This is a genomic window from Burkholderia contaminans, from assembly GCF_029633825.1.
Taxonomy (GTDB): domain Bacteria; phylum Pseudomonadota; class Gammaproteobacteria; order Burkholderiales; family Burkholderiaceae; genus Burkholderia; species Burkholderia contaminans.
In genome coordinates this window covers 2,693,043-2,807,258 of record NZ_CP090640.1, presented here as the reverse complement: position 1 = coordinate 2,807,258, position 114,216 = coordinate 2,693,043, and the positions used below count along the sequence as shown (strand labels likewise).

106 protein-coding genes and 1 pseudogene (1 of these 107 cut by a window edge) are annotated in these 114,216 nt (G+C 64.6%); 69 read left to right on the top strand and 38 right to left on the bottom strand.

Annotated elements, in window-relative coordinates; genetic code table 11:
• The first annotated feature begins 356 nt into the window (after positions 1–356).
• From LXE91_RS13040 to LXE91_RS13030, 3 genes are all read left to right on the top strand, one after another.
• Positions 357–1,184, top strand: coding sequence for a DUF932 domain-containing protein (locus tag LXE91_RS13040; RefSeq protein ID WP_003056211.1), 828 nt, complete (start codon positions 357–359; stop codon positions 1,182–1,184).
• 75 nt (positions 1,185–1,259) lie between these two features.
• Entirely contained in the window at positions 1,260–3,326 is a 2,067-nt protein-coding gene (locus LXE91_RS13035) for a ParB/RepB/Spo0J family partition protein (protein WP_003056209.1), read from the top strand.
• A 62-nt stretch (positions 3,327–3,388) separates the two neighbouring features.
• Complete coding sequence (locus LXE91_RS13030) at positions 3,389–3,598, top strand: hypothetical protein (RefSeq protein WP_003056207.1); 210 nt, start codon at positions 3,389–3,391, stop codon at positions 3,596–3,598.
• A 130-nt stretch (positions 3,599–3,728) separates the two neighbouring features.
• Here LXE91_RS13030 and LXE91_RS13025 read toward each other — a convergent pair whose 3' ends face one another.
• Entirely contained in the window at positions 3,729–4,247 is a 519-nt protein-coding gene (locus LXE91_RS13025; protein WP_046543669.1) for a GNAT family N-acetyltransferase, read from the bottom strand.
• An 821-nt stretch (positions 4,248–5,068) separates the two neighbouring features.
• Here LXE91_RS13025 and LXE91_RS13020 point away from each other — a divergent pair.
• Positions 5,069–5,383, top strand: a complete 315-nt coding sequence (locus LXE91_RS13020; protein ID WP_003056203.1) for a DUF736 domain-containing protein — start codon at positions 5,069–5,071, stop codon at positions 5,381–5,383.
• A 353-nt stretch (positions 5,384–5,736) separates the two neighbouring features.
• Here the strand turns inward: LXE91_RS13020 and LXE91_RS13015 are convergent, their stop codons facing one another.
• Positions 5,737–6,030 carry a helix-turn-helix domain-containing protein gene (locus LXE91_RS13015; RefSeq protein ID WP_003056202.1) on the bottom strand — a complete coding sequence of 98 codons (294 nt, stop codon included), beginning with the start codon at positions 6,028–6,030 and terminating at the stop codon, positions 5,737–5,739.
• A gap of 224 nt (positions 6,031–6,254) precedes the next feature.
• On the opposite strand from LXE91_RS13015, the gene LXE91_RS13010 reads away from it, so the two are divergent.
• From LXE91_RS13010 to LXE91_RS12970, 9 genes are all read left to right on the top strand, one after another.
• Positions 6,255–6,602: a DUF2958 domain-containing protein gene (locus LXE91_RS13010; protein ID WP_012436206.1), complete on the top strand. Its 348-nt coding sequence runs from the start codon at positions 6,255–6,257 to the stop codon at positions 6,600–6,602.
• A 341-nt stretch (positions 6,603–6,943) separates the two neighbouring features.
• Positions 6,944–7,693, top strand: coding sequence for a DUF2285 domain-containing protein (locus tag LXE91_RS13005; protein WP_012436207.1), 750 nt, complete (start codon positions 6,944–6,946; stop codon positions 7,691–7,693).
• 83 nt (positions 7,694–7,776) lie between these two features.
• Positions 7,777–8,058, top strand: coding sequence for a helix-turn-helix transcriptional regulator (locus tag LXE91_RS13000; protein WP_012436208.1), 282 nt, complete (start codon positions 7,777–7,779; stop codon positions 8,056–8,058).
• 26 nt (positions 8,059–8,084) lie between these two features.
• Complete coding sequence (locus LXE91_RS12995; protein ID WP_012436209.1) at positions 8,085–8,933, top strand: replication initiator protein A; 849 nt, start codon at positions 8,085–8,087, stop codon at positions 8,931–8,933.
• A 253-nt stretch (positions 8,934–9,186) separates the two neighbouring features.
• Positions 9,187–9,825 carry a ParA family partition ATPase gene (gene parA / locus LXE91_RS12990; RefSeq protein WP_003056189.1) on the top strand — a complete coding sequence of 213 codons (639 nt, stop codon included), beginning with the start codon at positions 9,187–9,189 and terminating at the stop codon, positions 9,823–9,825.
• Entirely contained in the window at positions 9,822–10,085 is a 264-nt protein-coding gene (locus LXE91_RS12985) for a hypothetical protein (protein ID WP_012436211.1), read from the top strand. Before parA ends, LXE91_RS12985 begins: the two co-directional genes overlap by 4 nt.
• The gene (locus LXE91_RS12980; RefSeq protein ID WP_012436212.1) at positions 10,082–10,615 is read left to right on the top strand and encodes a DUF2840 domain-containing protein; all 534 of its coding nucleotides are present in this window, start codon (positions 10,082–10,084) and stop codon (positions 10,613–10,615) included. The genes LXE91_RS12985 and LXE91_RS12980 overlap by 4 nt, the downstream gene beginning before the upstream one ends.
• Positions 10,612–11,199, top strand: coding sequence for a S26 family signal peptidase (locus tag LXE91_RS12975; RefSeq protein ID WP_012436213.1), 588 nt, complete (start codon positions 10,612–10,614; stop codon positions 11,197–11,199). Before LXE91_RS12980 ends, LXE91_RS12975 begins: the two co-directional genes overlap by 4 nt.
• Positions 11,200–11,635: 436 nt before the next feature.
• Positions 11,636–13,618, top strand: a complete 1,983-nt coding sequence (locus LXE91_RS12970) for a relaxase/mobilization nuclease domain-containing protein (protein WP_046543666.1) — start codon at positions 11,636–11,638, stop codon at positions 13,616–13,618.
• Positions 13,619–13,665: 47 nt separating this feature from the next.
• On the opposite strand, the gene LXE91_RS12965 is transcribed toward LXE91_RS12970, so the two are convergent.
• Genes LXE91_RS12965 through LXE91_RS12930 form a run of 8 tightly spaced genes read right to left on the bottom strand, consistent with a single transcriptional unit; the run spans position 13,666 to position 21,193 of the window.
• Positions 13,666–14,100 (bottom strand): enoyl-CoA hydratase/isomerase family protein, encoded by a 435-nt coding sequence (locus LXE91_RS12965; protein ID WP_230965135.1) that lies wholly within the window; start codon positions 14,098–14,100, stop codon positions 13,666–13,668.
• Complete coding sequence (locus tag LXE91_RS12960; RefSeq protein ID WP_230965136.1) at positions 14,090–14,461, bottom strand: enoyl-CoA hydratase/isomerase family protein; 372 nt, start codon at positions 14,459–14,461, stop codon at positions 14,090–14,092. The genes LXE91_RS12965 and LXE91_RS12960 overlap by 11 nt, the downstream gene beginning before the upstream one ends.
• 33 nt (positions 14,462–14,494) lie before the next feature.
• Positions 14,495–15,277, bottom strand: coding sequence for an SDR family NAD(P)-dependent oxidoreductase (locus tag LXE91_RS12955; RefSeq protein WP_035479509.1), 783 nt, complete (start codon positions 15,275–15,277; stop codon positions 14,495–14,497).
• Positions 15,278–15,307: 30 nt separating this feature from the next.
• Complete coding sequence (locus LXE91_RS12950) at positions 15,308–16,093, bottom strand: enoyl-CoA hydratase/isomerase family protein (RefSeq protein WP_027015145.1); 786 nt, start codon at positions 16,091–16,093, stop codon at positions 15,308–15,310.
• Between the two features lie 11 nt (positions 16,094–16,104).
• A complete protein-coding gene (locus LXE91_RS12945) occupies positions 16,105–17,286 on the bottom strand; it encodes a thiolase family protein (RefSeq protein WP_035479512.1) in 1,182 nt (393 codons plus the stop codon).
• A gap of 27 nt (positions 17,287–17,313) precedes the next feature.
• Positions 17,314–18,981: a long-chain fatty acid--CoA ligase gene (locus LXE91_RS12940; RefSeq protein WP_035479516.1), complete on the bottom strand. Its 1,668-nt coding sequence runs from the start codon at positions 18,979–18,981 to the stop codon at positions 17,314–17,316.
• Entirely contained in the window at positions 18,978–20,045 is a 1,068-nt protein-coding gene (locus LXE91_RS12935; protein ID WP_027015142.1) for a CaiB/BaiF CoA transferase family protein, read from the bottom strand. Before LXE91_RS12935 ends, LXE91_RS12940 begins: the two co-directional genes overlap by 4 nt.
• Before the next feature lie 2 nt (positions 20,046–20,047).
• Positions 20,048–21,193, bottom strand: a complete 1,146-nt coding sequence (locus tag LXE91_RS12930) for an acyl-CoA dehydrogenase family protein (protein WP_035479518.1) — start codon at positions 21,191–21,193, stop codon at positions 20,048–20,050.
• A 194-nt stretch (positions 21,194–21,387) separates the two neighbouring features.
• Here LXE91_RS12930 and LXE91_RS12925 point away from each other — a divergent pair, with 194 nt between their 5' ends.
• Both LXE91_RS12925 and LXE91_RS12920 read left to right on the top strand, forming a co-directional pair.
• Positions 21,388–22,428 (top strand): AraC family transcriptional regulator, encoded by a 1,041-nt coding sequence (locus tag LXE91_RS12925; protein WP_027015141.1) that lies wholly within the window; start codon positions 21,388–21,390, stop codon positions 22,426–22,428.
• A gap of 331 nt (positions 22,429–22,759) precedes the next feature.
• Positions 22,760–23,809 carry an MBL fold metallo-hydrolase gene (locus LXE91_RS12920; protein WP_012436223.1) on the top strand — a complete coding sequence of 350 codons (1,050 nt, stop codon included), beginning with the start codon at positions 22,760–22,762 and terminating at the stop codon, positions 23,807–23,809.
• 188 nt (positions 23,810–23,997) lie between these two features.
• Here the strand turns inward: LXE91_RS12920 and LXE91_RS12915 are convergent, their stop codons facing one another.
• On the bottom strand, positions 23,998–24,276 hold the full coding sequence (locus LXE91_RS12915) for a transposase (RefSeq protein WP_012436224.1): 279 nt from the start codon (positions 24,274–24,276) through the stop codon (positions 23,998–24,000).
• 267 nt (positions 24,277–24,543) lie between these two features.
• Between LXE91_RS12915 and LXE91_RS12910 the strand changes: the two genes are divergently transcribed.
• The 19 genes from LXE91_RS12910 to LXE91_RS12820 all read left to right on the top strand — a co-directional run bounded on the left by LXE91_RS12910 (position 24,544) and on the right by LXE91_RS12820 (position 43,196).
• Positions 24,544–25,911: an MFS transporter gene (locus LXE91_RS12910; RefSeq protein WP_012436225.1), complete on the top strand. Its 1,368-nt coding sequence runs from the start codon at positions 24,544–24,546 to the stop codon at positions 25,909–25,911.
• A 24-nt stretch (positions 25,912–25,935) separates the two neighbouring features.
• Positions 25,936–27,717, top strand: coding sequence for an acyl-CoA dehydrogenase (locus LXE91_RS12905; RefSeq protein ID WP_012436226.1), 1,782 nt, complete (start codon positions 25,936–25,938; stop codon positions 27,715–27,717).
• A 24-nt stretch (positions 27,718–27,741) separates the two neighbouring features.
• The gene (locus LXE91_RS12900; RefSeq protein WP_012436227.1) at positions 27,742–28,491 is read left to right on the top strand and encodes an electron transfer flavoprotein subunit beta/FixA family protein; all 750 of its coding nucleotides are present in this window, start codon (positions 27,742–27,744) and stop codon (positions 28,489–28,491) included.
• On the top strand, positions 28,492–29,424 hold the full coding sequence (locus LXE91_RS12895) for an electron transfer flavoprotein subunit alpha/FixB family protein (protein WP_012436228.1): 933 nt from the start codon (positions 28,492–28,494) through the stop codon (positions 29,422–29,424). It abuts the gene before it with no gap.
• A 17-nt stretch (positions 29,425–29,441) separates the two neighbouring features.
• A complete protein-coding gene (locus LXE91_RS12890) occupies positions 29,442–30,356 on the top strand; it encodes a LysR family transcriptional regulator (protein ID WP_012436229.1) in 915 nt (304 codons plus the stop codon).
• Positions 30,357–30,381: 25 nt separating this feature from the next.
• The gene (locus tag LXE91_RS12885) at positions 30,382–30,612 is read left to right on the top strand and encodes an EexN family lipoprotein (RefSeq protein ID WP_012436230.1); all 231 of its coding nucleotides are present in this window, start codon (positions 30,382–30,384) and stop codon (positions 30,610–30,612) included.
• Positions 30,613–30,829: 217 nt separating this feature from the next.
• Complete coding sequence (locus tag LXE91_RS12880) at positions 30,830–32,848, top strand: conjugal transfer protein TraG (RefSeq protein WP_012436231.1); 2,019 nt, start codon at positions 30,830–30,832, stop codon at positions 32,846–32,848.
• Complete coding sequence (locus LXE91_RS12875) at positions 32,845–33,309, top strand: ribbon-helix-helix protein, CopG family (RefSeq protein WP_046543665.1); 465 nt, start codon at positions 32,845–32,847, stop codon at positions 33,307–33,309. Before LXE91_RS12880 ends, LXE91_RS12875 begins: the two co-directional genes overlap by 4 nt.
• A complete protein-coding gene (trbB, locus tag LXE91_RS12870; protein WP_046543664.1) occupies positions 33,306–34,355 on the top strand; it encodes a P-type conjugative transfer ATPase TrbB in 1,050 nt (349 codons plus the stop codon). The genes LXE91_RS12875 and trbB overlap by 4 nt, the downstream gene beginning before the upstream one ends.
• On the top strand, positions 34,352–34,738 hold the full coding sequence (locus LXE91_RS12865; protein WP_003056137.1) for a TrbC/VirB2 family type IV secretion system protein: 387 nt from the start codon (positions 34,352–34,354) through the stop codon (positions 34,736–34,738). The genes trbB and LXE91_RS12865 overlap by 4 nt, the downstream gene beginning before the upstream one ends.
• Entirely contained in the window at positions 34,735–35,007 is a 273-nt protein-coding gene (locus tag LXE91_RS12860) for a VirB3 family type IV secretion system protein (RefSeq protein ID WP_003056130.1), read from the top strand. Before LXE91_RS12865 ends, LXE91_RS12860 begins: the two co-directional genes overlap by 4 nt.
• 14 nt (positions 35,008–35,021) lie before the next feature.
• Positions 35,022–37,493: a conjugal transfer protein TrbE gene (trbE, locus tag LXE91_RS12855; protein WP_003056125.1), complete on the top strand. Its 2,472-nt coding sequence runs from the start codon at positions 35,022–35,024 to the stop codon at positions 37,491–37,493.
• Positions 37,490–38,245, top strand: coding sequence for a P-type conjugative transfer protein TrbJ (gene trbJ / locus LXE91_RS12850; RefSeq protein ID WP_003056124.1), 756 nt, complete (start codon positions 37,490–37,492; stop codon positions 38,243–38,245). Before trbE ends, trbJ begins: the two co-directional genes overlap by 4 nt.
• An 11-nt stretch (positions 38,246–38,256) precedes the next feature.
• On the top strand, positions 38,257–38,583 hold the full coding sequence (locus LXE91_RS12845; RefSeq protein WP_003056123.1) for an EexN family lipoprotein: 327 nt from the start codon (positions 38,257–38,259) through the stop codon (positions 38,581–38,583).
• Positions 38,580–39,932: a P-type conjugative transfer protein TrbL gene (trbL, locus tag LXE91_RS12840; protein ID WP_003056122.1), complete on the top strand. Its 1,353-nt coding sequence runs from the start codon at positions 38,580–38,582 to the stop codon at positions 39,930–39,932. The genes LXE91_RS12845 and trbL overlap by 4 nt, the downstream gene beginning before the upstream one ends.
• Positions 39,933–39,950: 18 nt before the next feature.
• Positions 39,951–40,655, top strand: coding sequence for a conjugal transfer protein TrbF (gene trbF, locus LXE91_RS12835; protein WP_003056121.1), 705 nt, complete (start codon positions 39,951–39,953; stop codon positions 40,653–40,655).
• A complete protein-coding gene (gene trbG, locus LXE91_RS12830) occupies positions 40,652–41,653 on the top strand; it encodes a P-type conjugative transfer protein TrbG (RefSeq protein WP_003056120.1) in 1,002 nt (333 codons plus the stop codon). The genes trbF and trbG overlap by 4 nt, the downstream gene beginning before the upstream one ends.
• 2 nt (positions 41,654–41,655) lie before the next feature.
• Positions 41,656–42,924 carry a TraB/TrbI/VirB10 family type IV secretion system protein gene (locus tag LXE91_RS12825; RefSeq protein ID WP_003056119.1) on the top strand — a complete coding sequence of 423 codons (1,269 nt, stop codon included), beginning with the start codon at positions 41,656–41,658 and terminating at the stop codon, positions 42,922–42,924.
• Positions 42,921–43,196 (top strand): DUF2274 domain-containing protein, encoded by a 276-nt coding sequence (locus LXE91_RS12820; protein ID WP_003056116.1) that lies wholly within the window; start codon positions 42,921–42,923, stop codon positions 43,194–43,196. The genes LXE91_RS12825 and LXE91_RS12820 overlap by 4 nt, the downstream gene beginning before the upstream one ends.
• Positions 43,197–43,312: 116 nt before the next feature.
• Here LXE91_RS12820 and LXE91_RS12815 read toward each other — a convergent pair whose 3' ends face one another.
• Positions 43,313–43,792 carry a copper chaperone PCu(A)C gene (locus LXE91_RS12815; RefSeq protein ID WP_003056114.1) on the bottom strand — a complete coding sequence of 160 codons (480 nt, stop codon included), beginning with the start codon at positions 43,790–43,792 and terminating at the stop codon, positions 43,313–43,315.
• A 26-nt stretch (positions 43,793–43,818) separates the two neighbouring features.
• Entirely contained in the window at positions 43,819–44,310 is a 492-nt protein-coding gene (locus LXE91_RS12810) for an SCO family protein (RefSeq protein ID WP_076841736.1), read from the bottom strand.
• A gap of 160 nt (positions 44,311–44,470) precedes the next feature.
• Here LXE91_RS12810 and LXE91_RS12805 point away from each other — a divergent pair, with 160 nt between their 5' ends.
• The 8 genes from LXE91_RS12805 to LXE91_RS12770 all read left to right on the top strand — a co-directional run bounded on the left by LXE91_RS12805 (position 44,471) and on the right by LXE91_RS12770 (position 53,780).
• On the top strand, positions 44,471–45,079 hold the full coding sequence (locus tag LXE91_RS12805) for a TetR/AcrR family transcriptional regulator (RefSeq protein WP_003056110.1): 609 nt from the start codon (positions 44,471–44,473) through the stop codon (positions 45,077–45,079).
• A complete protein-coding gene (locus LXE91_RS12800; protein ID WP_003056109.1) occupies positions 45,076–46,227 on the top strand; it encodes an efflux RND transporter periplasmic adaptor subunit in 1,152 nt (383 codons plus the stop codon). Before LXE91_RS12805 ends, LXE91_RS12800 begins: the two co-directional genes overlap by 4 nt.
• The gene (locus LXE91_RS12795) at positions 46,224–47,429 is read left to right on the top strand and encodes an ABC transporter permease (RefSeq protein WP_003056108.1); all 1,206 of its coding nucleotides are present in this window, start codon (positions 46,224–46,226) and stop codon (positions 47,427–47,429) included. The genes LXE91_RS12800 and LXE91_RS12795 overlap by 4 nt, the downstream gene beginning before the upstream one ends.
• A gap of 1 nt (position 47,430) precedes the next feature.
• Positions 47,431–48,141 carry an ABC transporter ATP-binding protein gene (locus tag LXE91_RS12790; protein WP_003056107.1) on the top strand — a complete coding sequence of 237 codons (711 nt, stop codon included), beginning with the start codon at positions 47,431–47,433 and terminating at the stop codon, positions 48,139–48,141.
• A gap of 28 nt (positions 48,142–48,169) precedes the next feature.
• Positions 48,170–48,643 (top strand): cytochrome c, encoded by a 474-nt coding sequence (locus LXE91_RS12785; protein WP_003056106.1) that lies wholly within the window; start codon positions 48,170–48,172, stop codon positions 48,641–48,643.
• Positions 48,630–50,117 carry an efflux transporter outer membrane subunit gene (locus LXE91_RS12780; protein WP_003056103.1) on the top strand — a complete coding sequence of 496 codons (1,488 nt, stop codon included), beginning with the start codon at positions 48,630–48,632 and terminating at the stop codon, positions 50,115–50,117. The genes LXE91_RS12785 and LXE91_RS12780 overlap by 14 nt, the downstream gene beginning before the upstream one ends.
• Positions 50,118–50,247: 130 nt before the next feature.
• Positions 50,248–50,805, top strand: a complete 558-nt coding sequence (locus LXE91_RS12775; protein WP_001162010.1) for a recombinase family protein — start codon at positions 50,248–50,250, stop codon at positions 50,803–50,805.
• A gap of 2 nt (positions 50,806–50,807) precedes the next feature.
• A complete protein-coding gene (locus tag LXE91_RS12770) occupies positions 50,808–53,780 on the top strand; it encodes a Tn3 family transposase (RefSeq protein ID WP_003056098.1) in 2,973 nt (990 codons plus the stop codon).
• A gap of 571 nt (positions 53,781–54,351) precedes the next feature.
• On the opposite strand, the gene LXE91_RS12765 is transcribed toward LXE91_RS12770, so the two are convergent.
• On the bottom strand, positions 54,352–55,212 hold the full coding sequence (locus tag LXE91_RS12765; protein ID WP_012204553.1) for a LysR substrate-binding domain-containing protein: 861 nt from the start codon (positions 55,210–55,212) through the stop codon (positions 54,352–54,354).
• A 145-nt stretch (positions 55,213–55,357) separates the two neighbouring features.
• On the opposite strand from LXE91_RS12765, the gene istA reads away from it, so the two are divergent.
• The 14 genes and pseudogenes from istA (at position 55,358) to LXE91_RS12695 (ending at position 70,850) form a co-directional block, all read left to right on the top strand.
• Positions 55,358–56,851 carry an IS21 family transposase gene (gene istA, locus LXE91_RS12760; protein ID WP_046543663.1) on the top strand — a complete coding sequence of 498 codons (1,494 nt, stop codon included), beginning with the start codon at positions 55,358–55,360 and terminating at the stop codon, positions 56,849–56,851.
• Positions 56,848–57,651: an IS21-like element helper ATPase IstB gene (gene istB / locus LXE91_RS12755; RefSeq protein WP_046543662.1), complete on the top strand. Its 804-nt coding sequence runs from the start codon at positions 56,848–56,850 to the stop codon at positions 57,649–57,651. The genes istA and istB overlap by 4 nt, the downstream gene beginning before the upstream one ends.
• A 245-nt stretch (positions 57,652–57,896) precedes the next feature.
• Positions 57,897–58,736, top strand: a complete 840-nt coding sequence (gene phnC, locus LXE91_RS12750; RefSeq protein ID WP_003056095.1) for a phosphonate ABC transporter ATP-binding protein — start codon at positions 57,897–57,899, stop codon at positions 58,734–58,736.
• Positions 58,730–59,608: a phosphate/phosphite/phosphonate ABC transporter substrate-binding protein gene (phnD, locus tag LXE91_RS12745; protein ID WP_003056094.1), complete on the top strand. Its 879-nt coding sequence runs from the start codon at positions 58,730–58,732 to the stop codon at positions 59,606–59,608. Before phnC ends, phnD begins: the two co-directional genes overlap by 7 nt.
• A complete protein-coding gene (phnE, locus tag LXE91_RS12740; protein ID WP_003056093.1) occupies positions 59,605–60,405 on the top strand; it encodes a phosphonate ABC transporter, permease protein PhnE in 801 nt (266 codons plus the stop codon). Before phnD ends, phnE begins: the two co-directional genes overlap by 4 nt.
• A gap of 8 nt (positions 60,406–60,413) precedes the next feature.
• Positions 60,414–61,397, top strand: coding sequence for an NAD(P)-dependent oxidoreductase (locus LXE91_RS12735; RefSeq protein ID WP_011517523.1), 984 nt, complete (start codon positions 60,414–60,416; stop codon positions 61,395–61,397).
• Positions 61,398–61,967: 570 nt separating this feature from the next.
• A pseudogene (locus LXE91_RS12730) lies at positions 61,968–62,441 on the top strand (LysR substrate-binding domain-containing protein); the annotation flags it as partial.
• Positions 62,438–63,106, top strand: coding sequence for an epoxyqueuosine reductase QueH (locus LXE91_RS12725; RefSeq protein WP_003056085.1), 669 nt, complete (start codon positions 62,438–62,440; stop codon positions 63,104–63,106). The pseudogene LXE91_RS12730 and the gene LXE91_RS12725, both read left to right, overlap by 4 nt.
• A gap of 103 nt (positions 63,107–63,209) precedes the next feature.
• On the top strand, positions 63,210–64,100 hold the full coding sequence (locus tag LXE91_RS12720) for a methylenetetrahydrofolate reductase (protein ID WP_227472608.1): 891 nt from the start codon (positions 63,210–63,212) through the stop codon (positions 64,098–64,100).
• A 795-nt stretch (positions 64,101–64,895) separates the two neighbouring features.
• The gene (locus tag LXE91_RS12715) at positions 64,896–66,143 is read left to right on the top strand and encodes an ROK family protein (protein WP_039358893.1); all 1,248 of its coding nucleotides are present in this window, start codon (positions 64,896–64,898) and stop codon (positions 66,141–66,143) included.
• Positions 66,130–67,683: a sugar ABC transporter ATP-binding protein gene (locus LXE91_RS12710; RefSeq protein ID WP_039358896.1), complete on the top strand. Its 1,554-nt coding sequence runs from the start codon at positions 66,130–66,132 to the stop codon at positions 67,681–67,683. Before LXE91_RS12715 ends, LXE91_RS12710 begins: the two co-directional genes overlap by 14 nt.
• A gap of 43 nt (positions 67,684–67,726) precedes the next feature.
• Positions 67,727–68,764 carry an ABC transporter permease subunit gene (locus tag LXE91_RS12705; protein WP_039358899.1) on the top strand — a complete coding sequence of 346 codons (1,038 nt, stop codon included), beginning with the start codon at positions 67,727–67,729 and terminating at the stop codon, positions 68,762–68,764.
• Between the two features lie 81 nt (positions 68,765–68,845).
• Positions 68,846–69,790 carry an ABC transporter substrate-binding protein gene (locus LXE91_RS12700; RefSeq protein WP_039358902.1) on the top strand — a complete coding sequence of 315 codons (945 nt, stop codon included), beginning with the start codon at positions 68,846–68,848 and terminating at the stop codon, positions 69,788–69,790.
• A 124-nt stretch (positions 69,791–69,914) separates the two neighbouring features.
• Positions 69,915–70,850 carry a carbohydrate kinase family protein gene (locus LXE91_RS12695; RefSeq protein WP_039359040.1) on the top strand — a complete coding sequence of 312 codons (936 nt, stop codon included), beginning with the start codon at positions 69,915–69,917 and terminating at the stop codon, positions 70,848–70,850.
• 22 nt (positions 70,851–70,872) lie between these two features.
• On the opposite strand, the gene LXE91_RS12690 is transcribed toward LXE91_RS12695, so the two are convergent.
• The 3 genes from LXE91_RS12690 to LXE91_RS12680 all read right to left on the bottom strand — a co-directional run bounded on the left by LXE91_RS12690 (position 70,873) and on the right by LXE91_RS12680 (position 73,916).
• A complete protein-coding gene (locus LXE91_RS12690; protein ID WP_039358904.1) occupies positions 70,873–72,603 on the bottom strand; it encodes a SulP family inorganic anion transporter in 1,731 nt (576 codons plus the stop codon).
• Between the two features lie 7 nt (positions 72,604–72,610).
• Positions 72,611–73,237 carry a ParB-like protein gene (locus LXE91_RS12685; protein WP_039358907.1) on the bottom strand — a complete coding sequence of 209 codons (627 nt, stop codon included), beginning with the start codon at positions 73,235–73,237 and terminating at the stop codon, positions 72,611–72,613.
• Positions 73,238–73,373: 136 nt separating this feature from the next.
• Positions 73,374–73,916: a GNAT family N-acetyltransferase gene (locus LXE91_RS12680; RefSeq protein ID WP_039359043.1), complete on the bottom strand. Its 543-nt coding sequence runs from the start codon at positions 73,914–73,916 to the stop codon at positions 73,374–73,376.
• Between the two features lie 281 nt (positions 73,917–74,197).
• Here LXE91_RS12680 and LXE91_RS12675 point away from each other — a divergent pair, with 281 nt between their 5' ends.
• The 4 genes from LXE91_RS12675 to LXE91_RS12660 all read left to right on the top strand — a co-directional run bounded on the left by LXE91_RS12675 (position 74,198) and on the right by LXE91_RS12660 (position 79,313).
• Complete coding sequence (locus LXE91_RS12675; protein WP_039359046.1) at positions 74,198–75,418, top strand: MFS transporter; 1,221 nt, start codon at positions 74,198–74,200, stop codon at positions 75,416–75,418.
• Positions 75,419–75,633: 215 nt separating this feature from the next.
• On the top strand, positions 75,634–76,455 hold the full coding sequence (locus tag LXE91_RS12670) for a TetR/AcrR family transcriptional regulator (protein WP_039358910.1): 822 nt from the start codon (positions 75,634–75,636) through the stop codon (positions 76,453–76,455).
• A gap of 156 nt (positions 76,456–76,611) precedes the next feature.
• Positions 76,612–78,366, top strand: a complete 1,755-nt coding sequence (locus tag LXE91_RS12665; protein ID WP_039358913.1) for an AMP-binding protein — start codon at positions 76,612–76,614, stop codon at positions 78,364–78,366.
• A 29-nt stretch (positions 78,367–78,395) separates the two neighbouring features.
• A complete protein-coding gene (locus LXE91_RS12660; protein ID WP_039358916.1) occupies positions 78,396–79,313 on the top strand; it encodes a DUF1571 domain-containing protein in 918 nt (305 codons plus the stop codon).
• A 27-nt stretch (positions 79,314–79,340) separates the two neighbouring features.
• On the opposite strand, the gene LXE91_RS12655 is transcribed toward LXE91_RS12660, so the two are convergent.
• Positions 79,341–79,625 (bottom strand): PXPV repeat protein, encoded by a 285-nt coding sequence (locus LXE91_RS12655; protein ID WP_039358919.1) that lies wholly within the window; start codon positions 79,623–79,625, stop codon positions 79,341–79,343.
• A gap of 295 nt (positions 79,626–79,920) precedes the next feature.
• Here LXE91_RS12655 and hfq point away from each other — a divergent pair, with 295 nt between their 5' ends.
• Complete coding sequence (hfq, locus tag LXE91_RS12650) at positions 79,921–80,475, top strand: RNA chaperone Hfq (protein WP_278068131.1); 555 nt, start codon at positions 79,921–79,923, stop codon at positions 80,473–80,475.
• Between the two features lie 77 nt (positions 80,476–80,552).
• Here the strand turns inward: hfq and LXE91_RS12645 are convergent, their stop codons facing one another.
• From LXE91_RS12645 to LXE91_RS12580, 14 genes are all read right to left on the bottom strand, one after another.
• Positions 80,553–81,254: a DUF2968 domain-containing protein gene (locus LXE91_RS12645; RefSeq protein WP_039358925.1), complete on the bottom strand. Its 702-nt coding sequence runs from the start codon at positions 81,252–81,254 to the stop codon at positions 80,553–80,555.
• 54 nt (positions 81,255–81,308) lie between these two features.
• Positions 81,309–82,700, bottom strand: a complete 1,392-nt coding sequence (locus tag LXE91_RS12640; RefSeq protein WP_039358928.1) for a sigma 54-interacting transcriptional regulator — start codon at positions 82,698–82,700, stop codon at positions 81,309–81,311.
• Between the two features lie 5 nt (positions 82,701–82,705).
• On the bottom strand, positions 82,706–84,517 hold the full coding sequence (locus tag LXE91_RS12635) for a TadG family pilus assembly protein (protein ID WP_039358931.1): 1,812 nt from the start codon (positions 84,515–84,517) through the stop codon (positions 82,706–82,708).
• Positions 84,518–84,529: 12 nt separating this feature from the next.
• Positions 84,530–84,859, bottom strand: coding sequence for a DUF3613 domain-containing protein (locus LXE91_RS12630; RefSeq protein ID WP_039359049.1), 330 nt, complete (start codon positions 84,857–84,859; stop codon positions 84,530–84,532).
• Positions 84,860–84,882: 23 nt separating this feature from the next.
• Entirely contained in the window at positions 84,883–85,710 is an 828-nt protein-coding gene (locus LXE91_RS12625; protein ID WP_039358933.1) for a tetratricopeptide repeat protein, read from the bottom strand.
• A gap of 29 nt (positions 85,711–85,739) precedes the next feature.
• On the bottom strand, positions 85,740–86,738 hold the full coding sequence (locus LXE91_RS12620; RefSeq protein WP_039358937.1) for a type II secretion system F family protein: 999 nt from the start codon (positions 86,736–86,738) through the stop codon (positions 85,740–85,742).
• Between the two features lie 4 nt (positions 86,739–86,742).
• Positions 86,743–87,714: a type II secretion system F family protein gene (locus LXE91_RS12615; protein WP_039358939.1), complete on the bottom strand. Its 972-nt coding sequence runs from the start codon at positions 87,712–87,714 to the stop codon at positions 86,743–86,745.
• Entirely contained in the window at positions 87,707–89,050 is a 1,344-nt protein-coding gene (locus LXE91_RS12610) for a TadA family conjugal transfer-associated ATPase (protein WP_039358942.1), read from the bottom strand. The genes LXE91_RS12615 and LXE91_RS12610 overlap by 8 nt, the downstream gene beginning before the upstream one ends.
• A 3-nt stretch (positions 89,051–89,053) precedes the next feature.
• A complete protein-coding gene (locus LXE91_RS12605; protein WP_039358945.1) occupies positions 89,054–90,292 on the bottom strand; it encodes a fimbrial protein in 1,239 nt (412 codons plus the stop codon).
• 75 nt (positions 90,293–90,367) lie between these two features.
• Positions 90,368–91,699: a type II and III secretion system protein family protein gene (locus tag LXE91_RS12600; RefSeq protein ID WP_039358948.1), complete on the bottom strand. Its 1,332-nt coding sequence runs from the start codon at positions 91,697–91,699 to the stop codon at positions 90,368–90,370.
• 55 nt (positions 91,700–91,754) lie between these two features.
• The gene (gene cpaB / locus LXE91_RS12595; RefSeq protein WP_039358951.1) at positions 91,755–92,657 is read right to left on the bottom strand and encodes a Flp pilus assembly protein CpaB; all 903 of its coding nucleotides are present in this window, start codon (positions 92,655–92,657) and stop codon (positions 91,755–91,757) included.
• A 97-nt stretch (positions 92,658–92,754) separates the two neighbouring features.
• Positions 92,755–93,249 carry a TadE/TadG family type IV pilus assembly protein gene (locus tag LXE91_RS12590; protein ID WP_039358955.1) on the bottom strand — a complete coding sequence of 165 codons (495 nt, stop codon included), beginning with the start codon at positions 93,247–93,249 and terminating at the stop codon, positions 92,755–92,757.
• On the bottom strand, positions 93,246–93,740 hold the full coding sequence (locus LXE91_RS12585; RefSeq protein ID WP_039358958.1) for an A24 family peptidase: 495 nt from the start codon (positions 93,738–93,740) through the stop codon (positions 93,246–93,248). The genes LXE91_RS12590 and LXE91_RS12585 overlap by 4 nt, the downstream gene beginning before the upstream one ends.
• Positions 93,741–93,829: 89 nt before the next feature.
• The gene (locus LXE91_RS12580) at positions 93,830–94,000 is read right to left on the bottom strand and encodes a Flp family type IVb pilin (protein WP_039358961.1); all 171 of its coding nucleotides are present in this window, start codon (positions 93,998–94,000) and stop codon (positions 93,830–93,832) included.
• Between the two features lie 677 nt (positions 94,001–94,677).
• Here LXE91_RS12580 and LXE91_RS12575 point away from each other — a divergent pair.
• From LXE91_RS12575 to LXE91_RS12560, 4 genes are all read left to right on the top strand, one after another.
• Entirely contained in the window at positions 94,678–96,345 is a 1,668-nt protein-coding gene (locus tag LXE91_RS12575) for a collagen-like triple helix repeat-containing protein (protein ID WP_039358964.1), read from the top strand.
• A gap of 40 nt (positions 96,346–96,385) precedes the next feature.
• A complete protein-coding gene (locus tag LXE91_RS12570) occupies positions 96,386–97,810 on the top strand; it encodes a collagen-like triple helix repeat-containing protein (RefSeq protein ID WP_039358967.1) in 1,425 nt (474 codons plus the stop codon).
• Positions 97,811–97,954: 144 nt separating this feature from the next.
• Entirely contained in the window at positions 97,955–99,640 is a 1,686-nt protein-coding gene (locus LXE91_RS12565; protein WP_039358970.1) for a ShlB/FhaC/HecB family hemolysin secretion/activation protein, read from the top strand.
• Positions 99,641–99,805: 165 nt separating this feature from the next.
• A complete protein-coding gene (locus LXE91_RS12560) occupies positions 99,806–100,267 on the top strand; it encodes a DUF2147 domain-containing protein (protein ID WP_039358973.1) in 462 nt (153 codons plus the stop codon).
• A 102-nt stretch (positions 100,268–100,369) separates the two neighbouring features.
• Here the strand turns inward: LXE91_RS12560 and LXE91_RS12555 are convergent, their stop codons facing one another.
• From LXE91_RS12555 to typA, 6 genes are all read right to left on the bottom strand, one after another.
• Complete coding sequence (locus LXE91_RS12555; RefSeq protein WP_039358976.1) at positions 100,370–100,780, bottom strand: transposase; 411 nt, start codon at positions 100,778–100,780, stop codon at positions 100,370–100,372.
• A gap of 144 nt (positions 100,781–100,924) precedes the next feature.
• Entirely contained in the window at positions 100,925–102,022 is a 1,098-nt protein-coding gene (gene zapE, locus LXE91_RS12550) for a cell division protein ZapE (RefSeq protein WP_039358978.1), read from the bottom strand.
• A gap of 98 nt (positions 102,023–102,120) precedes the next feature.
• Complete coding sequence (gene lpdA, locus LXE91_RS12545; protein WP_039358980.1) at positions 102,121–103,551, bottom strand: dihydrolipoyl dehydrogenase; 1,431 nt, start codon at positions 103,549–103,551, stop codon at positions 102,121–102,123.
• An 83-nt stretch (positions 103,552–103,634) separates the two neighbouring features.
• Entirely contained in the window at positions 103,635–104,915 is a 1,281-nt protein-coding gene (odhB, locus tag LXE91_RS12540) for a 2-oxoglutarate dehydrogenase complex dihydrolipoyllysine-residue succinyltransferase (RefSeq protein WP_039358983.1), read from the bottom strand.
• Between the two features lie 135 nt (positions 104,916–105,050).
• A complete protein-coding gene (locus LXE91_RS12535; protein WP_039358986.1) occupies positions 105,051–107,915 on the bottom strand; it encodes a 2-oxoglutarate dehydrogenase E1 component in 2,865 nt (954 codons plus the stop codon).
• A 318-nt stretch (positions 107,916–108,233) separates the two neighbouring features.
• Positions 108,234–110,060 carry a translational GTPase TypA gene (gene typA, locus LXE91_RS12530; RefSeq protein ID WP_039358989.1) on the bottom strand — a complete coding sequence of 609 codons (1,827 nt, stop codon included), beginning with the start codon at positions 110,058–110,060 and terminating at the stop codon, positions 108,234–108,236.
• A gap of 329 nt (positions 110,061–110,389) precedes the next feature.
• On the opposite strand from typA, the gene LXE91_RS12525 reads away from it, so the two are divergent.
• The 4 genes from LXE91_RS12525 to LXE91_RS12510 form a co-directional block, all read left to right on the top strand.
• Positions 110,390–110,881, top strand: coding sequence for a MarR family winged helix-turn-helix transcriptional regulator (locus LXE91_RS12525; RefSeq protein WP_011351804.1), 492 nt, complete (start codon positions 110,390–110,392; stop codon positions 110,879–110,881).
• A gap of 87 nt (positions 110,882–110,968) precedes the next feature.
• Positions 110,969–112,465 carry an efflux transporter outer membrane subunit gene (locus LXE91_RS12520; protein WP_039359052.1) on the top strand — a complete coding sequence of 499 codons (1,497 nt, stop codon included), beginning with the start codon at positions 110,969–110,971 and terminating at the stop codon, positions 112,463–112,465.
• A gap of 52 nt (positions 112,466–112,517) precedes the next feature.
• On the top strand, positions 112,518–113,732 hold the full coding sequence (locus LXE91_RS12515; RefSeq protein WP_039358992.1) for an HlyD/EmrA/EmrK family protein: 1,215 nt from the start codon (positions 112,518–112,520) through the stop codon (positions 113,730–113,732).
• Between the two features lie 28 nt (positions 113,733–113,760).
• Positions 113,761–114,216 carry the start of a DHA2 family efflux MFS transporter permease subunit gene (locus LXE91_RS12510; RefSeq protein ID WP_039358996.1) on the top strand. 1,104 nt of this gene lie beyond the right edge of the window, so the window shows 456 of its 1,560 coding nt (coding positions 1–456); the start codon lies at positions 113,761–113,763; its stop codon lies beyond the right edge, outside the window.

Sequence of the window (114,216 nt, the reverse complement as noted above, 5' to 3'; positions counted from 1 at the left end):
GCGCGCTTCGCTTGCCGTGCGGTCGGCTTGTGGGATGGCCGTTGCCATGTCCAGTCCTCTTCCCTGACTTCATCACCTTGTCCGCGACTGTAGCCCGCGGCCGTGTGCCGTCAAGGCGCGCAGGGCCGTGTCCTCGGCTGCGCCTGCGGGCCGCCCCCACCCTGCGCTTGTTTCCTTGACGGCCCCCGTCCGCGCGCTCCCTTTCGTCGCGGGCGATGAACTCAGGAAAGACGGTGGCAACAGGGCCAACCGGGTTCCTCGCGCCGACCGCACCGAACAGCCGAAAGGCTGGGCTTCGAATCTTGGAATCCGGTGTGCGGTTTTCTTCAACAGCCTTTTTGTTCAGGAGAAAGACCATGCAACTCGCATCCCGCTTCGCTTCCCATTCCCCCGCATTGCGCAGCGACTCCCCGCTGTCCGATGACCAGATCCGCCGCGTGGCCCCGTCCATCTTCGCGGATGCCCCCCATGAAAGCCGCTCCGAGCGGTACAGCTACATCCCCACCGCCGCCGTGCTGACCGAGCTTCGCAAAGAGGGGTTTCAGCCCTTCATGGTGTGCCAGACCCGCGTTCGCAACGAGGGCCGGCGCGAGCACACGAAACACATGCTGCGCCTGCGCCACGCCAACCAGATCAACGCCCGCGAAGCCAACGAAATCATCCTGCTGAACTCGCACGACGGCACGAGCAGCTATCAATTACTGGGTGGCATGTTCCGCTTCGTTTGCAGCAATGGCCTTGTCTGCGGCGACACCGTGGGCGATGTGCGCGTGCCCCACAAGGGCGACGTGGCGGGCCATGTCATCGAGGGCGCCTATCAGGTGCTGAGCGGCTTCGAGCATGCGCAGGAATCGCGCGAATCCATGCAGGCCATCACGCTGGATGCCGGGGAATCGGAAGTGTTCGCCCGCGCCGCGCTGGCCCTCAAGTACGACGACCCAACCAAGCCCGCGCCCGTCACGGAATCGCAAATCCTGATGCCGCGCCGCTTCGACGACCGCCGCCCCGACCTGTGGAGCGTGTTCAACCGCACGCAGGAGAACCTGACCAAGGGCGGATTGCATGGCCGCGCCGCCAATGGCCGCAGACAGCAGACCCGCCCCGTGCAGGGCATTGATTCGGACATTCGCCTGAACCGCGCCCTGTGGCTGCTGGCCGATGGCATGCGCGCCCTCAAGGCCTGACCCCCTCTGACGTGTTCCCCGCCGGAGGGGCGGTTTCCCCTCCATTCCCTTGTTTCACTTGATTGGAGATTCACCATGAACGCCGTTACTTACACCGAAGCTCAAGCCCTCGACAGCCGCGCAAACGTGCTGCAAGCCGCCGACCCGAGCAAGCACATGATTCTGGTTCCGCTGTCGCGGCTGGTGCTGCGCCCCACGGGCCGCAACGTGCGCAAGACCGTCCCGCGCATGTCCATCCCCGAGCTGGCCGCGAGCATTCAGCGCGTGGGCCTGCTGCAAAACCTGATCGTGATTCCCGCCGCCGATGACCTGCATTACGAGGTGGTGGCAGGTGGCCGACGCTTTGCGGCCCTCAAGCTGCTGGCAAAGAAGCACCGTATCGCCAAGGATTGGGACGTGCCTTGCCTGCAGGTGGCCGATGGCACGGCCCGCACCGCCAGCCTGACCGAGAACGTGCAGCGCGAAGCCATGCACCCAGCAGACCAGTTTGAAGCCTTCGCCGCGCTGGTGGCCGAAGGCCGACCGATTGAGGACATTGCGGCGGATTTCTCCGTTACGCCGCTGGTGGTGCAGCGCCGCTTGAAGCTCGCCAATGTCTCGCCGCGTTTGATGGAGGACTACCGGGCCGATGCCGTGAGCCTCGATCAGCTGATGGCGCTCTCCATCACCGACGACCACGCCGCGCAGGAATGCGCGTTCTACGATGCGCCGCAATGGCAGCGCCAACCCTCGCACTTGCGCGAACGTCTGACGGAGCGCGAGATTGACGCCTACCGGCATCCGCTGGTGCGCTTCGTCGGGCTGGACACCTACGAGCAGGCGGGCGGCGGCATCCGCCGCGACCTGTTCGCGGAGGGCGATGCAGGCGTGTACCTGACCGACGCCGCGCTGCTGGAACGACTGGCGCAAGACAAGCTGGCGGGCATCGCCGCAGAGGTGAAGGCCGAGGGCTGGGCTTGGGCTGATGCCACGCCGGGCGTGACCCATGCCGATCTGCACGCCTTCCAGCGTGCGCCGAGGGAGCGCCGCGAGCCGAACAAGCGCGAAGCACAGCGCATCGAGAGGCTGCAAGCCAAGATGCAGGAGGTGGCCGAAGCCATTGATGCCGCGACGGACGCCGACGACGAGGACAAGGCCGATGCGCTGCAAGAGGAAGGCGAGCGGCTGGGCGAGCAGTTGCAGGCGCTGGAAGACGGCTTGCAGGGGTACGGCGCGAACGTGAAGGCCGCAGCCGGGGCCATCGTCACCATCGGCCGCAACGGCGAGGTGGTGATTCATCGCGGACTGCTGCGCGAGGCCGAGGCCAAGGCACTGCGCACACTGGAGAAGCTGCGCCAAGGGTTCAGCGACCCAGATGCCGCGAACGATGACGAAGGCGAGGACGACGAGCCGCCCAAGGCAGCAGCGATTTCCGACCGACTGGCCCAGCGCCTGAGCGCCCATCGCACCGCCGCGCTGCAAATCGAGGTGGCCCGGCATCCGCAGGTGGCGGTGGCCGCGCTGGTGCATGGCATGGTGCAGACCGTCTTGCAGGGCCGCTACTACGGGCGCGACCTGCCGCTGGGCGTGAGCCTGAAAGTCCAAGACCGGCTGGACGGCATGGCCCCGGACTGGCCCGAGTCACCCGCCGCCGTGGCGCTGCGTGAATTGCAGCAGGCGTGGAGCGGCAAGCTGCCCGAGGACAGCGCCGAACTGTTTGCCGCGCTGCTGGCGATGGAGCAAGGCGAACTGGTCAAGCTGCTGGCCGTGTGCGTGGCTTCCACGGTGGACGTGGTGACGCCTCGCGCCACACCGCACCAGCCCGGCGAGGAACTGGCGCAGGCCGTGGGCCTCGACATGGCCGCATGGTGGCAGCCGACCGCCGAGGGGTATTTCAAGCACGTTCCGAAGGCGGCAGTTCTGCAAGCCGTGGGCGAGTACGCGCCCGATCAGGTTTCCCGGCTGGCGAAGCTGAAGAAGGCCGACATTGCCAGCGAAGCCGAGCGGCTGGCCGATGGCGCGGGTTGGATGCCTGCCATCTTTAAGGTCGAAGGCCCGCAGCAGGCAGTGAAGGAAAGCGCGCAGGAGGCAGGCCCGGAGCAGGACGCCCCGGAGGATGCCGAGGCAATGGCGGATGAACCCGCCGAGGCGCTGGCCGCTTGACCCACGCCGAAGGCAAGCGCCCCGGCTTCGACCGGGGCGCTTCGCTGCAAGGAGAAGCCCCCATGACCCGCACCACCACCAACCGCCCGCGCATGGCGGCGGTCTATGCACCCGGCACGGTGCGCGCCCGCCGCTGGCACGGCGATGGCGACGTGCGCGGCTACCGACCGCCCTCGGGCTGGTCGGCCCGCGCTGACCTCACCGACATACATCCCATCACGGGCCGCGCCTTGCCGCGTGCCGTGTGGTGGATCATCGAAACGAAGGAATGATCATCGTCAGCACCGCGCCCAGGCCGTTCCGCCCTGGGCGCGGTGAAACGCATAATCCGGGCGCGGCGGTGGCCGCGCCCGGTGTTGAAGCCGAATAGCCGGGGCATTACGCCGCCGCCTTCACTGGCACTCAGGCGGCGGCGTTGAAGGCATCGCTGTACTGCGCGATGCCTTCGGGCACTGGCCCATGGAAGGCCAGTGCGAGAAAATAGCCGGGCGGCTCGCCCGGCAGTTGCAGGCCCGCATGGGCCTGGAAGCCAAAGCGCCCGTAGTACGCGGGCTCTCCGAGCAGCACACAGCCTTCGGCCTGCATGGCCCGCAGTTCAGACAGCGCCTGTTCCATCAGGCGCGAGCCGATGCCGTGCCCCTGCCTCTGCGGCAGGACGGAGATCGGCCCCAGGCCGCACCAGCCTTTGGCCTTGTGGCCGTGGTCGTTGGTGATAGTCACCGGCGACAGAGCCACATGGCCGACGACCTGGCCGTGTTCTTCGGCCACGATGGAAAGCGTCAGTTCGCTAGCGTCGCGCAATGCACGCACGATGAATTGCTCCGTGTGGCTGGTGTGCGGCGCATCGGCGAAGGCGGCAATGGTCACGGCCTCGATAGCGGCAATGTCGTTCGTGGTTTCGTGTCGTAGCTGGATGGTCATGGTGTTCTGCGTTCCCTGCTCAAAATATAGAACGGCCTGGGCGTGTCGGCGCGTAGCGCCGCCGGGCTTTCGGGCTGCGCCCCGTGCCGACTTCGCTGTCACGGCCATTCGGCTTCAATCCACTCACGCCTTCGCGCCTGCGGCGCTGCGCGCTGCGCTTGCCTCCGGGGGATCGGCGCAAGGCCCATCCCCGCCGCGCGAGCTTGGCGCCCCTCGATGCCGCCGAACCGTCGATGCCGGATCGGCCCGGCCAGCGCCCCGCCGCAATGGACGGAGCTGGCGAACACGCTGGTGCTTGCTGCGGCAGGTTGTGCGAATGCGTGCCGTCCTCAACGCTGGCGGTTCTCGCCCATCACGTCACGAAGGACGGTTCACGGACATCCCGCCCGGCATCGCTATGGAGCTTCCACGCCACGCCTCAAGACCGGCGCCGCAAGGTGCGGCCGGGGCGTTCTCGCTTGTCGTCGGGTGGTTGACCTGGCCCGCGTCAGTGGGCGAGCCGGTGCTGCCTTCGTGCGGGGATGCCGAGCCGGCCCTGCCTCCTTTCGATGCGGTTCGGCCCAAGGCGTCCTTGTGTTGTTGTGAATCCTAGCGGTGGCGCGGCTGCGCCTCGGGCTTCATGGCTGCAACCGTCCGGCGAAAACAATTTCCCCTGCTTTGTCACTGCGTTCGGCGCATTCCTCGCGGGACAAATTCTTTTCGCCTCCCGGCTCTCCACTGCGTTGCGACCGCAAGCGGTGCAGCCCGCCCGTCCTCCGCCGGCCGGATCACAACAAGGACGCGATGGGCGCGAACCTTGTTCCACCAAAAGGAGTTTCATCATGGCCAACATCGGCACCTTCACCGCAGACAAAGACGGCTTCACCGGCACGCTTCGCACCCTGACGCTCAACGTCAAGGTCAAGCTGGTGCCCAACGACAAGGGGGACAACGAGAAGGCCCCGGACTTCCGCCTGCAGGCCGCCAGCCACGACATCGGCGCGGCGTGGAAGAAGACCAGCGAGGCCGGGCGGGAGTACATCTCCGTGACCCTCGACGATCCTTCGTTCCCGGCCACGGTCTATGCCCGCCTGATCGAAGGAGAGAACGGCACGCACGACCTGATCTGGTCGCGCAGCAAGCCCCAGGCGGCCTGACGGCCGCCAGCGCCCCGCCCACTGCGGCGGGGCGCTGTACTGCTTGGATCAGCAGACTGGAAGGCTTGGCTCTCCCAGCTTCGTGATGGTAGTGGTCGGGCAGCATCACCATGACTTCGTGTTGCCAGGGCGAATGCAGGGCGATTCGGCGCACTGCGCCGACCGGGCTTTGCGGGCTGCGCCCCATGCCGACTTCGCCGTCATGGCCATTCGGCTTCAATCCCTATCGCAGCTGCGCGCTTCGCTTGCCTCCGGGGGAAAACCCTGCGGCCTCTCCCCGCCGCGCGATGCTTGGCGCCCCTGAAGTCCCCGAACCGGCTGCACCGGATCGGCCACGCCAGCGCGGTCGCACGCTATGGCGTGTCACTCTTCTTCGCCACAGTCTCCAACTCCTGGCGCACCTGCGCCAGCAGCTGATCGACCTGCTGCAGGTCGTCGCCGGCATAGGCCAGCGTCAGCAGCGTGAGCGGGTGCACCTCCATGACCTCGCACAGCTCGGCCAGCTTGTTCAAGGTGGGGCTTTTGAGGTCGCGTTCCAGCGTGCTCATGTAGGTGCGGCTGGACACGTCCGAGAACGCTTCCTGGCTCAAACCACGTGCTTTCCTGATGGTCTTTAGTGCCTCCGACAATGTATGTTTCGCTGCCAACCCTGGATCTCCGCAAAATCCAAGATGACATCCGATTGTAGCCCTATAGGGCTACAATCTATAGTGTTCAACTATGCCCGCCTGCCGCTTTCGTGCTTTTACGGAAATCCGTATCTGCAGCTTCTCACAGAAGCACAAAACCGCATCCGTGCCTTTCCTCAAACCCGCCGATACGGTTCTGCGCTTTCACTCTTCGGCGGTTTTGTACGAATGAGGGGGTATCTATGAACCGGCTCATCACCGAGGACGAGCGCAAGCAACTGCTGGAACACGGCCGGGTCCGGGCCGCTGGCTTGGCCAATGACCCGTTGCCCGTGGTGCGGTTGTTCACGCCAGATGCGCACGCCACCTGGCTGCTGACTTCGCTCGATCCCGTCGATGGCGACACGGCCTACGGCCTGATCGACCTGGGAATCAGCATGCCCGAGTTGGGGACGGTGAAACTTTCCGACCTGGCTTCCATCGTCGGGCCACGCCAGCAACCCGTCATGCGGGATCGGTATTTCCGGGCGGTGCGCCCGTTGTCGGAGTACCTGCGGCTGGCTAAGGAGAACGGTTCCGTCCTCGATTGAGCCGTTCGCGCCACGGTCTAGCCGGGCGCATTGAGACTATTTCGGTCTTGCTTCAGACCTGTCAGGTCTTAGTTCGCACTGTTGCACCAAACCGGTGCCATCCTGACGCAAACAGTCATGATGCCGGCCGTGCCATCGGGCACGGTGGGTATCGCAGGAGGCCGCATTTCCTCGCGCGCCACCGTCGCATTCAGACGATCCACGCAATCCATCGGATGCTTTTCGTCTTGACACGCAAGTTACTAATCTACCAGCTTATTCACGATTGGATGCTAGTTCGATGCGGTGACGTTTGCGTGTGAAACCGGTGACGGCCGTCCTGCTCTACGGGAGTTTGCGTCATGGCCGAACCGCACCACCTCGCGCACTGGTATCCGACCGCCGCCTACCTCTACGTGCTGTGCCTGGATACGCTGGCACTGGCCTGGGAGTATCTGCGCCGCCATCCCGATTACCGGCTTGACTGGCTCCACCGTGCGCGCCGCCTCGATGCTGCGCATCGCTGGGGCTTGCGTCTGCTGGAAGACCCGGCCCTGGATGCGCGTGACGCGCATCCGGCCTGGCTGCCTGGCCATGAAGCCGTGGTGCAGCTCCACCCGGATGCCGATCCGCCGCCTGACGCTGCGGCCTTCGCCTTCTGGTGCATCCCCGGTCACAAGCAGCTGCTGCATGACGGCAAGGGCCTGGCGCTGATCGCGCGCAGTTCAGGCCATTGCCTGCGCTATGCGCTGGCGCCTGGCCTGGAGGACGGCATGGCCGTGGCTTACGCCCACCGCGGTCACGGCACCACGCATGTGCCCGACACGCCTGCGCCAATGGCGCGGCCCAGGCCACCGCCTGCGGCGCTGCTGGAGCTGCACACCCTGCAGGCGCTCGATGCGACCCTGGCGGGTGCGTCCTTACGCGACGTAGCTGAAGGCTTGTTCGGCGCGGATGCCGCAGCTGGTTGGTACAGCGACGGCGGCCTGCGCTCCAAGGTGCGCCGCCTGGTGCGGCGCGGCGATGCGCTGATGCGCGGCGGCTATCGCCGCCTAGCACAACTGCCGCCGCTTGAGAAGGGTCGTTTTGAAGAGAGCGCAAAACGACCCTGAGCACGAGGGCTTCGTTTTCTGAGACTGCCTCCATCCGGTTGCGCTGTGTGGCCGGAGCCCTGCAACCGATGGAGGTTCTCACCATGCGTCCTGCTCCCTTGCGGCCTGCCGCTACTGTCTCGACCGCTGCCGCGCAACCGCAGCGTTATCTCACCAACGACGAGGCTGCCGATTACCTGCGGCTGTCGCCGCGCACGCTGGAAAAGCAGCGCGTGCTGGGTGGCGGCCCCAAGTTTCGCAAGTTCGGCCGCCGCGTCATGTACGCCGTGGCCGACCTCGATGCCTGGGCTGCGGATCGCAGCTTCGAGAGCACGTCCGATCCCGAATACGCCGAGCAGCACTCGGCGGACAGCCGTGCGCGCTGATCGCTGGAGTGCGGGTGGCCTTCGCCATGTCCAGCCCATCCGGGGCAGTCAGGCAGGAGCGCGAACAGCTCGATCTGTTCCGCGCCTTGCCGGGCAACATGGCGCCGCGCGACAGCCAGGACCTGATGGCCTTTCCGTTCTTCTCGCTGGCAAAGTCGCGGCGCACGGCGCCCATCGACTTCCAGGCCAGCGGCGTGACGATCCGCGTGGAGGGCACGCAGGAGCACGGCATCGCCACGATTTGGGACGCGGACGTGCTGATCTGGGCGGCTTCGCAGATCGTGGAAGCCCGCGACGCGGGCTTGCGCCCGTCGCGGCTGATGCAGGCCACGCCCTACGAGATCCTGCGCTTCATCGGGCGCGGTACGTCGCTGCGAGACTACCAGCGCCTCAAGGCGGCGCTGGATCGCCTGCAATCCACGACGGTGGCCACGTCGATCCGCGAGACGACTGGGCGGCGCCTGCATCGCTTCTCGTGGATCAACGAGTGGAAGGAGCTGGCCGATGCCAAGGGCACGCCCTTGGGGCTGGAGCTGATCCTGCCGGACTGGTTCTATGCGGGCGTGCTCGATGCCGCGCTGGTGCTGACCATCGATCCGGCGTATTTCCAGCTGACGGGCGGGATCGAGCGGTGGCTGTACCGTCTGGTGCGCAAGCACGGCGGGCGACAGCCGGGCGGCTGGCAATTCGACTTCCGGCACCTGCACCGCAAGTCGGGCAGCACGGCCAAGCCCTACGACTTCGCCTGCGACCTGCGCGCCCTGGTGGCGCGGCAGTCGCTACCGGGCTACGTCCTGGGCATCGAGCGGCTGGATGGCGCCGAGCTGCTGACGTTCCGGCCAGGGCGTCCCGTGCCGTCCGCGGCACGGGGATAAACGGTGCGCGCCCTGTGGACGGACTCGTGCTATCAGGCGTGCCCGGTGTCGTGCTATCAGGCGTGGGACTATCGTGCTATCAGGCGTGTCCATCGGCCGCAAAGCCAATGCTGGCGCGGGTTTCGGCCTCCCTTAACTTCCCTAACTTAAAACATCTAACTGATAGTAGAAGCGCCGCGCCACGGTGGACAACCACCACGCTGCCCGAAATCCAGCTGCAACAGCCAGGCTTTCCAACGCGGAGGGCCAGGCCATGATCGTCGCGCTGCTGAACCAAAAAGGCGGCGTGGGCAAGACCACGCTCGCCACCCACATCGCCGGCGAGCTGGCGATGCGCGGGCAGTCGGTCATCCTGCTGGATGCCGATCCACAGGGCTCCGCGCTGGACTGGACACAGCGCCGCAGCCAGCAAGGTTTGCCAAGGCTGTTCAGCGCCGTGGGCCTCGCACGCGAAACGCTGCATCAGGAAGCACCAGAACTCGCCAGGCGGGCCGATCATGTCGTCATCGACGGGCCACCCAGGATCGCTGCCTTGGCGCGCTCCGCGCTGCTGGCGGCCGAGCGGGTGCTGATCCCGGTGCAGCCCAGCCCCTACGACCTGTGGGCCAGCGCCGAGATGGTGGCGCTGATCCGTGAGGCGCAGGTGTTCCGGCCTGCGCTGCGCGCGGCCTTCGTCATCAACCGGCGCGTGAGCACCACCGTGATCGGACGCGAGGCCCGCGGCGCGCTGGCCGAGCAGCCGCTTCCTGCGCTGCGCGCGGAAGTGCATCAGCGCATCGTGTTCGCCGACAGCGTGGCCGCCGGCCGGCTTGCACGCGAGACGGCGCCAGACAGCGCCGCCGCGCGCGAAATCACCGCGCTGGTCGATGAACTGCTGCGGTGGCCGTCATGAGCAGTCCCGCCAGCAAGCGCACGGCAAAGCGCGTCGGTATCGGCGCGCGTCCGCCCGCGAATCCGCACGCTGAGGCGTGGATTCGCCAGGGCAGCGCCGATGACCTCCAGAAAGGCGACCTCTACACAGCTCGCCTGACCCTCGACATCACGCCCGCCATGCGGGCGCGCATCAAGGTATCGGCCTTCACGCTAGGCGTGACGGTGGCCGATCTGCTGCGCGCGCTGCTGGAGCGCGAATTCCCGGAGAAGTCCTCATGAACACGTCCGCCTCAACGACTTCGACTGCATCGGCACCGCCGTCCATCCCGCCTGTCGGCGTGGCCGACGGCGTGCCGCTGACGCGCGTTGCGCTCGCATACATCGACCAACGCTTCGACCTCTACCTGCGCTTCGGTGATCCTGCTCACATCATCCGGTTGGATCGCTGGCGCCGCTGCGCGGTGTTCACTCCGAATGCGGTTCTCTGCCGCATCCGTTGGCAGGCCAACGACTACGGCACGATCCGCTGGCAGCTCATGGTGATGCAGGCGTGCATGTCGATGGATGGCGCGCAGCGCATCCCCGGCGTGCAGCCAGGCGCGCGCCTGTTGCTGCACGCCGAGGGTGAGCAGTCGGTGCGTGCGGTGCTGGCACGCATCGACGCCATCGAGGCGCTGGGCATCGTGCCTGCTGGCGCTTCGCCCGCGTACTGGCGCACGCTGGGCAACCGGCTCGCGGCGCGCCTGCAGTTGCCCGAATACAGCGCCGAGCGGCACGCCGCCTGGCTGGCCGGGAGAGCGCTGTCATGACCACGATTTCTGTTTCCACTGCTGTCACGCATCCTCGCTCGCGCCTGCGCGCTCGCATCGTGCTGGCGGGCCTGTCCGTCTGCGGCCTCGCTGCGCTGGCCTGGGCGTCCTTCGTGCATCCACTGCCGCGCCTGACCTACAACCCGTCCGACAGCGTGGCGGTCGGTTGGTATCGCGTCGATCCGCTCGACCATCGCACCAGCTCGCCGCCACATCCTTTGTCCGTGGGCAGCATCGTGCTGGTGCCGCTGCCTGCCGAGGCTGCCGCGCTCGCTGCGCAGCGCGGCTACCTGCCGACGCGCATCCCGTTGCTCAAGCGCGTGGGCGCGGTGGCGCCGCAGGAGGTGTGTATCGCCGACGGCAGAGTCCTTATCGACGGCGTGCCTTCGGCCGCCGTGCTGTCTGCCGACCGCTGGGGCCGGCCGCTGCCATCCTGGCAGCAGTGCCACCGCCTTCGGCCTGGCGAGCTGTTCCTGCTCAGTGTCACCAATCCGGCGTCGTTCGACAGCCGGTATTTCGGGCCGGTCAGCGCAGCCGCCGTGATCGGCGTTGCGCGTCCGGTCTGGTTGGAGTCGCGCCCATGACGGCCGCCGATTCGCTGCGCATCGTCGTGCTATTGGGCGTGTCGTTCGGGCTGCTGTCGCGGTGTCGTCGTGCGTGCAGTGCGAGCGCATCCGCGCGGCACTTCGCGCTGCCTCCGGCGCAGCCGTCCCACGTGCAGGCGTCTTGCCTCGAACACGGCTGGCCTGCGGCCATCGCCGTGTTCGCCGGTGCGCTGGCTGCTGGTGCAGCCTTGCCACCGGGCCGCAGTTGCCGGGAGCGGATGCGAGAGGCAAATGCGGAAGGCAAGACAAAAGGGTGCGGCACCTGTCGGCCCGCAAAGCCAGTCTGCACATGGGGGTGGCGCGACACGCAGCGGCTTCGCCACCGTGCCGCGTGGGGCGCGAAGCCCGCGCCGATGCGGGCATGTCCGCGTGCTTCGCACGCCCGGACACGCCAGAACTTGCAAGGAGCACAGCCATGACCGACCGCCGCGACGACGATTTCCGCATCCGTCCCAGCGCCCCGAAGAACCGGGGCCAGAGCTTCGTCTCCAAGGTACTCAAGCAGGCGGGCAAGGCCAGCGGCGGTAAGTCCTCGGTGCGCCGTCCTGGTGGCAGTAGCAAGAGTGCCGGCTCCGGCCAGCGGCCCGGCTCACGCTTGGGACGCGGCCACACGGCGGCGCGCTTCGCGGGGGCGAAGCTCACGTCCATGTCGCGGCGTGTGACCATCAAGACGCTGCTGCTCAATCAGCACCGAGCCAGCCCGCAGTCGCTTGCCAAGCACCTGCGCTATATCGAGCGCGATGGTGTGGGCCGCGATGGCGAGTCGGGCCAAGCCTACGGGCCGCAGACCGATGCCGCCGACCTCGATGCGTTCAAGGAACGCTGCGCCGACGACCGGCATCACTTCCGCTTTATCCTTTCGCCCGAAGATGGCGCGGAGCTGGAAGACCTGCGCACCTATACCCGGCACCTCATGGGTCGCATGGAGGCCGACCTTGGCACGGGCCTCGATTGGGTGGCCGTCAATCACTGGAACACCGACAACCCGCACACGCACATCGTCGTGCGCGGGCGCGACGACACCGGCAAAGACCTCATCATCGCGGGCGACTACATCGCCGATGGGTTCCGCCATCGCGCCGCCGAACTGGCGACCGAATGGCTGGGGCCGCGCACCGAGCTGGAGATCCAGCAGACCTTGCGGCGCGAGGTGGATCAGGAGCGGTGGACGAGCCTGGATCGCACCTTGAAGCGCGAGGCCGGCGACGATGGCATGGTGCATGTCGAACGGCTCAACGAACCCCGACTGCAACGCCAGCGTCTGCTGCTGATCGGCAGGTTGCAGCGTTTGCAGCGCCTGGGCCTGGCCGACGAGGCCCAGCCCGGCACGTGGACCGTCCACAACGATGCGGAAAAGACCCTGCGCGCCCTGGGCGAGCGCGGCGACATCATCCGCACCATGCAGCGGGCCATGCGCGGCGAGCCACGCGAACTGGCGGTGTTCGAGCCTGGGGACGATGGCCGAACCATCCTCGGCCGCGTGGCCGCGAAGGGGCTGGCCGACGAACTGCACGACCGGGGCTATCTGGTCATCGACGGCGTGGACGGCAAGGCCCACTACGTTGCGCTCAACGCCCGCGACGAGCTGGCGAACTATCCGACCGGCGCCGTGGTGGAGGCAAGGAGATCGGCTGACGTGCGCGCGGCCGACAAGAACATCGCCGCGTTGGCGAGCGATGGCCTGTACCGCACCGACCACCACCTTGCCATCGCGCAGGGTCAGGCCGTGCCCGGCCGCGATCCGCCGGAAGTGGTCGCGTCCCACGTCCGCCGGCTGGAAGCCTTGCGCCGTGCCGGTATCGTGGAACGGGTGGCCGAGGGGCTATGGAAGGTGCCGGACGACTTGCCCGAGCAGGGCCGTCGCTACGATGCGCAGCGCCTGGGCGGCGTGGCGGTGGAGCTGAAATCGCACCTGCCCATCGAGCGGCAGGCCCGCGTGATCGGAGCCACCTGGCTCGACCAGCAGTTGATCGGCGGCGGCTCGGGCCTGGGCAACCTGGGCTTTGGCAGCGAGGTCAACCAGGCGATGCAGCAGCGCGCCGAATTCCTGGCCGAACAGGGGCTGGCAGAGCGGCGCGGGCAGCGCGTAATCCTCGCGCGCAATCTATTGGCGACACTACGCGATCGGGATGTGATTCGGGCTGCCAAGGATATTGCCACCGAAACCGGGCTGGAACACCGTCTGGCGGCCGATGGCCAGCGCGTGACCGGCATCTACCGGCGCAGCCTCATGCTCGCCAGTGGCCGCTTTGCCATGCTCGATGATGGTATGGGGTTCAGCTTGGTGCCATGGACGCCGGTCATCGAACAACGACTCGGCATGCTGATTTCTGGGCAGGTACATGGTGGCACCCTATCCTGGCAAATCCGACGGCAGCAGGGTTTATCCGTTACCTGACGCCAGCAGCGATTGAGCACCTACCGACCGGATGCGTCTACAGCCGTTCAGCGTCCGGCAAACTGCGGGACTCGCTTTGCGACGAACGCGTGAACCGCTTCCAGCGAATCTGTGGTTTTCGAGGCTCGATTCATTTCGGCCGCCTCCAGCCTCAATGAGGTCGCCAGATCACTCTCGAAGGCAGCGAGTTGCAGGCGCTTGGCGCCCGCATAACCTTGCGTTGGTCCGACCGAAAATTGCACCGCCATACGCCGCGCTTCGCCCAGCAGGCTCTCGCCAGGAACCACTTTCTCGACCAATCCCCAGGCCAAGGCCTCGTCCGAACTGACTACGCGATTGGTCAAGATCATGTCTCGTGCGCGTCGTCCACCCACTGCGCGTGGAAGTAGCCAGCTGATGCCGAAATCCCCCGCGTATCCGAGGCCGGTATGGGCCGCCACAAACTTCGTCCCACTTGCGGCAATCAGGTAGTCAGAGGCCAAGGCAAGCCCGAGACCGCCTCCGGCCTCCGGCTACCGCGCCTTGTACGGCGCAGACTACCGGGAACGGCAGGCTGGCGAATTGAGGAATCATGCTTTCGGCCACTCTCAGTTCGTCATCGACCAAGGTAGACAACGCATCGCCTGCGGCCACCATTTCTTCGATGTCGCCTCCGCAACTGAACATCCGGCCCTCGCCGCGCAGCAGCAAAGCTCGAATCGAGCCATCGCGTTCGACATCTGCAATGACACCAGCGAGCACGTTTACGACCGACGTGCTCAACGCATTCATTTTTTTTGGCGAGTTGAGTGTTATGGTCGCGACGGCACCATTCTTTTCGAGAATTACCGGATTTCCAGGCATGCTGACGTTCCCTGATTGATCAAAATTTCAGCGTCAGCGCGGCGCCATGCGAATGGCACCATCCACACGAATGGACTCGGCATTCATGTAGCCGCAAGTAACGAGAAACTCGACGGCCTGCGCGAATTCATCGGGGTCGCCTAAACGCTTGGGGAAGGGCACGCTGGCCGCCAGCGCCTGTTTGACGTTGTCCGGCAGACCCAGCAGCAACGGTGTACCGAAGATCCCCGGCATGATGGTGTTGATCCGGATCCCTTCGTCCATCATGTCGCGCGCGATTGGCAGGGTCATGCCCACGATGGCTGCCTTGCTGGCCGCATAGCTGGCCTGGCCGACCTGGCCGTCCTGCGCGGCGGCCGAAGCAGTGTTGACGATGGCGCCGCGGTCGCCATCGGCCAGCGGCGCGAGCGTCAACATGCCCGCAGCTGACTTGGCGATGCAGCGGAAGGTGCCCACCAGGTTGATCTGAATGATGCGATTGAAACGATCTGCCGCGCATGGGCGGATTTCGCCGGTTTTCTTGTCGCGGCTGACAGTCTTGACGGCATCGGCAGTGCCGGCGCAGTTGACCAGAATGCGTTCCTGCCCAATGGCCGCGCGGGCCTTGGCGAAGGCGGCGTCCACCTGCTCCTCGGACATCACGTCCACATTGCAGTAAACGCCGCCGAGTTCGCTAGCCAACGCCTGGCCGAAGGTTTCGTTCATGTCGAAGATGGCGACTTTGACGCCATGGCTGGCCAAACGCCGGGCCGTGGCGGCTCCCAGGCCGGAAGCGCCCCCGGTGATGACGGCAGAGATGTCGGAGTTCAGTTGCATGGTTTTTCCTCGATGGGTGAGAAACAGGCGTTATTGGCCGGTAAAGTTGGGTGTGCGCTTGCCTAGGAATGCCGCTTGCCCTTCCAGGTTGTCGGCCGAACGCAAAGCGACGAGGAAATTGCGCTTCTCATGCTCCAGGCCTTGCGCGAGCGGAGTCTCAAAGCTGGCCAGTGCCGCATCTTTCGCCAGCGCCACGGCCAGCGGCGAATTGGCTGCAATCCGGTTGGCCATCGCCAACGCCGTCGGCAGGGCCTGGCCATCAGCCGTCACTTCGGCGACCATGCCTGCATCGCAAGCCTTGCGGGCGTCGATGAAATCGCCGGTCAGCAACAGGGCCATGGCCTTGGACTTACCGATAGCGTGGATCAGGCGCTGCGTGCCCCCGGCACCCGGAATGGCGCCCAGCTTGACTTCCGGCACACCGAAATTGGCGGACTCGCCAGCGATCGCGATGTCGCAGGCCAGCGCTAATTCTGTGCCGCCGCCCAGCGCGAGCTTTTCCACCGCTGCGATGACGGGCTTGGGGAAGCGCTCCAGTTCCGACCAAAAGTGGCCGCCTGCTGCCGCACGATCGCCCAGCAGTGGCTCGGCGCGCAGCGCATCGAAGGCCGTGATGTCGGCCCCGGCGCAGAACACGCCCTCGGCGCCGGTGATGATGACCGCGCGCACGGTATCGTCGTCGCGCAGTTGCACAAGCTGCGCACGCAGGCCATCGAATACCGCGCGGTTCAAGCTGTTCTTCGCGCGCGGGCGGTTGATGGTCAAGGTGGCGATGGCGCCATCGCGGCTGACGAGCACTTCGCTGGCTTCGCTCATGGTGGCCCCGCTCATCCAAGCCGCTCGATGATGGTGGTGTTGGCCGTGCCCGAGGCCTCGCAAATCGTCTGCAGGCCATAGCGGCCGCCCCGGCGCTCCAGCTCGCACAGCAGGTCAGTGAGCATGCGCGCGCCGGTAGAGCCCAGCGGATGGCCGATGGCTATCGAGCCGCCGTTGACGTTGAGGCGGTCGTCCAGGATGCCGAACTCCTGCTGAAACATCAGCGGCACGCCGCCGAAGGCCTCGTTGACTTCGAACAGATCGATATCGTCGAGGGTCAGACCCGATTCCTTCAGTGCCTTGCGGGTGGCGTCGAGCACGGCGGTGAACTGGATCACCGGGTCGGCGGCTGCCACGGCGGTGCTGACGAAGCGCGCACGCGGCTTCAGGCCGTATTGCTTGGCGTAGGCACGGCTGGCGATCAGCAGCGCGGCGGCACCGTCGCTGATCTGCGATGAGTTGGCGGCCGTGGTGGCGCCGTCGGCGGCAAACACGCCTTTCAGCGTGGCCATCTTCTCGGGGTTGGGGTCCGCGCGCACGCCCTCGTCGGCGGCGACGATCGGGCTGTCCGGATCGGCCGGATCCTCGGTCAGCCGCACCAGTTGATCCCTGACGCGGCCAGCCTGCGAGGCCTCGGTGGCCCGCCGATGGCTACGCACGGCGAAGGCATCCAAGGCCTCGCGCGTGAGACCGAAGCGCTTGTTCATCAACTCCGAGGAAGCGCCCTGCGGTATCAGCGGGTTGTCCTGGTAGCGCGCCAGTTCGCTCGGGCTGTATTGCGAGCCCAGCGGCGCGCCGGGCTTGAACGACGGCGGCATGGGGGCCTGCGACATCGACTCGACCCCGGCACCGATGACCAGTTGGTAAGCGCCCGCCCGGATGCCATGCACGGCAAAGCTCACCGCCTGCTGGCCCGACCCGCATTGCCGATCGACCGTCACCGCCGGCACGGATTCGGGCAGCCCCGCCGCCAATACGGCATGACGGCCCAGGTTGCCGTGCTGCTGGTCCCACTGCAGCACGCAGCCGACGATCACATCGTCCAGATCGGCCGGGTTGATGCCGGAGTGCTCGACCAGTTGGCGCAGCGTCTCGCCCAACAAATCGACGGGATGCCATTTCTGCAAGCGCCCGCCGCGCTTGCCCACGGGGGTGCGCAGCGCACCGACGATGACGGGTTCATGGTCATTCATGTTGTTCTCCTGGTTCAAAAGGTTGGCTCACTCGGCGTAGCGGCCCGCATGCTCGGCGCGGATGCGCTTCTTGTCGAGCTTGCCGACGCTGGTCTTGGGGATGGCTTCGACGAACAGGACCTGATCCGGCCACTGCCACTTGGCGAAGGCGCTGCCCAGGTACTCCTTCAGTTGTTCCTGGGTCGCCTGCTGGTCGGGCTTGAGCACCACCAGGGCCAGCGGCCGTTCCTGCCACTTCGAATGCGGAACGCCGACCACGGCGGCGTCGCGCACGGCGGGGTGGCCCATGAGCAGGTTTTCCATGTCGATGGAAGAAATCCATTCGCCGCCGCTCTTGATCACGTCCTTGATGCGGTCGGTAACTTTGAGGTAACCGTTCTCGTCCACCGTTCCGACATCGCCCGAGCGCCACCAGCCGCCTTCCAGGAAACGGTCTGCGGAATCAGGCATGTCGTGGTATCTGGCCGTGATCCAGGGGCCGCGCACGCAAATCTCGCCCGCTGACTTTCCGTCGTGCGGCAAGTCCTTGTCGTCGGCATCGAGGATGCGAATATCCACCCCGGTCAGCACCAGACCCTGCTTGCGCTTGAGGTTCCACTTCTCTTCCTCGGTCAAGCGCTTCTTGAGCGTGGACTTGAGGCGGTTCATCGTCACCAGCGTCGTGGCTTCGGTGGCGCCGTAGGCGTGCACCACCTCAGCACCCGTGAGGTCGTAGAAACCGATCATCATCGACAGCGGCGGCTCGGAGGCGCCAGACAGCATGCGCATGCGGCTGAAGTCCGGCTTGACCTGCATCGTCTCGATGTACTGCAGCATGGGCTGGAAGATGGCCGGTGCGCCGTTGGTGATGGTCACACCCTCAGCGATCATGGCGTCAACCAGCGGCTTGGTGTCTTCGGCAGCGTAGCGGCCCGGCAGCACGATCTTGTCGGCCAGCAGCGTGGCGGCCTGTGGCAGGCCCCAGCACTGCCCGTGGAACATGGGCGTGATGAGCATGACGCAGTCGTCCAGCGTCATGCCCAGATTGGTGGCCATGGCCGTGGAGTGCAGATAGATGCCGCGGTGCGAGTAGTACACGCCCTTGGGCTTGCCTGTGGTGCCGGTGGTATAGCAGGCGCTGTAGGCCGAGGTTTCGTCGATCTCGGGCCAGTCGATCTTCGTGTCGGCGGCGGCCAGCAGGTCTTCGTAGTGCAGCAGCGGTTTCAGCGTGGTCTTGATCTGGTCCAGCGGCTTGTCGGTCATGACAATCCAGCCCTTGATCTGGGGCGAATTCGCTGCGACGGATTCGGCAAGGGGTAGCAATGACTCGTCTACGCAAACGTAGGACACCTTGCTGTGGTCGACCACGTAGCCCAGGTCCTCTGGGCCCAGGCGCAGATTCATCTGCAACATGACAGCACCCAGGCCGGGAATAGACCAGTACAGCTCGAAGTGACGTCGGCTGTTCCAGTCCAGGATGCCGACCCGGTCGCCGGGCTCGACACCGAGCGCGCGCAGTGCATTGGCGCTGCGGCAGATGCGCGCGTAGCAGTCCGCGTAGGTGTAGCGATCCCAGCCGCCATCGGGTGTGCGGTAGACGATCTCCTGGTCCCCATGGGTGCGCGCGGCGTGCCGGATCAGCGTCGTGGTGTTGAGCTGGCGGTCGTTGCCCGTGGTGGACGGGCAGCCGCGGACGATGTGGGTGGTAGCAGTCATTTCTTTGTCTCCTGGGTGGTGGTTGCGTTGAGTGCCTGGAACCGTGGGGCCGAGGCCGCTTCGATGGCGCCGAAAGAGGTGGTCTGGTAGATGCCCCGTGCCGCGTTGTGCGGATGCCGCACTGCCTCGGCCAGGCTGAGCACGGGTGCAAAGCAGGCGTCGCTGCCTTCAAGCAGCGCGCACCAGTGCGCCTGGGGCTGGGTGCGGATGAGGGCCGCGATGCGCTCCTTCAACGCTGGCCACGCCGCCGTGTCGTACTGGTCTGCAGGGTTCACGTCCGCCAGGCCCAACTTGGACAACAGCAATGCGTAGAACGGCGGCTCGATCGCGCCGAGGCTGATGAAGCCGCCGTCGGCGCAGACGTACACGTCATAGAACGGCGAATCGTGGAACGGGCTCGGCTGTGCGCCGTCGATCTGCCCGTTGGCGCGAATCCAGTGCACCAGCGTGCCCAGCATGGCCACGATGTCCACGATGGCTGCGTCCACAACCCGGCCACGGCCGGTGGCCCGTGCATCGACCAGCGCGCAGGCGATGCCAAAAGCCATGCCTAGCGCCCCGGCACCGTCCCCGAGTACCGAGGGCGGCACGATGGGCGCCTGCCCCCTGTGCGCCGACAGCGACAGCAGGCCCGTCAGCGCGACGTAGTTCAGGTCGTGGCCCGCGGCCTGGGCAAGTGGCCCGTCCTGGCCCCAGCCCGTCATCCGGCCATAGACCAGCCGGGGATTGAGCGCCGCGCAATCTGCGGGGCCGAAGCCCAGCCGCTCCATCACCCTTGGGCGAAAGCCTTCGATCAGAGCGTCGGCCTGGGCAATCAGTTCCAGTGCGCGCGCCTTGCCACCGGGCGACTTCAGGTCGATGACCTCGACCTTCTTGCCGCGGTGCAGCGGGTTCTCCACCGCCCCGCCCAGCCGCTGCGCCCCAGCAGCCTGCTCGGCCCGTGCCAGCGCGATCACCTCGGCGCCCATGTCGACCAGCATCCTGGCGGCCAGAGGGCCTGGACCGATGCCCTCAAACTCCACCACACGGACGCCGTGCAGAGGCAACTGCAGCGTGTGCGGCATGTTCACAGCTTCCTCGAAACCAGGTCTTTCAGGACCTCGTTGGCGCCGCCGTAGATCTTCTGCACTCGCGAAGCGGCATACATCCGCGCGATCGGATACTCGGCCATGTAGCCGTAGCCGCCGAACAATTGGAGACACTCGTCCACCACGCGGCACTGCTGTTCGGTGCACCACCACTTGGCCATGTAGGCGGCCTCGTTGTCGAGTGTGCCGTCCAGCAGTCTCTGTGTACAGTCGTTGACGAAGCTGCGCACCACATGCGCGATGGTCGCCATCTCGGCCAGCTTTTGGCGCGTTGTCTGCATGTCGAACAGAGGCGCACCGAATATCTTGCGCTGCTTCGTGTATTCGATGGTGAGCTCCAACGCCCGGTCGATGACGGCCGCCGCCGGCACTGCAATGACCATGCGCTCGTAGGGCAGCGCGCCCATCAGTTGCCCAAAGCCTTGTCCTTCAACGCTCCCCAGCAGTTGGTCGGCTGGAACGCGCACGCTGTCGAAGAAGAGCTCCGCCGTGTCCGAGGCCTGCATGCCGATCTTTTCAAGCAGGCGGCCCACACGAAAGCCTGGCAGGTTCTCGGTCTCCAGTACGAACAGCGACACCCCTTTGCTGCCCGCGCCACTGGTGCGCGCCGCGACGATCAGCAGGTTTCCGGTGAAGCCGTTGGTGATGAAGGTCTTGGCGCCGTCGATCACGTAGTAGTCGCCGTCGCGCCGGGCCCGGGTGGAGATGGCCTTCAGATCCGAGCCGCAGCCCGGCTCGGTCATCGCGATTGCGGCCAGCATCTCGCCGTTCGTCACCTTGGGCAGCCAGCGCTGCTTTTGCGCTTCGGTGCCAAAGTCCAGGATGTAATGCGAAGCGATGGTGTGCACCGCGATATTGACCGGCATCTCGGCCTTGGCCAGTTCGTCCTGCACCACCAGCTGGTAGGCGAGGCTGGCGCCGGCACCACCATAGGTCTCGGGCATCTCGGGCAGCAGAAAGCTCATCCCGCCGAACAGACGCCAGACCTCGCGCGGGATGTAGCCCTGGCGGCGCCATTCGTCGAGCCGGGGAGTGAATTCGGCGGCAACGTAGCGACGCACCTGCTCGCGAAAAGCGTCGATCTCGTGGTCCATCCAGGCGTGGCGATACAGCTGTGGCAGCATGGGCATGTCTCCTTGTATGTTGGCTTCTGACCCCGCACCGGGCGTTCCGCACAGCGCCACTGCCGAAGTGTTTTTGGGGATGCGACAATCGTAATAATTGGCCCCTGCAAGGGCGATAGCGGATTGCCTCAATCAACTGACAAATAACTTCTTTTGGCCCGCGCGACCGGCGTTGGCTCCTTCGATCACACGCAATGCTGCAACCCGTCTTCACCGCTCCTATCTTTGCCGTGCATGGCCTGCTGGACGGCGCGCGCGGCAAGGGGCTGGCCACGCAAGAATGGCTGAAGGGCGTGCTGGGGCGCGCCGGCATCAGCGAATCGCTGCTGGAGCTCGAGGATTCGCGCGTAACCGTGGAGCAGTTCAACGCGCTATTTATCGCTGTCAAGGACAGCCTGAACGACGAGTGCCTGGGCTACCTACATGAGCGACCCATGCGCCCGGGCAGCTTCGCGCTAATGGTGCGCAGCGCGTTCACTGCCCATTCGTTGTCATGCGCCCTGCGTCGCCTGAGCGAATCCTTCGCCCTGCTGCAGGACGACGTGACGCTGGTGCCCGTGACCGAGGGCGCGCTGGGGGGCTTCGCGCTGGAGATGCGCGGCGGCCCGGGCGCACATGCCGAATTCCTTCATGCACATCTGCTGCGCGTGTTCTGGCGCTTGTTGCTGTGGCTGCACGGCGGCCGGCTGGTGCCGCAGCGATTCGACTTCAATTTTGCGCTGCCGCTCCATGCGATGAGCTACGGGCGCATCTTTTCCGGTTCGCTGTGCTTCGGGCAGCCGCGCACGGCCGCCTGGTTCGACGCCGACGCCTTCAAACTGCCGGTGCGGCGCGATCGGGACGCGCTGCAGTCCTTTCTGCGCGCCACGCCGGGCAACGTGGTGGGGCCGCACCTGAACGAGCGCAGCGCCAGCGCGCGGGTCCGCATGGTGCTGCAGCTGGCCAACCCCGAATGGCCCGACCTGCCCGTCACCGCGCAGCGCCTGCATATGTCGGTGAGTGCGTTGCAGCGGCACCTGGCCACCGAGGGCACTTCCTTCCAGGCACTGAAGGACCAACTGCGGCGCGACATGGCGATCGTGCGCCTAACCAGCAGCGAAGCCTCGCTCATCGCCATCGCCGCCGACCTGGGCTTCACCGACAGCACCGCCTTCCAGCGCGCATTCAAGGTCTGGACCGGCAGCGCGCCGGGAGCCTACCGCGCCCGCTCGCGTAGCCCGCAGCACCCTACATAGAGGCATTCGACCAATTCCGGCACGGCCACGAGGCTGTAGCCGACCACCGAGAAGATCGGCGCCTTCATAGCTGCCGGGTCTTGGCCCACATCGAGCGAGGCTCTCGTGCGCTCAAGAGACTGTTTGCAGCCCTGGCAGTTGCACCGACGGCAGCGCAGCGACAGGCTGCGCCAGGAAGCAGACGCTTTCCGTCAGCCTATCGAGGTCATTCGTCATTGCCACCGTTGAGGCTGACTTCTAAGCTTCCTAAGCTAAAACTGAGCTCGCACTGCATAGGAGTGATGGCTCTGCGCCATTAGGAGCAGCACTGCCAGAATGTAAATCAAGCATCATGACCGACGCAGCCCCGGCACTCTCGTATCCGTTCTCGGATCTCCCACTCCCTGGCCAAGCCACGGAAATCAAGCCTGGTGTGCTGTGGCTGCGCATGCCGCTGCCGTTTTCCCTGGATCACATCAACCTCTGGGCATTGAGCGACGGTCCTGGTTGGGCGGTCGTGGACACGGGCATTCGCAGCGTGGACGTCAGGAACGCGTGGCTCGCCTTGCTCGCTCCGCAGGGGCCGCTAGCCGGCCGACCCATCTCCCGTGTGATAGCGACGCACATGCACCCGGATCATGTGGGCATGGCGGGATGGTTGACACGTCGCTTCGAATGCGCGCTTTGGATGACACGAGACGAGTATTTGAGCTGTCGGGTGATGCTTGCCGATACGGGGCGGGAAGCGCCAGTCGATGGCGTTCGCTTCTATCGGAGGGCCGGATGGAGCGACACCGAGGTGGATGAGTACCGCACCCGGTTCGGTGACTTCGGTAAAATGATCCATCCATTGCCTGACAGCTTTGTGCGGCTCACGGATGGCCAGATGTTGCGGATCGGGGACCAGGAATGGGAAGTCATCGTCGGCACAGGACATTCCCCCGAGCACGCGTGCTTCTACTCGCGCGAACTGGATTTGCTGATATCGGGGGATCAGGTTCTTCCCAGGATCAGTTCCAATACCTCCGTGTACGCCACCGAGCCGCATGCGAATCCTCTGCAGGGTTGGCTCGATTCCATCGACCGGTTGATGCAACGCGTACCTGGGAGCGCCCTGATTCTGCCTGCCCACAACGAACCTTTCCATGGCCTGCACCTACGGTTGGAGCAACTGCGTGCGAGCACCGTCAGAGGCACCGACCGCGTCAGGCAACAACTTGCGCAGCCTCTGAGGGTCATCGACCTGGTTCGCGCCCTGTACCGTTCGTCCATTGTTGCGGAGCAAATGCACCTCAACCTCGCGACCGGAGAGACGCTCGCCCACCTAAACTATCTCGACCAGCGTGGGGAAATCGTGTCTGCAGAAGACGAAGACGGCGCAATGCGCTATCGGCTCGCCTGATGCACTAATTTGCCCTCAAGGATATAGAAGTAACCCAATCAAGCCTGTCATTGACTGGGTTCTTTGCTGATGTGTTTCGAGAGCAATGAGTCCTTGCACCAGCGCGTCGTGTACGGCCTCCAGTTCTTTGAACACCGTGTTGGCAAACCAATCCTGGCACGGCACCTTCCACAGATGCTCGACCGGGTTCAGCTCAAGGCTGGCAGAAACTCTAGGCGCATATTCTGTGGCACATCCAAGTGACCCGCGATGTGCCAACCCGCCTGATCCATGACCATCATGATGAACTCGACGGCATGGCGTCGCGCCATCTCGGCCAGGAACACCTGCATCGTCTCAGCGTTGGCCCAGGGCAGCACCAGAGAGTCAATCACGCCATCGTGCGTGCTGACGGCGGCGAAGGCGTACAGGGTCTGGCGTTGAGGCGTGCGCCGACGATGGGGCGTGAGCCCCTGGGCACCCAACACTGCCGGGGTGTTCCCAGCAGGCAGAAGCGCCCTTCGTGCTGGAATATCAGCCGCACGCGGCGACCATATTCAGCTTGACGCCTGACCTCTTGGCGCACTTGAACAGTGCTCTCAGAAAGGGGCCGTTTGTCATTCGATCGGGGCGCTTCGTCATCGCGGCTCGCAGCACCGGCACCTAGGATTCCTTGTGTGCGCTGGACGACATGTAGCGGAGCGGCGATGACCGCCGCCCCACGATCCAGAGCCTAACTCAAAGGAGACAAACACGTGTGCCAAATCGACATGCAGAAGCTCGCCGACGACGCTCGCTTCAACCGCTTTCATGCCAAGGTGCTTCTGTGGTGCCTGTTGATTCTCATCATCGACGGCTATGACATCGCCGTGGTGGGCATCGCCCTGCCGTCCATCATGCAGCAGATGGGCGTGAACGCATCGACTGCCGGTTTCATGGCCAGTTCGGCCCTGTTCGGCATGATGTTCGGCGCCATGGTTCTGGGCACGCTGTCCGACCGGATTGGTCGGCGCTGGGCCCTCTCCATTGGCGTCATGCTGTTCAGCGTGTTCACCGCGGCCGCCGGATTCACCAAGGATCCCATCAGCTTCAGCGTGGTGCGCTTCATCGCGGGCCTGGGGATTGGCGGTGTGCTGCCGGTCATCGTGGCACAGATGGTCGAGTACTCGCCCAAGAAGATCCGCAGCCTGATGACGGCGCTGATGACTTCGGGCTACGCACTGGGCGGCATCCTGGCCGCGGTGCTCGGCAAGCAGCTGATCGGCGAGTACGGCTGGCAGGTCGTTTTCATCGCAGCGGGTGTGCCGGTCCTGCTGATTCCGTTCATCTTGAAGCTGGTGCCGGAATCAATGACCTACCTGATCTCGCGCAGCCGCAACGGCGAACTGGCCGAAGTGGCCCGTAATCTCCAGCCGGGAGTCAAGCACCCGGCGGACGCCCAGTTCGTCGTGCCCACCGCCGACCGCGTGGCGGGTGCGCCGGTCTCCCGGCTGTTCCAGGACGGGCGAGGCCCGAGCACGGTGCTGTTCTGGATCGCCTTCTTCTCGGGCCTGTTCATGGTCTATGCGCTCAGCAGCTGGCTGACCAAGCTGATGGCTATGGCTGGCTACAGCCTGGGGTCTGCCCTCAGCTTCGTGATCGCGCTGAACGTTGGCGCCATCATCGGTGCCGTGGGAGGCGGGTGGCTCGCCGACAAGTTCAACATCAAGTGGGTGCTGGTGGGGATGTATGCGCTGGGCGGCGTGCTGCTGTACCTGATGACGTTCCAGACCTCGACCGAGCTGCGTTATCTGATCATCGGCGCGGTCGGCGCCTGCACCACCGGCGCGCAATTGGTGGCCTATGCCTACTGCGGGCAGTTTTACCCGATGTCCATCCGCTCGACCGGCATCGGCATGGCCTCCGGCGTGGGGCGCCTGGGCGCGATCGCGGCGCCGCTGCTAATCGGCCAGATCGTTGCGCTTGAGCTGCCGCTGGAGCAGAACTTCCTGGTGATCGGGGCTTTCGGAATCATCGGCTCGATCGCCCTGGCGTTCATCAGGCATGGCGGCCCGGCGTCGGTGGGCCCGCAAGAGGCTGCACGCGAGTTGCGCCCGTCGCAACAGACGCCGCAAAACGCCTGATCGTAGCCATCAAGGAAATTCGCTGTGTCTGTCTACATAGCCCCCCTGCGCGAAATGCTGTTCGCCATGAAAGAGGTCGGCGGCCTGGACGCGATCTGCGCCCAGCCCGACCATGAAGAAACCACGCCCGACCTGGTCGAGGCCATCCTGCAGGAGGCGGCTAATTACGCCGCTGGCGTGCTGGATCCGCTCAACCGCCCCGGCGACGTGCAGGGCGCGCGCTGGCACGATGGTCGGGTCACGCCCGCCGACGGCTTTCGCGAAGCCTGGGCCAGCTTCTGCGAGAACGGCTGGAACGGCATGCCCGCTGCCACCGAATGGGGCGGCCAGGGCCTGCCCACGCTGGTCTCCACCGCCGTGCTGGAGATGTGGAAGTCGTCCAACCTCGCGTTCAGCCTGTGCCAGATGCTCACGCTGGGCGCGGTGGAGGCCATTGCGCACCATGGCAGCGACGCACTCCAGCGCCGCTTCCTGGCACCCATGGTCGAGGGCCGCTGGACGGGCACCATGAACCTCACCGAGCCCCAGGCCGGCTCTGACCTGGCCGCGCTGCGCAGCCGTGCCGTACACGAGGGCGACCACTACCACGTCAGCGGCAACAAGATCTTCATCACCTGGGGCGAGCACGACATGGCCGAGAACATCGTGCACCTGGTGCTGGCGCGCCTACCCGATGCGCCACCGGGGGTGAAAGGCATCTCGCTGTTCCTGTGCCCGAAGTACCTGGTCAACGACGATGGCACCCTGGGCGAACGCAACGACTTGGCCTGCACGTCGATTGAGCACAAGATGGGCATCCACGGCAGCCCCACGGCGTCGATGAGTTTTGGCGACAGCGGCGGCGCTATCGGCTACCTGGTCGGCGAGCCGCACCAGGGGCTGGCCTGCATGTTCACCATGATGAACCACGCGCGGCTGAACGTTGGCCTGGAAGGCGTGGGCATTTCCGAGCGCGCCTACCAGCGCGCACGCGCCTATGCGCTGGAGCGGGTGCAGGGCAAGCCGCTGATCAGCGGCAGCACCGCCATCGCAGGCCACCCGGACGTGCGGCGCATGCTGATGGACATGAAGGCCCGCACCGAGGCCATGCGCGCGCTGGCCTACTTCTGCGCCGGTCAGATGGACCGCGCCGCGGGCCACGCCGATGCGCAGGAGCGCGCGCAGGCGCAGGCCCTGGTCGGCCTGCTGATACCGGTGGTCAAAGGCTGGTGTACCGACAGCGCGCAGGGCATCACGTCCGACGGCGTGCAGGTGCATGGCGGCATGGGCTACGTCGAGGAAACCGGCGCCTCCCAGCACATGCGCGACGCGCGCATCACGACCATCTACGAAGGCACCACGGGCATCCAGGCCAACGACCTGATCGGCCGCAAGCTGGCACGCGAGGGCGGGCGCACGCTGAAGGCGCTGCTGGGCCGCATCGACGGCGATGCGCGCCGGTTGGTCGAATCGCCCGATGCAGTGCTGGCGCAGATCGGCCGCGCGTTGGCAGCCGCTGCCCAGGCGCTGGACGAAGCGGTCGACTGGCTGCTGGCCCACGACGGTCAACCCGCGCAGTGCGCGGCGGGCGCCGTGCCCTTCCTGCGGCTGGCGGGCACCGTGATCGGCGGCTGGCTGTCGGCGCGCATGGCCGAAGCCGCTACCGCGCAACTCGCGGCGGGCGCGGGCGATGCGGGCTTTCTCGGTACCAAGCGCGCCACAGCCAGCCATTACGCGGCGCATGTCCTGGTGCAGGCGCCGATGCTGCGCGACATCGTCACGGGCGGCGCCGCCAGCACGCTGGCCCTGGCGGACGATCAACTCTGAATGATCCTGAAAGGAAACCCTCCCATGAAAATCCTGGTTCCCGTCAAGCGGGTGGTTGACTACAACGTCAAGGTCCGCGTCAAGAGCGATGGCAGCGGCGTGGACATCGCCAATGTCAAGATGAGCATGAACCCCTTCGACGAGATTGCCGTCGAAGAGGCTGTGCGGCTCAGGGAGAAAGGCGCGGCAACGGAGATCGTCGCCGTCTCGTGCGGCGTGTCTCAATGCCAGGAGACGCTGCGCACCGCCATGGCCATCGGTGCCGACCGCGGCATCCTAGTCGAGACCAATGAAGAACTGCAGCCGCTGGCCGTGGCTAAGCTGCTTAAGGCCCTGATCGACAAGGAACAGCCCGGCCTCGTGATCCTGGGCAAGCAGGCCATCGACGACGACTGCAACCAGACCGGCCAGATGCTGGCGGCGCTGGCCGGTCTGCCGCAAGCCACCTTCGCCTCCAAGGTCGAGCTCGCCAGCGACAAGGCAGCCGTGACCCGCGAAGTGGACGGCGGCCTGGAAACCCTTAGCCTCACGCTGCCCGCGGTCATCACCGCCGACCTGCGTCTGAACGAACCGCGCTACGTCACCTTGCCCAACATCATGAAGGCCAAGAAAAAGCCGCTGGACACCATCAAGCCCGAAGACCTCGGCGTTCAAGTCGCCCCGCGCCTGAAGACCCTGAAGGTGACCGAACCCGCCAAGCGCGGCGCCGGCGTGAAGGTGGCTGACGTGGCCGCCCTGGTCGAAAAACTCAAGAACGAAGCGAAGGTGATCTAAATGTCGGTACTCGTTATTGCTGAACACGACAACGCATCCATCAAGGGCGCAACCCTGAACACCGTGACGGCTGCAGCCGCTTGCGGTGGCGACGTGCACGTGCTGGTGGCCGGCCACAATGCCGGCGCTGCCGCACAAGCCGCCGCCCAGATCGCCGGTGTCGCCAAGGTCATCCACGCCGACGCCGCAGGCTTGGCCCACGGCCTGGCCGAGAACGTGGCCGCCCAGGTGCTGGCCATCGCCGGCAACTATAGCCACATCCTGTTCCCGGCCACGGCCGGCGGCAAGAACGTGGCCCCCCGCGTGGCCGCCAAGCTCGACGTCGCCCAGATCAGCGACATCACCAAGGTGGTGAGCGCCGACACCTTCGAACGCCCCATCTACGCCGGCAATGCCATCGCCACCGTGCAAAGCAGCGACGCCACCAAAGTCATCACCGTGCGCACCACCGGCTTCGACGCCACAGCGGCGACCGGAGGCAACGCAGCAGTGGAAACGGCAACCGCAGCGGCAGACACCGGCAAGAGCAGCTACGTGGGCAGCGAAATCGCCAAGAGCGACCGGCCCGAACTGACGGCGGCCAAGATCATCGTCTCCGGCGGCCGTGCGCTGGGCAGCAAGGAAAAATTCGACGAAGTCATCACCCCGCTGGCCGACAAGCTGGGCGCGGCCATCGGCGCGAGCCGCGCGGCGGTGGATGCGGGCTACGCGCCCAATGACCTGCAGGTGGGCCAGACCGGCAAGATCGTGGCGCCGCAGCTGTACGTGGCGGCGGGCATCTCGGGGGCGATCCAGCACCTGGCGGGCATGAAGGACTCCAAGGTGATCGTGGCGATCAACAAGGACCCGGAGGCGCCGATCTTCAGCGTGGCCGACTACGGGCTGGAGGCGGACCTGTTCGCGGCTGTGCCGGAACTCGTCAAGGCCTTTTAACTTGGATGAGATACACCATGGAGCTTCGGCATTTGCGTTGCTTTATAGCGGTGGCCGAAGAACTTCACTTTGGCCGCGCAGCGGAAAAGCTGCACATCGATCAGTCCCCTTTGTCGCGCACCATCAAGGAGATAGAGGAAGAGCTCGGGGCGCAACTGTTCACGCGAACCACGCGAAGCACCCGCCTGACCTTTGCCGGAATGGCATTCCTGGAGCGGGTGCCGCGAATCTTCGAAGCTCTGAAACAGGCGTGTGACGGCGTCAAGTCCGCCGCCAGTGGGTTTCAGGGACAGTTGCGCATCGCTTTGTCCGATGGCATCACGCCCTCGCGAATGCCGACGCTGCTGGCACGGTGCCGAGAGGAAGATCCAGAGATTGACATTCGGTTATTTGAGATGCCGTTGGACCAACAGATCAAGGGTCTGCACGATGACCTGTATGACGTCGGCTTTTCGATGGCCGAAGAGGTGGGCGACGGCATTGTGGTCAGGCCTGCGTGGGAAGACGAGCTGATGGTGGCGGTCCCAGCTCGCCATCCTGTGCTGGCCCACAAGCACGTTCCGTTGGAAGAAGTGCTGCGCTATCCGCTGGCGCTATGCGATCCGGCGATATGCGAAGGCCATGCACGCCAAGTTGATCGCGTTTTGCAGCGCTACGAGCAACAGCCACTGATCGCCCAGCGCGTGGCGTCCTATGAGGTGATGATGACCTTAGTCTCCGCCGGATTGGCACTTGGTTTGGCGGGCGCCGCGCACATTGCATCCGGCCGTGGGCCAGGTGTTGTGGCCCGGCGCTTGGCGGGCAAGTCGCAGATGCTGGCCACGTATCTGCTGCACCGTGACGTGGAGCCCTCCGAAATGCTGGCTCGGTTCATCGCACGAGTGGACTCCATTGATTCGGCGGATGGCTCCAGCGCCGCCGAGGACTCCTGATCCACCTGCTGAAAGGACCCAAGCCATGCCCCGATTCCTGTCGCTGCTGATGGCCGCTGCACTGACAGCCTCCTGTGGGCCATCCCAACCGACGGAAACCGTGGACTTCCTCGTGGCCCATCCTGAGCGTCTCAAGGAAGTCCAGCGCCTGTGCAAGGAAGAGCGCGCGAAGGCCGGCGAAGAACTCTGCCGACGTGCCGCCGAGGCCGCGAATCGCCGCTTCTTTGGTGACCGGCCGGAGCAGAAGTCCCAATAAGGTAACCTTCCGTCGCGGCGCCGCGACAAAGTTCTCGCAGTTACCTCATCACGCCGCAGCGCGCTCGCGCATGCGGCATTTTTATTGTCTTCGCCACCGCAAGAAGTCTGGCTCTTTTGGCCTGAATCCCCGCCATAACGGTCTTTGACCGGCCTGCACGCTCGCCTTGATCCTCGGCACTACGGCACGTTCCTGTGCCGTAGTGGGAGGTTGACCAATGCAAGGAACGAACGTGCTGTTCGGTCAGATTGCCGTCGTCTTCGGCATCGTGATCGCTGGCGTATGGAGCGCCACGCAATGGACAGCAGCGGCCCTGGGCTACCAGCTACGCCTGGGCTCGCCGTGGTTCGACTTCTTCGGTACGCCGGTCTACCACCCCTGGGGCCTGTTCGAGTGGTGGTTCTTCTTCGACGCCTACGCGCCGCATATCTTCGACGCGGGCGGTGCCATTGCCGCAGGCAGCGGCCTGATCGCGATGGTAGTTGCCATCGGCATGTCGATCTGGCGCTCGCGCCAGTCCAAGCTGGTCACGACCTACGGCTCGGCCCGCTGGGCCAATGCGGAGGACATCCACAAGGCGGGCCTTGACCAGCCTGCGGGCGTGTTCCTCGGCCTGCATCGCCAGCAGTACCTGCGCCATGAAGGCCCGGAACACGTCCTGACATTCGCGCCCACCCGCTCGGGCAAAGGCGTGGGCCTGGTGGTTCCCACCTTGTTGAGCTGGCCTGCATCGGCCGTCATTCACGACATCAAGGGCGAGAACTGGAGCATCACCGCCGGCTGGCGCTCGCGCTTCTCGCATTGCCTGCTGTTCAACCCGACCGATGCGAAGTCGTCGGCCTACAACCCACTGCTGGAGGTGAGGCGCGGCGCGCACGAAGTGCGCGACGTGCAGAACATCGCAGACATTCTGGTCGATCCCGAAGGAGCACTGGAGCGGCGCAACCATTGGGAGAAGACCTCGCATGCGCTGCTGGTTGGGGCCATCCTGCACGTGCTCTACGCAGGCGAAGACAAGACGCTGCGCGGAGTCGCCAACTTCCTCAGCGACCCGGCCTGTCCCTTCGAGCTGACCCTGCATCGGATGATGACCACGCCGCACATCGGTGGTGGGCCGCATCTGGTGGTGGCATCGGCAGCGCGCGAAGTCCTGAACAAATCGGACAACGAGCGTTCCGGCGTGTTGAGCACCGCCATGTCATTCCTCGGCCTGTACCGCGACCCCACGGTGGCCGAAGTCACCTCGCGCTGCGACTGGCGCATTGCCGACCTGATCGCGGCCGAGCATCCGGTGTCGCTGTACCTGGTGGTGCCGCCTTCGGACATTTCGCGGACGAAACCGCTCATTCGCCTGATCCTCAACCAGATCGGGCGACGGCTGACGGAATCGCTCGACGGCAGCGACGGCATCGCGCGCCGCCACAAGCTGCTATTGATGCTCGACGAGTTCCCCGCGCTCGGACGGCTCGACTTCTTCGAGACGGCCCTGGCCTTCATGGCCGGCTACGGTATCCGCAGCTTCCTCATCGCCCAGTCGCTCAACCAGATTGACAAAGCCTACGGCCAGAACCATTCGATCCTGGACAACTGCCATGTCCGGGTGACGTTCGCCACCAACGACGAGCGCACCGCCAAGCGCATCTCCGAAACGCTGGGCACCGCGACCGAGCTGCGCGCGCAGCGCAACTACGCCGGCCACCGGCTCGCGCCATGGCTCGGGCATCTGATGGTGTCGCGCCAGGAGACGGCACGTCCGCTGCTCACGCCGGGCGAGGTAATGCAGCTTCCGCCCGACGAGGCCGTGGTGATGGTGTCCAGCGTGGCGCCCATCAAGGCCAAGAAGCTGCGCTACTACGCGGACAGCAATTTCAAGCGGCGCGTGCTTCCGCCGCCGGTGCTTGCAACCCTGTCCATGCAGGGGCGCTATGCCGATGTGCCACCGGAACGCGCCGACGACTGGAGCGGGCTGGCGATTCCCGCCATGCCGGTCGCACCGACGGCCGACGCCGCCGATGGGCTGGAGAACCTGGGTTCGGCCGACGACAGCGGCCCACGCCGCCAGCCCGAACTTTCCGAAGCCGTCACCTACGACCCCGACCTGGTTGCGCCCGCAGCCGACCTCGGGCTGCTCGATGACGACGACATGCCGCATCCCCTTCCTCGCCAGCTCGATCCGGCCCTGCAGCGCACGGCCCGGCTGGCTTCCCTCGACCCTGACGACGGAATCGACCTATGACCCAACACCGCCTCAACCTGTTCATCCAGCCGGAGCATGCCAAGCGTCTGGACGAGCTGGCCGCCAAGAAAGGCGTATCGAAATCCAGCATCGTCGCGGCGGCGCTCGCATCGTGGCTGTCGCCCGATGCTGCCGACCAGCGCGAGGCAGCGATTGCCAAGCGGCTTGATCGCCTCTCGCGCCAGGCCGAGCGCATGGAGCGCGACCAGAACATCGCCATCGAAACGCTGGCGCTGTTCATCCGCTATTACCTCACGGTCAGCACGCCAGTTCCCGAGGCGCACCAAGACGCGGCACGCGCACAGGGCAAAGCGCGCTTCGAGCAGTTCGTTGAACAGTTGGGTCGCCACCTGCTGCGCGGTCGAAGCCTGGTGCGCGATGTGGTGGAGGAACTGCACCCCGACCCGGCGCGGATGGATGACGCGGCGGCAGTTGCCGAAGCGCAAGAGCGCGCCTCATGAGCGTCGCACCTTCGTCCTTCGCCACCTCGCTCGACCGCCGCATTCAGATGCTGCGCACGGCGATGGGGCCGCTGATCGCTGCCGCGCTCGAAGACCCGGACGTGGTGGAAGTCATGCTCAATCCTGATCGCACCCTTTGGGTGGATCGGCTTTCATCGGGCCGCGCACCGATGGGCGTGGAGCTGTCCGAGGCGGACGGCGAGCGAATCATCCGCCTTGTCGCCGCCCACGTTGGCGCAGAAGTCCATCGCGGCCAGCCGCTACTGTCCGCCGAACTGCCCGAAACCGGCGAACGCTTCGAGGGTATCTTGCCGCCCGCCGCGCCAGGGCCGGCCTTCGCGCTGCGGAAGCGCGCCATCGGTGTGATTCCGCTGGAGCGGTACGTCATCGACGGGATGATGACCAGCGCGCAGGCGGGCTTTCTCGTTCGTGCCGTGCGCGAGCGGCAGAACGTCCTGATCGCCGGCGCCACCAGCAGCGGCAAGACCACGCTCGCCAATGCGCTGCTGGCCGAGATCGCCGCCACGGGCGACCGCGTGCTGGTGCTCGAAGACACGGTGGAACTGCAATGCGCGGCCCGCGACCACGTTCCGCTGCGCACCCGCGCAGGCGTGGTGTCGATGACCGAGCTTGTGCGCTCGTCCATGCGCCTGCGGCCTGACCGCGTGGTCGTGGGCGAGGTGCGCGGCGCCGAGGCGCTGGATCTCATCAAGGTGTGGGGCACGGGCCATCCGGGTGGCATTGCCACGATCCACGCCGGCTCCGCCCTCGGCGCGCTGCTGCGCCTGGAGCAACTGATTCTCGAAGTGGCGGAGAACCCGCCCCGTGCGCTGATCGCGGAAGCGGTCAACGTGGTCATCCACATCGCCGGGCGCGGACGCAAGCGCCGCATCGAGAGCATCGCCCGCGTCGTCGGCTTCGATGGCGCGGGTTACCGACTGGCGGATGCGATGGACGCGCCGTTTCCCGAGCTGCCGCCACTTCCCGATGCCGCACCCGCTGCGGCGACTTCCCCATCCCTCGACCTTTCTGGAGAACTGCCATGACGCACGTTGATGCTTTCCGTATTTCTGTAAATCCGCTTTCCCGCCGCTCCAGTCCCGCGCGGCTGGATGGCCTGGCCCGCCCGGCCATGCAAGGCTTGATGCTCGCTGCCTTCATGCTGCTGCTTGCGGGCACTGCACAGGCCGCCGGTTCCTCGATGCCGTGGGAAGGCCCGCTGCAATCCATCCTTGAATCCATCCAGGGGCCGGTGGCGCGCATCGTCGCGGTCATCATCATCATCGCCACGGGCCTCGCGCTCGCGTTCGGCGACACGTCGGGCGGCTTTCGCAAGCTGATCCAGATCGTGTTCGGCTTGAGCATCGCCTTCGCCGCGTCCTCGTTCTTCCTGTCGTTCTTCAGCTTCTCGGGCGGGGCCGTCGTATGAGTGCCCCGGACACCTTCGCGGCCGGGTTCGAGGTGCCGCTGCATCGCTCGCTCACCGAGCCGATCCTGCTGGGCGGCGCACCGCGCACCGTGGCGATCGCCAACGGCACCTTGGCCGCCGCTGTCGGGCTGGGCCTGCAACTGTGGATTCCCGGTGTCGTGCTCTGGATCGTCGGCCATTCGCTGGCGATGCGGGGCGCGCGCGTCGATCCGCAGTTCATGGCCGTGTTCGCGCGGCACATCAAGCACCGCCCGCTGCTGGACGTGTAGGGGAGGACGCCGCGATGCTGAACCTCGCCGAATACCGCCAGCGACCGGCCTTGCTCGCCGACTGGCTGCCCTGGGCCGGACTGGTGGCACCGGGCGTCGTCTTGAACAAGGACGGCAGCTTCCAGCGCACGGCGCGCTTTCGTGGCCCCGACCTCGACAGCGCGACGCAAGGCGAGCTGATCGCCACATCGGCGCGCTTGAACAACGCGCTGCGCCGCCTGGGTTCGGGCTGGGCGCTGTTCATCGAAGCCGAGCGCCGGTCTGCCGCCGACTACCCGCACTCCGATTTCCCCGAACCGCTGTCCTGGCTGGTCGATGAAGAACGCCGCGCCGCCTTCGAGGATTCGGGCAACCACTTCGAGAGCGGCTATCACCTGACGCTGGCCTACCTGCCGTCCGAGGAATCCCGTGCTCGGGCCGCGGGCCTGCTGTACGAAAACCGGCCCACCGAAGGCGTGGATTGGCGCGAGCGGCTGCACGCCTTCGTCGCTGAAACGGATCGCATCTTCGACCTGCTCGATGGCGTGATGCCGGAGATCGCCTGGCTTGATGACAGCCAGACGTTGACCTACCTGCATTCGACCGTCTCGACGCGCCGCTACCGCGTCGGCGTTCCCGAAGTGCCGTTCCACATCGACGCGCTGCTGACCGATTCCGCGCTGGTCGGTGGCCTGGCGCCGATGCTGGGCGACCAGCACCTGCGCGTGGTGTCGGTGCGCGGTTTCCCGACCTCGACCTGGCCGGGGATTCTGGACGACCTCAACCGCCTGGGCTTCGCGTATCGCTGGAGTACGCGCTTTCTGTGCCTCGACAAAGCCGAGGCGGAAAAAGAACTCGCCCGACTGCGCCGCCAGTGGTTTGCGAAAAGGAAGAACGTCATCGCGTTGCTGCGCGAGACGATCTTCCAGCAGGAAAGCCCGCTGGTCGATACCGACGCCAACAACAAGGCCGCCGACGCCGATGCTGCCTTGCAGGAGCTGGGCAGCGATCAGGTCGCCTTCGGCTACCTGACGGCGACCGTCACCGTCATGGACGCGGACGCCGCCGTTGCCGACGAGAAGCTGCGCATGGTGGAGCGCGTCATCCAGGGGCGCGGCTTCGTCACCATCCCCGAAACGCTCAACGCCGTGGATGCGTGGCTGTCGTCCATTCCGGGCAACGCATACGCCAATGTCCGCCAGCCCATCGTCTCGACGCTGAACCTGGCGCACATGATGCCGGTGTCGGCGGTATGGGCCGGCCAGGAACGCAATGCGCATCTCGATGGGCCGCCGCTGATCGTCACGCGCACAGACGGCGCCACGCCGTTCCGGCTGGTGACGCACATCGGCGACGTGGGCAACACGCTGGTGGTTGGCCCCATCGGCATGGGCAAGTCGGTGCTGCTGGCGACGATGGCGATGCAGTTCCGCCGCTATCGCGGCTCGCGCATCTTCGCCTTCGACATGGGGCGCTCGATCCGCGCGGCCATCCTGGGCATGGGCGGCGAGCACTACGACCTGGGCGCGGACGACGAGATCGCCTTCCAGCCGCTGGCGCGCATCGACCGAGAGGGCTACCGCACCTGGGCCAGCGAATGGGTGGAAGGCCGCCTGCTGCACGAAGGCGCGGCCGTCGGCCCGGACGAGAAGGCGGCCATCTGGTCTGCGCTGGGGAGCCTGGCCAGCGCGCCGGTGGAGCAGCGCACGCTCACGGGCCTGACGGCCTTGCTGCAATCGAACACCTTGCGCCAGGCACTCGCGCCCTACGTCCTGGGCGGCGCGCACGGCAGGCTGCTGGATGCCGACCACGACCGCCTCGGCACATCCGACGTGCAGGCGTTCGAGATGGAGGAGCTGATGCACAGCAAGGCTGCTGTGCTCGCGGTGCTGCGCTACCTGTTCGCGCGCTTCGAGGAGCGGCTGGATGGTGCGCCCACGCTGCTGATCCTCGATGAAGCCTGGCTGTTCCTCGATGACCCGGTGTTTGCGGCGCGCATCCGCCAGTGGCTCAAGACGCTGCGCAAGAAGAACGTCAGTGTCATCTTCGCCACGCAGTCGCTCGCGGACGTGAAGGATTCGGCCATCGCGCCGGCCATCATCGAAAGCTGCGCGAGCCGGATTTTCTTGCCGAACCCGCAAGCGACCGAACCGCAGATTCGCGCGATCTACGAGGGCTTCGGCCTCAACAGCCGGCAGATCGAGATCGTCGCCACCGCGCAGCCCAAGCGCGACTACTACTACCAATCCCGCCTCGGCAACCGCGTGTTCGACCTCGACCTGGGGCCGGCGACGCTGGCCTTCGCGGGTGCTTCCACGCCGCAAGACCAGCGCGCCATTGATGAGGTTCTTGGCCGCGTGCCGCAGGACGCCGGCGTGCCCGGCTTCGCGGGCGCCTGGCTGCGCCATCGCGGCCTCGATTGGGCGGCCGACCTGCTGCCCTCGTTCCCCGGCTACGCGCCGGGTTCCCTCCGTACCGCTGACCACCCCCAGGAGAACCAACTATGAAATTGCATACCCCCAAGCTCGCCGCGTTGACCGCCGCCTGCGTGCTCGCATTCGGCATCGCGCAACCCGCCCACGCCTTGTTCGGCGTCGGCGACATCGTGCTCGACCCGACCAATCTGGTGCAGAACACGCTCACCGCCGTTCGCACGCTGGAGCAGATCAATAACCAGATCCAGCAACTCCAGCACGAAGCGCAGATGCTCATTAACCAGGCGCGCAACCTGGCCAGCCTGCCGTCCAGCGTGGTCGGCCAGTTGCGCGCGAACCTGGCGACCACCCAGCGACTGATCGCGCAGGCCAAGGGCTTGGCCTACGAAGTGACAAGCATCGACCGCGAATTCGTGCGCCTGTATCCCGAGAAGTACGCCGCCACGGTGAGCGGCAATCAGATGTACCTCGATGCGCAGGAGCGTTGGAAGAACACGCTCAACGGCCTGCAAACGACCATGCAGATGCAGGCCCAGGCGTCGCAGAACCTGAGCGACGACGAAAGCGTGCTGGCCGACCTCGTGGGCAAGAGCCAGTCGGCCGAGGGCGCGCTGCAAGCGATGCAGGCCATGAACCAGTTGCTGGCCTTGCAGGCCAAGCAGTCGATCCAGACGCAGCGGCTCCAGATCACGCAAGACCGCGCGGCCTCGCTGGAACTGGCGCGGCAGGCGGCGGCCACGGAGCGCGGGCGCGAAGTGACGCGCCGCTTCCTGGGCGAAGGCACGCCGTACACGCCGCAGCCCGTCAATTTCTACAACCGCTGACGGAGGCTGCCATGCAACGCACGCCCGTCGTGTTTGCTTTCGCCATTCATGCGCTGGTGCTGGCCGGCTGTGACCGGCCGCAGCAAGTGTCGGTGAATGCGCTCGCCGCCGACCCGGCCCGGTTGCACGCGCTGCGCGCGCAGTGCCGCGCGGGCGCGCACGACGGCGCGTTTTGCGCGCAGGTGGCACAGGCCGACCTGCGGCGCTTTCTCTCCGGCCAGGCCGGGCCGAATGAGTACCAGACGCTGGCCGACCTGCCGCCGATCCCGCCCAGCTTCGATGAACCCGCCGATGGCAGCGCGGCAATCGCTCTGCCTGGGCAGGAGGACTCGCCATGAACGACGTGACGGTCATCGACCGCTTCCTCGACACCTTCTCGCGCTACATCGACTCGGGCTTTGGCCTGTTGCACGGCGAAGTGGCGTTTCTGACCGCCACGCTGATCGTCATCGACATGACGCTCGCCGGGCTGTTCTGGGCGATGAGCCATGCCACCGGCCAGGGCGAGGACGTGATCGCCAAGCTGATCCGCAAGGTGCTGTACGTCGGCGCCTTCGCCTACATCATCGGCAACTTCAACTGGTTGGCTGGCATCGTGTTCCGCTCCTTCGCCGGGCTGGGCCTGACGGCCAGCGGCTCGACCCTGAGCATGGAGAACTTCCTGCAACCGGGCCGGCTGGCGAAGGTCGGCATCGACGCCGGTGCGCCGATCCTGAAACAGATCGGCGACATGGCGGGCTTCCCCGAAGTCTTCGTGAACATCACGCCCATCGTCGTGATGTTCCTCGCTTGGCTGATCGTCCTGCTGTGCTTCTTCGTGCTGGCGATCCAGCTTTTCATCACGCTGATCGAGTTCAAGCTGACCACGCTTGCCGGCTTCGTGCTGGTGCCGTTCGCGCTCTGGAACAAGACCGCATTTCTCGCCGAGAAGGTGCTGGGCAACGTGGTGTCGTCCGGCATCAAGGTGCTGGTGCTGGCGGTGATCGTGGGCATCGGCTCGGGCCTGTTCGCCGAGTTTCAGGTACAGCCCGCCGAACCATCCATCGACCACTCCGTGGTCGTGATGCTGGCCTCGCTGACGCTGCTGGCCTTGGGCATCTTCGGGCCGGGCATTGCAACCGGGCTGGTGTCCGGCGGCCCGCAGCTCGGCGCAGGTGCGATGGCCGGTGCGGCGCTGGGCGCGGCCGGCGCTGCTGTTGCCGTGGGCGCTGCGGCTACGGGCGTCGGCGGCGCAGTCGCCGCCGGGGCGCGCATGGCGCCCGCAGCCGCCAAGCTGGCCGGTAGCGGAGCGCGTGCCGCCACTGGGGCCGCCAGCAGCGCGCGGTCGGCGTTTCAGGCGGGTTCTGCATCCGCCGGCGGCGGCCTCAAGGGCGCTGCCGCTGGTGTCGGCAATGTCGCCAAGACCGGCGCGCAGGCGACCGGGCAGAAGGTGGCTGAGGGCGCGCGCTCGATGAAGGAGCGTGTCGCCGCCGCCTTCCGGCCCGATGACGCCGGATCGGCGTCAGGGGGCGGTGCCGCACAGGCTGCAAACGAGCCAACCCCATCCACCGCGCAACCCGCCTGGGCCAAGCGCCTGCATCGCAGGCAGCAGCTCACCCATGCCGCGACGACCGCCGCCCACACGCTGCGCGGCGGCGATGGCGGCAGCTCCAGCCAAGGCCCGAGCCTGCGCGATTCCGATTCCTGATCTTCAAGGAGAACTCCCATGCGATTCAAACGACCGCAGGTGCGCTACGCCGATACGCCACAGCCTGCTACTCCGTATCAATCCGCCGCCCAGGTTTGGGACGAGCGCATCGGCTCGGCCCGCGTGCAGGCCAGAAACTGGCGTTTCATGGCCTTTGGCTGCCTCACGCTGGCCGTGCTGATGGCGGGCGGCCTAGTCTGGCGCTCGGCGCAGTCCATCGTCACGCCCTACGTCATTGAGGTGGACAACGCGGGCCAGGTGCGCGCTGTCGGCGAGGCCGCCACGCCCTACAAGCCCAGCGATGCGCAGATCGCCTACCACCTGGGCCGCTTCATCGGCCTGGTGCGCTCGCTGTCCATCGACCCCATCGTGGTGCGGCAGAACTGGCTCGATGCCTACGACTACACGACCGACAAAGGCGCGGTCGTGCTCAACGAGTACGCCCGCACGAATGACCCGTTCGCGCGCATCGGCAAGGAGTCGGTGACGGTGCAGATCACCAGCGTGACCCGCGCCAGCGACACGTCTTTCAACGTGCGCTGGACGGAAACGCGCTTCGTCAATGGCGCGCTGGATCGCACCGAACGCTGGAACGCGGTGATTTCCACGGTGCTGCAAACCCCGCGCACCGAGCAGCGTCTGCGCAAGAACCCCCTGGGCATCTACGTCAACGGGCTGTCGTGGAGCCGCGAACTGGAAGCTAACGAAGGAGCAAAACCATGAATGATCTTTTCCGTAAATCCGCCTTGCCGGTGATGCTTCTGGCTTCGACCGTGCTGTTCTCTGGCTGCGCTACTCAGGGCAAGCCGCCACCGACCATTTCGCTCGATGAGCCGGTGCAGGCCCAGCCGCTGCCGGAGCCACCAAAACCGGTGGAGGTGGTCACGGTGCCGCAGCCGCTCGCGCTGCCGTCGCAGTTGAAACCACTGCCAGAGACCGAGGAGGCCAAGCCCGCGCCGGAACCCGCGGATGAGAAAGTGCGCGTCTCGCGCGCCAATGCCGAGGCCCGTGTCGCGCCCACGCGCGAAGGCTACGTCAACGCGATCCAGGTCTGGCCCTTTACCGATGGCGCGCTTTACCAGCTCTATGCGGCCGTGGGCCGCGTGACGGTGGTTTCGCTGCAGCCCGGCGAGGAACTGGTGACGGTCGCGGCCGGCGACACGGTGCGCTGGATCGTCGGGGACACGTCGAGCGGCAGCGGTGAGGCTCTGCGCGTCAACGTGATGGTCAAGCCGATCCGCTCGGGCTTGAAGACCAATCTGGTCATCACCACCAGCCGCCGGACGTATCTGCTGGAGCTGACTTCGACCGAAAAGACGTGGATGGCGTCGGTGTCCTGGGAGTACCCGAAGGACAAGATGCTGGCCTTGCAGCGCCAGGCGCAGGCGGCCAGCGCCGCCGCCCCGGTCGATAGCGGCCTGTCGCTGGAGAAGATCCGTTTCCGCTATGCCATCAGCGGCAGCAATCCGCCGTGGAAGCCGCTGCGTGCTTTCGATGACGGCGAGAAGGTCTACATCCAGTTCCCGCCCGGCATCGCCCAGGGCGAGCTGCCGCCGCTGTTCGTGATCGGCGCGCAAGGCGACGGGCAACTGGTGAACTACCGATTCCGTGCGCCGTACTACATCGTTGATCGCCTGTTCGGCGCGGCCGAACTGCGCCTGGGCGGGGACAAAGGCGACGTGGTGCGGATTGAGCGCACGGACGGCACACGGAGGAACTGACCATGAGCCAGGACGATTCCCCTGATCTTGCGGCGCAGGCGGGCAAGGTCGCGCCCGAGGCGGTGGCGCTGCGCGCCCAGCCGCGCCCGGTCACGCGCCTGAACCGGCGCACGCTGGCCATCCTCGTCGGCGTCCTGTCGGTCGCCGTGCTCGGGGCCACGATCTGGTCATTGCAGCCGCACCGGCGCGGCACGGGCGAGCAGACCGAGCTTTACAACGTCGATCGCGTCTCGAAGTCCGAGGGGCTGGATGGTCTGCCGGCCGACTACTCGAAGCTGCCGCCGAAGGTGCCCGAGCTGGGGCCGCCGCTGCCGGGTGATCTCGGCCCAGCCATCGTGAAGTCGCAGCAGCCGGTGACGCCGGCCTACGCACCGCCGGGACATGATCCGGCGGATGCGTGGCGCAAGGAGGCCGATGCGGCGGCGAACTCGTCGGTGTTTTTCCGCTCGGGCAACCAAGGCAAGGCCACCGCGCCGGTCACGGCGCAAGCCGCTGCGGCTGCGCCCGGCAGCGCCTTGGCGGGCTTCGACCCGCTGGCCGCTGGCCCGGCCTCGACGGCGGCCCAGCCATCCGACCCGACAGCCGTGCAGAACCGGCAAGACCAGAAAGAGGCTTTCCTGAAAGGCGGTTCTACGGAAACCCGCAATTCCGGCAATCTCCAGATGCCGGCCTCGCCGTATCAGGTCATGGCGGGAACGGTGATCGCGGGCGCGCTGGTGACGGGCATCAAGTCCGATCTGCCGGGCGACGTGATAGCCACGGTGACGGAGCCGGTCTATGACACGGCCACTGGCAAGTTCCTGCTGATCCCACAGGGATCGCGCATCCTGGGCAAGTACAACAGCCAGGTGAGCTACGGGCAGAGCCGCGTACAGGTGGTGTGGAACCGCGTCATCCTGCCGGACACGTCCTCGCTGAAGCTAGACAACCTGGCGGGCACTGACCCTGCCGGCTATTCCGGCCTGGAGGATGGCGTCGATTGGCATTGGGATCGCGTCTTCGCGGGTGCGGCGCTGACGACCCTGCTGGGCGTGGGTGCCGAGTTGGCCGCACCGGAAAACCGGCAGGATGGCAACCGCATCGTGATCGCTGGGCGCGATAGCGCGCAGGACAGCATCAACCAGGTCGGCCAAGAGATGACCCGGCGCAACATGAACATCCAGCCGACGCTGACCGAGCGGCCGGGCCTGCCGGTGCGGATCATCGTCAACCGCGATTTTGTGCTGCGGCCGTACCAGCCTATGTTCTTCAACCGTGGAATTGCGAAATGAACACCACCAGGAAGTTGCGGCTTGGGCCGCTGCCCAAGGTCGAGAGCGTCAAGCTGGCCTTTGCGTGCCCGGTCAGCCTGAAAGCCGACCTCGACCGTTACGCCGCGCTGCACGCGCAGGTGTACGGCGAAGCGGTCGATGCCACGACGCTGATCCCGCACATGCTAGAGGCCTTCATGCAAGGAGACCGTGGGTTTCAGAGAAACAGCGCTAGTAAACACGCATTGCAAAACGCTGGTGGAGTAACCATCTCCGGTTGCCGTACGCCGTGAGCTTTTTGGCTATGCGTGACCTAGGTTGCGGGAGTTGGCATCGCGGCTTCGAATTTCGAGGGCTGCAAGCGGTGGGGTGTGCTACAGGTGCGCCATTCACCCACCCGCCAAGTGCTTCAGTGCTTGTGGCCGCCCTGGGCATCGTGGCCAGCCGGCTGGGCGCTGGCGTTGAGCGCACGCACGGGAGCCTTCACTTCGACCGATTCGCGCTTGCCGTCCGGGCCCTCGATGACGAGGGTCAGAGGCACCGTGTCGCCTTCCTTCACCTGCTGCTTCAGGTCCATCAGCATCACGTGGTAGCCGCCGGGCTTGAGTTCCACGGTCTTGCCTGCGGGCAGCTCGACGGCCGGCACCTGGCGCATCTTCATCACGTTGTCCTGCATGGCCATCTCGTGGACCTCGACGGCGGGCGTAAGCGGCGAGCTGGCCGAGACCAGCTTGCTATTCTTGGTTGCCTTCAACTGCATGAAGGCGCCGGTGGCTTTCTGTTGCGGTACGGTGGCGCGCACCCAGGCATCTTTGACGGTGACTTGCGCCTGGGCGGTGGCCGCGAGCAGCGAGGCGGCGACGATGGCTGTGCGGATGACGAGTTTCATGGTGTTCTCCTTGAGGGGATAGAGGGTCAGGCAGGGTTCAAGAGCTTGCGGATGTCGTCCGCATAGTCTTGGGCGGGTTGCTCATGGCGCAGGGCCAAGCGCAGCTTTCCTAGCGGGTCGTAGACGTAGCTGAGCGATGTGTGGTCCATGGTGTAGGACGATCCCGTCGGCATTTTCTTGTAGTAGACCTTGAAGTCCTTGGCGATCTGTGCGGTGCGTTCCAGGTCGCCGTACAGACCGATAAAGCTGGGGTCGAATGCAGCCGTGTAGGCTTTGAGCACCTCGGGCGTGTCGCGCTCGGGATCGACCGTGACGAACAGTGTCTGGAAGCGCTCGCCGTCGGGGCCGAGAAGCCGCTTGACCTCGGCCGCCCGCGCCAGGGCCGTCGGGCAGACATCTGGGCACTGAGTGAAGCCGAAGAAGACCAGGATGGCCTTGCCTCGGAAGTCCGCCAGCGTGCGCTCATTGCCATCCGGGTCGGAGAGCCGGATGTCCGTGGCATAGGTTGCACCGGTCAGATCGACACCTTTGTACGTGGGGACGTCTCAGAAAACGGAAAATAAAGCACGTTAAGCCCATTGCAGACGCTAGATATTGACGAGTACGTCGGGTTTTCTCTTGTTTGAGTTGCCTCTTGTGGTAAGATAGTAATCAATTACTATCTTACAAGGAGTGCTCGTGGACACCCATCCAAGGCATCTGCCGGCCGATGAACGTCGTGCCGTAACTGTCGAGTCCGTCGTGGCGCTTGCCGGTTCACAAAACCCAAGCGAGATAACCACTGCAGCTATCGCTAAACACATGAACTTGACCCAGGGTGCGCTGTTTCGGCACTTCCCGAACAAGGAAGCCATTTGGCAGGCGGTCATGGAGTGGGTAGCAGAGCGCCTATTAGCCAGAATCGATCGATCCGCACAAGGAATCGAGTCGCCCTTGGCAGCCATGGAGGCGATGTTCATGAGTCATATCGAATTCGTAGCTGAGCACCCAGGCGTGCCAAGAATGATGTTTGGTGAGCTTCAGCGTGCCGAATCGACACCGGCCAAGCGCATGGTGCAAACCTTGATTCAGCGCTACGGCGAACGTTTGCATCGTCTCATCGAGAAAGGCAAGGCCAGCGGCGAGTTGTCTCCCTCGCTTGACAACGAGGCGGCGGCAACGCTGTTCATTGGCACGATCCAGGGCTTGGTCATGCAATCGCTGTTGGCGGGTGATGTGGGACGTATGCACCGCGATGCGCCGCGCGTCTTTGCAATTTATCGGCGTGGCATAAGGAGTGCGCAATGAAAAAGTTACCCTTGCAAGGCCGCACCCTGGCGCTGCTTGCCGTCATCATTCCTTTGCTGGTGCTTTTTATTTATGTCGGTCTGCGATCAGGGCCGCTCGCCCCGGTCGCGGTGACGGTGGCAAGCGTGGAATCACGGGCTATCACACCGGCGCTGTTCGGCATCGGCACGGTGGAGGCGCGCTACACCTACAAGATCGGGCCGACGTTTGCCGGGCGCGTCAAACGCCTGGAGGTGCATGTAGGCGACCAGGTCAAGGCCGGACAGGTGCTCGGCGAGATGGAGCCGGTCGACCTCGATGATCGGGTGCGCTCACAGGAGTCGGCATTCAAGCGTGCGGAAGCGGCTTTGCGCGAGGCAGAAGCCCGGCAAGCCTACGCGCAAACCCAGGCGCGCCGCTACGAGCAATTGTTTGCGGTGCGCTCGACCAGCGAGGAAATCGTCACCACCAAGCGGCAGGAACTGCAGATCGCCGATGCCGCCTTATCTGCCGCTCGGGAAGATATTGTCCGGGCACGCTCCGACCGCGAAGGACTCGTCGCGCAGCGGAGCAATCTGCGCCTGATCGCGCCGGTCGACGGTGTAGTCGCCGTGCGCGATGCCGATCCCGGCACGACCATCGTCGCGGGCCAGGCCGTGGTGGAAGTGATCGACCCCAAGAGTTTGTGGATCAATGCGCGCTTCGACCAGATCAGCGCATCGGGGCTGGCTGGGGGGTTGCCGACTCTTATCGTCCTGCGTTCGCGTGGTGGCCAGACCTTGAAAGGTCGCGTGCTGCGGGTGGAACCCAAGGCCGACGCGGTAACCGAGGAAACGCTTGCCAAGGTGACATTCGATAACAAACCAGAACCTTTGCCACCGGTGGGTGAACTGGCCGAAGTCACGGTTGACTTGCCGGCGCTCCCGGCCGCTCCACTGATCCCCAACGCTGCCGTCCAGCGTGAGGGCGACAAAGTTGGTGTCTGGCAAATCGTGGATGGTGATCTGCATTTCTCCCCGGTCAAGCTCGGCACTTCCGACCTCAATGGTTACGTGCAGGTGCGCGAAGGGCTCAAGAATGGGGACCAGGTTGTGACCTATAGCGAAAAGGCACTGACGGCGCGCAGCCGCATCCATGTGGTCGACCATATCCCAGGAGTGTCACGATGATCAGCCTGGCCGGCCGCGACATTCTCCATGCCTGGGGAAAATTCGTCTTCACCGGCATCGGTCTGGGTCTGCTGATCGGCGTCACCCTGGTCATGGCTGGGGTGTACCGAGGCATGGTGGACGACGGCAAGGCGTTGCTCGACAACAGTGGCGCTGACCTTTGGGTGGTGCAAAAGGATACTCTGGGTCCTTATGCGGAGTCGTCCAGCCTCAACGATGACGTGTATCGCGCCATTCTCGCCATGCCGGGAGTCTCACAGGCAGCGAACGTGACCTACCTGACCATGCAGGTACGCAAGGGCGAGAGTGATGTACGCACCATGGTGGTCGGCATCGCGCCCGGTGCGTTGGGGGCTACACCCGGATGGCCTCCTTATCTCGTCGCTGGACGCCAGATCACGCGCGGTCACTACGAGGCGGTGGCCGACATCGCCACCGGCTTCAAACTGGGAGATCGTCTTGCCATTCGCCGAAATCATTACACCGTCGTGGGGCTGACACGGCGCATGGTGTCGTCCAGCGGCGACCCGATGGTATTCATTCCGCTCAAGGATGCCCAAGAGGCTCAGTTCCTCAAGGACAACGACGCCATTTGGCAAAGCCGGCGTCGCACCGAAGCCAACCCGGCCTTCAATCGACCCGGTGTTACTGGTTTGCTGGATGCCGTGATTGCTTCACAGAGCACCAACGCGTTCGTCAATGCAGTGCTGGTCACTCTGAAACCTGGTCATGCGCCGGACGAGGTTGCCGAATCCATCCGGCGCTGGAAACGTTTGACGGTCTACACACGGGCACAGATGGAAGACATCCTCGTCGGCAAGTTGATCGCCACGTCGGCCAAGCAGATCGGCATGTTCTTGGTGATTCTGGCCATCGTTAGCGCGGCCATCGTTGCCTTCATCATCTATTCGCTGACGATGGACAAAATCCGCGAGATCGCGGTGTTGAAGCTCATCGGCACACGCAACCGAACCATCGCCGCGATGATCATGCAGCAGGCGCTCGCCCTGGGCGTGATTGGTTTCGTGGTCGGCAAGATCACAGCCACTTTCTCAGCGCCCCTGTTTCCCAAGTACGTACTGCTGATGCCGTTCGACTCCATCGCCGGTTTTTTCGCCGTGCTCGTGATCTGCGTTCTAGCCAGCATCGTCGCCATTCGCATGGCACTCAAGGTCGACCCGGCCGAAGCCATTGGAGGTTGAGATGAGTGGCAAAGGCATTCGCATCGAAGGTTTGAGAAAACGTTATGGCGAGGGCGATACCGCGGTCAATGCCTTGAAAGGCGTGGACATGCAGGTGGCACCCGGCGAGGTGGTGGGCCTGATTGGCCCTTCCGGGTCCGGCAAGAGCACGCTGCTCAAATGTCTGGGCGCGGTGATTGATCCGACCGCCGGTCGCATGACGCTGGGCGATGAAGTGATCTACGACGATGGCTGGAAAGTCCGCGACTTGCGCGCCTTGCGGCGCGACAAGATCGGTTTCGTTTTCCAGGCACCATACCTGATTCCGTTTCTCGATGTCACCGACAACGTGGCGCTACTGCCGATGCTCGCAGGCGTCGCGAATGGGGAGTCGCGCGCGAAGGCACTGGAACTGCTCACCGCGCTCGATGTGCAACACCGGGCTCGCGCCATGCCCTCGCAACTCTCCGGTGGCGAGCAGCAACGGGTCGCCATTGCGCGAGGTTTGGTCAATCGCCCTCCGGTGATCCTGGCTGATGAGCCCACAGCTCCACTAGACAGTGAGCGCGCCATGGCTGTAATCCGCATCCTCAATGACATGGCTCGGAAGTTCGAGACCGCCATCATCGTCGTCACCCATGACGAAAAGATCATCCCCACTTTCAAGCGCATCTACCACATCCGCGACGGTGTGACCCATGAGGAAGCTGGCGAAGGGCGGGAGTTCGAATGAGAGAACGATTGAATTACAGGAGAATTTCATGACCCACCGCAAACACAGCCACGCATTTGGAACTATCACCCTGACCGTTACGGCCTGCCTGCTTTTATGGGGTTTTCAGTTGCCAGCTTGGGCTGGTGACGCTACCCAGGTTGAGCCACTGGCGCTACGCAAGATCATGCAGGAACTCGGGCGCAACATGCAGGCTATTACCGGTGCGATTTCGCAGGAGGAATGGGTTCAGGTCGTTCAGCTCGCCCCAAAAGTTGCTGCACACCCCGAGCCACCGCTTACTGAAAAAATGCGCATCCTTGCTTACCTCGGCGCTGATGCGACCAAGTTCAGAAACTTTGACGCGCAGACTCACGAGGCGGCGCTGGCCATGAAGCTGGCTGCTGCGAGCAGCGACGGCAAGGCGGTGATCCAATCATTCGCCCACGTGCAGGAAAGCTGCTTGGGCTGCCACCAAGCTTTCCGTAAACCTTTCGTGGAGCATTTTTATGGAGCACGCTAAAACATGCCAGCGCCCCATCAGCCTCGAAAGACGGCTTGCGGCAACTTACCTGGTAGCTGGTCTGGTCACCGCCGGTCTGGCCGGTTGCGCCGCCGGCCCTGATTTTCAGCGTCCCACCGCACCCGATGTGGCTCGCTACACTGCAACACCGGTGGCTGATAGAACCGCGTCCGCTCCCACGCAGTTCGGCGAAACACAACGTCTAGTCGAAGGGCTTCCGATCGAAACGCAATGGTGGCAAAGCTTGGGTTCATCCACACTCGACGGACTGATCAACGAAGCTTTCCATGTCAGCCCGACGCTGGCGAGCATCAGCGCCAATTTGCGACAGGCGCAGGAGCTTCTTGCCGCACAGGCGGGCTCGACGCAATATCCACAGGTAGATGTCGCACTGGGATCTCAGCGCCAGCAAATGAGTCCCAGTAGCCAAGGGTTGAGCGGAGACGCACGTCAATTCAGCCTCTACAACGCCAGCGTTGGCGTGCATTACAACCTCGATCTGGCTGGCGGCAACCGGCGCGCACTCGAAGCCTTGGCTGCTCGCGCCGACTACCGTCGCTTCGAACTGAATGCTGCGCGCCTGGCCCTTGCCGGCAACATGGCAACCGCTGCCATTACCCGAGCACGCCTCGCCGCGCAACTAGAAGCCACTACTGCCATTTTGCGCGTGCAGGATGAGCAACTGCGCCTAGCCCATGAACGCGTGCGTATCGGTCAGGCCTCACCTGATGAAGCGTTGAGCCTACAAGCTCAGGCGGAGCAAACGCGGGCAGAACTGCCTGCGCTGCGTAAACAACTGCAACAAACCGAACATCTACTGGCGGTGCTAGCCGGTCGTGCCCCAGGCACGGGTGGCATCCCGGCCTTCACTCTGGCCGATTTCACTCTGCCCGTCGAGATGCCGCTCGTCGTGCCCTCAGAACTGGTGCGCCGCCGACCGGATATCCAGGCGTCAGAGGCGCTGTTGCATGCGGCCAATGCAGACTATGGTGTGGCTGTCGCCAAGCTCTACCCACAGATCAACCTGAGCGCCAACCTTGGCTCTCAAGCGCTGACCACCGGTACCCTGTTCGGTGGTGGCTCGGCAGTGTGGGGCCTGGTTGCGCAGCTCACCCAGCCTCTTTTTAATCCAGGGCTACCCGCTGAAAAAAGAGCGGCGCTCGCCGCTTTTGATGCCGCCGCAGCCAATTACCAGAGCGTCGTATTGGAGTCTTTGCGTAACGTCGCCGACACCCTGCGCGCGGTGGAAAGCGATGCACAAACTTTGACTGCCCTCGCTGCCGCTGATATGGCTGCACAGGCCTCCTTGCAGTCGGTCGAGCGGCAATACCGGCTGGGCGCGGCCAGCTACCTGCAACTGCTCATCGCGCAGCAACAGGCACAGTCAATCCGGATCAATATGGTTGCGGCCCAGGCACAACGCCTAGTCGATAGTGTTGCTTTATATCAGGCCCTGGGAGGTGGTGTCAGTTAAGGCTATGCCCTAACCTGATGTCAGATGTTGAGCACAAACAACGTCAGAGTAGAGTGTGAATTTATATTTATTGACACATTCAGTCAAGGGTAATAGATTTCATCCTGACATTTTTACCTTTGGAGGCATCTTGCAAGGTCAACGTATCGGCTACGTCCGCGTCAGCAGCTTCGACCAGAATCCTGATCGACAACTGGAACAAATAGAAGTCGGCAAGGTATTCACCGATAAGGCTTCAGGCAAGGACACACAACGTCCCGAACTTGAAAGGCTGCTGGCCTTCGTCCGCGAGGGCGACACCGTGGTGGTGCATAGCATGGACAGGTTGGCACGCAACCTTGATGACCTGCGCCGCATCGTCCAAGGGCTGACACAACGGGGCGTGCGCATGGAGTTCGTCAAAGAAGGGCTGACGTTCACCGGCGAGGACTCACCGATGGCCAATCTGATGCTGTCGGTCATGGGAGCCTTTGCTGAGTTCGAGCGCGCCCTGATCCGCGAACGTCAGCGCGAGGGAATCGTGCTGGCCAAGCAGCGCGGTGCCTACCGGGGACGAAAGAAATCGCTGAACAGCGAACAAATTGCCGAGTTGAAACGGCGAGTTGCGGCAGGCGACCAAAAAACCTTGGTGGCCCGTGACTTCGGCATCAGCCGCGAAACCTTGTACCAGTACCTGCGGGAAGACTGACCATGCCACGCCGCTCAATCCTGTCCGCCACCGAGCGCGAAAGTCTGCTGGCACTGCCAGATGCCAAAGACGAACTGATACGGCACTACACGTTCAACGAAACCGACCTGTCGGTGATCCGTCAGCGTCGCGGCGCCGCGAATCGATTGGGCTTCGCCGTGCAGCTTTGCTACTTGCGATTCCCTGGCATCTTCTTGGGCGTCGATGAACCTCCATTTCCGCCCCTGCTGCGCATGGTGGCCGCACAACTCAAGGTGCCGGTGGAAAGCTGGAACGATTACGGCCAGCGCGAGCAGACACGGCGGGAGCACTTGGTCGAGCTGCAAACGGTGTTTGGATTCAAGCCCTTCACCATGAGTCACTACCGGCAAGCCGTGCATACACTGACCGAACTGGCCTTGCAAACAGACAAAGGCATTGTGCTGGCCAGCACCCTTGTTGAAAACCTGCGGCGGCAGAGCATCATCCTACCCGCCATGAATGCCATCGAGCGCGCAAGCGCCGAGGCCATTACCCGTGCCAACCGGAGCATCCATGCGGCATTGGCCGATTCCTTGATACCTGTCCATCGCCAGCGCCTGGACGAACTGCTCAAGCGCAAGGATGGTAGCAAAATGACGTGGCTAGCGTGGCTGCGCCAATCGCCCGCCAAGCCGAACTCGCGCCACATGCTTGAACACATCGAACGCCTCAAAGCCTGGCAGGCGCTTGACCTACCTGCTGGCATCGAACGGCAGGTACACCAAAACCGCTTGCTCAAGATCGCCCGCGAGGGCGGCCAGATGACGCCCGCCGACCTGGCCAAGTTCGAGTCGCAGCGGCGTTACGCCACCTTGGTAGCACTGGCCATCGAGGGCATGGCCACCGTCACTGATGAAATCATCGACCTTCACGACCGCATCATCGGCAAGCTGTTCAATGCGGCCAAGAACAAGCATCAACAGCAGTTCCAGGCTTCCGGCAAGGCGATCAACGACAAGGTGCGGATGTATGGGCGCATCGGTCAGGCGCTGATTGAAGCCAAACAAAGCGGCGGCGATCCGTTCGCCGCCATCGAAGCGGTCATGCCGTGGGACACCTTCGCCGCCAACGTCACCGAGGCGCAAACGCTGGCGCGGCCTGCCGATTTTGATTTCCTGCACCATATCGGCGAGAGTTACGCCACGCTGCGCCGCTATGCGCCGCAGTTCCTGGACGTGCTCAAACTGCGCGCCGCGCCCACCGCCAAGGGTGTGCTCGATGCCATCGACGTGCTGCGCGGCATGAACAGCGACAGCGCGCGCAAGGTGCCCGCCGATGCGCCAACCGCATTCATCAAGCCGCGCTGGGCAAAGCTGGTTCTGACCGACGAGGGTATTGACCGGCGTTACTACGAGTTATGCGCCCTGTCGGAGCTGAAGAACGCACTGCGCTCTGGTGATGTTTGGGTGCAGGGTTCGCGCCAGTTCAAGGACTTCGACGAATACCTGGTGCCGATCGAGAAGTTCGCCACCCTGAAGCTGGCCAGCGAATTGCCACTGGCCGTGGCCACCGACTGCGACCAATATCTGCATGACCGACTGGAATTATTGGAGGCGCAACTCGCCACAGTCAACCGCATGGCGGCGACCAACGACTTACCGGATGCCATCATCACCACTGCATCGGGCCTGAAGATCACGCCGCTGGACGCAGCGGTGCCAGACGCCGCGCAAGCCTTGATTGACCAGTCGGCGATGTTGCTGCCGCACCTCAAGATCACCGAGTTGCTGATGGAGGTCGATGAATGGACGGGCTTCACGCGCCACTTCACACACCTGAAGACCGGCGACACGGCCAAGGACAAAACCTTGCTGATGACGACGATTCTGGCTGATGGTATCAATCTTGGGCTCACCAAGATGGCCGAGTCCTGCCCTGGCACCACCTACGCCAAGCTGTCTTGGCTGCAAGCCTGGCACGTTCGCGACGAAACCTATTCGACGGCGCTGGCCGAGCTGGTGAACGCACAGTTTCGACAACCCTTCGCCGGAAACTGGGGCGACGGCACCACGTCATCGTCGGACGGCCAGAACTTCCGAACCGGCAGCAAGGCAGAGAGCACCGGGCATATCAATCCGAAGTATGGAAGTAGCCCTGGGCGGACGTTCTATACCCATATCTCCGACCAATACGCGCCCTTCAGCGCCAAGGTGGTCAACGTCGGCTTGCGCGACTCGACCTATGTGCTCGATGGCCTGCTGTACCACGAGTCTGACTTGCGTATCGAGGAACACTACACCGACACGGCGGGCTTCACCGATCATGTGTTCGGCCTGATGCACTTTCTGGGATTCCGGTTCGCGCCGCGCATCCGCGACCTGGGCGACACCAAGCTGTTCATTCCCAAGGGCGATACTGCCTACGATGCACTCAAGCCGATGATTAGCAGCGACAGGCTGAACATCAAGGCTATTCGCGCTCATTGGGATGAAATCCTACGGCTGGCCACTTCGATCAAGCAGGGCACGGTGACGGCCTCGCTGATGCTGCGCAAGCTCGGCAGCTATCCGCGCCAAAACGGCTTGGCCGTCGCCCTGCGCGAGCTGGGGCGCATCGAGCGCACGCTGTTCATTCTGGATTGGCTGCAAAGCGTGGAGCTGCGCCGCCGCGTCCATGCGGGGCTGAATAAGGGCGAGGCGCGCAACGCGCTGGCCAGGGCGGTCTTCTTCTACCGATTGGGTGAAATCCGCGACCGCAGTTTTGAGCAGCAGCGCTACCGGGCCAGCGGCCTCAATCTGGTGACGGCGGCCATCGTGTTGTGGAACACGGTCTATCTGGAGCGTGCCACCAGTGCTTTGCGTGCCCACGGCAAGGCGCTGGACGACACGTTGCTGCAATATCTGTCCCCGCTGGGGTGGGAGCATATCAACCTGACCGGCGATTACCTATGGCGCAGCAGTGCCAAGGTCGGTGCGGGGAAGTTCAGGCCATTGCGACCGCTGCCACCGGCTTAGCGTGCTTTATTTTCCGTTTTCTGAGACGACCCCTCCATCAACGGTGGGACTTGGGCGTCGGAGAACCCGACCACTGAGACAGTGGCGAGGGCCCACCCTCGTGGGTTTGCGAGTTGCTGAATGGCACCGTCATAGGCCCCAAGCTTGGTGAAGGCAAGAGCCTTGGTGGAATCACGGCTGGACGTCCAGGCAGTACGCAAGCACTTGCTTGCAATCCACGCGGTATAGCCAGACGCGAACAGCTTTAGGCCAAATTGCCCGCCAGCAGGAATCTCATAGGCAACCGCGACTAGCACGGAGCTGGTAGTGACGACGATGGAGAAGCCAAGACTGGTGCCGAGCGTGTAGCCAAGCGCTCCCCTAACTCCGTACGTCGCTCCAAGATACAAGCTGTACAGGGAGCTTGTCGATGGTCCAACGGTATTGGCTACGACGAAGAGTAAGAGTGGATCCAACGGAGTCACTTCCCACAGGCGCAGCCATCTAGGCCTGTTTGACTGACAGCATGGCTGCTAACGATAGGCTTGGCATGAATGATCCACTCGGGCCCTGTCGCCAAGTTCGTGAATCTTTAGGCCAGGCCTCTTCTCACCTCTTTTGCCAAGTCGAAAATCGTTGCTATCAGCGGAGCGTTCTGTCGTTCGCGACGACAGATGAAGTCGACGTGGGTGGCCATTGCTGTATCCAGAATCTTCAGCTTCACAAGACGCGGATCTGGAACATAGGCTGTCTCGGCAACGACGCCTAGTCCTATTCCTTGTGCGACTGCCTCGCGGACAGCCTCCCGGCTTCCCATCTCCAGCGCAACCTGGATGTTGATATTGCGGGCAATTAGCTCGCTCTCGAAGACTCTTCTTGTCGTTGAACCTTCCTCACGTATGACGAAGCGCTGGCTCTGAAGGTCCTTGAGCACTATCTCACCGCACCGGGCTAGGGCGTGCTCTCGGTTCGCAAAGACCACCAGGCGCTGTGACCTGTATGGCATGCAATGGAGTTCGGGGTGCTCGGCGTGATTGAGGACCACGCCGACATCACCCTGGTAGTCGAGGAGCTTTTCCGTGATTGAGCGGGAGTCGCCTACACGGACAGAGACCTCGACCTGGGGATGGCGGCTCCCGAAGGCCTTCAGAACAGGGACTACGTTGTACGGGCCGATCGCGTGAATCACAAGACGCCCGACGAATCGGTTTTTGGCTGCTGCCAAAAGGGCGTGCGCATCTTCCTCGCCGCTGAATGCCCGCCGCGTGTAGTCCAGCAGAGTCCTGCCAAAGGTAGTCAGCTCAAGCCGGCGGCCTTGACGAAGAAAAAGCTCCACGCCGTACTCATTCTCCAGGCGCTGAATATGCGCTGAGATGGTGGGCTGCTGTAGATCAAGCAGCTTCGCAGCAGCAGTCATGCTTCCGGCCCTTGCCGTCGCATCAAAGGCTTTCAAAGCCGCAAGTAGCGTGAGTCCAGACTGGCGGGCGACAATTATCTTGAGCGGTCAGCGACAACTATCGTGAGCGGTTGACGCACGCGCCCGGGGTGCGTTTGCGGTCGGGTTTTAAAGTGGTTTGCCTCTAGAGGAGGCAGCCACCTTGCCCGGCAAACGCATATCGGATCATCAAGTGACCAAGTACAAGGAACTACGCGGCAAGCACAGCCAGGAGGTGGCGGCTGCCAAGGCCGGGGTAAGCGTAGCCAGCGCGCGGCGCATCGAATCGGCGGTGCTGCTGCCGTCCCAGAAGCCGGCGCGCAACTGGCGCACGCGCGCCGACCCGCTGACGGAGGTGTGGGCGGCGGAGGTCGTGCCGATGCTGGAATCGGCCCCTGGGCTGATGGCGGTGACGGTGTTGGAGGAACTGCAGCTTCGATACCCGCAGCGCTTTGACGGCACGGTGTTGCGCACCCTGCAGCGTCGGGTGCGGCAGTGGCGCGCCGAGCACGGTGGCGATCGCGAGATCTTCTTCGCCCAGGAGCATCCGCCCGGCCGGCTTGGGCTGTCGGACTTCACGGTCTGCGACGAGCTGGCCATCACCATCGTCGGCGAGGCCTTGCCGCACCGGCTGTACCAGTTCGCGTTCGCCCACAGTGGTTGGCGCCATGCCTGCATCGTGCTGGGTGGCGAGAGCTTCCAGGCGCTGGCGAGCGGTCTTCAGGAAGCACTATGGATGGCCGGTGGTGTGCCCGAAGAGCATCGCACCGACAGTCTGTCGGCGGCGTTCAACAACCTGGCCGAGCAGGAGGAGCTCACCGCCCGCTACCGCGAGCTGTGCGCGCACTACGGCCTGCGCGCGAGCCGCAACAATCCGGGCGTGAGCCACGAGAACGGTTCGATCGAAGCGCGCCAGGGCAGCCTGAAGACTGCGCTGGATCAGTCGCTGCTGCTGCGCGGCACACGCGAGTTCGCGAGCCTCGATGGTTACGGCCAGTTCGTCGCCGATACCGTGCGGCGGCTGAACGCGCGCTGCGCTCGGACGTGGGAGGTCGAGCGTGCCAGCCTTCGGCCGCTGCCGGCTCGGCGAACGGCGGACTTCGAAGAGGTCGACGCGAGGGTCAGCAAGTTCGGACTGATCAGCATCAAGGCCGCCCACTACAGCGTGCCGTCCAGGCTGGTCGGCCATCGGCTGAAGGTTCGGCTCTACAGCGCGCATCTCGAAGCCTGGCTGGGCGGAGTGAAGGTGTTCGAGTGCGAGCGGTTGCGCAGCAGCGCCCAGACCAAGCATCCCAAGCGCATCGACTGGCGCCACATGCTCCCGTCGCTGCGGCGCAAGCCCGGAGCGTTCGCCCGATGGATGCTGCGCGATGCCATGTTCCCGCGCAGCGAATATGCCCAAGCCTGGGAACGCATGAGCCAGCGACTGAGCGAGCGAGAGGCCTGCCGGTTGATGGTGAACCTGCTCGATCTCGCGGATCGGGCCAATGTGGTGGCCGAGCTCGCCGGAATCCTCAGCGCCTTGGGCGAGCGCAATGAAATCCCCGACATCGAGGTGCTGAGGACGCAGTTCGCACCGCGTCCGGCATTGATGCCATTCGTGGAGGTCATGTTGCCGGCCACCGCGGTGTACGACGAACTGCTGGAGGCCGCATGAACACGATCGCATCCTCGCGCAGCGCCGCCGATGCAGCGCGCCTACCCCTCATGCTGGGGGAGCTGAGGCTTCCCACGATGAAGCGGCTGTGGGCAGACTTGGCCGAGCAGTCCAACCGCGAAGGCTGGCCGGCAGAACGCTTCTTGGGCGTGCTGCTCGAGCAGGAGGTCAACGAGCGTGAGACGCGCCGGCTTGCGCGCGCACGCATCGACAGCCATCTGCCGCCGGACAAGAGCCTGGCAAGCTTCGACTTCGATGCCGTGCCGGCGGTCTCCAAGGCTCACGTCACGGCGTTGGCCGAGGCCGATGGCTGGCTCGCACAAGGGCACAACTTGCTCGCCTTCGGACCGCCGGGCGTCGGCAAGACCCACCTCATCGCCGGCATCGGCCATGCCCTCATCGACCACGGCTACAAGGTCCTCTTCGTGCGCACGAGCGACTTGGTGCAACGCCTGCAAGCGGCGCGCCGAGACCTGCGATTGCCGGGGGAACTCGCCAAGCTCGATCGCTTCGATCTGATCATCCTGGACGATCTGAGCTATGCGCGTCGCGACCAAGCCGAGACCTCGGTGCTGTTCGAGCTGATCGCAGAGCGGTACGAGAGAAAGAGCATCGCCATCACGGCCAACGCACCGTTCTCGGCATGGGACGAGGTCTTCCCCGACAAGGCCATGACGATCGCCGCGGTCGACCGCCTCGTGCATCACGCGACGATCCTGGAGATGAACGTGGACAGCTACCGCCGCCGCGCTGCGTTGCCGGCTCGCCGGCAACGCAGCGCAACGACAACTACTCAATGATCTTGCTCGACCGCACCGCTCAAGATAATTGACGCCCGGCGCTCAGAATAGTTGACGCCGGGCAGTCCAGACATAGGTGTTATCTATAGATACCCCTATTTTTCGGGGTGCAAGTTTCATATTGATGACACGTTCCACGAACAAACTGCACGCATGCCTAGCCGTATCGAACTTCTTTCTGCGGCAAATGTGCGTCATAAGCGCTCTCGCGCTGCTCGCAGGCAGAAACTTGCAAAGGTAACAACATGAAGTTGGAGAAGGACCGAGACGTTCTGAGTCTCAAGGGAGTTTCCGTCCGCTACGTTGACTCGACCGTGGCCTTGCACCCGACGAGTCTGGATGTGAAGCAGGGAGAGTTTTTGGTGCTTCTGGGCGCCTCGGGCGCAGGGAAGTCCACCTTGTTACGAAGCATCAATGGACTGGTGCTGCCCACAAAAGGCGAGGTATCGATACCTGGCCTGGCAGGTGGGGTAGTCAACGCAAAGACGCTGAGAGAGCACCGCAAGCGCTGTGGGATGGTTTTCCAGCAGCATCATCTGATTGGACGTCAGTCGGTCCTCAGGAATGTTCTGATGGGAAAGCTCGGTGACAGGGGTGCATTCGCTTCGCTATGGCCGTGGAGCAAGAAGGACAAGCTGGAGGCGCTCACAGTGATTGAGCGTGTCGGGCTGCTCGAAAAGGCGCTCTCCCGGGCTGATGCCTTGTCTGGGGGGCAGCAGCAGCGCGTAGGCATAGCTAGGGCGCTAATACAGAAGCCACGAATCCTGCTGGCCGATGAGCCTGTTGCCAGCCTGGACCCGGCAACCGCACATAGCGTGCTCACCTTGTTGCATGAGATCTGCAAAAAGGACCACCTCACCGCAATCGTGAGTCTTCACCAGGTGGAGCTCGCGCGCTCGTTTGCAGACCGAATCATTGGGCTCCGCCAGGGAGCTGTTGTATTCGAGGGTAGGGCAGAGCAGCTGAGTCCTGATGTTGCGCGGAACCTCTATGCAAAGCAGTCCAACGCTTCCAACACGAGTGCGTCCACTGATAGCCCCCGAACTCTTCAATCCAGTCAAACCAAGGAGCTCTTGCCATGCTGAATCGCCGTAACTTCTCTCTTGTTGTCAGCGCAGCTTCTTTTGCTGCACTCCTTCCTCTGTGGGCTCATGCGCAGGGAAAGGATCCATCAAAGCTTCGTGTCGCCCTTCTTCCAGATGAGAACGCTGCCAGCATCATCCAGAACGCGCAGCCTCTTAAGCGCTATCTTGAACAGCAGCTCAAGAAGGATGTTGAGATTGTGGTGACTACCGATTACTCCTCGATGATCGAGGCAATGCGGTTCGGTCGGATTGAGGTAGCGTACTTTGGACCGTTTTCGTACGTTTTGGCCAAATCTAAGGCGTCCGGGATTGAGCCCTTTGCGGTGGGCGTTGAACGTGGGTCGCCCACATACCAGTCGGTCCTCATCGCAACGGCCGGAGGGCCGGTGAAAACGCTTGAAGACGTGCGCGGCAAGCCCTTCGGATTTGGCGACCAGGCGTCCACATCAAGCCACCTTGCACCACGTGCACACCTGCTCAAGAAGTACAAGCTTGATGGTGAGAAGGACTATCGGCCAGTTCACCTTGGGGCACATGACGCGGTCGCACGTGCGGTGCAGTCGGGTCAGATTCCAGCCGGGGCTCTGTCCAAGCCGATTCTGGACAACCTCATCGCTCGAGGAAGCATTGATGCCACGAAGATTGTTCAGCTTGACCTTTCTGCTCCCATTCCAAACTATCCGGTCGTCATGCAGGGGGACCTCAAGCCTGAGCTCAAAGCTGCCATCCGCTCTGCCTTTCTGGACATGAAGGATGCTGAGGTGCTCAAGGCGTTTCGTGTCCAGGCGTTTGCCGCCACTGATGACGCTGCATATGACGTCCTTAGGGATACCGCAACCATCCTGAAGCTTGATTTGGGCCGTATGCAATGACCTCGGCTGCATTCGAGAACATCATCAGTCGCGACAAGCGGGAGCAGTTCATTGGACTGCGCAATACAGCGTTCGTCCTTCTGGTTTGCCTTGTAGCCCTGTACGTCACGGGGTTCTTCGATGCACAGCGGTTCATCGAAGGCGCCCCGGCTGTCAAGCAGCTCTCATCTGAGATGGTCCCTCCCAACTTCGACCGCTGGGAGCACTGGGTCATCCCGCTGAGGGACACCTTGGCGATGTCGATTGCCGGCACAGCACTGACTATCGTGCTTTCACTTCCGCTGGCGCTCCTGGCGGCTCCAAACACCACCCCCAATCCTTTGGTGGGAAGAGTGGCCAGAGTCATCCTGGCGGCATTCCGGTCCGTGCCAGAAATCATTCTTGGCATTCTGTTCGTGGCAGCCGTAGGGTTTGGTGCTCTACCTGGGGTGCTCGCACTAGCGTTGCATTCCACGGGAATGGTCGCAAAGTTTTACGCGGAAGCCATTGAGCACGTGGATCCGAAGCCACTTGAAGCAGCTGCTGCGGTAGGCGCAAGCCGCTTTCAGGTCATCTCGCATGCCGTTATCCCCCAAGTCCTTCCACAGTTGGCAGACATAACCATCTATCGCTGGGAGTACCACTTCAGGGCCTCCGCAGTACTTGGCATTGTCGGTGCAGGTGGCATCGGCTTCGAGCTGATGGCAGCACTTCGCCTTGTCAAGTATGACGAGGTCTCAGCCATCCTTCTGTCGATTCTTGCCTGTGTCCTCGTGGTTGACAGCATTGGATCGATGCTGCGAAAGCGTCTCAAGTAAATCGAAAAATGAATCATCGGAAAATCGTCGTAACGCAGCCAGTTCATGAAGAGGTTCTAAGGAAGCTCCAGGCTGAGGGTGAGGTCATCATGAATCCAGGGCCTGACCCCTGGAGCCCCAGCCAGCTCAGGGAGTACCTCGTGGATGCTGATGCCATGATGGCCTTCATGACAGACAGTGTGACCAAAGAGTCGCTGCTGAACGCTCCCAGGCTCAAGACCATCTCCTGTGCACTCAAGGGGTACGACAACTTCGACCTGAGGGCTTGCGCACAAGCCGGGGTGAGCGTCACCTTTGTTCCTGACCTCCTCACAGAGCCCACAGCCGAGCTGGCCATCGGATTGGCTATTGCTGCTGGCAGGAACGTGCTTCAGGGTGACGCCGCTACAAGAGCAGGCTACTCTGGGTGGAGGCCAGCTCTATACGGAACCGGGCTTCATGGGTCGGTGGCCAGCGTGATCGGTCTCGGAAAAGTTGGGCAGGCCATATTGGCGCGACTCGCGGGCTTTGGCTGCGCGCGGCTGCTTGGTGTAGACCCAAGTGTGCGTCTAGATCAGGTCGAACTGGTCACGCTTGATGAGGCTGTCAGCACATCGGACTATGTGTTCCTGGCAGTGCCTCTTGTTAGCGATACGCGCCACCTGGTTGACTCCAGGATGCTTCAACTATCGAAAAAGGGCCAGATCCTTGTAAACGTGGGTAGGGGGTCTGTGGTCGACGAAAGGGCGGTTGTCGATGCCTTGGCGAATGAGCAACTTGGCGCGTACGCCGCTGACGTCTATGAGATGGAAGATTGGCTACTTCCAGACAGACCTCGCGAAATTCATCCGGGATTGACCAACAACGCCAGAACAGTACTCACTCCCCACATCGGCTCGGCTGTGAGACGCGTACGGTTCGAAATTGAAATGCGGGCTGCTGAGAACCTAGTCCGCTCACTCAGGGGCGAGAGTTTGAGTGATGTTGCTGTCGAGGCCAGCGCGGCAGCATAGGTATGGTTGCTCGGCGGTTTGCACGCCAGCTGAAATGGGCGCGGCTTCAGAGCCTATGTCCTATGGCTGGGTGCAACCTGCCCGTGTGATGCCATCCTGCTCGCCAAGGGGAAATGACTTGAGTCATCATCGAAGTGGTTTAGCGATGATGTTCTCTGCACGGCGCAGCTCATGGGGTAAGCCCAAATGGGCGCATGGCAAACACCAGATACTTCGAGGGGTCAGGCTACAACACTGATCGTTCTTGGCCTCTGATAGTGGTTTCAACCCAGGACGTTTCAGCTGAGGTCATTACATTCGGCTCGTAGTAGAGGTGACGCTGCTTTGCGAGTTCTTGGACTGCACGGCTGAACCCTAGGTCTAATACAACCGCACTGCGCAGAGTGTTGAGATGCACCGCCGAAAGTGTCTCCCTCGCCCCTTTAGGGTCTGCCTTAGAGTTCACGCAGACGACGAGGTGCGTTGTCGCTGATAGACTGCTTTGATGCATCTCAATGAATCTAGGCTGTTGATTTCCACGCAGAACTGACCCACCGGGGGCTAGTGGGTCACTTCTGGGTGGAAATCAACACGCTGTTCAAGCCGGGGCTGAAGTTCGAACCCGTGTTCGACTACGAGCAGGTGCTGGTCGTGGCCAAAGACCACCCCCTGGCTTCTACGGCCTACGTGAAGCCCCAGCAGCTGACCCGGGAAGTGCTCATCAGTTACCCCGTGGACATCGAACGCCTGGACATCTACAGCCAGTTCCTGTTGCCGGCCGGCGTGACGCCCAAGCGCCACAAAGCCATCGAAACCACCGACATCATGGTGCAGATGGTGGCCAGCGGCCGCGGTGTCGCCGCGCTGCCGCGCTGGCTGGTCGAGGAATATGCGGCCAGGATGGACGTGGTGCCTGTGCGGCTGGGCGCGCGCGGTATTGCCAAGCAGATCTTCCTGGGCGCACGCGAGGCGGATACCGCCATTGACTACGTGCGGGCCTTCGTCGAACTGGCCCGCCAGCCTGCAACTGCCACCACCGCTATTGCCCAAGGAGCCAAGGGATGAACACCACCGTCGAACGCAAAGCGCTTGCGCTGCCCGGAGGCCACGACAAGGTGCTGCTGCATTCGTGCTGCGCGCCGTGCTCAGGCGAGGTCATGGAGGCCATGCTGGCCTCGGGCATTGACTACACCATCTTTTTCTACAACCCCAACATTCATCCGCTCAAGGAATACGAGCTGCGCAAGAACGAGAACATCCGCTTCGCGGAGCAGTTCGGCGTGCCCTTCGTCGATGCGGACTACGACCGGGACAACTGGTTCGAGCGCGCCAAGGGCATGGAGCACGAGCCCGAACGCGGCGTGCGCTGCACCATGTGCTTCGACATGCGTTTCGAGCGCACGGCGCTGTATGCGCATGAGCACGGCTTTCCGGTGATCACCAGTTCCCTGGGCATCTCGCGCTGGAAGAACATGCAGCAGATCAATGACTGCGGCGTGCGTGCGGCGGCCAAGTACTCTGGCCTGATGTACTGGGAATACAACTGGCGCAAGGGCGGCGGCTCGGCGCGCATGATCGAGATCAGCAAGCGCGAGAACTTCTACCAACAGGAATACTGCGGCTGCGTCTACTCGCTGCGCGACACGAACCGCCACCGCGTGGAAAGCGGCCGCGAGCGCATCCAGCTCGGCGTGACGTTCTACGGTGACGAACAGCCCCCCAAAGATTGACGCGCCTTGCCGGGTGAGCGATGCCGCTCCATGGCTTCCAACCGACCCGATCAGCGCTGGCGGGTCGGAACTCTCCCAACAGTCGCCAGATATGGCAAGCCCCTTGCTTCATTCCGACAAGTCCAAGCCCATCGGCAACATCACCGACGCCTATTCGTTAGAGGTCAACGCGAAGGATATCTCTGCGCTGACCGCAGCGGCGCCGCGTGTATTGCCCGGGTCAACCATTTCCATTCCCTACCTGGCGAACCAGGACAACGACGCGCGACTGGCCGCAGCGCAGGCCGTTCGCGGACTCGGCTTTGAGCCCATGCCTCACCTCGCTGCACGCCGTATCGCCTCGTTCGCAAAACTGGAGTCGTTCATCCAGCGCGCGGTCGCGGAAGCCGGCGTCAAGCGTTGCTTCGTGATCGCTGGAGATCCGTCCACCCCGCTGGGGCCGTTTGCCGACAGCTCCTCACTGATCGAATCAGGCGTGTTCGAGCGCTCGGGCATTCAGATGGTCGGCGTGGGTGGCCATCCCGAGGGCCATCCGGTCATGAGCACATCTGATCGTTGGAAAGTGCTCGAACACAAGTGTCGCTGCATCGAAGGGCGCGGCATGGCGCCCTTGATCGTCACGCAATTTGCCTTCGATGCCGACATCGTGCTGGCCTGGCTGGAAGCCCTGCGCGGGCGTGGCGTCGAACATCCCGTACGCGTGGGCGTGCCGGGCCCTGCAGGCGTGGCGGTGCTGGCGCGCTATGCCGCCTTGTGTGGCGTTAGCGCATGCGCGTCGATGTTGTCCAAGTACGGCATCTCGATCAGCAAGCTGTTCGGCATAGCAGGCCCGGATCTCTTTGTGGATCGTCTGACCACCCGCCTGACCGAAGCACATGGAAAGGTGAGCCTGCATTTCTTTCCATTCGGAGGCATCGCTCAGTCCGTGAAGTGGGTAGAGCAGTACTGCTCGCGTGCCGAGCCTGAACAACCCATCGACACGGCTCCCATGTGATTACTGCGCCTCCAGCAGTCGCTTGCACTGGCATGCCCCATAGAAGCAGACCTCGTTGGGGCGAACGCTTCGAGAGCATCCTACCGCCCGCCTCAGCCTTCGCGTTGCGCAAGCGCCCCATGGGCGCGATCCCATTGGCACAGGACACACGCGGCCAACATCACCGGACGCAGGCGCAAGTGCCACATCGAAATGGATCGCCCGCATCATCGGCTTCGACGGTGCGAGCTATCGATTGGCAGATTGGGGGGGCAAACACGATAAACGCCCTTCTCGAACTGCCTTCTGTAGGAAGATGGTGATAGACCGAAACTTTGATGATGCGACTTTGCTCGCTGAGACATCCTTACGTTTGCCACTGCAAAGCGCCTATGTGGCACCTAGCTCGCAAATCAGCAAGGATGCGTAGCGACCAAAATATGGACTAACCTGTTATTCCATAAGACCTTTTACGGAACTGTCCGTCTACATCAAAGACTTGACAGCGGACATTTTTCATTTCCGGCGCCGGAAACACACCTCCCTCCCCGTCCTCGAAAGCAAAGCAGTCGCTTTGGTTGCGCGTCCGCCAGCGAGCCGGCACGACAAGCGGTAAATCGGGCAACGACCCGGTGCCACGCGCTCAGACCACTTCGCCGCACGCCATCCCCGATTCCCGACATCCCGCCGCAGCACCCCGCCTCCGCCCCAAAACCGGGATTTCCCTAGGCTGACATGCGGCCGCTCACGCGGTTAAATAAATCAACGTGATTTATTTAATGCGCCACCGAACGGCGCACCATGGAAGGAGACGCCATGAGAAGCCCGCACTTCGGCCAGGGAAGCAACTCGGCCAACGTGCGCCGTTACAACGAGCGCCTGCTGCTGAAGACGTTGCGCCGCGCAGGCAGCGCGTCGAAGGCCGACCTCGCCCGCCTCGCGAGCATGACGGGAACGGCGGTCGGCAGCATCATCGCGTCGCTCGCCGATGCGAAGCTGATCGAATTCGCGGGCCGCACCGAAGGCCAGCGCGGCCAGCCGGCCTCACTGATCCGCCTCGACCCGAGCGGCGCGTTCGGCATCGGCGTCCATCTCGACCGCATGCGCATCGAAACGGCACTCGTCAACTTCGCCGGCGACGTGCTCGGCCGCCGCTCGCACGACACGCTGCTGCCGCCGCCCGCCGATGTGCTCGAAATCGTCCGCCACGACATCGACGCGATGCAGGCGCTGCTCCCCGACCACGAGCGCGCCCGCCTGACCGGCGTCGGCGTCGCGCAGCCTTACAACCTCGGCGCGTGGATGCGCGAGCTCGGCCTCGCACCCGACACGTTCCGCGCGTGGGAGGACGTCGATTTCGCGGCCGACCTCGGCCGCACGCTGTCGCTGCCGGTATTCGGCGAAAACGACGGCAACGCGGCCGCGATCGCCGAACTGTTCTACGGATACGGCCGGCAGTGCGACGACTTCGTCTACCTGTTCATCGGGCCGGCGATCGGCGGCGGCATCGCGATCGACGGCGATTGCCTGCGCGGCGTGACCGGCAATGCGGGCGACATCGCGGTCATCCCCGTGCCGCCGAGCCGGCTGGCCTCCGCGCCGCCGCCGCGCGGCCCGTGGGACATCCTGCTCGCGCGTGCATCGCTGCATGCGCTCGTACGCCATCTGCGCCATCACGGCGAGACGGTCGACAACCGGGCCGATCTCGAAGCGTGCATCGCTCGCGGCCTGCCCGCCGTCGACGAATGGATCGACGATTGCGTCGACGCGCTGGCGCCGGCATTGCGCGCGGTGCTGTGCGTGGTCGATGCGCCGGTGGTCGTGCTCGACGCCGATACCGACGCGGGCCTGCTCGACGCGGTCACGACGCGCCTGCGCGCGGCGCTCGTGGCCACCGCGCCCGAAGCGCGCGGCACGCCGGTGCTCGTACGCGGCACGTTCGGCGCCGATGCCGGTGCGATCGGTGCGGCCACGCTGCCGATGTTCTTCAACTTCTCCCCGCGGGCCGGCATCCTCAAGGGCGCCCGCACCGACTCGCAGGAGGTCAACCATGTCGCGATCTGAGTCGCCCCGCCCGTTGCTCGAGATGCGCGGGATCAGCAAGACGTTCCCGGCCGTGCGCGCGCTCGACAACGTCAGCCTGACCGTCTATCCCGGCGAGATCCACTCGCTGATGGGCGAAAACGGCGCCGGCAAATCGACGCTGATGAAAATCCTGTCGGGCGCATACCGCGCCGACGCCGGCGGCGAGATCCTGATCGACGGCGCCCGCATCGACATCGACGGCCCGCTTGCCGCGCGCGATGCGGGCGTCGCGGTGATCTACCAGGAACTGTGCCTGTCGCCGAACCTGAGCGTCGCGGAAAACATCTACATCGGCCGCGAACTGCGGCGCGGCAACCGGCGCTGGGGCACGATCGACCGCGCGGCGATGGCGCGCGGCTGCGAGGACGTGCTCGCGCGCCTCGGTGCATCGTTCGGCCCCGACACACTCGTCGGTACGCTGTCGATCGCGGAGCAGCAACTCGTCGAGATCGCGCGTGCCGTGCACACCCGCGCACGCATCCTCGTGATGGACGAGCCGACCACGCCGCTGTCCTCGCGCGAAACCGAGCACCTGTTCCGCCTGATCCGCCAGTTGCGCGAGGAAGGTCTCGCGATCATCTACATCAGCCACCGGATGGCGGAAATCTACGAGCTGTCCGACCGGGTGTCGGTGCTGCGCGACGGCACGTACGTCGGCACGCTCGAACGCGCATCGCTGTCGGCCGAGCGCCTCGTCGCGATGATGGTCGGGCGCGACATCTCCGGCTTCTACAAGAAGGAACATGCACCGTACGACCCCGGCCACCTGCTGCTGTCGGTGCGCGACATCGCCGACGGCGCGCGCGTGCGCGGCTGCAGCCTCGACCTGCACGCCGGCGAAGTGCTCGGCATCGCGGGGCTCGTCGGTGCAGGCCGCACCGAACTCGCGCGGCTGATCTTCGGCGCCGAACCACGTGTGCGCGGCGACGTGAAGGTGGGCGAACGCACGTTCGGCGCGCACTCGCCGCGCGACGCAATCGACGCGGGCCTCGTCTACCTGACCGAAGACCGCAAGCGCCAGGGCCTGTTCCTCGACATGAGCGTGCGCGACAACATCAACATCTCGGTCTGCAACCGAGACGCGCGGCTCGGTGCACTCGATCTCGCGCGCGGCGCCGAACGCGCGCAGGACGCCATTGCGTCGCTGTCGATCCGCGTGCCGAACGCGAACGTCAACGTCGGCGCGCTGTCGGGCGGCAACCAGCAGAAAGTGCTGCTGTCGCGCCTGCTCGAGACGAAGCCGCGCGTGCTGATTCTCGATGAACCGACGCGCGGCGTCGACATCGGCGCGAAATCCGAGATCTACCGGATCATCAACGAACTGGCCCGGGCCGGCGTGGGTGTCATCGTGATCTCGAGCGAACTGCCGGAGATCATCGGTGTCGCAGACCGCGTGCTCGTGATGCGCGAAGGGGAAATCGCCGGAGAGCTTGGCGGATACACGCCGACTCCCATCACGCAGGAAGCCATCATCGCGCTCGCCACCGGCTCGCAAGCCGAGCTCGCCGACGCGCACTGAGCCGCGCCCTTTTTCATTTCTTTCTTACACTCAGGTTACCGAAATGATCAACCCGACCAAGCAGCGGAACCTCGCTTCCGCGACGGCCCAGCCGGTGGCCACCCGTACGCCGCTATTGCGCGGCGCCGATCAACGCGCCCGCATGCAGTCGCTGATCCGCACCGCCGGCATGCTGCCGGTGCTGCTGGTTCTGTGCATCGGCTTCGGCTTTCTGACCGACGGTTTCTTCACGCTGCAGAACCTGTCGATCGTCACGCAGCAGGCGTCGATCAACATCGTGCTCGCCGCCGGCATGACCTTCGTGATCCTGACGGGCGGCATCGACCTGTCGGTCGGCTCGGTGCTCGCCGCCGCGGCCGTCGCGGCGCTGCTCGCGTCGACCATCCCCGGCTGGGGCTGGCTCGGCGTGCCGTTCGCGCTCCTCGTCGGCCTCGTGTTCGGCGCGATCAACGGCGGCCTGATCTCGTTCCTGCGCCTGCCGCCGTTCATCGTCACGCTCGGCGCGATGACGGCCGTGCGCGGCGTCGCACGCCTGATCGGGAACGACACGACCGTGTTCAATCCGCAACTGCCGTTCGCGTTCATCGGCAACGGCACGATCCTCGGCGTGCCGTGGCTCGTCGTGATCGCGTGCGCGGTGATCGCGATCTCGTGGTTCATCCTGCGCCGCACGGTGCTCGGGATGCGCATCTATTCGGTCGGCGGCAATCCGGAAGCCGCCCGCCTGTCGGGCATCAACGTGCGGGCGATCCAGTTGTTCGTGTACGCGGCGTCGGGGCTGCTCGCCGGCCTTGGCGCGGTAATGTCGGCCGCGCGGCTCTATGCGGCCAACGGCCTGCAGCTCGGCCAGTCGTACGAACTCGACGCGATCGCCGCGGTGATCCTCGGCGGCACGAGCTTCGTCGGCGGCGTCGGCTCGATCGTCGGCACGCTGATCGGTGCGCTGATCATCGCGGTGCTGACCAACGGGCTCGTGCTGCTCGGCGTGTCCGACATCTGGCAGTACATCATCAAGGGGCTCGTGATCATCGGCGCCGTCGCGCTCGACCGCTACCGCCAGCGTGATTCGGCCCGTACCTGAGCCCCGCCCGTCCATTCAACCCGGCGGCGCAGGCCGATCCCTGCGCCCGCCCGCCAAGCAACTTCACGGAGACACAACGACATGTTCAAGCACAAAGCCGCCCTGACCGCCGTCGCCTGCGCACTCGCCTTCGGCGCTTCCGCCGCGCACGCGGCCGACAAGCCGCTCAAATCGATCGGCGTCACGGTCGGGTCGCTCGGCAACCCGTACTTCGTCACGATCGTCAAGGGCGCCGAGGCGCGCGCCAAGCAGATCAACCCGAATGCGAAAGTCACGGCCGTATCGGCCGACTACGACCTGAACAAGCAGTTCACGCAGATCGACAACTTCATCTCCGCACACGTCGACATGATCCTGCTCAACGCAACCGATCCGAAGGCGATCGAGCCGGCGGTGAAGAAGGCGCAGGCGGCCGGCATCACGGTCGTTGCGGTCGACGTCGCGGCGGCCGGCGCGAACGCGACCGTGCAGACCAACAACGTGAAGGCCGGCGAGCTGGCATGCGACTACATCGCGAAGAAGCTCAACGGCAAGGGCAACGTGATCATCGAGAACGGCCCACAGGTGTCGGCCGTGATCGATCGCGTCAACGGCTGCAAGACCGTGCTCGCGAAAAACGCCGGCATCAAGGTGCTGTCGAGCGACCAGGACGGCAAGGGCTCGCGTGAAGGCGGGATGAACGCGATGCAGGGCTACCTGACGCGCTTTCCGAAGCTCGACGCGGTGTTCACGATCAACGACCCGCAGGCGATCGGCAGCGATCTCGCCGCGAAACAGCTGAACCGCCCGAACATCGTGATCACGTCGGTCGACGGCGCACCCGATATCGAGGTCGCGCTCAAGTCGAATACGCTCGTGCAGGCGTCGTCGAGCCAGGACCCGTGGGCGATGGCGCAGCAGGCCGTCAACGTCGGCTACGGCATCATGAACGGCCAGAAGCCGGCCAACCCGATGATCCTGATCGAGCCGACGCTCATCACGCGCGACAACGTGAAGAGCTACAAGGGCTGGAGCACCCCGCGCTGATCGCGCCCAACTGCGCAACCGGGTGGTGTCGGGCCGCGTCGCAGCACGCGACGGCCCGCACTGCCCGTCTTTTCAGATCAACCGCTGCATCGCCGCGCATACCACCGCGGCACAAGGTTTCGACATGACGACGACGTTTCCCCGCCTGATCGTATTCGGCGAAGCATTGACCGATTTCATCCGCGACGACGCGCAGCACTGGCACAGCGTCGCCGGCGGCTCATGCTGGAACGTCGCGCGCGTCGGTGCGCGACTCGGCGTGCCGACGGCCTTCGCCGGCACGGTCAGCCGCGACACCTTCGGTGACGAGCTGATGCGCAAGAGCGCCGACGCGGGGCTCGACCCGCGCTTCATCCGGCAGGTCGATCGCGCGCCGCTGCTCGCGATGGTCGTGTCGAAGCAACCGCCCCATTACTTCTTCATCGGCGAGAACAGCGCCGATCTCGCGTTCGATCCGGCGGACCTGCCCGCCGGCGCACTCGACGCAGCCGAGATCGTGCACGTCGGCTCGCTCGGTGTCGTGCGCGAGCCGCTCGCGTCGCGCCTCATCGAGGTTGCGCAAGCAGCGCGGGCGGCCGGCAAGCGGATCTCGTTCGACCCGAACTTCCGCGCACCGATGGCCGCGCCGTCGTATCGCGACACACTGCGCCGACTGGCCGGGCTCGCCGACTGGATCAAGGTGTCCGACGAGGATCTGCGCGGGCTCTTTCCCGAACTCGATGAAGCCGCCGCGCTCGCGCAATTGCGCGCATGGGCGCCGGACGCCGCGATGCTCGTCACGCGCGGGGCATCCGGCATGCAGCTCCTGCATCGCGACATCGTGCTGTTCCAGCCCGCGTTCCCGACCGAAGTGGCCGACACCGTCGGCTGCGGCGATGCGAGCATCGGCGGCTGGCTCGCGAGCCAGCTCGCGCGTCCCGACGCATCACTCGCCGAACATCTGCGCTACGCAGCCGCGTGCGCGGCGGTCGCCTGTGCGCATGCAGGCGCCTATGCGCCGACGGCGGCCGAAGTGACCGCCATGATCGATCGCTCCGCCGACGCCGTGGTTTCGCCATAGCGCGCGCCGGCGCGCCGCCTCGTCACGCGGCGGTCGTGCCGCCGCTGCCGTTCGGCGGCATCCCGGCCTGCAGCAGTTGCAGGCTCTCGTCGACGCTCAGTTCGGACATCGCATCGTCGTGCAGCGTATCGTCCGCCGCTCGGCGCAGCGCGTGCAGCGCGTGCACCTTGAGCCGCACGATCGCGAGCCGCAACCCGCGCGCCGTGCATTCTGCCGCGAACGTGCGTAACGACTCGATCGTCGTACTGTCGATGTCCGGCGTTTCCTCGAGGCTCAGCATCACGGTATGCGCGTCCGGCGCGGCCTTCATCAGCGCACGCACGCGGTTCAGCATCCGGTCCGCATTCGCGAAGAACAGTTGCGCCTCGGGCCGCACGATCAGCACGCCAGGCACCGGCTTCGCGTCGGCATGGCTCGCCACGTCGACGAAATCGTGACTGTCGCGCAGCCTGCCGAGCACGCTGACATTCGGCTCGGACAGCTTGCGCAGCGTCAGCAGCAGGCTCACGCCGATGGCCGCGAGCAACCCGTGCAGCACGCCGAGCACGAGCACCGCGAGCAGCGCGGCGATCACGACGAGCCGGTCGCGGTGCCAGGCCCAGTACGGCCGGAATACCGACGGATGCAGCGAGTGGCTCACCGCGAAGATCACGATCGCCGCGAGCACGGGCTCCGGCGTGCGCGCGAGCTGCGGCAGCAGCAGCCAGACGATCAGTGCGACCACGCCCGCCGCCCACAGGCCGGCAAAGCGCGACTGCGCACCGGCCGCTTCGTTCGCCGAGGTCGCCGAATAGCCCGCACCGACCGGCATCCCGTGCAGCAAGCCCGACACGAGGTTCGCGCAGCCGAGCGCGACGAGGTCGCGGTTCGGCGACACGCTGTCGCCGTGCTTCAGCGCGAAGTTGCGGATCGACCCGTACGATTCCGCGTACAGGATCAGCATCAGCGCGAACGCAAGCTCGATGGTCTGCATCCACGCGTTGCGGTCGAGGGTCGGCAGGCCGAACTCGATATGCTTGAAATCGATGTGGCCGACGATCGCGATCCCGTATCGCTGCCAGTCGATCGCATAGCCGGCTGCGATCGACAGCACGATCACGACGAGTGTCGCGGGCACGCGTGAGCTCCGCCCGAGCGCGAACAGCAACGCCAGTGCGATCGCACCGACTACGACGCTCGCGAGATTCGCATGCGGCGCGCCGGTGATCAGGTCGAGCGCGACATGCGGCGCATCGCTGTGCTGCACGGAGATCGCGAGGATCTTCGGCAACTGCTTGACGACGATCGTCAGCGCGAGGCCGAACGTGAAGCCGCGCAACACCGGCCGTGCGACGAAGTCCGACATGCCGCCGAGCCGCGCGGCGCCCGCCAGGATGAACAGCACGCCCGTCATCGCGACGAGCGCCGCCGCGAGCGCGAGCTGCGCCGCAAGCGCCATCCCCGACTCCGCGAGCACCGTCGCCGCGAGCACGGCGGCCGACGACGACGTCGACGATACGATCGCGAAGCGGCTACTGCCGGTGAGCGCATAGACGACGAGCCCCGACAGCAACGCGATGAGACCGGCCTGCGGCGGCAGGTTCGCGAGCCCCGCGTACGCGACCGCCTCGGGGATCAGCAGCCCCGCGATCGACAGGCCGGCCAGCGCATCGAGACCGATGCGTCGCGTGGCCGGCGGCGAGGCCGCGTCGAGCGCGGCGAAATGGTCGGCATGCTGCGGGCCGGCGTCGGGGCGGATCGGGGCGGTCGTCATGAGGCGGTCAGGGCTTGACGGCGATGACGCCCGACCAGCCGGGCAGATAGCGTGCATCCTGCTCATGCGCGCGATGCAGTGCGATGTCGAGCGCCTTCGCGAAGTTCTTGCGGATCTGGTCGAGCGACACGTGCTGGCGCAGGTAGTCGGCCCACAGGAATTCGCTGAACGGCGTCGCATCCTTCGCATAGCCGCCCGCCGTGCGCAGTTCGCCGGCGAGGCTCCGGTACGGATCGTCCACGAGCCCCGTCAGCGCCTTCGGCAGATTCGCATAGTCGCGACGCGTGCCGTCCGCGCCGAACGGATGCACCCACTGGTTGTGTTCCATCATCCGCCAGAAGATCGTGTCGTCGAGCCACGACAGGTCCTTCAGCAGCATCGCGTTCACGCGTGCCTCGCCTTCCTCGATCAGCGCGAGGCCGAGGTGGTGGTGGTCGGTGATGTAGTGCAGCCCGCCCGGGCCAATCACGGCCGGGAACCAGTGCGATTCGATCGCGGCCTTGCGCGCGCGCTTGTTGAGCGCTTTCCAGTGCTTGCGCTTCGCCTTCACTTCGCGATAGCCGACCGTCATCTGCGTGGGACGCAGTTCTTCAAGCTTGACGGGAATCAGGTGAACATCGTTGCCGAGAGCCATGGTCGTACCCCATGTTGCGAAATTCCGGCAACGATACTCCTGATCGCGCGAGCCGTTAATACGTCATGACCTCGATATGCCTCCGGTTGACTATCTCTGACAACCGCCCGACGGCCCGGCCGCGCACGGCGCCGTGCTATGCGCGCAGATCGTTGCGTTCGAGACGATGTCGAATGTAAGGAATGCCGTCGTGCACGATGCTCACGCGACGCATCCCGAGCTTGCGTGCGACATTCAGCGAGCCGCTGTTGGCTTCCGCGATATCGGCGATCACGCGCGGCAGGCGCACGGTGTCGAATGCGTGACGCACGACGGCCGCCGCGGCTTCGCTCGCGATGCCGCGCCCCCATGTCGAACGCACCAGCCGCCAGCCGATCTCGACGTCGTGCGCGCCGTCCGCATAGTCGGGAATCAGCAGGATCCAGCCGACGAACGCATCGGGCGCGGTCTTCTCGAAGATCGACCAGTAGCCGAGGCCCGGCGGATAGTCGCACGTGATCCGGTGCGTGACGAAGCGCCGATGCTCGACGGGATCGTGCCACGGCCCCGCGATGTGCCGCGTGACCTCGGGATCGCGATCCATCGCGAGGCACGCGTCGAGATCGGCCAGCACGCGCGGACGCAACCACAGCCGGGCAGTCTCGAGCACGGGCAGCGTGGCGGCGGAACGTTCGGTCATCGGGACTCCTGATTCGGTGACGATGCGCATCGGGCGCATTACAAAACAAATACAAACAACCTTCCGGAAGGATACAGATGCCTGTCGCCGGTTTCATGCGACGGCATTGCCATTTCCGAAACAGTTCATTTCCTAGGGATTATTCCCGATTCGACGTTATCGCGCCCCACATCGTCCGGTACCGCGGCCTACACTCGATCCATGCCCCCGCACCGCGCGCAAGCCGGGCCGGCATCCGCATGCACAACGTGAGCGCGCAAGCCAACGAGGAGACCTCGGACATGAGCTGGACCCGCGAGCAACGCAACGTCACGATCGCCGCCTACCTGGGCTGGACGCTCGATGCGTTCGATTTCTTCCTGATGGTCTTCGTGCTGAAGGACATCGCCGCCGAATTCGGGTCGACGATTCCCGCCGTCGCGTTCGCGCTCACCCTGACGCTCGCGATGCGCCCGCTTGGCGCCCTGATCTTCGGCCGGCTCGCCGATCGCTTCGGCCGTCGCCCCACGCTGATGGTCAACATCGCCTGCTACTCGCTGCTCGAACTCGCGTCGGGTTTCGCGCCGAGCCTGACCGCGCTGCTCGTGCTGCGCGCGTTGTTCGGCGTCGCGATGGGCGGCGAATGGGGTGTCGGCTCCGCACTGACGATGGAAACCGTGCCGACCCATGCGCGCGGCTTCGTGTCGGGGCTGCTGCAGGCCGGCTATCCGAGCGGCTACCTGCTCGCGTCCGTCGTGTTCGGCCTGTTCTACCAGTACATCGGCTGGCGCGGAATGTTCATGGTCGGCGTGCTGCCCGCGCTGCTCGTGCTGTACGTGCGCTCGCACGTGCCCGAATCGCCGGCATGGAAGCAGATGGAAAAGCGCCCGCGCCCGAGCCTCGGCAGCACACTGAAGCAGAACTGGAAGCTCACGATCTACGCGATCGTGCTGATGACCGCATTCAACTTCTTCTCGCACGGCACGCAGGATCTCTATCCGACGTTCCTGCGCGAACAGCATCACTTCGATCCGCATACCGTGTCGTGGATCACGATCGTGCTGAACATCGGCGCGATCGTCGGGGGCCTGTCGTTCGGCGCGATCTCGGAACGGATCGGACGCCGTCGCGCCATCTTCATCGCCGCGTTGATCGCCCTGCCCGTGCTGCCGCTGTGGGCGTTCTCGAGTGGCCCGGTTGCCCTCGCCGCGGGGGCGTTCCTGATGCAGATCTCGGTGCAGGGTGCGTGGGGCGTGATCCCGGTTCACCTGAACGAGATCTCGCCCGACGAGATCCGCGCGACCTTCCCCGGCGTCGTCTACCAGCTCGGCAACCTGCTCGCGTCGGGCAACGCGACGATGCAGGCCTCGCTCGCCGTTTCGAACCACAACAATTACGGCTTCGCGCTCGCGCTCGTGGCCGGCATCGTCGCCGTCGTGATCGCCGTGCTGATCCTGTTCAGCCGCGAGCGGCGCGGCATCGACATGACGCAATCGGTCAATACGCGTAGCACGGTCGCCTGACCCCGCGCATTGCCGCACCGCATCATCGCGCGTGCCCCGTCCGGTCGAGGGCACGCGCGAGACTTTCCGCATTCGCACATCGAACTAGAGGAATTTGTCCAGATTCCCCGCTTGCCCGCTCGGTCCGCGATTTTTTATCTTAATAAAAACGACTGTTTGAATCAGACAAACAAATTACCAGTTCGCGGCCGGGTGACCGGCATGGGAGGCGGGACATGGCAGTAAGTCAGGAGGGACGGCCATCCGCGGGACGGCCGTCCGGGGCACGGTCATCCGGCACGCGGCAGACCGGCGGGACGAAGGCACGCATTCTCGATGCGGCCGAGGATCTCTTCATCGAACATGGCTTCGAGGCGATGTCGATGCGCCAGATCACCTCGCGCGCGGCGGTCAACCTCGCCGCGGTCAACTACCACTTCGGCAGCAAGGAAGCGCTGATCCACGCGATGCTGTCGCGCCGGCTCGACCAGCTCAACCAGGAGCGCCTCGGCATCCTCGACCGCTTCGATGCGCAACTCGGCACCCACATCACCTGCGAGCACGTGCTCGGCGCGATGTTCATTCCCGCGCTGAAAGCGTCGCGCGATCCAGAACGCGGCGGCCCCGGCTTCCTGCGCCTGATCGGCCGTGCGTACACCGATCCGTCGCCGTTCGTGCGCAACTTCCTGACCGCGCACTACGCGAGCGTCGCGGGTCGCTTCTTCGACGCGTTCCAGCGCGCATTGCCGCACCTGCCGCGCACGGAACTCGGCTGGCGCCTGCACTTCGCGATCGGCGCGCTGTCCGGTGCGCTTGCGGGCGCCGAAACGGAAAGCCTGATCGACGAGTTCTCGCAAGGCCGCACGATGAACGACGTGCAGATGATCGCGCGACTGTCGTCGCTGATCGTCGCCGCACTGAAAGCGCCGATGCCGGACAGCGCGCAACTGTCGATCTTCGCGGCCGTACTCGACGATGCGGGGGCCAGCGAAGCGTTCGGGCTGCCGCAGTCGGCCCCGACCTCCGTCGGCGCGGCGACGCTGCATTCCACGAACTGAGCGCGCGAGGCCACGCGCGGCTTCCTGTTCACGTATTGATTGAAACGCGCAGTCAGGCGGGGCGTCGAGGCGCCCCGTCGATCGACCGTGCGGCATGGGGCACGGGCCGGCGCCGAAGCGCCCGCCCTCGCCGAGAGCAAAGACCGGAGACACGTCATGTCATCTTCCGCAGCAACCGCAGCGGCCCAGGTTCCGCCGAACACCGACGGCATCTGGTACGCGTCATACCCGCCCGGCGTCCCGCACGACATCGACGTCACGCAATACGCGTCGCTCGTGCAGTTCTTCGACGAATGCACGAGCCGCTTCGCCGAGCGCGTCGCCTACGTGAGTGCAGGCGCCTCGATGACCTACCGCACGCTCGCGCAGAAAGTCGACGCGTTCGCGTCGTACCTGCAAAGCATCGGCATCAAGCCCGGCGATCGCGTCGCGATCATGCTGCCGAACACGTTCCAGTACCCGGTCGCGCTGTTCGGCACGCTGAAGGCCGGCGCGATCGTCGTCAACGTCAATCCGCTCTACACCGTGCGCGAACTCGCGCACCAGCTGAAGGACAGCGGCGCGCAGACGATCGTCGTGTTCGAGAACTTCGCGCGCACGCTGCAGGACGCGCTGCCGGAAACGCAGGTGAAGAACATCGTCGTCACCGCGCTCGGCGACCTGCTCGCCGACGGCTTCAACGCGAAAGGACGCCTGATCAATTTCGTGCTGAAGCACGTGAAGAAGCTCGTGCCGGCCTACCACCTGCCGCAGGCCGTCCGGTTGCGCTCCGCCCTCGCACTCGGCGCGCGCGGCAAGCCGCAGCCGGTGCAGATCACGCGCGACGACCTCGCGTTCCTGCAATACACGGGCGGCACGACCGGCGTCGCGAAAGGCGCGATGCTCACGCACGGCAACCTGATCGCGAACCTGCTGCAGGCGAAGGCCTGGATCGCCGACCAGGTCTCGGGCGACGTCGAAACCGTGCTCACGCCGCTGCCGCTGTATCACATCTATTCGCTGACGGTGAACGCATTCATCTTCATGGGGCTCGGCGGGCGCAACATCCTGATCGCGAACCCGCGCGACATGACGATGGTGATGAAGATCATCCGCAACGAGACGTTCACCGGGATCACCGGCATCAACACGCTGTACAACGCGTTCCTCGACAACGAGGAATTCCGCAAGCGCGATTTCTCGAAGCTGAAGCTCGCGATGGCCGGCGGGATGGCGATGCAGCGCGCGGTCGCGGAGCGCTTCCAGCAGGTGACGGGCCGGCCGGTCGTCGAAGGCTACGGCCTGACCGAGTGCTCGCCGATCGTGACGATGAACCCCGTGGACCTGAACGACATGGCCGCGTTCAGCGGCTCGATCGGCCTGCCCGCGCCGTCCACCGTCGTGCGCTTTCGCCGCGAGGACGGCACCTGGGCGCCCGTCGGCGAACCGGGCGAGCTGTGCGTGCACGGTCCGCAGGTGATGCGCGGCTACTGGCAGCGCCCCGACGAGACGGCGAAGGTGATCGACGCCGACGGCTGGCTCGCCACCGGCGACATCGGCGTGATGGACGAGCGCGGCTTCATCCGCCTGATCGACCGCAAGAAGGACATGATCCTCGTGTCGGGCTTCAACGTGTATCCGAACGAGATCGAGGAAGTGCTGGTGATGCATCCGGGCATCAGCGAAGCCGCGGCGATCGGTATTCCTGACGAGGTACAGGGCGAACGGATCAAGGTGTTCGTCGTGCGCCGCGACCCGTCGCTGACGGTCGACGACGTGCTCGCGCACTGCCGCAAGAACCTGACCGGCTACAAGATGCCGAAATTCGTCGAGTTCCGCGACGCGCTGCCGCAGACGAACGTCGGCAAGATCCTGCGCCGCGCGTTGCGCGACGAGGAACTCGCCAAAATCAAGGCCGCGAAGCAAGGCTGAACGATCCATCGCCCCGGGAGACGCCGTCGATGAACGAAGGAAAGAAGCGCCACGCGCGGCATGCCGCCGCCGTGGCAGTCGCGTGCATGCTGTCGCTCGCCCAGACCGGCCCGCACGCGCAGGAAGCGGCCAGCGCCGTGGGTGCGGCACAGGAGGTCGCCCTGCCGGCCGATCTCGCGAAAGTCGTACGCGAGCCGGTCGCGCAGCAGGCGCGCTGGCTGCGCACGGCCGCGCAGCGCGGCACGCTCGCGCAACTCGATGACGCCACGCTCACCGCGCTCTTCAAGGCACTCGATCCGCTCGCCGTGCCGCTCTATATCCGTAACGGTCCGAACGGCTATCCGTCCTACCAGTTCACGATGGTGCGCCAGGAACGCATCAGCGGGAAATGGTCCGATACGCCCGACCGCATGCTCGTGAAGACCACCCGCGAGCCGCTGCGCGTCTACGCGAAATGGCTGCCGGGCGGCGCGCATGCCGGACAGGAGACCATCTACGACACGACGCAGCGCAAGGACGAGATGTACGGCCACCTCGGCGGCCTGCTCGGCAAGATTCCGCTGTGGACGGCCATCGACGGCGCACTCGCGCGCGCCCAGTCGAATCACCAGGTGAAGGATCTCGGCACCGAATTCATCACGAACCTGTACCTGACCGAAGGGAAGAAATATCTGGAAGCCGGCGTGCAGCGGCCGACCGATGTGGAAGCCCGAACGATCAACGGCGTACGGGTCGTTACGCTCACCTACGAAACACCGACCGGCCGGCCGCAGTTCTACGCGAAGAAGGAAGTCCTCGGGCTCGACCTGCATGCGCCCTATTTCCGGACCGTCGAGTCGTATGACAACGACGGCAAGATCTTCGAGCGGATCGTCATCGAGAAAATCGCGCCGGTGACGCTCGACGACACCGCATTCGACCCGAAAAACCCCGACTATGCATTCTGATGCGTGCCGCCGGGGCTGGCTTCGGGCTCAATCGTCCTCGTCATCGCCGTGGTGGCGGTGCCAATGCTTGTAATAGTGCTTGCGCCACTTGCGATAGCGATCGTCGTCGTCTTCGCTGTCGTAGCCGTATCCGTAGCCCGGATAGGCGACGACAGCCGGCTGCGGCGCCACATAGACCGGCGCCGGCTCGACATAGACCGGCGCGACCGGTACACCGATGCCGACCGACAGGTCGACATGCCCCGCCATCGCACTGCCGGAAGCCAGCAACGCCACGCTCCCGACCCACCCTGCCCATTGCCTCTTGTTCATGTTCTGAATCCCTGATATGCCGGCCCGCCCGGCTCGCGCGATCAATGTAAGCGTCGCGCGCGAGCCAAGGTGATACGGCATTGCGAGAGTCGTAACGCGGCGTAACGAAACGGCATTAGCCGTTTGGCCGAATCGCGAAAATGCGCTGGAACGTCTATAGTGGGTTACGGTTCGACACAATCACGACTACGCGCTCCCCGATTGAACAGGGTAGAATCCCGCCAAACACCTTGTGGACGAACACGCCACACACACGCACAACATATTCTCTGACGCAGGCTCCTGCCGCACCTCAATGGCCAATCCCGCAGAATCCCATCCGCAAAACGACTTCATCAATTCGGCGCGCAAGGAACGTAAGCGCGTTGAAATCTATCTCGTCAACGGCATTCGTCTGACGGGGTGCATCGAGTCGTTCGACCAGTACCTGGTGATGCTGCGCACCCCCGTGGGTCTGCAAGGCATCTACAAGCGCGCGATTTCCACGATCCAGCTCGACACGGGCGGCTCGCGCCCGGGCGGCAGCGGCCCCGCGAGTCCGCGCACCGGCGGGCGCCCCGGCGGCCGTGAAGGCGGTGGTCACAGCCCGTACGGCTCGCACGGCGGCCCGCGTGAATCGCGCGGCGACGGCGGCTACGGCTCCCGCGAACCGCGTGAAGGTTACGGCTCGCGCGAGCCGCGCGAAGGCTACGGTGCCCCGCGCGAACCCCGTGAACCGCGCGAAAGCTATGGCGCACCGCGCGACACCGGCGACGCACCCGGCAACGCGTCGTCACCGTCGGATTCCCGCGGCGGCAACGGGCCGGTCATCGTGACGCGCCGCCGGCGAATCGTGCCGGACGGCCAGTAAAGCAAAAGGGCAAGCCAACCGGCTTGCCCTTTTTACTTGTGCGGCCGGCGCGGCATGTCGCCGCACCGCGGCCGGGTTCAGCGTGCCGTCGTCGGCAGGCCCGCATCGGCCTCACGCTGCAACGAACGCACCTGCTGCTGCAACGCACGCAGTTGCGACTGAAGCTCGGCCTGCTGCGCCTGCAATGCGGCCGTCTCGTTGCGTACGCTCTTCTGGCGATCCGCGACCGCCGCCTGTTGCTGGCGTGCGATCGAAATATCGGCCTGCAGACGCCGCGCGCGATCCTGCGTGACCTCGATCTGCTTGTCCATTTGCGCCTTCTGCGATTCCAGCTTCGCCGCCCGCAGTTCGTTCACGGCCAGCCGCTCCGCCTGGCGCGAGAAATCGCGATAGATCGCTTCCGCACGCGTTTCGTCGTAAGTCTTGATGACGCGCCAGAACGCCTTCTGCTGAAACAGCGCGACGAAGTACGCACCGTCCTTCACGTTGAACAGCAGGCTCGCACCGTAGCTGCCGTTGTAGCTCGTGCGCATTTCCGTCAGCGTGTGCGCCTGGATCTGGCGCTGCAGGTCGTCGACCGTGCTCGGCCCCGTCGACTCGCCCGACTGCGGCTGCAGCGACGTCTGCGAATCGATCACCGGCATCGCCGCCACCGGCGCCGATGCCTGCTGTACGGCCGGCGAACCACTGTCCGCCAGACTTTGCGCGTATGCGCCCTGCATGCCTCCCGCCAGGGCGAACAATACGCACGCCCTTCCCAACCCCGTCATATGGCTCATGAAGTTCTATTCCCGCCCGAGTCGTTGTAATTCAGCGCGATTTTATCTCATTAATTACTCACTTTCGCGGGTCTCGGGCTCCTCGTCGAAGATCTGGTATTTGCGCATTTTTTCCCACAGTACCTTGCGGCTGATGCCGAGCTGCTGCGCCGTATCCTGACGCCGCCAGCCGTTTGCGTCGAGCGCCGCGATGACGCGGTTGCGCTCGTTCATGTCCCACTTGCTGCGATCGACGAACACCTCGGCCGCACTCTCCGCCGGGACCGGCTGGGCCGAACTGCGCGCGTGCGCGATCAACCGCTGCAGCCGTGCGGCATCCCACCCGCCCGTCTGCCGCACCGTCACGCCGACACGCTCGGCGAGGTTGCGCAGTTCACGCACGTTGCCGGGGAAATAGCTGTCCGCGACGGAATCCGTCAGCCAGTACGGCAGGTCGGACAACTGAGCGAGCCGCTCCTCGCCGACCACCTGCGCGACGAACGACTTGAACAGCGCGATCTTGTCGACGGCGCCGCGCTCTTCCAGCGACGGAATGCTCAGCTCGATCACCGCGAGCCGGTAGTAGAGATCGGCACGGAACAGGCCATCCTTCACGAGTTGCGGCAGCTTCTTGTTGCTCGCCGCGACCAGCCGGAAATCGACCTTGACCGGCGTCGTCGCGCCGACGCGCAGCACCGCGCCATCCTCGAGCACGCGCAGCAGCTTGACCTGCTGGTACAGCGGCAGATCGCCGACTTCGTCGAGAAACAGCGTACCGCCGCCCGCCTGCTCGAAATAGCCTTTATGCGCAACAACCGCGCCCGTGAACGATCCTTTTGCATGACCGAAGAACAGCGACTCGAACAGGCCGTCGGGAATCGCGCCGCAGTTCACGGGCACGAATTCGCCATGCCGGTAGCGCGAATGTTTTTCGTGCAGCAGCTGCGCGATGCGCTCCTTGCCGACGCCGGTTTCGCCGTGCAGCAACACGTTGGTGTCGCAATCGGCGAACGTATCGACTTCGTGCAGCAGGGCCTGCATCGATTCCGAGTGCGCGACGAGTTCGGTCGGATGCGACGTTTCGGCCGTATGCGCCCGCAGCTGCGTGACGAGCTTGCCGATCATGCCGCGCAGTTCGGCACACGTGAAGTCGAGCGGCAGGATGTGCGAATACTCGGGCGGATACTGCGACGCGTCGTGATCACGCGCCGCGCCGACCCAGACGACCGGCATGCCGATGTTGGCCTGCCAGTCGCGCAGGAACGCGGCGCCGATTTCGATCATCGTCACGCTGATGATCGCCAGCGACGGCCGCAAGGCGGCGCGCTCGGGCGAGATCTCCGCGTTGTCGGCGCGGATCACTTCGACGTCGAAGCTCGCCATGCACCGGGCGACGCGGTCGACAATGTCCGCCTTGCCTTCCCAGACGTACAAGTCGAGCTCTTCGATTGCGGGTGTGTTTCTCATCTTCTTCAGTAAACCGTTTGGGCAACCCCGCAACTGAGCGAGATCTGATGGACCGTCGCCGCGCCAACCTGGACGCCGAGGAGATTCAGCAGCGGAACGAGAACTGCGTCGAGGCTCGACAGGAGCGGGCCGAGCAGACCGCTCAGAAAGGTGAGCAACGTGGAGGCGAAGTTCCCCGGAACCGACAGCACGCTGGCGCCGAACAAGCCGACGTTGGCGGAAATGGTCGCCCCCGCGAGTTGCGTCAATGCCGAACTGAGTGCCGAGCCAAGCGCATTCGAGTTCACGGTCCAGTAATCCGCATCGATTCCCGGCACCCCGTTGAAGGTATGCGACTGGGAGGCGCCTTGCACCTGGACCGATACGTTGGACATGGAAACCGTCAACTGTGCGATCCCGAGAACATTTGCATTGATGATCTGTGCGGGCGACGTACAACTATAAGTCGACGACAGGCTGATCTGGCCGGACCCATTGAGCGGCGGCTTGCCGATGCACAGATTCGCCACCCCCGGTTGCGCGGTAATGACGACCGTGCTTGCCGCCTGTGTCGAAGCGCATTGTGTCGAGTTCAACGTCGCAGTACCGGTGCCGACCTGCAGATAAATTGGCAGATTGACGTCGACATTCACGTTCAGCAGACTCAGCAGCGCCCCGAGCAGCGGCAACTGAGCCGTGCCAAGGTCGACATTGAGATACACACCCACCGCAGCCGTCGAAGCCTTCGTCCGCCAGGTTCCTGTCGACGGATCGATCCCGCCTTCGCCGATACCGATCGACGGCGGACTGATGATCTGCACTTGCAACTGCGTCCCCGTCAGCCCGCCGAGATTCAGCGACGGGACATTGACCGTGACCGCCGGCTTGCCCGTTGCGGCGATTTCCGCGCTGACGAGCAGCAGGTCGAGCAGGTCCACTTGCGCATTGACCGCCGCCTGCGTATCCGCAAGCGCGACGTTCAGCAGTCCGTTCGTCCCGCCGAGGCCGATCGTCGTCCCGGGAACGTTGGCACTCAGAATTGCCTGCAGCGTGGCGAGGCTTGCCTGCAGGTTCACATTCGCGACGGCTGTCTGCGTGGCCGCGTTCACCATCAATTGAATCAGTTGCGGCAACGTGAGCTTCAGCGCGAGCAACTGATCGACCGTGCCGACGCCCGCCGCGACGACGAGGTCGCCGACGGTCACGTTCGTGCATGCGAGCGCTTGATACGACCCGATGTTCAGGTTCAGGCTCGCGCCGAGCAACCCGCCGATCAGTCCGTTGACGAGCCCTGGATTGCCGGACGTCGGTGCGGAACCGCCAGCGCAACCGACGCCGCCAAGCGCGGCAAGCGTCGCGCCGACCGAGAACGTATCGATGTTCGTCGAGCGCGCAGTCGATACCGCGGACACCGGCTGCGGAGACCCGACGAAAAAGAACGGCACCTGACGCGTGACCGTCACCTTGGCCGCGTTCAATTGCGTGGTGCCGGGGGTCGCGGCCGCATAGTAGCTGGGTTTCGGGTTGACTGCCGTGTCCCAGCGACCGCATTCGATGCTGATCGAATCGCCGTTCGATGAATTGAGCCCGTTCGACTGCGCATTGCTGGTCGCAGTGGCAGTCGGCTGCGTGCATGTGTCGTCCATGCGCTGCACCGCCGCGAGCGCGGCCATGTCGGCAATCCGCTGCACGTCCCGACGCTGATAGAAGAGGTTACCGACGCCAATCGCGCCGAGCGTCGTGACGGCGATCAGCAACGCGACGATCGCCATCACCGAAAACGCACCGCGTTGTCGTGACGAGAAGCGGAATCCGCCGCGGCTGTGTCGGGTCTTCACCGTTTTGCTCCGTCAGTGCGCGAGGTCGCCACCGGACTGGCCGCCACCACCGCCGCCACCACCGTTACCGCCGCCTGACGTCGACATCGTGCCGAACCACTGCGGGATCGGCGTCTTGAACGAATCGATATAACGCTGATAGGCGTACGTACCGGCCGCGCCGTCGATCGGTTGAGGCGCGGCGGCCGCGCGATTCGAGCGCTGCAAGTCGAGCAAGGTGTTCGTTGCATGACCGATTTCTGACGCCGGCGGATTGCCTTGCGCATGAGCGACGCCCGCGCAAAGCGTGCACACGAACGCGATGCACACGGCTCGCACGCGGAGTGGGGAAAGGTGAAACATGATGGCCTCCGTGAATGTCGTCGTCATCGCGCGAAACGCTGCAGCAGCGGCACGGCAAGATCGAAGTTGTCGCTGCTTGCCACCGCTGGCACGGGCGCATTGCCGGGCGCGTGTACGACCGCCCGTTGCTTCGCGCGCATCGCGGCAGCGACTTTCGTCTCGTCGTCGCGAATCTCGCCGCGCACCACGGGCGAAAGCTTCTGCTGATCCATCAGTCGCCGCGCGTCCTTCCCGTGACCGCTCACGAGCAGATAAAGCACGAAGTTGCTGAGGATTTTCGGATTTTTCTGCTCGAGTTCCGCCGCCTTCAACAGCGGTACGCGCGCCCCTGCCAGATCGCCATCGCGCATCTTCGAATACGCGAGGTCGGACAGCGTCGCCGCATCGGTCGGCGCAAGCAACGTCGCCTGTTCGAGTTGCTGCGCGGCCAGCGCAAAATCGCCGCGAGCGCCGGCCGTCAGGCCCAGCCCGCGATAGCCGCGCGCGGCGAGCGGTGTCGTCAGCAACTTCGTATAGGCGGCCACGCCGGCGTCGTACTGGCCAGTCGCGCGCAAGGCGTCGGCGCGCAGCAGGATCGTGTCCGGCGATGTGCCATATTGCTTCTCGTACTGGTCGATGTGCGCCAGCGACGCAAAATACAGGCCCTGCCCCTGCATCCGTTCGATGAGGCCAAGATACATGCCCGGTGTATCGGGCGGCGCGCTCTTGTCGGCAGCCGCCTGCATCAGCGCACCGCGTTCTGCCTGCGCACCGATCCCGTACCCGGATTCCTTGAACAACGCGCATCCGCTGGCGAGCAATGTGAACGCCGTCGCGCCTGCGATCGTGCGGATCCAGCCAAATCCATTCATCTTGTGTCGCTCCTTCCCTTCATGCCGCGTCAGCGTTGAAACGCGGCAAGCGCGGCCAGCACGGTCATGATCCCGGGCCCCGCGGTAACGATCAACAATGCCGGCAACAGCGTGACGATCATCACGCCGGTCATCTTCACCGTCAGTCGACCGATCTGCTCGCGTAACGCCGCGCGACGCCCTTCGCGCAGACGATCGCCGAACTGCTTCAGCGGCTCCTGAACTGCGCCACCGTGCTTGTCCACCTGAATCAGCAATCGCACGATCGCGCGCAGGTCCTCATTGTCGAAACTATTCGTGAGGCGTTGCAGCGATTGTTCGCGCGTGCGTCCCGCCGCGAACTGCCGCTGCGCAACGGCAAGCTCCCACGACAGCACGGGCAGCATGGTCTGAAAATCTTGCATGACGACCTGGATGCTCTGATCGAGCGACAGGCCGACACCCTGCAGCAGCCGCAGCATGTCGACCAGCAGCGGCAATTCTGCCGAAATGCTCCGTCGGCGTGCGGTGGCTCGCCGGCGCACATAGATTTTCGGCAGCATGTATCCGGTCACGAGCGCGACCGAGATCCAGAGCGCCCAGCGCCCCCCGTGACCGCGGCTGATCAGCACCAACACGGCGAGCGCAGGCAGCAGGATCGCGCATGCAATGCGTGCACTGACGAACAGTGCTCTCGCCCGCACGTCGACGAAACCGCATTGCTCCAGCAGTTGACGATCTTCGTTGGCGATCAGATAACGGCTGAAGCCGGTTTCGAGCCACCGCATCCCGACGTCTTCGAAGCGTTCGCGCAACCCCGCGAAACGTGCGCTCGGCGCCGTGTGTGCAGCGGCATCCCGTGCAGGTTCAGCGGAACCGGCTCGCGCGGCCGCCGCTTCGATCGCCGCAGTCCGGCGGTCAAGCGCATTCACCAGCGCACGTTCGGCGCGCTGCACGAGCACGACGCGAACGATCGCCAGTGCGGCAAGCAGCAGCACGCCGATCGATCCGAGCACCAGCGCAATAGCGCCTAAACGGTTTGCGTCCATCGATTCACCTCAACCGCGCGAGCCGGTACAACCAGAAACCGCCCATCGTCTGCAGCGCAAACGCCAGATAGATCAGCTGACGCCCGCTATCGTCGTTCCACATCGCCGTGAAATACCGCGGGCTCGTGGCAATGACGAAGCTGCCGACCGCGATCGGCATCAGCCCCAGCACCCAGGCAGACATCCGGGTCTCGGCCGACATCGCGGACAGTTCGCGCTCCGCGTGCTCGAGGTCGCGCATGAACGTCGACATGCGGTCGAGCATCACGTCCGCCCGGCCGCCGTAGCGGACCGACAGACGCAGCACCGCGCCGACCAGTTCGAATTCGCGGATACGGTACGTGTGTGCGACATGCAGCATGGCGCGATCAATCTCGACGCCGGAGCGCAGCATCCGCGACACGTCGTCGAGGCAGCGGCGCAGCGGCATCTCAGCCGTCTGAAGCGCCGACTGGAACGCGGCCGGCACGCTGTTTCCGAGCGTCACCAGCCGCACGATCCCGTCGAGGAACGAAGGCAACTGCCGGACGATCTTCAGGCGCCGCCGGCTGATTCGCGACGTGATCCACAGCACGACGAGCACGCCGCCCGCCACGAGCGCGGCAGCCGCGGCAAGCACGCCGCCGGCCAGGCCGGCCCACAGCGCGAGCAGCGCGATGCCCGCAAGCGCAAGCACGAGGCCGGCGCGAATCTCGTCAAGGCCCGCACGGTCGGACAACACGGCCCACGCATCGAACACCGACGCACGCCAGCGCGCGAATCCTGGCTCGGGCTCCTGCGAATTCGCCGCACCGGGCGCCGCGGCGCGCGCGTCGCCAGCCGGCGCTGCGGCGCGCGCGCCCTGTCCCACCCGGCTGTCGAAAAACCGCTGCGTATGCGCGCGTCCTTCGCGGACCTGGCTTCCGCGCCACAGCAACAACCCGGCCGCCGCGCAGATCAGCGCGAACATCAGCGCCAGCAGGGTGGCGCTAGACATTGAAGCCCCCGCCTCGCCCGAAGTTGCCGCCAAACCCGCCGCCGCTCGACACAAGCGTGTTACGGAAGCGTGCAAGCTTCGGCGAGTGCGGATGAATGCCGAGCGACTCCCAATGATCGATCTCGTCGCCCTCCGGCGTGACGCGTGCCTCGTAGCGATACAGTTCCTGCGTCGATACGATGTTGTCCGACATGCCGGTGACTTCGGTGATCGACAGGATGCGCCGGCGGCCGTTGGATAGCCGGCCGATCTGCACGATGAAATCGATCGCGTTGGCGATCTGCCGACGCAGACTTGCCTCGGTACCTTGAAAGCCGGCGAAGCCGGCAAGCATCTCGAGCCGGTACAGACACTCGCGCGGCGAACTCGCGTGCACGGTGCCCATCGATCCGTCGTGGCCGGTATTCATCGCCTGCAGCATTTCGAGCACTTCGCCGCCGCGCACTTCGCCGACAATGATCCGGTCCGGCCGCATCCGCAACGTGTTGCGCAGCAGGTCGCGAATCGTCACGACACCGCTGCCGTCGAAGCCGCCGGGGCGGCTCTCGAGCCGCACGACGTGCGGGTGATTCAGCGACAGCTCGGCCGTATCCTCGATCGTCACGACGCGTTCCGCCGTGGGGATGTGGAACGCCAGTGCATTCAGCAGCGACGTCTTGCCCGAACTGGTGCCACCCGACACGAGGATGTTGCAGCGTGCCTCGACCGCAGCCTCGAGCAGCCGCCCGATTTCCTCGTTGAAGGTGCCGTTGCCCAGCAGATCCTCGGGTTTCAGCGGGTCCTTGCGGAACTTCCGGATCGATACGACCGGGCCGTCGATTGACAGCGGCTCGATGACGACGTTGACACGCCCGCCGTCGGGCAGCCGCGCATCCACCATCGGATTCGATTCGTCGAGCCGCCGGCCGACCGGCGCGAGAATCCGTCGCACGATCCGCAGCAGGTGGGCGTTATCGGTGAAGCGGATCGGCAGCCTCGACAGAATCCCGTGCCGCGACACATAGATGTCGTTGTATCCGTTGATCAGGATGTCCTCGACGTGCGGGTCCGCCAGCAGATCCTCGATCGGCCCGAAGCCGGCGAGTTCCTTCGTCAGCGCCTCGGCAACCGCGCGCACCTCGCTCTCGTTGAGCGGGATCCGACGCAACCGCACGAAGCTGTCAATCTCGAGATCGACGAACTGGTTGATCGCCTGCCGTGACCAACGGCCGAATTCCGCACCCAGCTCCTCGATCCGCGTGAGCAAATGCTCGTGCGCGGCATTCTTGATGTCATGGAACTGTTGCGTTTGCGAGAACGGCGCTGCGCCGTCGGCAAATTGAATGTCGTGTGCCATCGCTTACGACCGCTTCGTAGAGGATTGAATGATTCGCCTGAGTGCCGACAGGCCGCCCGCAGCACGCTGTGCCGCCCCGGGCGACGGCGCGCCCGCGAGGCGCTCGACCAACGGCCCGAGCGCACGCACGTACGGATCGCGTTCTGCGACCTCGGCAATCAGCTTGCCCTGGTTCGCCGCATGTCCGATCGACACGCGCCGTGACGGCAGCGTCGCAAGCAACGACAGGTCCAGCCGCTCGGCAATCTGCGCGGGCATCAGCCCGAGCTCGGCGTCGAACTGGTTGACCACGAGCCTGATCCGTTCGGTCGCGGCGCCCGCATCGCGCAAGCCGTCCAGCATCTCGATCGCCGATACGACCGACGCCACGCCCTGGTCGCAAACGAGCCATGTTTCATCGGCAAGATTCACGACCTGCGCAATGAATTCCCGATTCGGGAAACCGCCGAGATCGACGATCTGATGATCGAAAAATGCACGCAGCCGGTTCAGCAACGCCGCGCACGACGCCGTTGCCACTTCGCGCAGATCGGCAAGGTTCGGCGGCAGTGTCGTCAGCGCGACGCCGCTTGCATGGCGAGCGAGCGCAGTTGTCACGAACGTGCGGTCGATCCGGCGCAGGTTGCGCACGGCCTCGACGAAATGAAATTCGCAGCGCGTGTTCAGGAACAGCGCGCCGTCGCCGGCCGGCAACCCGAGATCGAGGAGCGCAGCCGCATGAGCAGGATCGGCAGGCCGCTTCTGCATCAGCACCGACAAGTTCGCGGCCAGCGTACTCACGCCCATCCCGGCGCGCGCGCCGAGCAACGCGGCAACCTTCCCGTGGCGGTTCGCCGGCTCGCCGACGTTGTCGAGCAGCACACGCGTGATGCGGAGCGCCTCCTCGGCCGGCGCGGAAAAATCGACGAAATCGCGGACACCTGCGCGCAGCGCGGCGAGCGCCCCCTCCGGTTGCGCGAGCGAGCCCAGCGCGACGACCGGCACGCCCGGATGAGACAGGCGCACGGCGGCGACAACGGTGCTCGCCGCGGCGCAATCACCCGAAAAATCGATGAATACCAGCGCCGGATTCAGTACACCGATGCGCTGCGACAGCGCCGCACCTTCCAGCGGTGCCCCCTCGACCGCACCGGCCGAGACCAGCGACTGGGACAGCCATTGCACGTGCTCCGCAAGCGAAGATGCGCATACGAAGAGGTCGGTGACGGCGGGCTCAGCCAAAGAATAGGTTCTCGCGTTCATTTTGGATACTCACAATGAAGCAAGGCGTCGCGTCGTGCGCGACCGCCTGCACTATCCCGTCATGATTCGGCGCGCTCATTTCGAGAACCCCGGCCCTGCATCCGGCGACGCCATGCCGCCCAGATATGAACGCCACACGGGGCCGTCGCGCTGCTCGGACAGTTCTCCCGGAGTCGCCGGCAGCGACGCGCCCTGCGCGATCGGCGCAACGAGATGCGGCGTAACGATGATCACGAGTTCCTTGTCGCTTTGCTGATAGCTCAAATTCTTGAAAAACGCGCCGATGATGGGCAGATCCCCCAGGAACGGCACCTTGTTGACGTTCGAGGTCGTCTCGCGATCGATCAAGCCGCCGATCACGAAGCTTTCTCCATCGCCAAGCTCGACCGTCGTATCCGCGCGCCGAGTCGTCAGCGCGGGCACCTGAACACCGTTGATCGTGATCGAGTGCACGAAGTCGAGCTGGCTCGACTCGGGCGCGACCTTCAGCGCGATCCGGCGCGGGTTCAACACTGTCGGCGTGACGGTCAGCCCCACGCCGTAAGGCTTCCATTCGATCGAGATCGTGCCCAGCGATTGCGGCACCGGCACCGGAATTTCACCGCCCGCGAGGAAATTCGCGCTCTGGCCGGACAATGCGACGAGCGTCGGCTGCGCGAGCACGCGGGCGAGATTGTTGGCTTCGAGGATCGACAGATCGGCGAACAACCCGTGCGACACCGAATTGACGACGAGATTGAACGCCGACGAAATGGGCACGTTCGTGTTGTACGTGAGCGAACCGCCCGGCGTACCGGTAATCGACGTGAGCCCGGTCGGCGCGAATGCGCCGAACGAAAAACCGTTGCTCTGCTTGAAGAAGTTCAGCCCTGCCTGCTTCAGCACTGACCGGCTGAATTCGACGACACGCACGTCAACCTGCACGACGTTCTTGCCGGAGATCGTCGACGCATCGATTGTCGTTCCGTCCTTGCCGCTGACCGTCTTCGCCGCATGAACCGCCCGCTGATGCCCGTCGAGCGCCCCGGACGCACCGCCGATCACCGTCGTGCCGCCATACGTATTCACGCTCGGCGTCCCGCCGTCAAGCAATGCACGCGCCGCACCGCTCGTGACGCTCACGTTGTAGACGGTCGGTTCGTCGTGACCGCGCTCCCAGATCATCACGTTCGTCGCGCCGGCGCTCTTCGCTATCAGCAGGACACCGCCACGCCCGCCCTTCACGACCATCACGTCGGCGACCGACGGATCGCCGACCGCAACCCGCTGCAGCGCACGCCCCGTCGCGAGCTGCCGTTGCGCGCCGACCGCCAGGCTGATCGTCCCGCTCGTGTCGGCCGCGCCCGACAGTGGCGGCATGGCCAGCGCGCTCAATGCAATAGCTAATCCAATCAGTTTCTTTTTCATTGTTTCGGAGGCATCGAACCGCCCCCCTTCTCTGGTTGTCGTCTTTGTCCAGCTCTCAATAGGCGACCATTTCGGTCCGCCCACCGCGAATCACTTCGATACCGCCGCCTCTCGAATGCCGCGTGACCACCCGCGCCGGCGCAGCACGCGGGGCCGGCGCAATCGCACTCTTCGACAACTCGCCCAGCACGACACCGGTAGCGGCAAGCGCCGACGGGCTCTTGTCGTCGCTCACTCGAACCGCGACGGTCTGCGCGGCGACATCGTCGTCACGCGGGTTGCGAAGCGCGAGCACGAGCCGGCCGCTCTGCTCGGCGAGCGTCAGCGCGTCAACCTGCGCGGTCGGTACGGCAAGCACCGCGGTCCGCATGCCCACCACGGAACCGTTCGAGCTGTCACGGTCGGTCGTTGCATCGCCAAAGGAGAGCACCCGGATCTTCGACATCAGCAGGCGTGCCTGGGTATTCACGATCTCGGCCGTCGACGTCCCGCCTATCGCCACGCCAGTCCCGTCACGTTTCAGGTTCACGAACACGTCGACATAGTTACCGGGCCGCACGCGGTTGCCGACCGCGTTGGTCTCGTCAACCTTGATCGAGACGGCACGTTCTCCCGGTGCGATCTGCTCGGCCAGGCCGGACGACAGTGCGCTGGCGACGATAGCCGCCTGCGCCGGAATGTCCGCGGCCGGGACGCGGCCGACGAGTTGCAACGGATCGGCGAACGCGCCCTGCGGCGCGGCGGTCGACTGCTGGACCTTCAGCGCATCGGCCGGAATCGGTTGGCCGGCTGGCAATGCCCGCGTCGTGACGACGACGGGCACGCTTTGGGTCGCGATCGTCGAGGCCACCGGTGTGACGTCCGCCGGCTTGCGTCCGAGCACCCACGCATAGACGCCTAGCAGGACCGCTATCGCGATCAGCAAGCCCGCAATGATCTTCGTCAGATTGTTGGCCATGGTGTTGTTATGTTTCCCCGCTACTCACGATTGAATTCTCCGTGCGGTGTTACACCGACCGGCCGCCCGCGACCAAGTACGGCGCCATCGCTGCCGTCTAAATGATGTTGACCGGGCTGATCTGCACCATCGCCGTTCCGACGAGCGTCGACGGCACCGGCAACAGCGAACCGAGCAGCGGGAACGCCGGGATCAGCGGGTTCTGCGAGTACGGATAGGTCAGCGTAATCTGTACGCACAACATCGTTGAGTCATACGAACAGTTACCTTGCTGCGTCTGCGCGCATGTCGCCCCCTTCAGCCACGTGGTCAGGTTCGTTGCGGCCGTGCAGGCAGCCTGGGCCCGCGCCGCGAGCGCAGCTTGCTGCGCCGCCTGCACCGACGTGGCCGATCCGACCTGCTGATAGTTCAACGCGGCGCGCGCGCCCTCTGTCGCGGCAAGCGTCAGGTTTTGCTGCGCGGCAAAGATCATCCCGTACGTGATGATCGCGTACAGGATCAGGAAGAACACCGGCAGCATCAGCGCAAATTCGATAGCCGTCGCGCCGCGCTCGCGACGCCGCCCCCCGGGCGCAAGGCGAAACCGCGTCATTGCATCCCCCCGCTCACAATCCGGTACAAGCACCAAAGCACTGCCGGAATCACGAGAAACGCGGCATACGGCGACGCCCGGAATCCGGCGACTTCCATCGTCGGTGAGCGGCGCTGCCATAACGCAGATACCGGCGTATGAGTTGCGAAAATCAACGTGCCCGCGTGGGCGAACGCGAGCAGGCTGGCAATGATCCAGAGCCATAGCAACGCATGTGGACCGCACCACGCGCCGAGCACCGCGAACACCTTGACATCCGCGGCGCCCATTACGCGCAGCACAAAAAATGGGAAAAGACTCACAAGGCCGATCAGTGCGCCAATGAGCGCCTGATTCACGGATATGCCGAATGGATTATGTCCGGAGACCAGGAATGCAGATACAAACCCACCGATTACCAGTGAATTTGGTATACGCCTATGACGGATATCCTCAAGCGCGACAAGTACCGCCCACGCGAGGAAAACCCCGACGCCAGTTAGCAGGATCATTCACGCCCCGAGCGGCAAAACTTACCTGCGCGGATTGCCGAAGCAATCCGCGCCCCCAATCAGCAGGGAAATGAGCGAAAACTCGCTCGTTATGCCGCCGGCAATTTGCTCGCGATGTAGGTGAACGCCCCCGAGATGCCGCCCGTCAACGTGCCGACAGCAGTGACGAGAGCAACAGCTACCAGCCCGGCGATGAGTCCGTACTCGACTGCGGTAACCCCGTCTTCTTCCTTAAGGAAACGCTTGATGATTGCTTTCATTTTATTCCTCGTGCCTGTATTTACGTTCTTTGGCCTTTTATACGTACACATCCCCGCATATCTGGCCGGTTGCCCCGCTCTGTTCGCCACATCTGCTGTAGCGACAATCGGGTGCACTTTCTTTATAGATTGCCCTGAGGGGCATGGCTCAACATTTGATGCAAGTTAACATTCGCGATAGTGACCCTCCTCGAACGTTGCGTACCGAACCGTACATTTGCTTACATCTGCTTCGGATTCTATATCCGATCCCATTTAAATTCCAACCTCTTTTAACGGCAGGAATCGAAAAAATGGCCAGGAGCACAGCGTATTTGTACGGCGTTTCGGTACGACTTACACATAGGATTTACGATAGGTTAGATGTGCACACCTAATCCACCAGTAAAACAATTGCCTCGTCCACCACGCCTGCGCGTCCCCCACGTTACGGCGCACGCGTAACGCCAATGTTGTGACGTTACGTTACGAAACGCGCGAAACCGTTCTCATTTGTCTGTCCTTAAACAGATTCAACAATCTTTCAATTTCCATAACTTCCTTTTCCGACAAGGAATTGCGCCGTTTAAATCCTGTTGTCGCACCGCCGAGCATCGAAATGGCACGACAGTTGCAGAGTAGTCCTCGCACCACTCAACACAACGAAGTTCACAACACATTTCAAAAGCGAGGACAAAATGGACATTAAGGTTATCCCCCATGGCGTGTTCCGGACGACTCTGATCGCGGCCACCGTCGCAGCCATGCTTTCCCTCTCCGCGTGCGGCGGCTCCGGTTCCATCAGCCAGGGCCTCGGCGGCGGCTCAAGCTCGGGCGGCGGCGATACGATCTCCACGTCCGGCACGAGCGGCTCGTCTGGCTCGAGCGGCACCAGCGGTACCTCGGGCACCAGCGGAACGTCCGGTACGAGCGGTACGTCCGGCACCAGCGGCACCTCGGGCACGAGCGGCACCTCCGGCACCAGCGGTACGTCGGGCACGAGCGGCACCTCAGGTGTGTCGTCGAACCCAGTGGGAACTGTCCTCGCAAGCAGCAGCAACATCATCACGAGCGCCGGTGGAACCGTCTCGGGCCTCGGCTCCGTCATCGCCAACCAGTCGCTGCCGGGTGTCAACCCGGCCACCACGCAAGCCGCAGGCGGCATCGTGCAGAGCGTTGGCGGCGCCGTGACTGCACTCGGCAACGGCCTTGGCAACGGTCTCGGCCAGCTTGGCGCGACGAAGGATCCGCTCGGTACCACACTCGCCAGCACGGGCGGCGTGGTCAACCAGCTCGGCGGCGCGGTCACGCAGACGGGCAACCTGGTCTCGAGCCTCGGCAGCGGCCCGCTGACGCCGCTGGCACCAGTCACGGGCGCCGTCGGCGGCCTCGTGTCGACGCTCGGCGGCGCCGTTTCGAACGGCGGCACCACCCTCACCAACGCCCTGTCGACCGGCCCGATCCAGCAGGTCACGCAGACGGTCAGCTCGGCCATCACGCCGATCACGACGATGGTCGGCCAGACGACCCAGACGATCGGCACCGCGACCGGCCTCGGCGCGCCCGTCAACACGCTGCTCGGCACGGTCGGCAATGGCCTGAACCAGGCCGGCGCCCTGCTCGCGTCGGCGGGCGGCAACCCTGTCACGACCGGCCTTGGCAACACGGTCTCGTCGACGGGCAACACCGTGAAGGCCGTCGGCGGTCTGCTCACGGGCGGCACCGGCGGCGTGACCAACCCGCTCGCACCGCTCACGGGTCTCCTCACGACGGTCACGGGTACGCTCGGCGGCGCAACGGGTGGCGCCAGCAGCCCGCTCGCCCCGGTTACCGGCCTCGTTTCCACGGTCACGGGCGCACTCGGCGGCGTAGCGGGTGGCGGCAGCGGCCCGCTCGCTCCGGTCACCGGTCTCGTCTCCACGGTCACGGGCGCGCTCGGCGGTGCAGCAGGCGGCAGCGGCGGCCCGCTCGCCCCGGTCACCGGCCTCGTCTCGACGGTCACGGGTGCACTGGGCGGTGCAGCAGGCGGCAGCGGCGGCCCGCTCGCTCCGGTCACCGGCCTCGTTTCGACGGTCACGGGTGCGCTTGGCGGCGCAGCAGGCGGCACGAGCGGTGGCCCGCTCGCCCCGGTCACGGGTCTCCTCGGTACGGTAACGGGCGCACTCGGCAGCGCAACGGGCGGTGCAGGCGGCGGCAGCCCGCTCGCACCGGTGACGAACGTCGTGTCCACGGTAACCAGCGCGGTCGGCGCACCGGCATTGACCGGCGGTACGGGCGCCGTCACGAACTCGGGTTCGTCGTCGAATCTGCTCGCGCCCGTCACGTCGCTGATCGGCGGCCTGCTTGGCGGCACGCACGGCAAGTAAACCAACATCCATCAATCGACAAGACAGCGAGGAGTCCATCATGTCCCAGCAACGTTCTCTCACGACAGCCGCCCTGCGCCAATGGCGCACGCCCCTCACGGCCTTCGCCGCCGCCTGCCTGCTGGCCGCCTGCGGCGGCGGCGGCGTCAGTTCGCCGCCGACCAGCAGCAACAACAATAACAACCCGAGCACGAGCGGTACGCCAAGCACGAGCGGCACCAGCGGCACGTCCACCGGCACCAAGGGGGTGGTCAGCACGGTCGGCCAGACGGCCACCGACCTCGGCAGCACGGTGGGCAACATCAGCGTGCCGGGCCTCGGCGACGGCGTGACGAAGGGTGTCGGCAGCACGCTCTCCAGCACCGGCACGATCGTCGGTGCAGCCGCCGATGCGGTGAGCAACGGGCTGGGACAGATCGGTACGACCAAGGATCCGGTCGGCACGACCGTCGCGGGCCTCGGCAACGTGGTCGGCGCAACGAGCAACACGGTGTCCGGCCTGAGCTCGACGGTCAAGGCGCTCGGCACCGGCCAGCTCGCGCCGCTCGCGCCCGTCACGACGCCGGTCGGCACCGTGCTCGACACCGTGGCCAACGGCTTGACGGCCGCCGGCACGACGATCGGCTCGACGCTGTCGTCGGGCGCCGTGCAGCAGGTAACACAACCGCTCAGCTCGGCAATCACGCCGCTCGTGATCACCGCGGGCCAGGTCACGCAACAGGTCGGCACGACGACCGGGCTCGGCCAACCCGTCTCGGGCCTGCTCGGCCAGGTCGGCGGCGCGATCAGCTCGGCCGGCAAGCAGGTTGGCGGCACGTCGAGCCAGCCGCTCGTCGGCGACGTCGGTCAGCTCGTCACCGCGGTCGGCAACACCGTGACCAACGCGGGTGGCCTCGTCAACCCGAACGGCCCGAACGGCGCGGCACCGATCCCCGGCCTGATCACGAGCCTCGTCGGCGGCTCGACGGCGACCGTACAGAACGGCACGTCGTCGGGCTCCGGCTCGACGAATCCGCTCGGCGGCCTGCTATCGGGTCTCGGCTCGACGCCGCTCGGCTCGCTCACGGGTGCACTCGGCGGCGCGACCGGCGGGTCGGGCAGCAGCCCGCTCGCGCCCGTCACCGGCCTCGTCTCCACCGTCACCGGCGCACTGAGCGGCGCGGCGGGCGGCAGTGGCGGCCCGCTCGCCCCCGTCACGAATCTCGTGTCGACGGTCACGGGCACGCTCGGCGGCGCAACGGGTGGCGCAGGCAGTGCAAACCCTCTCGCGCCTGTCACCGGTTTGCTGAATACTGTCACCGGAGCAGTGGGCGGCGCAGCAGGATCGGGCGGATCGAGCCCGCTCGCACCGGTCACGTCGCTGGTTGGCAGCGTCACGGGTACGGCAACGTCGAGCGGCGGCTCGACGGGGCTGCTGGCACCGGTAACGGGATTGCTGGGTACGCTGGGTAGCGTTGGCAAGTAAGGAGGACGGTCGCACCTTCGCAGCCGGAGCGGATGGCGCGACCGTACAAACACAACCGGCATTGCGGCACGCGGCGCGCGGCACCCTGGTGTCGCGCGCCGGCATTACAAAGAAGACGAAGAGCAAGGCCAACGAGGAAAAACAATGAAATCCAGACTCGACAGATGGATGATGCTGCTCGCCATCGCGGCAGCAGGCACGGCACATGCACAAACGCGCGTCGGCGGTAACCCGCTCGACTCCCTGCCCCAGATCAACGCGCCGAAAACCGGCCCGAACGTAACCGTGCAGGTCGCACCGCAGGCGCCGCAGTTGCAGGAGCTGCTGTCGCGTCACCTGACGCCGACCACATTCCAGGTCGAAGGCGTGAAGTCCGTGCCGTTCGAGGAAATCTCGCGTCGCTTCACCCCTCTCGTCGGCAAGGACATCACGATCGGCGAGCTGATCGAAACCGCCAACGGCGTGACGAAGCTGTACCAGGATCGCGGCTTCGCGCTGTCGTTCGCGTTTGTCCCTGCGCAGACGTTCGAGAACGGCGTCGTGCGCATCACGGTGGTCGAAGGCTATGTGTCGGACGTCAAGGTCACCGGCAAGCCCGGTGCAATGGAATCGAAGATTCGCGCAATTGCCGCTCACATCACGGCCGACCGCCCCCTGCGCCGCGCGACGTTCGAGCGCTACGTGAACACATTCGGGCTGCTGCCAGGCCTTACGGTGAAGGCGAACGTCCCGCCGCCGCAAACCACCGACGGCGCGACGACGCTCGAGCTCGCGGTGGATCGCAAGCCGTTCAACGTCAGCACGGGGATCGACTTCAACCACCCGGGCGTCCAGGGTCTCATCACCGCGACCGAAAACGGCCTCACGTCGTTCGGCGAGCAGTTGAGCATCTCGGCGCTCGCGCCGCCGGGACGCGACAAGCAGACCTACTTCGCGTTCAGCGGCGCGCTGCCGGTCGGCAGCAGCGGCCTGATCACGCGCCTCGATGCCAGCACGTATCGCGGCAAGCCGACCGACAACCCGGGGTTGCCGTCGACCGTCGAGCGCACCGTCAAGAACGAGAAACTGGGTCTTTCGGCATCCTATCCGATCCTGCTGAACAACCAGCGCAGCCTGCTCGGTACGGTGTCGGGATACGCAGCGCACAACGAAGACCGTTACCAGAGCAAGCTCAATGGCAACAGCATCGACACGCGTTCGCAAGTCCGCGTGCTGCAGATGCAGCTCGACTACACGAGCGTCCAGCCGAAACAGGTACAGAAGCTGAGCGTCAACGTCGCGAAGGGCTTCAACATCCTCGGCGCGTCGAAAGCGCAGGACATCACCGTCGGCACGACGACGACGTCGGTGGACAGCCCGATCTCGCTGACCTTCGTTCGCACCGGCGCGACCTTCACGCAGACGAACGAATGGCCGTTCCGGATCGGCACGTCGGTGTCGCTGACCGGGCAATACAGTCCCGACTCGCTGCCGACGTCCGAACAGATCTCGTTCGGCTCGACCCGTTACGCGCTCGGCTACCAACCGGGCGAAACGTCGGGCGACTCGGGCTGGGGGATGTCGCTCGAAGTGAACCGCGGCTTCACGCCGGGCTGGACATATCTGAAATCGATCACGCCGTACATCGCATACGACATGGCGCGCGTGTACCTGCACGCAGGCACGCCATCGCCGAACCGCATGTCGTCGGTCGGCATCGGCGTACGGCTCACCGACAGCCGCTTCTACAGCCTCGACCTGAACGTCGCGAAACCGGTGGGTGACGCACCCGTCGAAAGCGCGTCACGCAGCCCGCGCATCAACGCCGCATTCTCATATCAGCTCAACTGATCGGTCACCAAACAGCCCGCGCCACGCGGGCTGTTTCGATTAGAGTCCCCTCTATCAAACGTGGCGCACGGTTTCACGTATTCTGGCGAAGCTCGCAACATGCCCGCCCCATGCAGACGGTCGTGCGAGCGAATCGAACAGACATGCAAAACAAGGAGGAAGACAATGATTCAACTGACCCGCCCGTTGCGTGCAATCGCCATCGCCGGCGCCCTGCTCGCATGCGCAGCTCCCACGTTCGCACAGGCAGACAGCCCCATCGGCATGTGGCAGACGATCGACGACAACACGCATCAGCCGAAGGCACTCGTGCAGATCGCCGAGGACGGTGACGGTGCGCTGACCGGCAAGGTCGTGAAGGGCCTCGGCGCAAACGATACGCCTGACCGCCGCTGCACCGCCTGCACGGACGAGCGCAAGGATCAGCTCATCAAGGGCATGACGATCATCAAGGCCATGAAGAAGGAAGGCGACCACTGGGACGGCGGCAACATTCTCGACCCGGAGAACGGCAAGGTCTACAAGTGCAAGATGACACTTGAAGACGGCGGCCAGAAACTCGTCGTGCGCGGTTACATCGGCGTGTCGCTGCTCGGCCGTTCGCAGACCTGGGTTCGCCAGCAATAACGCGGCTCGCGCTTGAATGCGCGGCTCAATGAAAAGTCGGCCTGCGACGAAGTCGTCAGGCCGATTTTGTTTTGGTGCGTGCGTGGGTGGAACTGACGAACATCACGCTGCATGCTTGAGTGTGTCCGACACATAGCTGCCAGGTGCACGATACGCGGGCGTCGCATTGCTGCGTGCTTCCGCCGCCTTCGATTGCGTGTGCTTGCGCATGCGCGTGGACAACTCGTTGCACAGATTCACGCCTGCGTCGCCATAGAGTTCACGCATGACACTCATCAACGTGCCCGTCTCGTGCCAGACCTTGAAGCGACGATGGCAGGTTTGATACGACGGGTAACGACGCGGCATGGCCGACCACGTTGCGCCGCTGTAGATTACCCAAAGCACGCCGTTCAGGACGGCACGCGTATTGGCCAACGGCCGGCCGCGCAACTCGGTGCGCGGCTGCATTTCGGGCAGAAGCGACGCAACGCAGCGCCACTGTTGGTCGGTGAGATCGCGATACGGTGTCATGGACATCTCCAGCCTTAGTAACCATGACACAACGATATCGGCTCACCTCAACCATGAATATAAGACAAATCCGAAAATACCCTGAGATTGCGTTAATTTGACCGGAATTGACGTTTGAATCCCGTCAATTGCCGGAAATCGCACTCAGGTCAGCGACGTATCGACGATGCGGCGCGGCGTTTCGATGTATTCCTTCGACTGCATCTCGACGATTCGCGAGACCGTACGCGCAAACTCGTTGGCCATCGGGCCTTCGATATACAACTGCTCCGCCGGCACCGCCGCGGACATCAGCAGCTTGACCTTGTGGTCGTACAGCACGTCGATGAGCCACGTGAAGCGCCGCGCCTCGGACGCCATCCGCGGCGACATCTGCGGCACCTCGGACAGCACGATCGCGTGGAAGCGGCTTGCCAGTTCGAGGTAGTCGTTCTGCGAACGCGGGCCGCCGCACAGCGTCGCGAAGTCGAACCACACGACGCCGTCCGCCTTGCGCAGCGCCTTCAGCTCGCGCTTCTCGATATGCAGGAGCGGGCTTTCGTCGGGCACGGCAGCGAGCTTCTGGAAGGCATGCCGCAATTCGCGATCGGCATCCGCGCCGAGCGGCGTGTGATACATCTTCACCTGCGCGAGCGTGCGCTGGCGATAATCGACGCCCGCGTCGACGTTGAGCACGTCGAGCTTGGACTTGATCAGCGCGATCGCCGGCAGCATGCGGTCGCGATGCAGGCCGTCCGGATACAGGTCGTCGGGATCGTAGTTGGACGTCATCACGAACTGCACGCCGTTGTTGAACAGGCGGTCAAGCAGACGGTACAGGATCATCGCATCGGCAATGTCCGACACATGGAACTCGTCGAAGCAGATCAACCGGTAGCGCTTCGCGATGCGCCGTGCGAGTTCGTCGAGCGGATCGGCCTGCCCTTTCAGCTCCTCGAGCTCACGATGCACTTCGCGCATGAATTCATGGAAATGCAGGCGCGTCTTGCGCTGCACGGGCACGACCGCGAAGAAGCTGTCCATCAGGAAGCTCTTGCCGCGACCGACGCCGCCCCACATGTAGACGCCGCGCGGGAGGTCGGGATGATTGATGAGCTTCTTGAATGCGTTCGAGCGGCGCGCCTTGTACTCGACCCACTCGTCGAAACATTGCTGCAGGCGATCGACGGCCGCGCGCTGTGCGGGATCGGACTGATAGCCGCGCGTGGTCAGTTCGCGCGTGTAGTATTCGGTGACGTTCATCGGGCAAACCGGAAAAAACGAAGGCGGACGGGAAAACCCGCCCGCCCTCGTCATGAGACGGCTGCGCCGGCCGATGGCCGGCCGGCGCTACACCGCGCTCAGCTGTTCAGCGAGCGCTTGTCGACGGCGAGCGCCGCTTCGCGCATCACTTCCGACATCGACGGGTGCGGATGGCAGATGCGAGCGATGTCTTCCGACGCCGCCTTGAATTCCATCGCCACCACGGCTTCCGCGATCAGGTCCGACGCGTTCGCAGCGATCACGTGCACGCCGAGCAGTTCGTCGGTCTTCGCGTCCGCGATCATCTTCACGAAGCCGTCCGGAGCGTTCATGCCGAGCGCGCGGCCGTTGATCGAGAACGGGAACTTGCCCGACTTGATCTCGCGGCCTTCCGCCTTCAGCTGCTGCTCCGTCTTGCCGACCCATGCGATTTCCGGGTACGTGTAGATCACCCACGGAATGCAGTTGTAGTCGATGTGCGGCTTCTGGCCGTCGATCACTTCCGCGACCAGCACGCCTTCGTCTTCCGCCTTGTGCGCGAGCATCGGGCCACGCACCACGTCGCCGATCGCGTACACATTCGGCACCGCCGTGCGGCAGTGGTCGTCCACGTCGATGAAGCCGCGCTCGTTCGCCTTCAGGCCGATTGCCTCGAGGCCGAGGTTGTCGGTGTTCGGCACGCGGCCGACCGACACGATCAGGCGGTCGGCGTCGAGCGTCTGCGCGTTGCCGTCCTTGTCCGTGTAGGCGATCGACACGCCGTTCGCGGTCGTCTTCACTTCGCCGATCTTCACGCCGAGATGGATGTCGAGGCCCTGCTTCTTGAACAGCTTGGCTGCTTCCTTCGCGAGCGCTTCGTCAGCTGCGCCGAGGAAGGCCGGCAGCGCTTCGAGCACCGTCACTTCGGCGCCGAGGCGACGCCACACCGAGCCGAGCTCGAGACCGATCACGCCTGCGCCGATCACGGCGAGCTTCTTCGGCACCGAGTCGAACGTCAGCGCACCTTCGTTGTCCGACACGATCTTGTTGTCGACCGGAATGCCCGGCAGGTGACGCGCCTTCGAGCCCGTCGCGATGATCACGTTCTTCGCGGTGACGACTTCGGTTTCACCCTCGCCGCTCACTTCGATCTGCACGCCGGCGTCGGTCTTGCCGGTGAACTTGCCATGGCCCTTCAGCCAGGTGATCTTGTTCTTCTTGAACAGGAACTCGATCCCGCTCGTCATCTTCTCGACGATCGCGTCCTTGCGGCCGAGCATCTTCGCGACATCGATCTTCACGCCGTCGACCGTGATGCCGTGGTCGGCCAGATGGTGCGACGTGTTCTCGAACTCTTCCGACGACGCGAGCAGCGCCTTCGACGGGATGCAGCCGACGTTCAGGCACGTGCCGCCGAGCTTCAGCGCGCCGGCCGGATTCTTCCACTTCTCGATACACGCAACCGTCTTGCCGAGCTGCGCAGCGCGGATCGCGGCGATGTAACCGCCTGGGCCGGCGCCGATCACGACGACGTCAAATTCCTTGGACATGACAATCCTTTCTTCTTGTGCAACCGCACGGGCCGCGCGTGTCGCGCGCCCGTGCGGTGCGGGTCAATGCGGTGAAACTCGGCTTACAGGTCGAGCAGCAGGCGAGCCGGATCTTCCAGCGCATCCTTCATCGCGACGAGCGACAGCACGGCTTCGCGGCCGTCGATGATGCGGTGGTCGTAAGACAGCGCGAGGTAGTTGATCGGACGGATCACGATCTGGCCGTTTTCGACGACCGGGCGCTCCTTCGTCGCGTGCACGCCGAGGATTGCCGACTGCGGCGGGTTGATGATCGGGGTCGACAACATCGAACCGAACACACCGCCGTTCGAGATCGAGAACGTACCGCCCGTCATTTCCTCGATCGACAGCTTGCCGTCCTTCGCCTTCTGGCCGAATTCGGCGATCTTCTTTTCGATCTCGGCGAGGCTCAGCTGATCCGCGTTGCGCAGGATCGGCACGACGAGGCCGCGCGGCGAACCGACCGCGATACCGATGTCGAAGTAGCCGTGGTAGACGATGTCGTTACCGTCGATCGACGCGTTCACGAGCGGGAACTTCTTCAGCGCGTGCACGGCCGCCTTCACGAAGAACGACATGAAGCCGAGCTTCACGCCATGTTCCTTCTCGAACTTGTCCTTGTACTTGTTGCGCAGTTCCATGACCGGAGCCATGTTCACTTCGTTGAACGTCGTCAGGATCGCGTTGGTCTGCTGCGACTCAAGCAGACGCTCGGCGATACGCGCACGCAGGCGCGACATCGGCACGCGCTGTTCCGGACGGTCGTTCAGCCAGGTCGCGGCCGATGCCGGCACCTTCACTTCCGGCAGCGACGGCTTCGCAGCGGCGGTCTTCGCCGGTGCGGCAGCCGGAGCGGCCTTCGGTGCGCTGCCTGCTGCCAGCGCGTCGCCCTTCGTGACGCGGCCGTCGCGGCCCGAACCTGCGACGTCGCCCGCCGACAGGCCCTTCTCGGCCAGCAGCTTCGATGCGGCCGGCGATGCGGTGGTCGACGATGCAGTTGCGGCTGCAGCGACCGGCTGTGCTGCCGGTGCGGCTGCAGCAGGCGCTGCTGCCGGCTTGACTTCGGCGGCGCCTGCCGCGGCTTCGGCTGCACCTGCCTTCGCTTCGGTGTCGATCGTTGCGATCAGCTGATCGGCAACGACGGTGTCACCGTCGTTCTGCAGCACTTGCGCGAGCACGCCCGCGGCCGGTGCCGGCACTTCGAGCACGACCTTGTCGGTCTCGAGTTCGATCAGGATTTCGTCTTGAGCAACTGCTTCGCCCGGCTTCTTCTTCCACTGCAGCATGGTGGCTTCCGAAACCGACTCCGAAAGCTGGGGGACTTTGACTTCTACGATAGCCATGTGATTTTCCTGGATGCTTAATCTGGGTAATGACGAGGTTCGTGCGATTCCTTCGGCCGGTGCGGCGCGCAACGCGCCCGGCGGCCCAAAAGAGACGGGAAAGCGCATGGCGCCTTCCCGTTTCGCTTCCGTCGGTTATTTCGCGATCGACGTGCTCTTCAGGCGGCCGAAAGCACCTTCGATGAGGGCCTTCTGCTGCTCGTAGTGCTTCGCGTAGTAGCCAACCGCCGGCGAGGCCGAAGCCGGACGGCCGCTGTATGCCAGCTTCTGCCCTTCCTTCATGCCTTCCTTCAGATGGTGCTCGACGTAGAACCAGGGGCCCTGATTCTGCGGCTCGTCCTGCACCCAGACCACTTCAGTCGCGTTCTCGTACTTCTTCATTTCGGCTTCGAACTGCTTGTGCGCGAACGGGTACAGCTGCTCGATACGGATGATCGCGACGTCGTTCGCCTTCGCTTCGCGGCGATGTGCGACGAGGTCGTAATACACGCGGCCCGAGCATGCCAGCACGCGCTTGACCTTCTTCGCGTCGATGCCGCCGTCGGTTTCGCCCAGCACCGGCTGGAACGAACCCTTCGCGAGTTCCGACAGATCCGACACCGCCTCCTTGTGACGCAGCAGCGACTTCGGCGTAGCGACGATCAGCGGCTTGCGGAACAGGCGGATCATCTGGCGACGCAGCAGGTGGAAAATCTGTGCCGGCGTCGTCGGTTGAACGACCTGCATGTTGTGATCGGCACACAGCTGCAGGAAACGCTCGATACGCGTCGACGAGTGTTCCGGACCCTGGCCTTCGTAGCCGTGCGGCAGCAGCATCGTCAGACCCGACACGCGGCCCCACTTCACTTCGCCCGACGAGATGAACTGGTCGATCACCACCTGCGCGCCGTTGACGAAGTCGCCGAACTGCGCTTCCCACAGCACGAGCGTGTTCGGCTCGGCGGTCGAGTAACCGTATTCGAAGCCCAGCACCGCCTCTTCCGACAGCACCGAGTCGATCACCGTGAACTTCGCCTGGCCTTCGGCGATGTTCTGCAGCGGCACGTACGTGCCGTCGTTCCAGCGCTCGCGGTTCTGGTCGTGCAGCACCGCATGACGGTGCGTGAACGTGCCGCGGCCCGAATCCTGGCCCGTCAGGCGCACCGAGTAACCCGATGCGACGAGCGACGCGAACGCGAGGTGTTCGCCCATGCCCCAGTCGAGCGGCTGGTCGCCACGCGCCATGTTGCGGCGGTCGTTGATCACGCGCTCGACGAGCGGGTGGACCTTGAAGTTTTCCGGGACCGTCGTGATGCGTTCGCCGAGGCGCTTCAGTTCTGCGAGCGGCACGGCCGTGTCGGCTGCATCCGTCCACTTGCGGTTCAGGAACGGAACCCAGTCGACCGCGTACTTGCTCTTGTAGTTCGACAGGACCGGGTCGACCGTGTGGTGACCGTCGTCCATCGCCTTGCGGTACGCCTTCACGTAGTTGTCGGCGTCTTCCGCGGTGATCACGCCCTGCTGCACGAGCTTCTCGGCGTACAGCGCACGGGTGCCCGGGTGCTGCGCGATCTTCTTGTACATCAGCGGCTGCGTGACCGCCGGCGTGTCCTGCTCGTTGTGGCCCAGCTTGCGGAAGCAGACGATGTCGATCACGACATCCTTGTGGAACTGCATCCGGTAGTCGATCGCGATCTGGATCGCGAGCACGACAGCTTCCGGATCGTCGCCGTTCACGTGCAGCACCGGCGCTTCGATCATCTTGACGACATCGGTACAGTACAGCGTCGAGCGCGCATCGCGCGGGTCGGACGTCGTGAAGCCGATCTGGTTGTTGATGACGATGTGCAGCGTGCCGTGCGTGCCGTAGCCGCGCGTCTGCGCGAGGTTCAGCGTTTCCATCACGACGCCCTGGCCAGCGAAGGCCGCGTCACCGTGGATCTGCACCGGCAGCACTTGCAGGCCGTCTTCGTCGCCGCGACGGTCCATCCGCGCCTTCGCGGAACCTTCGACCACCGGGTTCACGATCTCGAGGTGCGACGGGTTGAACGCGAGCGACAGGTGGACCGGGCCGCCTTCCGTCGACACGTCCGACGAGAAGCCCTTGTGGTACTTCACGTCACCGGCCGGCAGGTCGTCGACGTGCTTGCCTTCGAATTCGGCGAACAGGTCGGCCGGCATCTTGCCCAGCGTGTTGACCAGCACGTTCAGACGGCCACGGTGAGCCATGCCGATGATGATTTCCTGCACGCCGCGCTTGCCCGCGTGCTGGACGACTTCGTCCATCGCCGCGATGAAGCTTTCGCCGCCTTCGAGCGAGAAGCGCTTCTGGCCGACGTACTTGGTATGCAGGTAGCGCTCGAGGCCTTCAGCAGCCGTCAGGCGATTCAGGATGTGCTTCTTCTCGTCTGCCGAGAAGTTCGGCGTCGCGCGGGTCGACTCCAGGCGCTCCTGCCACCAGCGCTTCTGTTCCGGGTCGCTGATGTACATGTATTCGGCGCCGATCGTGCCGCAGTACGTGTCGCGCAGGCCCTTGACGATGTCACGCAGCGAAGCCTGGTCGAAACCGAAGTACAGGTTGCTTGCGCTGTACGTCTGGTCGAGGTCGCCTTCGGAGAAATCGTAGAACGCGGGTTCGAGCTCGGGAATGGCGGGACGTTCGCGACGCTTCAGCGGATCCAGATTGGCCCATTGCGAGCCGAGGAAGCGGTAGGCGCTGATGAGGGACTGGACGTGCACTTGCTTGCGTGCCGCAGCCAGATTGGTGGTGCTTTCGCGCGGGATGAAGGCATTGGCCTTCGCGCGCTCGGCGAACGATTCGACGATCGGAAAATGGGCGACGTCATTGGCATTCGAACCGTCCGTTGCAGGCACATTCTGCAGCGCGTCGAAATACTCTCGCCAGTTCTCCGGCACCGATGCCGGATTGTTGAGGTATGCATCGTACAGTTCTTCAACGTACGAAGCATTGCCGCCGAACAGATAGGAGTTCAGCTGAAACTGCTTCATTACATCTGACATTTTACGCTCACCTTTCTTCGAGCTTCTCGAGAAATAGCGGGTTACTCAACCTTCCGCGACACGGCCTGACCGTTTAGCGGATTGCGAATCAAGTCTTGCTTGGAAGGACCTAAAACTTGCGTGCGCGCAGCATATCACAGAACCGATACCGGAGTTCACGGCGAAATGTGCCTGAAAGCACCGCGCGACGGGGTTTTGCCGGATTGCCACGACCCGCGGGAACAGTGTTTTGCAGGCAACCCGATTGCATATCGCGCAGATGCAAAAAAGGCTGCCCGCAGGCAGCCTTTTCCGCGATGCAGCGAACGGCCGGAACGCTTAGTCGACCGCGCCTTCGCGGCTCGCGCGGCGACGCTCATGCTCCTTCAGGAAGCGCTTGCGCAGGCGGATCGATTGCGGCGTCACTTCAACGAGTTCGTCGTCGTCGATGAATTCGACCGCGTATTCCAGCGACATCTGGACCGGCGGCACGAGGCGTACCGCTTCATCGGTACCCGACGCACGCACGTTGGTCAGCTGCTTGCCCTTGATCGGGTTCACGACGAGGTCGTTGTCGCGGCTGTGGATACCGATGATCATGCCCTCGTAGAGCGCATCACCCGGCTTCACGAACATGCGGCCGCGATCCTGCAGCTTCCACAGTGCGTAGGCCACGGCAGCGCCGTCGTCCTGCGAGATCAGCACGCCGTTGCGGCGCTCGAACACCGAGCCGTCCTTGACCGGTGCGTACGAGTCGAAGATGTGGCTCATCAGGCCCGTGCCGCGCGTGAGCGTCAGGAATTCGCTCTGGAAGCCGATCAGGCCCCGCGCCGAGATCTTGTACTCCAGACGCGTGCGGCCGCGGCCGTCCGACGCCATGTCGAGCATCTCGCCCTTGCGGCGGCCGAGCTCTTCCATCACGCCGCCCTGGTGTTCGTCCTCGACGTCGACGGTCAGCAGCTCGTACGGCTCGTGACGCACGCCGTCGATTTCCTGCATCACGACGCGCGGACGCGACACGGCCAGCTCGTAGCCTTCACGACGCATGTTCTCGACGAGAATCGTCAGGTGCAGCTCACCACGACCCGACACTTCGAACACCGTTTCGTCGCCGGTGTCCTTCACGCGCAGCGCGACGTTGTGGTTCAGTTCCTTCATCAGACGGTCACGGATCTGGCGGCTCGTGACGAACTTGCCTTCGCGGCCGGCGAGCGGCGACGAGTTGACGAGGAAGTTCATCGTCAGCGTCGGCTCGTCGACGGTGATCATCGGCAGCGCTTCCGGCGTATCCACCGCGCAGATCGTTGCGCCGATGCCGACGTCTTCAATACCGTTGATCAGCACGATGTCACCCGCTTCGGCCGACTCGACCTGAACGCGCTCGAGACCCGTGAACGACAGCACCTGGTTGATCTTGCGGTTCAGCACGTCGCCTTCCGGCCCGAAGCGCATCGCGACCGGCTGGCCCGGCTTGATGCGACCGCGCGTGATGCGGCCGACGCCGATCCGGCCGACGTACGTCGAATAGTCGAGCGACGTGATCTGAAGTTGCAGCGGCGCGTCCGGATCCGCCGGGCGGACCGGCACGTGCTCGAGGACTGCCTCGAACAGCGGGCGCATGTCGCCTTCGCGCGCGGCCGGGTCGAGCGACGCATAGCCGTTCAGGCCCGATGCGTAGACGATCGGGAAGTCGAGCTGCTCTTCGGTTGCGCCGAGCTTGTCGAACAGGTCGAAGGTCTGGTTGATGACCCAGTCGATCCGCGCGCCCGGACGGTCGATCTTGTTGACGATGACGATCGGCTTCAGGCCGAGCGCGAGCGCCTTCTTCGTGACGAAGCGCGTCTGCGGCATCGGGCCCTCGACCGCGTCGACGAGCAGCAGCACCGAGTCGACCATCGACAGCACGCGCTCCACCTCGCCGCCGAAGTCCGCGTGCCCCGGCGTGTCGACGATGTTGATGTGCGTGCCTTCGTATTCGACCGCGCAGTTCTTCGCGAGAATCGTGATCCCGCGCTCTTTTTCGATGTCGTTCGAGTCCATCACCCGCTCCGCAATCTGCTGGTTCTCGCGGAAGGTGCCGGACTGGCGAAGCAGTTGGTCGACGAGCGTAGTCTTGCCGTGGTCGACGTGGGCGATGATGGCGATATTGCGAAGGGCGCGGGTCATAGAAACCTGGAAATCGTTTGAACGCGCAAAAGCGCCCGCTCGTTTTTCACGGGCGCGCGCATTGCAGCTTGGAAAGCCACAAATTATAGCACGTGCGGATGTCGGGAGCCGACGGGCACGTTGCGACGCAACACTGGACGGCCGGCGCGCCCTCCCCTCGAACCCGCCAGTCGGCTGAAGCCCGCATCATCGGCAAGCCCCAAAAACCTTATTGGGATAGTGGATTTGTGGGACACAAAGCGCGCCCTTTGCCGTTCGATTAACATTTGCCGCGGCAAGCAACTGTGCCTATACTGCTGCCTAGTCAACTATTGCAGCTTCAGGGTTTTATGTCGGATTCTTCTACCCAACCACCCGTCTCGCCGCTGTCCTCGTATCAGATGAACGACAGCGTCGGTTATCTGATGTCGCGCGTGAAGTCGGTGATGACCAACCTCGTCACGCAACGCACGCAGGAAGAGCTCGGCATCACGGGCACCCAGGCGAGCATGCTGTTCATGATCGCGGTCGGCAAATGCTCGACGGCCGCCGAGCTCGCGCGCGAGTACGGCATCGACGCGAGCGCGGTCACGCGCCTGCTCGACCGGGTCGAGAAACGCGGCCTGCTGTCCCGCGTGCGCAGCATCGAGGATCGGCGTGTCGTGCGCCTCGAGTTGACCGACGAAGGCCGTGCGCTCGCCGAACGGCTGCCGCCGATTTTCCGGAGCGTGCTCGACCAGGTGCTGGACGGGTTCACGCCGGAGGAAGTCGGGTTCCTGAAGAGCATGCTGCGCCGCATTCTCAGCAACTACTGCGAGACCGCCGGCGGCAGCATCACGTAATAGTTGCCATAACAATTACTTTTGACAGATTAATGTAAGGAAATCCTTGCAGTGTCCATCATTCATTCCGAGTCAGGGATCAGCGCGATGAAATCCTCCCCGTTGTCCGTGCGCGCCGGGTCGTGCCGCGCCGCCGTCGCTGCCGCGGTCGCCGCACTGGCGCTGGCGGGTTGCGCAAACTACATCGGCATCAAGAGCGACAAGCAGATCGCCCCCGTGTCGCAATTCGAGTCCGCCCAGAGCCTGCCGGCCCAGGGCGGCCAGTGGCCGGCGCTCGACTGGGCCAGCCAGTTCGGCGACCCGCAGTTGCCGAAGCTGATCGACGAAGCCCTGCAGGGCAATCCGTCGATCGCACAGGCGCAGGCGCGCATCGCTAAGGCGTCGTCATACATCGAATCGTCGCGCTCGAACCTGATGCCGAAGGCGGAAGCCAGCTATTCGTGGACGCGCGAGCTGTATTCGTCGAATGCGCTGTTCCCGCCCCCGTACGGCGGCCAGTGGTACAGCGAGAACAACGCGCTCGCGAGTGCGTCGTGGGAACTCGACCTGTGGGGCAAGAATCGCGAACGCCTGCACACCGCCGTGTCGCAGGAAAAGGCGGCCGAAGCCGATATGCAGCAGGCGCGCATCACGCTCGCGTCGTCGGTCGCACGCACCTACAACTCGCTCGCGCAGCTCTATGCGCTGCGCGACATCGCCCAACGCGAGATCACCAACCGCGAGACGGTCGGCAAGATCACCGACGGCCGCGTATCGGCCGGCCTCGACACCAACGTCGAACGCCAGACGGCCCGCGGCAACATCGCGACGACCCAGGCTTCGCTGTCCGATCTCGACGGCCAGATCACGACGGCGCGCTACCAGCTCGCCGCACTGCTCGGCAAGGGCCCGGATCGCGGGTTGCAGATCGCGGCGCCCGTGCTGAACCCGAGCGGCGAAGTCGCGCTGCCCGGCAACCTGCCGGCCGATCTCGTCTCGCGCCGCCCCGACATCGTCGCCGCGCGCTGGCAGGTCGAAGCCGCGATGCACGACGTGAAGGAAGCGAAGGCCGAGTTCTATCCCGACGTGAACCTCGCGGCCGGCTTCGGCTTCGATGCGTTCGGCTGGGGCAAATTCCTGAACTTCGCGAGCCGTCAGGCGCAGTTCGGCCCGGCGATCCACCTGCCGATTTTCGACGCAGGCGCGCTGCGCGCGCAGCTCAAGGGCCGCTACGCGGACTTCGACCTGTCGGTGGCGAACTACAACCAGACACTGATCAGCGCGTTGAACGACGTCGCGACCCAGGTCGCGTCGATCCGCGCCGTAGATCGCCAGATGGGCGATGCGCAACGCGCGCTCGACGCGTCGACGCGCGCCTACGACCTCGCGGTTATCCGCTACAAGGCCGGCCTGTCGCCGCAGCTGCAAGTGCTGACCGCGGACAGCAACCGCCTCGCATCGGAACAGACGGTGACCAACCTGAAGATGCGCCGCCGCGACATGCAGCTCGCGCTGATCAAGGCGCTGGGTGGCGGGTTCGACGCGACCGGCACGCCGCTCGCCGCCCCCGATGCCGACAAGCCGACAAAACAGGCCGCCAACTGAACCGGCGCCACCACTACGCAGACACTCGAAATAACGGACGGAGAAAATCGCCATGAGCGACCAACAAAACGCCGCCGGCGCGCAGCCGCAGAACAACGGCAAGCGCAAACGGATGATGACGCTGCTCGTCGCGGTCATCGTGATCGCGGCCATCGCGTATGGCCTGTACTACTTCCTCGTCGCCCGGTTCCATGAAGGGACCGACGACGCGTACGTGAACGGCAACGTCGTGCAGATCACGCCGCAGGTCACCGGTACCGTGATCGCGGTGAAGGCCGACGACACGCAGACGGTCAAGGCCGGCGACCCGCTCGTCGTGCTCGACCCGGCCGACTCGCAGGTCGCGCTGCAGCAGGCCGAAGCCAATCTCGCACAAACGGTACGCCAGGTGCGTGGCCTGTTCGTCAACGACGACCAGTATCGCGCGCAAGTCGCGCTGCGCCAGTCCGACCTGTCGAAGGCGCAGGACGACCTGCGTCGCCGCCTCGCCGTCGCGCAGACGGGCGCCGTGTCGCAGGAAGAGATCTCGCATGCCCGCGACGCGGTGAAGGCCGCGCAGGCGTCGGTCGACGCCGCGCAGCAGCAGCTCGCATCGAATCGCGCATTGACCGCGAACACGACGATCGCATCGCACCCGAACGTGATGGCCGCCGCCGCGAAGGTGCGCGACGCGTACCTCGCGAACGCGCGTAACGTGCTGCCCGCGCCGGTTACCGGCTACGTCGCGAAGCGCTCGGTGCAGGTCGGCCAGCGCGTGTCGCCCGGCAACCCGCTGATGTCGGTGGTGCCGCTCAATGCCGTGTGGGTCGACGCGAACTTCAAGGAAGTCCAGCTGAAGCACATGCGCATCGGCCAGCCGGTCGAAATGACGGCCGACATCTACGGCTCGTCGGTCACGTACCACGGCAAGGTCGTCGGCTTCTCGGCCGGTACGGGCTCGGCGTTCTCGCTGCTGCCGGCGCAGAACGCGACGGGTAACTGGATCAAGGTCGTGCAACGCCTGCCGGTGCGTATCGAACTCGATCCGAAGGATCTCGACAAGCACCCGCTGCGCATCGGTTTGTCGATGCAGGTCGACGTGGACATCAAGGACGAACGCGGCGACCAGCTCGTGAACGCGCCGAACACCGTCTACGAGACCAACGTGTTCGCGAAGTACGGCGACGAAGCCGATGCCGAAATCGCCCGCATCGTCGCCGAGAACGCAGGCGGCAACGCATCGGCGCCCGCCGCGTCGAAGTCGAATGCCGTCGCGAAGATGATGTAACCGTTCCGACTCCGGAAAAACAACCGACATGGCACAGGCTCCTGTCTCTCACCCGCCCTTGCAGGGCGGGCAACTCGTGATCGGGACGATCGCGGTATCGCTCGCGGTGTTCATGAACGTGCTCGACACGTCCATCGCGAACGTCGCGATCCCGACCATCTCGGGCGACCTCGGCGTGTCGTCCGACCAGGGCACGTGGGTCATCACGTCGTTCGCGGTCGCGAACGCGATCTCGGTGCCGCTGACCGGCTGGCTGACCGACCGCTTCGGGCAGGTGCGCCTGTTCCTCGCATCGATCATCCTGTTCGTGATTTCGTCGTGGATGTGCGGTCTCTCGCCCAACCTGCCGTTCCTGCTTGGATCGCGCGTGCTGCAAGGCGCGGTGGCCGGCCCGATGATTCCGCTGTCGCAGGCGCTCCTGCTGTCGAGCTATCCGCGCGCCAAGGCACCGATGGCGCTCGCGCTATGGGCGATGACAACGCTG

Coding starts and splice junctions, on each gene's coding strand:
- LXE91_RS12925 (WP_027015141.1), top strand. CDS start 21,388: ATGCTGCAACCCGTCTTCACCGCTCCTATCTTTGCCGTGCATGGCCTG.
- LXE91_RS12525 (WP_011351804.1), top strand. CDS start 110,390: ATGTCGGATTCTTCTACCCAACCACCCGTCTCGCCGCTGTCCTCGTAT.
- LXE91_RS12975 (WP_012436213.1), top strand. CDS start 10,612: ATGACCACGATTTCTGTTTCCACTGCTGTCACGCATCCTCGCTCGCGC.
- LXE91_RS12645 (WP_039358925.1), bottom strand. CDS start 81,254: ATGAGCCATATGACGGGGTTGGGAAGGGCGTGCGTATTGTTCGCCCTG.
- LXE91_RS12900 (WP_012436227.1), top strand. CDS start 27,742: ATGAAAATCCTGGTTCCCGTCAAGCGGGTGGTTGACTACAACGTCAAG.
- LXE91_RS12885 (WP_012436230.1), top strand. CDS start 30,382: ATGCCCCGATTCCTGTCGCTGCTGATGGCCGCTGCACTGACAGCCTCC.
- LXE91_RS12895 (WP_012436228.1), top strand. CDS start 28,492: ATGTCGGTACTCGTTATTGCTGAACACGACAACGCATCCATCAAGGGC.
- LXE91_RS12660 (WP_039358916.1), top strand. CDS start 78,396: ATGAACGAAGGAAAGAAGCGCCACGCGCGGCATGCCGCCGCCGTGGCA.
- LXE91_RS12665 (WP_039358913.1), top strand. CDS start 76,612: ATGTCATCTTCCGCAGCAACCGCAGCGGCCCAGGTTCCGCCGAACACC.
- trbE (WP_003056125.1), top strand. CDS start 35,022: ATGCTGAACCTCGCCGAATACCGCCAGCGACCGGCCTTGCTCGCCGAC.
- cpaB (WP_039358951.1), bottom strand. CDS start 92,657: ATGGCCAACAATCTGACGAAGATCATTGCGGGCTTGCTGATCGCGATA.
- LXE91_RS13000 (WP_012436208.1), top strand. CDS start 7,777: ATGCGTCCTGCTCCCTTGCGGCCTGCCGCTACTGTCTCGACCGCTGCC.
- LXE91_RS12675 (WP_039359046.1), top strand. CDS start 74,198: ATGAGCTGGACCCGCGAGCAACGCAACGTCACGATCGCCGCCTACCTG.
- LXE91_RS12590 (WP_039358955.1), bottom strand. CDS start 93,249: ATGACGCGGTTTCGCCTTGCGCCCGGGGGGCGGCGTCGCGAGCGCGGC.
- parA (WP_003056189.1), top strand. CDS start 9,187: ATGATCGTCGCGCTGCTGAACCAAAAAGGCGGCGTGGGCAAGACCACG.
- LXE91_RS12785 (WP_003056106.1), top strand. CDS start 48,170: ATGACCCACCGCAAACACAGCCACGCATTTGGAACTATCACCCTGACC.
- istB (WP_046543662.1), top strand. CDS start 56,848: ATGAACACGATCGCATCCTCGCGCAGCGCCGCCGATGCAGCGCGCCTA.
- LXE91_RS12780 (WP_003056103.1), top strand. CDS start 48,630: ATGGAGCACGCTAAAACATGCCAGCGCCCCATCAGCCTCGAAAGACGG.
- LXE91_RS12710 (WP_039358896.1), top strand. CDS start 66,130: ATGTCGCGATCTGAGTCGCCCCGCCCGTTGCTCGAGATGCGCGGGATC.
- LXE91_RS12825 (WP_003056119.1), top strand. CDS start 41,656: ATGAGCCAGGACGATTCCCCTGATCTTGCGGCGCAGGCGGGCAAGGTC.
- LXE91_RS12960 (WP_230965136.1), bottom strand. CDS start 14,461: ATGCCTGGAAATCCGGTAATTCTCGAAAAGAATGGTGCCGTCGCGACC.
- LXE91_RS12735 (WP_011517523.1), top strand. CDS start 60,414: ATGAATCATCGGAAAATCGTCGTAACGCAGCCAGTTCATGAAGAGGTT.
- odhB (WP_039358983.1), bottom strand. CDS start 104,915: ATGGCTATCGTAGAAGTCAAAGTCCCCCAGCTTTCGGAGTCGGTTTCG.
- LXE91_RS12945 (WP_035479512.1), bottom strand. CDS start 17,286: ATGAATGACCATGAACCCGTCATCGTCGGTGCGCTGCGCACCCCCGTG.
- LXE91_RS12580 (WP_039358961.1), bottom strand. CDS start 94,000: ATGAAAGCAATCATCAAGCGTTTCCTTAAGGAAGAAGACGGGGTTACC.
- LXE91_RS12705 (WP_039358899.1), top strand. CDS start 67,727: ATGATCAACCCGACCAAGCAGCGGAACCTCGCTTCCGCGACGGCCCAG.
- LXE91_RS12860 (WP_003056130.1), top strand. CDS start 34,735: ATGAGTGCCCCGGACACCTTCGCGGCCGGGTTCGAGGTGCCGCTGCAT.
- LXE91_RS13010 (WP_012436206.1), top strand. CDS start 6,255: ATGAACCGGCTCATCACCGAGGACGAGCGCAAGCAACTGCTGGAACAC.
- trbG (WP_003056120.1), top strand. CDS start 40,652: ATGAATGATCTTTTCCGTAAATCCGCCTTGCCGGTGATGCTTCTGGCT.
- LXE91_RS12920 (WP_012436223.1), top strand. CDS start 22,760: ATGACCGACGCAGCCCCGGCACTCTCGTATCCGTTCTCGGATCTCCCA.
- LXE91_RS12930 (WP_035479518.1), bottom strand. CDS start 21,193: ATGCTGCCACAGCTGTATCGCCACGCCTGGATGGACCACGAGATCGAC.
- LXE91_RS12845 (WP_003056123.1), top strand. CDS start 38,257: ATGCAACGCACGCCCGTCGTGTTTGCTTTCGCCATTCATGCGCTGGTG.
- LXE91_RS12585 (WP_039358958.1), bottom strand. CDS start 93,740: ATGATCCTGCTAACTGGCGTCGGGGTTTTCCTCGCGTGGGCGGTACTT.
- LXE91_RS12815 (WP_003056114.1), bottom strand. CDS start 43,792: ATGAAACTCGTCATCCGCACAGCCATCGTCGCCGCCTCGCTGCTCGCG.
- LXE91_RS12970 (WP_046543666.1), top strand. CDS start 11,636: ATGACCGACCGCCGCGACGACGATTTCCGCATCCGTCCCAGCGCCCCG.
- LXE91_RS12640 (WP_039358928.1), bottom strand. CDS start 82,700: ATGAGAAACACACCCGCAATCGAAGAGCTCGACTTGTACGTCTGGGAA.
- LXE91_RS12575 (WP_039358964.1), top strand. CDS start 94,678: ATGGACATTAAGGTTATCCCCCATGGCGTGTTCCGGACGACTCTGATC.
- LXE91_RS12610 (WP_039358942.1), bottom strand. CDS start 89,050: ATGGCACACGACATTCAATTTGCCGACGGCGCAGCGCCGTTCTCGCAA.
- LXE91_RS12655 (WP_039358919.1), bottom strand. CDS start 79,625: ATGAACAAGAGGCAATGGGCAGGGTGGGTCGGGAGCGTGGCGTTGCTG.
- LXE91_RS12630 (WP_039359049.1), bottom strand. CDS start 84,859: ATGTTTCACCTTTCCCCACTCCGCGTGCGAGCCGTGTGCATCGCGTTC.
- LXE91_RS12520 (WP_039359052.1), top strand. CDS start 110,969: ATGAAATCCTCCCCGTTGTCCGTGCGCGCCGGGTCGTGCCGCGCCGCC.
- phnD (WP_003056094.1), top strand. CDS start 58,730: ATGCTGAATCGCCGTAACTTCTCTCTTGTTGTCAGCGCAGCTTCTTTT.
- LXE91_RS12535 (WP_039358986.1), bottom strand. CDS start 107,915: ATGTCAGATGTAATGAAGCAGTTTCAGCTGAACTCCTATCTGTTCGGC.
- LXE91_RS12715 (WP_039358893.1), top strand. CDS start 64,896: ATGAGAAGCCCGCACTTCGGCCAGGGAAGCAACTCGGCCAACGTGCGC.
- LXE91_RS13020 (WP_003056203.1), top strand. CDS start 5,069: ATGGCCAACATCGGCACCTTCACCGCAGACAAAGACGGCTTCACCGGC.
- LXE91_RS12820 (WP_003056116.1), top strand. CDS start 42,921: ATGAACACCACCAGGAAGTTGCGGCTTGGGCCGCTGCCCAAGGTCGAG.
- LXE91_RS12890 (WP_012436229.1), top strand. CDS start 29,442: ATGGAGCTTCGGCATTTGCGTTGCTTTATAGCGGTGGCCGAAGAACTT.
- zapE (WP_039358978.1), bottom strand. CDS start 102,022: ATGAACGTCACCGAATACTACACGCGCGAACTGACCACGCGCGGCTAT.
- LXE91_RS12795 (WP_003056108.1), top strand. CDS start 46,224: ATGATCAGCCTGGCCGGCCGCGACATTCTCCATGCCTGGGGAAAATTC.
- LXE91_RS12670 (WP_039358910.1), top strand. CDS start 75,634: ATGGCAGTAAGTCAGGAGGGACGGCCATCCGCGGGACGGCCGTCCGGG.
- trbL (WP_003056122.1), top strand. CDS start 38,580: ATGAACGACGTGACGGTCATCGACCGCTTCCTCGACACCTTCTCGCGC.
- LXE91_RS12570 (WP_039358967.1), top strand. CDS start 96,386: ATGTCCCAGCAACGTTCTCTCACGACAGCCGCCCTGCGCCAATGGCGC.
- LXE91_RS12565 (WP_039358970.1), top strand. CDS start 97,955: ATGAAATCCAGACTCGACAGATGGATGATGCTGCTCGCCATCGCGGCA.
- LXE91_RS12865 (WP_003056137.1), top strand. CDS start 34,352: ATGACGCACGTTGATGCTTTCCGTATTTCTGTAAATCCGCTTTCCCGC.
- LXE91_RS12935 (WP_027015142.1), bottom strand. CDS start 20,045: ATGCCGCACACGCTGCAGTTGCCTCTGCACGGCGTCCGTGTGGTGGAG.
- LXE91_RS12790 (WP_003056107.1), top strand. CDS start 47,431: ATGAGTGGCAAAGGCATTCGCATCGAAGGTTTGAGAAAACGTTATGGC.
- LXE91_RS13005 (WP_012436207.1), top strand. CDS start 6,944: ATGGCCGAACCGCACCACCTCGCGCACTGGTATCCGACCGCCGCCTAC.
- LXE91_RS13035 (WP_003056209.1), top strand. CDS start 1,260: ATGAACGCCGTTACTTACACCGAAGCTCAAGCCCTCGACAGCCGCGCA.
- LXE91_RS12615 (WP_039358939.1), bottom strand. CDS start 87,714: ATGTCTAGCGCCACCCTGCTGGCGCTGATGTTCGCGCTGATCTGCGCG.
- LXE91_RS12625 (WP_039358933.1), bottom strand. CDS start 85,710: ATGAATGGATTTGGCTGGATCCGCACGATCGCAGGCGCGACGGCGTTC.
- LXE91_RS12555 (WP_039358976.1), bottom strand. CDS start 100,780: ATGACACCGTATCGCGATCTCACCGACCAACAGTGGCGCTGCGTTGCG.
- LXE91_RS12600 (WP_039358948.1), bottom strand. CDS start 91,699: ATGAAAAAGAAACTGATTGGATTAGCTATTGCATTGAGCGCGCTGGCC.
- LXE91_RS12515 (WP_039358992.1), top strand. CDS start 112,518: ATGAGCGACCAACAAAACGCCGCCGGCGCGCAGCCGCAGAACAACGGC.
- LXE91_RS13025 (WP_046543669.1), bottom strand. CDS start 4,247: ATGACCATCCAGCTACGACACGAAACCACGAACGACATTGCCGCTATC.
- LXE91_RS13030 (WP_003056207.1), top strand. CDS start 3,389: ATGACCCGCACCACCACCAACCGCCCGCGCATGGCGGCGGTCTATGCA.
- LXE91_RS12980 (WP_012436212.1), top strand. CDS start 10,082: ATGAACACGTCCGCCTCAACGACTTCGACTGCATCGGCACCGCCGTCC.
- LXE91_RS12995 (WP_012436209.1), top strand. CDS start 8,085: ATGTCCAGCCCATCCGGGGCAGTCAGGCAGGAGCGCGAACAGCTCGAT.
- LXE91_RS12725 (WP_003056085.1), top strand. CDS start 62,438: ATGAACACCACCGTCGAACGCAAAGCGCTTGCGCTGCCCGGAGGCCAC.
- LXE91_RS12700 (WP_039358902.1), top strand. CDS start 68,846: ATGTTCAAGCACAAAGCCGCCCTGACCGCCGTCGCCTGCGCACTCGCC.
- LXE91_RS12695 (WP_039359040.1), top strand. CDS start 69,915: ATGACGACGACGTTTCCCCGCCTGATCGTATTCGGCGAAGCATTGACC.
- LXE91_RS12680 (WP_039359043.1), bottom strand. CDS start 73,916: ATGACCGAACGTTCCGCCGCCACGCTGCCCGTGCTCGAGACTGCCCGG.
- LXE91_RS12880 (WP_012436231.1), top strand. CDS start 30,830: ATGCAAGGAACGAACGTGCTGTTCGGTCAGATTGCCGTCGTCTTCGGC.
- typA (WP_039358989.1), bottom strand. CDS start 110,060: ATGACCCGCGCCCTTCGCAATATCGCCATCATCGCCCACGTCGACCAC.
- LXE91_RS12940 (WP_035479516.1), bottom strand. CDS start 18,981: ATGACTGCTACCACCCACATCGTCCGCGGCTGCCCGTCCACCACGGGC.
- LXE91_RS12955 (WP_035479509.1), bottom strand. CDS start 15,277: ATGCAACTGAACTCCGACATCTCTGCCGTCATCACCGGGGGCGCTTCC.
- trbB (WP_046543664.1), top strand. CDS start 33,306: ATGAGCGTCGCACCTTCGTCCTTCGCCACCTCGCTCGACCGCCGCATT.
- LXE91_RS12950 (WP_027015145.1), bottom strand. CDS start 16,093: ATGAGCGAAGCCAGCGAAGTGCTCGTCAGCCGCGATGGCGCCATCGCC.
- LXE91_RS12690 (WP_039358904.1), bottom strand. CDS start 72,603: ATGACGACCGCCCCGATCCGCCCCGACGCCGGCCCGCAGCATGCCGAC.
- trbF (WP_003056121.1), top strand. CDS start 39,951: ATGCGATTCAAACGACCGCAGGTGCGCTACGCCGATACGCCACAGCCT.
- LXE91_RS12620 (WP_039358937.1), bottom strand. CDS start 86,738: ATGGACGCAAACCGTTTAGGCGCTATTGCGCTGGTGCTCGGATCGATC.
- phnC (WP_003056095.1), top strand. CDS start 57,897: ATGAAGTTGGAGAAGGACCGAGACGTTCTGAGTCTCAAGGGAGTTTCC.
- LXE91_RS12985 (WP_012436211.1), top strand. CDS start 9,822: ATGAGCAGTCCCGCCAGCAAGCGCACGGCAAAGCGCGTCGGTATCGGC.
- LXE91_RS13040 (WP_003056211.1), top strand. CDS start 357: ATGCAACTCGCATCCCGCTTCGCTTCCCATTCCCCCGCATTGCGCAGC.
- LXE91_RS12560 (WP_039358973.1), top strand. CDS start 99,806: ATGATTCAACTGACCCGCCCGTTGCGTGCAATCGCCATCGCCGGCGCC.
- LXE91_RS12770 (WP_003056098.1), top strand. CDS start 50,808: ATGCCACGCCGCTCAATCCTGTCCGCCACCGAGCGCGAAAGTCTGCTG.
- LXE91_RS12875 (WP_046543665.1), top strand. CDS start 32,845: ATGACCCAACACCGCCTCAACCTGTTCATCCAGCCGGAGCATGCCAAG.
- lpdA (WP_039358980.1), bottom strand. CDS start 103,551: ATGTCCAAGGAATTTGACGTCGTCGTGATCGGCGCCGGCCCAGGCGGT.
- LXE91_RS12685 (WP_039358907.1), bottom strand. CDS start 73,237: ATGGCTCTCGGCAACGATGTTCACCTGATTCCCGTCAAGCTTGAAGAA.
- LXE91_RS12605 (WP_039358945.1), bottom strand. CDS start 90,292: ATGAACGCGAGAACCTATTCTTTGGCTGAGCCCGCCGTCACCGACCTC.
- hfq (WP_278068131.1), top strand. CDS start 79,921: ATGGCCAATCCCGCAGAATCCCATCCGCAAAACGACTTCATCAATTCG.
- phnE (WP_003056093.1), top strand. CDS start 59,605: ATGACCTCGGCTGCATTCGAGAACATCATCAGTCGCGACAAGCGGGAG.
- trbJ (WP_003056124.1), top strand. CDS start 37,490: ATGAAATTGCATACCCCCAAGCTCGCCGCGTTGACCGCCGCCTGCGTG.
- LXE91_RS12800 (WP_003056109.1), top strand. CDS start 45,076: ATGAAAAAGTTACCCTTGCAAGGCCGCACCCTGGCGCTGCTTGCCGTC.